Raw genomic sequence first — 108638 nt, forward strand, 5'->3', positions numbered from 1 at the left:
GAGACCATCTCCGCGACGGTCAGCAAGGCCAAGGCGTGGAGCCCCAAGGTGCCGCTGTTCGGGATGAACGGCAACTACTCCCTGATCGGCAAAGGTGCAGCGCGATGCGAGTGACCTTCGGCACGAGACGCAAGGACCGCGACGAACGAGGCGCCACGCTCCTCGTCGTCGCCTCGTTCACGGTGTGCCTCCTGGCGGCAGCCGGCATCGGCATCGACACCTCGACGATGGCCTACCAGCGCGCCCGCGTGCAGCACGGCGCCGACGCCGGCGCCCTGGCCGTGGCGCAGAGCTGCAAGGCGGGCTCGTGCAACGCCGGACTGGCCGCGAGCTATCTGAGCTCGAACGCCAGTGGTGGCGGCGGCAACAACACGCCGTCGGTGTCGATCGGCTCGACCTCGGTGACCGTGACCAACACCAAGCACGTCAACACGATCTTCTTCGGCCTGCTCGGCATCGGCAGCAAGAACGAGGTGGCGACCTCGACGGCGTCGTGGAACACCAGCCCGACCAGCGGCAACGTCATGCCGTTCCTGGTCTCGCTGTGCGAGTACACCAAGGCCGCCGTGAACGTCGCGACCTTCATCGACACCAACTCCAACGACGAGATCAAGCAGTACAAGGCGAAGGATGAGCAGAAGGTGCTCGCGACCGACAACAACCTGACGGCCGGCTGCGGGACGATCCCGACCGGCGTCAACGTGACCGGGCTGAGCAGCTCGACGCGCATGGTGATCGGCGGCATGTGGAAGACCTCCAACGGCGGGTGCAACGGCTCGGTCAACAACGGCAAGTCGCAGCTCGCGATCGGCGACAGCCAGGCCGACTTCGAGCTCTGCGGCCTCAACAGCCAGCAGACCGACAAGTACGCCGCTTCGTCGGGCGCCGACAAGTTCGTCGTCGGGCAGGTCACGCTGTTCGCGATCTACGCGCCCACGCGCAACTTCGACTTCGGTGGGGCACAGACCAAGGCCAACGGGACAGCACCGACGTCAGAGTTTGCATCCAACGCGCCCGCGTTCGACTTCCGGATCGTTGGTTTTGCGCCGTTCAAGATCACCGGCACCCGCCTGGGCACGACCAGCAACGGCTGTCTGGGCAGCTGCGTCGCCGGCAAGGTCGGCATCTGGGGCTCGTTCGTCAACGACATCAGCCCCGACGGCGACTACGAGGTCGGCGGCCCCAACATCGGCTCTGTCGTGAAGCTGACCAACTGACATGCACGCCTTCATCCGTCCCTCGGGGGACGCCAAACCACAACAGGAAGAGACGGCATGAACAAGCGGATTATCGCGGTGGTGGGGGCGGCGCTGTTGGCGCTGATCGGGATCGTCATGCTGATCAGCTACACACAGAACGCGAATGACCGCGCCTTCGACGGCGCCGAGCTGAAGTCGGTCCTGCAGGTCACGGAGACGATCCCTGCCGACACCAAGGCGTCGGAGGTCTCCGGGAGCGTCGAGCTCGTCGAGCTGCCGAAGAAGGCGATCGCCAAGGACGCGGTGACCGACCTCAGCGAGGTGTCGGGCCTCTCGACCACCGTGGCGCTCGAGCCGGGCGAGCAGCTGCTCCTGACCCGTTTCTCCCAGGAGGGTTCACCCAAGGCGGACAGCGGTCCGTCGGCGGTCTCTGCCGTCCCCAAGGGCTATCAAGAGGTCACGGTTCCGCTCGACGTGGCTCGCGCTGCCGGTGGTGTGCTCAGGCCCGGAGACCTCGTCGGCGTGGTCGCGAGCTATCAGACCAACGACACCGGCGGCTTCACCCAGCTGGCCAAGAACTTCGTGAGGGTGACGCGGGTCAGCGGAGGGCTCACCGGGGGCAAGGACGACGGGGCCACGGGCCAGCTCGTCACGCTCGCGGTGACGACCCGCAATGCCGGGCGCATCATCAACGCTGCCGAGTTCGGCAAGCTCTGGCTCACCAAGCAGAACAAGGACACCGAGACCGGCAGTGGCGGGTCAGTCACGAAGAGCGAGATCACGAAATGACACAGATCCTGATCCTGGCCGGCACAGCGGCCATCACCCGGCGCATCGACGCGTTGCCCGGTCACCAGGTCGCCTCCGTCGACAAGGAGATCGTCGAGAAGCACGCCCGCGAGGGTGACATCGAGACCCTGCTCACCCGGGATCTCGGAGCGCTGCCGGAGATCGTGATCATCGGCGACGCGATGCCGCTCCAGGAGGCCCTGAGCATCGGCAGCCTGATCGACCGGGTGCTGCCCGGGGTCGAGCTCATGCTCATCAGCGAGCCTGACGCCGAGACGGCGCTCAACGCGATGCGGTCGGGCGTGCGCGAGATCATCTCGCCGCTCGTCACCGACGACGAGCTGCTGGCCATGATGCACCGAGCCGCCGACAACCTGAGCAGCCGGCTCAAGCCGCACCTGGCTCCGACAGTCGTGGCGGACATCGCGCAGTCGACCGTGATCGTGGTGATCTCGCCCAAGGGCGGTGTCGGCAAGAGCACGATCGCGACCAACCTGGCGGTCGGGCTGGGGCGCCGGGCACCCACCCACACCGTCCTCGTCGACCTCGACATCCAGTTCGGCGACGCCGCGACGCTGCTCGACCTCGACCCGGCGCACAGCATCGCCGACGCGTTCGGCACGTCCGCCGCGATGGACACGTTGATCCTCAAGACGTTCCTCACGGCCCACCCCGCGGGGTTCTACGTGCTGGCCGGCGACGACTCGCCGACCGTGGGCGACCACGTGCGGTCCGCCGACGTGAAGCACCTGATCGAGCAGCTGGCGAGCCAGTTCCGTTACGTCGTGGTGGACACCGGAGCCGGACTCGGCGAGCACACCCTCGCCGCGTTGGAGAAGGCCGATGAGGTCATCATCGTCTCCAGCATGGACGTCACCAGCATCCGCGCCGTGCGCAAGGAGCTGGACGTGCTCAGCGAGCTCAACCTGCTGCCCCCGCGCCGGCACGTCGCGCTCAACTTCTCCGACCGCAACGCCGGCCTCACCGTGAAGGACGTGGAGACCGTCATCGGCATGCCCGTCGCGGTCAGCGTGCCGCGGTCCAGCGACGTGACGGTGGCCGGCAACCGTGGCGAGTCGCTCATGATGGCCAAGAAGCCCGGTCCGGTGGCCAAGTCGATCACCAAGCTGGTCGACGCGGTCTTCGACGGCGTGCCGCTCGCGATGCCCGCACCCCCGGCGCCGGTCGCACCGGTCGCGGATGCGGTCGCCGAGGAGCCCAAACCCAGCAAGAAGAAGATGGGCCGTCGGAGGAAGCCATGACCAGCCTGAGTGAACGGCTCGAGGCCGCCCGGTCCAAGAGCGACGTGATCCCGGACAAGCTCACGACCGCACCACCGGTCACCAAGCCCGTGATCGCCGAGCAGACCCCCGATCCCGAGGACGTCTCGTCGGCCGACTCGCGGCTGGCCGAGGGCTTGTACGCGGTCAAGGCCCGCGCGGTCGAGACGCTGTTCGACCGCATCGGCGTCCGCATCAACGACTCCACCCTGACCGAGGACCAGCTGCGCCGCTTCGTGCGCGAGGAGCTCTCCCGCATCGTCGACGAGGAACCGCTCTCGCTGACGTCGGAGGAACGCCGCCGGCTGATCCAGGACATCGAGGACGACGCGCTCGGGCTCGGGCCGTTGCAACGACTGCTCGCCGACCACGACGTCACCGAGATCATGGTCAACGGTTTCGACCGCATCTACGTCGAGCGCTTCGGCAAGCTCAGCCTCAGCGGGATGCGGTTCAACTCCGAGGAGCACCTCCGCAGGGTCATCGACCGGATCGTCGGCCGGGTCGGCCGCCGCGTCGACGAGTCGTCGCCCCTGGTGGACGCCCGCCTGACGGACGGCTCGCGCGTCAACGCGATCATCCCGCCGCTGGCGGTCAACGGCTCGTCACTGACGATCCGCAAGTTCTCCGACACTCCGTACGAGGTCGCCGACCTGGTCAACTTCGGCACCATGACCAAGGGGATCGCCGAGCTGCTCTATGCCTGCGTGCAGGCGCGGCTCAACATCCTGGTCTCCGGCGGCACGGGCACCGGCAAGACGACGTTGCTCAACGTCCTGTCGTCGTTCATCCCTGCCGACGAGCGCATCGTGACGATCGAGGACGCGGTCGAGCTCCGGCTCCAGCAGGACCACGTCGTGAGCCTCGAGAGCCGGCCGCCCAACATCGAGGGCAAGGGCGAGATCAGCATCCGCGAGCTCGTCCGCAACGCGTTGCGCATGCGCCCCGATCGCATCGTCGTCGGTGAGGTCCGCGGTGGCGAGAGCCTCGACATGCTGCAGGCCATGAACACCGGTCACGACGGCTCGATCTCGACGCTGCACGCCAACTCGCCCCGCGACGCCATCGCGCGTCTCGAGACGCTCGTCCTGATGGCCGGCATGGACCTGCCGGCCCGCGCGATCCGCGAGCAGGCGTCGTCGGCGGTCGACCTGATCATCCAGCTCAGCCGCCTCCGGGACGGCTCGCGCCGCATCACGGCCGTCACCGAGGTCCTCGGCATGGAGAACGACACCGTCGTGCTGCAGGACGCGTTCGTCTTCGACCACGCGGCCGGCGTCGACGTGCACGGCCGGTTCCGTGGCACCCAGATCTCGACCGGGATCCGGCCAAGATTCACCGACAAGTTCGAGGAGATGGGCATCAACTTCAACTTCGACAGTCTCGCGATGCAGGGAGGATGACGTGCTGATCCTGACCGGAGGGGTGTGTGTCCTCCTCGCGATCGCGGCCCTGGCCTATGCCTTGCTCGCCCCGCCCGTCTCCCGCGTCCCGGCCTCGCGGCGTACGTTCGGCGGCACCGACCAGAAGACCGGCCTCAACTTCTCGTCGGACCAGCTGGTCGAGCGCGTCGACGACCTGCTCCGCCGCAGCTCCTGGACCCCGTTCGGTGCCAAGGAGCTCGAGCTGGCCGGCCTGCGGATCACGCCCGGCAACGTCGTGGTCCTCGTGGCCGCCGTCGCCGCGAGCGTGCTGTCGGTCGTCACCCTGCTGACCGGATCGTTCTGGCTGGGGCTGGCCCTGGCCCTGCTGGTGCCGGTGGGTGCCAAGGTCTACCTGTTCATCCTGACCGATCGTCGGCGGACGCTGTTCACCAAGCAGCTGGACGACACCGTCCAGATGATCGCCTCGGCCCTGCGGGCCGGCTTCAGCTTCCCCCAGGCGTTGGACGCCGTGGCGCGCGACGCCGACTCACCGACTGCTGAGGAGTTCGCCCGGATCATCAACGAGAACCGGATCGGCCGCGACCTCGTCGTGGCGATCGAGCAGACCGCCGACCGGATGGCGAGTGACGACTTCAGGTGGGTGGCCGAAGCCGTGGCGATCCACCGCGACACCGGTGGCAACCTCAACGAGGTGCTCGACCGGGTCGGGGCGACCATGCGCGAGCGCAACCAGCTGCGTGAGCAGGTCGGCGCCCTGGCCGCCGAGGGCAAGCTCTCGGCGATCGTGCTGATGATCCTGCCCATAGCCCTCGCTGCGTTCTACTACTGGATCAACGCGGGCTACATGGCGCCCTTGATCGGCACGAGCCTTGGCTGGGCGTTGCTCGGCGCTTCGGTGGTGCTCTACATCATCGGCGGCCTGTGGATGCGCGCGATCGTGAATGTGAAGTTCTGACATGCTGCCTCTCGGAATCCTGCTCGTGCTCGGCGCGTGCCTGCTCCTGGCGTCCGCGTTGGGCGTCGTCGGGGCCACCGACAAGACGGTGAAGGCCCGGCTCCTGGTCACCCCCTCGGGCCGTTCGAGCGGTCCTGCAGAGAGTGCCGGACCAGACCTGTTGGCCCACGACGGCAGTCGGTCCGGTGTCATGAAGGTGCTGGCCTCGGCGGCCGCGGTGTCCAAGATCGAGCGCAACATCATGCTCGCGGGCCGCCCTGAGGGACTCACGTTGAGCCGGGTCCTGGTCCTCAAGCCGGTGCTGGCGTTGCTGGGCCTCCTCATCCTGTTCACCCTCGTCTCCGACGGCGGCGGCAAGATGATGTGGGCGGTCGGGATCGCGCTGGTGGTCGCCTGCTTCTTCCTGCCCGACGTGTTCGTCAAGAACCGTGCCGAGGCGCGTCAGCTGGAGATCCTCCACGAGCTGCCCGACGTGCTCGACCAGGTCACGATCTCGATCGAGGCAGGGCTCGGCTTCGAGTCGGCGTTCGCCCGCATCGGGGAGCGGCGGCAGGGTCCGCTGGCCGACGAGATCGTGCGCACGGTCCAGGACATGCGGCTCGGCATGAGCCGGCGGGAGGCCTATCAGGCGCTCGCGGACCGTACCGACGTCGACGACCTGCGCAGCTTCGTCAAGGCGATCACCCAGGCCGAGCAGTACGGCGTCTCGATCGCGACGGTGGTGCGCAACCAGTCGGTGGAGATGCGGTTCCGCCGCAAGGCGCGTGCCGAGGCCACGGCTCTCAGGGTTCCGGTCAAGATCCTGTTCCCCTTGATGACGTGCATCTTCCCGGTGCTGTTCATCGTCGTGCTCGCACCGGCGTTCATCGAGCTCGCCAACAACCTCGGTGCGTTGAAGTAGTCAGGGCCGGGCGGCCGGGCGGCTGGCCGTCCAGAGAGCCTGGCACGCCACGACCAGCAGGGCCACCAGGGCGATGTTGCGCAGCACGAGCGTGATCACGGCCCAGGCGTCTCCGTCGATCAACGCGTCGTAGCCGATGGGATAGACGAGCTGGGTTCCGGCGGCGACCACCAGCGTCAGGCCGCGGATCGTCCGCCACGCCCGGTCCCGGTCGGCGCCGAGCGCGAACGAGGCGACGACGGGGGAGCTGAGCCACACGACGTACTGGGCCGAGCCCACCTTGTTGAAGACCAGCATCGCGAGCGTGGTCGCGAGCAGCGACAGGAGCAGCAGCTCGTGGTTGGGCGTGCGCTTGCGGCGTACGGCCGCCAGCGTGAGCGCACCGACCGCCAGCACGGTGAGCGGCATCAGCACGTCGAGGACGTGCGCGACCCGCGTGGCACCCGGGCCGATGAACTCCCAGGCGGCCAGGGGAATGTTCCCGTAGAGGCCCGACGGCCGGCCGAACGCGTTGAGCAGGTGGAACGGGGTCGCGGCGACCGACTCGATCTGCAGCCGGCGCCCGGACTGGCCGTCGACGAAGCTGAAGAGGTGCGACTCGGCACCGAGGGCGACCGCGACGACGCCGATCAGGAGGGTTGTGAGGAGCGTGGGGACCAGGACGTCCCGGAGCCTGCGTCGCGAGGTGGCGAGCAGGGAGATCATCCAGGCGGCGTGCGCCACCTTGACCCAGGCGGCGGCCAGCACCAGGACGGTCGCCAGCCGTGGCCGCCTCACGATCACGAGGAGCGCCACGGTCGCCAGCGCGGCGGCGATGCCGTCGAGTCGCGAGATCGCGACCGGGCCGAGCAGCAGGAAGAACAGCAGCCACCATGCCGCCGCTCGTACGCCGATGCGGTCGCGGACCGCCATCATGATCACGGCGACCGTCATCAGGGTCAGCCCGATGAACAGCGACTCATAGATCTGGTCGTGGGCCCACGGCGACAGCACGGCGATCGGTGCCAGCGCTCCGAGTGGATAGATCCAGTCGAAGTCGAGCACCGGCCAGCGCCCGTGCTCGACCCCGTCGAGCGCCCAGAGCCGGTAGAGGTGCACGTCGCCGAACCCGACGTGCACACCCCATGCCGCGTTGAGGACGAACGGCCAGACGAGGACCAATGCGAACAGCAGCCACAGTCCCAGTGTCTGGCGCAGCGTCACGCGTACCGGCGCCGACGACTCGGGCTCCGGTACGTCCGACGGTCGCGGCTCACGCCCTGCACGGTGCACCAACCCACGGTAGGTGAGCCCGTGGTCACGCGTGCGGCTTTGCGCATTCGGGCCTTCCGGCCGGCGCGTTGGTCATATCGTGACGAGATGCCAGCAGCGACCCCCGCCCCTCGGGCCCGACTCGGCTATCTGCCGGCGTTGGACGGGTTGCGCGCACTGGCGATCCTGCTCGTGGTGCTGCACCATGCGTCGGGGATCGAGCGGGGGCCGCTCGAGTTCGGCGTGCTGGGCGTCGACGTCTTCTTCGTGCTGTCGGGCTTCCTGATCACGGCCTTGGTCGCCGAGCAGATGCGCGCGGGCAGCTTCTCGCGGCGCCGGTTCTATGCCCGACGCGCCATCCGGCTGATGCCCGCCCTGGTCGTGACGGTGGTGGTGATGACGCCGGCTGCCGTGATCGTCACGGGCCGATGGGAGCTCGTCGGCGCGGTCGCCGCGCTGCTCTACCTCACCCCCTTGCTGCCCGGACAGTTCTTCTTCCACACCTGGACGCTCGCGTTCGAGGAGTGGTTCTACCTCCTGTGGCCGATCGTGCTGGCGAAGTTCTTCCGCGACCGGCTCACCCTGCTGCAGTGCGCAGCGCTCGTCGGCGTGCTGGGGGTCGTGACGCAGGGCCTCATCTACCTGGTCCCCGGCAGCTTCGTCGCCCGGCCCTCGGGCCTGCTGATCGGCTGCGCCCTGGGCCTGTGCTGGCTGGACGGCCGCCGGTTCCGCCGACCGCGAGCGGCGCTGGTCCTCGGCCTCACGATCATCCTGGTCGGAGCCGGCGTCGGCCCGGTGCTCTGGGACGCGCTCCCGTACACCCTCGCCGTCATCGGCGCCGTGCTGGCCATCGGCGCGATCGCCTCGGATGCCGGCGGCCCCGTGGCGCGGGCGCTCGCGTCGCGGCCCATGGTGGCGGTCGGCGTCGTGTCGTACGAGTGGTACCTGGTCCACTTCCCCCTGCTGCAGCTGACGGAGGAGCTGTGGGGGGCGATCCAGTCGCTCTGGATGGGTCCGCTGTCGCTCGGCATCGCGTTCGCCCTGCACCGCGTGCTGGCGCCGTTCCAGGCGAGGCTGCGCTCCCGGCTCGGGGAGGGCCGCCCCGTCACGGGGCTGGCCGGCGAGGCCGTCGCCTAGTCGGACCATTGCGCCCCGGCTTTACATTTGCTACCTTCTTGTAAAGCGCCTCTCCCAAGGCGTACGAGGAGGAATCCAGCATGACGATCCAGGCAACCGTCGACGGCCAGGTCATCCAGTGGCGCGACAAGAAGCGCTACCTGTGGATCATGGGCGCGATCATCCCGTTGATCCCGCTGATGATGTGGGGCCTCTACGCGTGGACCGGCGCGACGATCGTGTGGTTCTTCGGCCCGTTCTTCGTGTTCGTGCTGATCCCGCTGTTCGACCTGCTGGCCGGGCTCGACCCCAACAACCCGCCCGACGAGCTGATCGAGGCCCTGGAGGAGGACCGCTACTACCGCTGGGTGACCTACGCGTTCATCCCGGTGCAGATCGCCGGCCTGGTCTGGGGCGCCTTCCTGCTCGGCGGCGGCACGCTGCCCGGCATCGACGACCCGTTGACCGTCGTGCAGAAGATCGGCCTCGCCCTGGGCCTCGGCATGGTCGCCGGCATCGGCATCAACACCGCCCACGAGCTCGGCCACAAGAAGGAGGAGCACGAGCGCTGGTTCGCCCGCGTCGCGCTCGCCCAGACGTTCTACGGCCACTTCTTCATCGAGCACAACCGCGGCCACCACGTACGCGTCGCGACCCCGGAGGACCCCGCCAGCGGCCGCCTGGGCGAGACGGTGTGGGAGTTCATGCCGCGCACGATCCTCGGCAGCCTCACGAGCGCCTGGGGCCTGGAGAAGAAGCGCTTCGAGCGCCAGAAGAAGACCCACTGGTCGATCAAGAACGACCTGTTCAACGCCTGGATGTTCTCCGTCGTCCTCTGGGGCGCACTGACTATCGCGTTCGGCTGGGAGATCCTGCCCTACCTCGTGATCCAGGCCGCCGCAGGCATCTGGCTGCTGGAGTCGGTCAACTACCTCGAGCACTACGGCATGAAGCGGGCCAAGCTCGACTCCGGCCGCTACGAGCGGGTCAACCCGAGCCACAGCTGGAACTCCAACAACATCGGCACCAACGTGCTGCTCTACCACCTGCAGCGGCACAGCGACCACCACGCCAACCCCACCCGTCGCTACCAGGCGCTGCGCGACTTCAAGGAGGCGCCGGTCCTGCCCACGGGCTATGCAGGCATGATCGTCCTGACCTGGATCCCGCAGGTGTGGCGCAAGGTCATGGACCAGCGGGTGCTCGGTCACTACGACGGCGACATCGGCCGCGCCAACCTGCATCCGCGCACCGCCGAGGCGTACGTGCGGAGGTACGGCGTCGGGACGAGCAAGGACGAGGAGGTGGCGGCATGAGCGAGTTCATCTGCCCCAACTGCGAGTACGTCTACGACGAGGAGCAGGGCAACCCGCGGGAGGGCTGGCCGGCCGGCACGCCGTTCGCGGAGATCGACGCCGACTGGACGTGCCCGGACTGCGGCGTACGCGAGCAGGTCGACTTCCTGCCGATCGAGGAGTTCGAGCACAACGACCAGGACGGCAACATCATCGCCGCGGAGACCCGAGTCAAGGGAGACGAGTCATGAAGCGTTGGGAATGCCAGCAGTGCGGCTTCATCTACGACGAGGCGGAGGGCTGGCCCGAGGAGGACATCCCGCCGGGCACCAAGTGGGAGGACATCCCCGACGACTGGACGTGCCCCGACTGCGGTGCCGCCAAGGCCGACTTCACGATGCTCGAGCTGGTCTGAATGACCCACCGGACCGTCATCGTCGGTGCCGGCATCGCCGGGGTCAGCGCAGCCGCGGCGATGCGGCGCAGCGGCTACGAGGGTGACATCGACCTGCTGGGCGACGAGACCGAGCTGCCCTATCGCCGGCCGCCGGTGTCCAAGGAGATCGTCCGCGGCGAGAAGACGCCCGACGAGATCCGCATCAAGAAGCCCGAGTGGTACGAGCAGCAGTCGGTCACCCTGCGCACCGGCGTCACGGTCGACTCGATCGACGTCGACGCCCACGTTGTACGCCTCAGTGACGGCGACGAGGTCGGCTACGACCAGCTGCTCCTCGCGACCGGCGGGCGCGCCCGCAACCCCTGGTCCGCCTCCGGCATCCGTACGCTTCGCAGCCTCGCCGACGCGCCGAGCCTGCAGTCCGAGCTGGCACCGGGGCACCACCTGATCGTCGTCGGTGCCGGGCTCATCGGCTCCGAGATCGCCGCGAGCGCGCGGACGACCGGCTGCGAGGTGACCTTGCTGGAGACCGCGGCGCTGCCCCTGCCGCGCCTGCTGCCGCCCGAGCTCGGCGAGCTCTACGTCGACCTGCACAAGAGCGAGGGCACTGACCTGCACACCGGCGTCGAGGTGGCGTCGATCGACGACGAGGGCGACCAGACGGTCGTACGCGCGACCGACGGGCGTACCTGGTCGGCGCCCGTCGTCGTGGTCGCGGTCGGGATGGAGCCCAACGTGGAGCTCGCCGAGGCCGCCGGAATCGAGGTCGCCAACGGCATCGTCGTCGACGCGTTCGGCCGCACGTCGGCGGCTGATGTCTTCGCGGCCGGCGACGTCGCCAACCAGCCCAACGGCGTGCTCGGCGGCCGGCACCGCGTCGAGCACTGGCAGGGCGCGCAGAACCACGGGAGTGCGATCGGCAAGGTCATGGCGGGCGCTGAGGAGCCGTTCGTCGAGGTGCCGTGGTGCTGGTCCGACCAGTACGGCCACAACCTGCAGGTCACCGGCTGGCCCGAGACGTCCCACGAGCTCGTGGTGCACGGGTCGCTGGACGACCGGGACTTCATCGCGTACCTGCTGGACGAGGGTGTCGTACGCGGTGCGGTCGGGATCGGCCGGCCGCGTGACATCCGCGCCGCCGAGAAGTGGATCGCCGCAGGTCAGCGGCTCGAGGACGCGTTGGAGGGCGGCGCATGACGACCACGGCGGTCGCGCCGGTCCGCGAGCGACTGCTCGACGCGGCTCAGGCCATGATCGAGGACTCCGGCTGGTCGAGCGTCACGATGGCGCGGATCGGCGAGCGCGCCGGCGTCAGCAGGCAGACCGTCTACAACGAGTTCGGCAACAAGCACGGGCTCGCCGAGCAGCTGGCGATGCGTGAGCTGGCCCGGTTCCTCGACGTGGTCCGTGAGCGGATGTCGGCGGAGTCCACTCTGGTCGAGGGCATCCGAGCGGCCTGCGAGGGTGCCCTGCTGATGGGGGAGCAGAGCCTGCTGGTACGCACGATCGTCACCTCGCTGCCCGAGGAGCAGGACGCCGACTTCCTGCAGATCCTGACGACGGAGTCCGGCGAGATCGTCGAGTCTGCCGTCGCCGTCGTCAAGCAGTGCGTCGTCGAGCTCTATCCGCCGTCGCCGTTCAGCGACGCCGAGCTGGAGGTCGCGGTCGAGGTCGTCGTACGCCTCGTGCTGTCGGCGATCACCCGCCCCTCGAAGCCGGCCCGTGAGGCCGCCACCGAGATCGCCTGGATCACCGGCCTGGCCCTCAAAGGCGCCGAAGCCTGAGCGGTGGATTCTCCACCTTTAGGTCGCAGCGGTGACTTCTCCACCTTTTCGGCGCTCATACGGTGGAGGATCCACCGCCGCGGGGGTCCGCCGCGGGGGTGAGCCGCCGCGGGGCTACGGCGAAGGCGTCGGCGTCGTGGGGAAGCTCGGCGTCGGTACGGTCGGGGTGCTCGGCGTCGGCACGGTCGGCGTCGTGTCGGACGGCGACGGCGTCGGGGTCTCGCCACCTGCGGCGTCCTGCGTGACGTAGACGAGGCGCCCGTCGGCGAGACGGTAGACCGTGCCGACCGGCGTTCCGCGACCCACGGTCTTGGTGCCGTTGGCCGGGACCGGCTTGACCTCCTCGCCGGGCTTGGTCGTCACCTCGCCGAGCGCGGGCTTGACCAGTCCCTTGTCGCTGACCGCACCCTCGAGGCCCAGCGAGGACAGGGCCGCGAGCAGGAACGCCACCGCGAGGACGATGCCGATGTCGAACATGTTGACCAGGCCATCGAGCGGGTCGCCGGCGTTGTCGCGGGAGATGCGTGCCCGAGGCGTCACGTGGATCATGAGGACGTCTCCGTCAGCGGTGGCAGGTCGGCCTTGGGCGGGAGCGGCGCGGGATCGCGCAGCGTCGCGGTCGGCGCCGGTCTCGTCGGCACCGGGTTGACCGCCGACGCGCCCGTGCCGTCATCGGTGAGCACCGCCGCGATGTACTCGAGGTCGGAGAAGTCCTGGCCATAGAGGCGCTCGCGTACGAGCGACAGTCCGAGCGCCAACACACCGATCAGGATGCCGAGCACCGTGATCGAGAATGCGAGGCGCAGGTTCTCGGTCAGTGCGTCGACGTCACCTCGGGCGAGGCCGTCGAGAGCGGGCGCCAGCGGGATCAGCGTGCCCATCAGGCCGAGTGCCGGACCGACCCGCACCAGCAGGCGGGTGCGCGACAGGCGGCCCTGGCGGGAGAAGTCGAAGTCGGCGAGCTCCTTGGCGATGCGGGTGTCGGCGCCGGGCTTGCCGACCTCCTTCACGATGACGCTGAACGCCGCACCGACGGCGCTGCTCCACGCCACGGTCTGCAGCAGCGCTGACGCCTCGGTCGTACGCCCGGCGTCGACGGCATCGCGGGCCGAGGCGCCCGAGCGGGAGAGCGCGGTGAACGTGCGGCGGCGGCGCTTGACCAGCTCGACGATGAACATGCCCGTCTCGACCAGCACGGCGGCCAGCGCCAGCAGCGCGAGGATCACCACCGGGAGCTCCAACGCCTCCGCGACGTGGAAGATGATGCTGTAGATGCCGTCGGTCATGCCGGAGCCTCCGTAGGGACTGTGCGCTCGCTCATGTACGTCTCCTCAGGTGTGCCAGCCTCGTGCTGGCCCATCGTGTCTCGATCTCGGCGCCGAGTCCCAGCAGCAGGATGACGGCGAGTCCGCCGATCACCGCTCCGCTGATCTTGCGGCTGGTGGACAGCTCACTGGCCTTCGTCGGCTGCGGCTGGGCCTGCGTGCCGGGAATGCTGTCGCCCTGCTCGGCCCCGGCGCCGGCGAGCACGAAGCCCTCGACCTCCTGGAGCCCGTCGTCGACCGGCGTGGTCGGCAGGTCGCTCGTGGGTGGGTTGTCGACCGACGGTGGGTTGTCGATCTTCGAGGGAGCGGGGATGTAGGGCGGGATGTAGCCGCCGCCACCCGTGCCACCGCCACCTCCCGCGCCGCCACCACCGCTGGTCTTCGGCGGCTTGGGCGGCTTGGCGACCTTCATCTCGATAGGCGCCGATCGCCCGTACGAGCCATTGGCGCTGCGGACCTCGACGAACACGGGATAGGTACCCTTGGTGGTGTAGCGGTGGGTCGGCTTCTCCTGGGCGGAGTGCCGCGTCTCGCCGTCACCGAAGCTCCAACGCCACGTGAGGATCCGGGTGCCGGGCTTCACGGCGTACGTGGTGGAGAACGACACGCTCGTCTTGGTGTCGACCGACGTGCTGCTGGCGTGCGCGACGGGCTGGAGCAGCTTGCCGGTGGTGTGGATCGTGAGTGTCGCGCTGCTGCCCGGCTCGACCCTGAACTGGTCGGTGGAGTTGACGTCGTCCTCGCCGCGCAGGGGCCGGACGTAGCCGATCTGCCCGGCGCCCGTGACGTAAAGCGAAGGCTGCAGCCCGTCGTCGAACGGGTAGGGGTCCTTGGGATCGGTCGCTGCGGCCGGGTCGCGGAAGTCGGGCTTGTCGAGCACGGTCGGTGCCGGCGTGCCGTTGGACTCGGAGAACGTCACGTTGGTGTCGGGGTCCTGCGTGAACGCCGGCGAGGCGAGCAGCGTACGGAGCGGAAGCGCTGCCGCGGGCCGCGGGCGCTCGGACTCCTTCCCGCTCTGCCCACGAGTGACATACGGCGGGGCAGTGACGAGTCCGTCGCCCCAGTCCTGGATGTCGCTCGCGTTGAAGTAGCGGGTCTCCAGCGTCGTCGCCTTGCCGTCGGACGTGGAGACGACCTTGACGATGAGGCAGGCCTGCGCCGGGTCGCACGCGTCCGCCGCATCGGCGGTCGACGCCGCCGCGAGGGGCACCGCGACGATCGAGAGCAGCGCTGCCAGCGCAGCACGGCGTCGCCGCCGTGGTGCGGACAGCAGACTGCTCACGGGCTCCCCCTCCAGAGATCGTCGTCGACTATCAAGTATGAAGTGCGAAAGGGTCTCGCGCTCATCCTTGGAGGATTGATCGTACGAACTCCAGGTGGCGGCCCGGCCAACGCCCTAGATCCAGCGGTCGAACCACATGCGGGCGTGCCACGAGTCGTACGGGATGATCTTGCCGGTCAGCACCGGGTGGAAGAACCAGAACGACATCACCACGGCGGTGAGGAACACGCCGGTGAACAGGCCGACGACATAGCGGTGCCGCGGGGTCGTGGCGGCGCGCGCGAGCTCGTTGACGACCAGCACGATCGCGATGATCGTGAACGGGATCATGGCCACCGCGTAGTAGGAGAAGATCGGCCGGGCCGTGAAGAAGAACCAGGGCAGCCAGCTGTCCAGCACGGCGACGACCGGGACGCCCCAGCGCCAGCTCCGCGTGACGATCCAGGCCGCCACGGAGGCCAGCAGGGCCAGGGCGCCGGACCACCAGATGATCGGGTTGCCCATGATCGTCACCTCGCGGACGCACGACCCGCCCGGTGCGGGGTGGCAGTCGGAGAGCGGGAAGTTGCCCTTGTACTCCATGACGACCGGGCGCTCCATCACGAGCCAGCCGATCGGGTTCGACTCGTACGGGTGCGGCTTGGCACTGTCGAGCTCGTGCGCCGAGAAGTTCCAGTTCATGACGTGGAAGTGCCACAGCGACCTGAACGCATCGCGGGTCTCGCCGAGGAAGCCCGGGGTCGGCTTGTCGACATATGCCCCCCAGGGCGCCGACGACTCGCCGTAGCCGTGGCCGAACCTCGCCTCGTACGCGTGATGGTGGATCAGGAAGCCGGTCCAGGTCGCGAGGTAGACGATGCCGGCCAGCAGCACGATCGAGGCGAACGCCGGCACGCCCACCCGCAGGGTCGTGACGACCCAGCCGTTGGACCGCGCCGCCGGGTCGTGGCGGCTCTTGCGGGCGAGAACCTCCCAGATCACCGCCATGAGGCCGAACGCGGCCAGGACGAAGATCCCGTTCCACTTCGTGCCGCACGCCATGCCGAAGCACACGCCGGCGGCGAGCTGCCACGGCCGGAACGCCCGGTAGCGGCCGAGTCGATCGCGGATCCAGTCGCGGTCGGCGACGATGCACGCCACTCCGCAGACGACCCAGAACGCCAGGAAGACGTCGAGCAGGGCGACCCGGGACATCACGAACTGCAACCCGTCGAACGTCAGCAGCAGGCCGGCGATGCAGCCCATGATCGTCGAGCCGGTCATGCGGCGGACGAGGCGGGCGAGCACCAGCACGGTCAGTGACCCGATCACCACGGCGGCGATGCGCCAGCCGAACGCGTCGAGGCCGAAGAGCTTCTCGCCGATCGCGATGAGCCACTTGCCGCCGTCGGGATGCACGATCCACGTCGGGTCGCCGGTCATCAACCCGGTGGTCCGGCCGCTCTGGATCTCCTGGTTGGCGTTCTCGGTGAAGTCCTGGACGTAGCCGTGCTGGAGCAGCGACCACGCGTCCTTGGCGTAGTAGGTCTCGTCGAACATCAGGATGCGGGGCCTGCCGACGTTCCAGACCCGCAGCGTGAACGCGAGGAGCGCGACGGCGATCGGCCCGATCCATCCCCATGCGCGGTCCGAGACCCTCGCCAGCAACGTCACGCGCCAAGCGTAGGGGAGCGCCCCGAGCGGTGGATTCTCCACCTTCAGGTCTGATCGGTGCAGGATCCACCGTATGAGCCCCGAAACAGTGGAATATCCACCGATCCACATGCGGCGTGGCGGCGCCGAGTGTCCACAGCCGCTGCCTCGCATCTGGCTGCGGTGTCGCCGTCGGGCTGTGATCGACGGATGCGTACGCCTCGACCCCTGCCCGCCCATCTGCAAGGCCGCGCCTTCAGCCGTGACGAGGCCTTGAGCTCCGGCATCACGCCGCGGATGCTCGAGCACTCGCGGTTCGAGAACGTGTTCCCCGCGGTCTACGCCCTGGCCGGTACGTCGTTGTCCGCCCTGCAGCTCATCGATGCGGCGGAGGCGGCACTCCCGGACGACGCGCGCGCCAGTCATCTCACCCGTCTTCGCCGCCTCGGGCTCGACTACGGTCCCAGCAGTCCACTGCACTTCACGGTCGGTCGCGACCTGCACCTCGACGTGCCCGGCATCTTCCTGCACCGCACGGTGACGATGCCACCGGCGAGCGCTGCCGGGGTGTGCGTCGAGGCGGCATACATAGGAGCCGCCTCGACGTTTCGGACGGTCGACCTCGTGAAGATCGGCGACTGGCTCCTGCATCGTCAGCACATGACCATCGCGTCGCTGCTGGGGCGGATCCACGCCGACCCGTGGCGACCCGGCGCCGGAGCGGCCAAGGCGGTGCTGCCGCTGCTGGATGCCGGCTCGAGGTCGCTGCCTGAGTCGGAGACGAGGGTCTTCCTCGAGTTCGCCGGACTGCCACGCCCGGCCGTCAACCTCGACGTCGTGGATGACGACGGCGTCTTCCTGGGCTGCGGCGACCTCGTCTATCTGTTGTGGAAGCTGCTCATCGAGTACGAAGGGCGGCAGCACGCGTTCGACGTCGACCAGTTCGAGGGCGACATCGACCGGTACGCAGGATTCCGAAAGGGCGGCTGGGAGTACCTCCAGGTCACCCAGCGCAAGCTGCGCCATCCTCGGTCGCTCGTTCTCGAGGTGCACCGCCTGCTGGTGGCCCGAGGCTATGCGGGCCCGGCGCCCGAGTTCGGCCGACACTGGCAGTCGCTCTTCCGGCGCCCCGTCCCCGTGCCGCTGGCAGCCTGATCCCGATCGTTCGGCGGTGGATCTTCCACCGTACGAGGCTGCATTCGGTGGAATCGCCACCGCTGAGAGGGTGGCGCCGCCTATATGTGGAGAATCCACCGCCGAGGGGACCTGACATGCTGGCCGCATGCTCATCCTCGCCGCGACCCCGATCGGCCAGGTCGCCGATGCCAGCGGCCGCCTCGGCGAGGCCTTGGCGACCGCGGACGTCGTCGCCGCCGAGGACACCCGCAGGCTCAAGCGCCTCGCGTCGGAGCTCGGCGTGGAGATTGGCGGGCGCATCGTGTCCTACTTCGAGGGCAACGAGGAGCGCCGCACCCCTGAGCTCGCGGCGTTGCTGGCAGACGGCTCGACCGTGGTCCTGGTGACCGATGCGGGTATGCCGAGCGTGTCCGATCCCGGCTACCGACTGGTCGTCGCGGCGATCGCCGCCGATGTCGCGGTGACGGCGATCCCAGGACCGTCGGCGGTGCTGACCGCGCTCGCGGTGTCGGGCTTGCCGGTCGACCGGTTCTGCTTCGAGGGGTTCCTGCCCCGCAAGGCCGGCGAACGTACGCGCGCGCTGACCGAGCTGCTCACCGAGCGCCGCACGATGGTGTTCTTCGAGTCGCCGCACCGCACCGAGGCGTCGCTCCGGGCGATGGCCGACGTGCTCGGCGCCGATCGGTCGGCCGCGGTCTGCCGCGAGCTCACCAAGACGTACGAGGAGGTGGCCCGCGGCAGCCTCACCGAGCTCGTGGAGTGGGCCGCGGGCCAGGAGCAGGGCGTACGCGGCGAGGTCACCATCGTCGTCGGGGGCGCCGCCGCGGACACCCGCACGTACGGCCCGGACGACCTCCGGGAGCTCGTCGCCGCCCGGCAGGCCGAGGGGCTCAGCCGCAAGGACGCGATCGAGCAGGTCGCGGGGGAGACGGGCGTACGCAAGAAGGACGTCTACGACGCTGCGCACTCGTAGGCGCCCCGCACCCACGCCCTAGGATTGAGGGCGTGTCAGATTCCACGTTCTACGTCACCACGCCGATCTACTACGTCAACGACGCGCCCCACATCGGGCACGGCTACACGACGGTCATGGGTGACATCATCACGCGCTGGCACCGGCAGCGCGGCGAGAGCGTCTGGTACCTGACCGGCACCGACGAGCACGGCCAGAAGGTCCTCCGCAAGGCCGACCAGAACGGCGTGTCCCCACAGGAGTGGGTCGACAAGCTCGTCGAGGAGGAGTGGAAGCCGCTCCTCGAGACGATCGACATCGCCAACGACGACTACATCCGTACGACCGAGCAGCGCCACCTCGACGGCGCCAAGGCGTTCTGGCAGGCGCTGTACGAGCGCGACGCGGTCTACAAGGGGTCGTTCAGCGGCTACTACAGCGTCGGCGCCGAGGAGTTCGTCGGCGACGACGACGTGGCCGACGGCGAGGGCGACGACGAGGGCTTCAAGGTCTCCAAGCTCGACGGCAGCCGGGTCGAGCACATGACCGAGGAGAACTACTTCTTCCGCCTCAGCGACTACCAGCAGAAGCTGCTCGACTTCTACGACGCCAACCCCGACTTCATCCAGCCGGAGTCGGTGCGCAACGAGCTCATCTCGTTCGTCTCGCGCGGCCTGCGCGACCTGTCGATCTCGCGGTCGACGTTCGACTGGGGCATCCAGGTGCCGTGGGACGACAAGCACGTCATGTACGTCTGGATCGAGGCGCTGCTCAATTATGTGACGGCCGCGGGCTACGGCGTCGACGACGAACGCTTCAAGGAGCTGTGGCCGGCCAACATCCACATTGTCGGCAAGGACATCGCGCGGTTCCACGCCGTGATCTGGCCGGCGATGCTGATGGCCGCCGGGCAGCCCGTGCCGCACCAGGTGTTCGCGCACGGCTGGATCCTCGTCGGTGGGCAGAAGATGTCCAAGTCCAAGGCCAACGGGATCCGTCCCGACGAGATCGTCGACACGTTCGGCTCCGACGCCTACCGCTACTACTTCGCGCGCGCCCTGACGTTCGGCAGCGACGGGTCGATCTCGTGGGAGGACATGCACGCCCGCTACCACGCGGAGCTCGCCAACGGCTTCGGCAACCTCGCCTCGCGGGTCGCGGCGATGATCGGCAAGTACTTCGGCGGCGTGCTGCCGGCGGCCGGCGAGACGACCGCCGCTGAGCAGAAGGTCATCGACCTCGTCGCCGAGACCGTCGCGGAGGCGGACGCGGCGATCGAGGCCGTGGCGCCGCAGGATGCGCTGTCGGCCGTCTGGCGGATCGTCGACGAGCTCAACGGCTACCTCACCGAGCAGGCGCCGTGGCAGGTCGCCAAGGACGAGTCGGCCGGCGACCGGCTCGCGACGATCCTGGCGACGGCGGCAGAGGGGCTCCGGGTCCTCGCGGTCCTGCTCAACCCCGTGATGCCCAAGGCATCCGCGGTGCTGTGGGGCTCGCTCGGCGCGGAGCCGACGCTCGGCGCCCTCGCCGACCAGCGCATCGACGCGGTCGCCGCGTGGAGCCAGCTGCCCGCGGGAGCGACGATCACCAAGCCGGCATCGCTGTTCCCCCGCATCGAGGCCGCGGCCGAGTGACGCTCACCGAGGGCTGGCCGGAGGCGCCGGAGCCGCTGCCGTCCCCGGTCGTCGACAACCACTGTCACCTCGACCACCGGGCGTACGCCAAGGGCGTCGAGGGCGGGCTGCTGATCCCGGTCGACGAGGCGCTCGACCGGGCGGCGGCCGTCGGGGTGACCCGCATCGTCCAGGTCGGCTGCGACCTCGAGGGCTCCCGGTGGGCGGTCCAGACTGCCGCGGCGTACGACTCGGTGGTCGCAGCTGTCGCGCTGCACCCCAACGAGGCGCCCAAGCACGCCGAGCAGGGCGACCTCGACGACGCGCTCGCGGAGATCAACGCGCTGGCCCAGTCGCCGCACGTGCGGGCCGTCGGGGAGACCGGCCTCGACTACTTCCGGACCGGTGAGGGCGGCCGCGAGGCGCAGCACGTGTCGTTCCGCGAGCACATCCGCATGGCCAAGCGGCACGACAAGACCCTCGTGATCCACGACCGCGACGCGCACGACGACGTGCTCGCGGTGCTCGACGACGAGGGCGCCCCGGAACGTACCGTGATGCACTGCTTCTCCGGCGATGCGGCGTTCGCGCGGGAGTGCCTCGACCGCGGCGCCTACCTGTCGTTCGCCGGGACCGTGACCTTCAAGAACGCTGAGAACCTGCGCGAAGCGCTTCGTATCACGCCCGAGGACCGTATCCTTGTCGAGACCGATGCGCCCTTCCTCACACCGACACCGCATCGCGGAAGCCCGAACGCGTCGTTCCTGATTCCGCTCACGGTTCGGTTCATGGCTGGAATCGCAGGCAAAACGGTCGAGGAAATGTGTCGGAGCATCGATGCGAACACGGTTTCTGCATTCGGTGGTGACTGGCCTCACAGAATTTGACCCAGGAAGGGGCATCCGTATGGTTGAAAGTCGGCCCCGTCACCGACTGTCAAGGAATTCTGTGCAGCCAGACTCAACCGCCCGACGCACGTCCACTCCCGGAAAGCGTCGTCATCGCAAGTCTTTCCCCCTCATCGCCCTCAACCTCGCGATCGTCCTCGTCGTCGCGGGAGGCACCGCAGCCTATGGCGCTCTGAGCCACACGGTCACCCTGACCGTCGACGGCCGGAGCGACAAGATCCGCACGTTCAGCGACAACGTCGGTGACGTCCTCAAGTCCAAGAACATCACGCTTCGGCCCGCCGACCGGCTGAGCAAGCCGCCCTCGGACTCGCTCTCCGACGGCGACACGATCACCGTCTCGTACGCCAAGCCGGTCACCCTCGCGGTCGACGGCACGGTCACCGAGCACACGGTCTACGACCGCACGGTGGGCGACGCGTTCGACACCCTCGGCGTCGACCCGAAGTCCGGCTCCTACCTCTCGGCCAAGACCTCGAGCGTCATCCCCCGCAAGGGCGCGCAGATCGTCGTGAGCCGCACCAAGTCGCTCACGGTCATCGCCGACCACAAGAAGAAGACGATCACCTCGAACGCGCCGACGGTCGCCGCGGTGCTCAAGAAGGTCGACGTCAGCCTGGACTCCGACGACGAGGTCAAGCCCGGCAGGGACGCGTTCGTCAAGCCCGATGCGCGGCTTCGTGTCGTGCGCATCAAGAAGGTCACCAAGACCGAGACGGTGCCGGTCAACTTCAAGACCACCGTCCGCGAGGACCCCGAGTCCTCGGTCGGCGACACCAACGTCGTCCAGCCCGGCAAGAAGGGCAAGGCCCGCGAGCGGGTCACGCTGATCTATGCCGACGGCAAGCTGCGTGAGCGCATCGTCCTGGTCTCGCGGTCGCTGGCGGAGCCGCGGCCCCAGATCGTCGAGAAGGGCACCAGCACGACCCCGTCCGACAGCGTCTGGGACAAGATCGCCCAGTGCGAGTCGGGCGGCAACTGGTCGATCAACACCGGCAACGGCTACTACGGCGGACTGCAGTTCAGCGCCGCGACGTGGCACAGCGTCGGTGGCACGGGTCTGCCGAGCGACCACAGCCGCGAGGAGCAGATCAAGCGCGCCAAGATCCTCCAGGCCCGGTCCGGCTGGGGCCAGTGGGGCTGTGCCGGGGCGAGGTTCAACTGACGACACCTCGGCTGCTCGGGCCCGCTGACGTCCGACGCCTGGCCGAGCTCTGCGGCATCCGCCCGACCAAGCAACGCGGGCAGAACTTCGTCATCGACGCCAACACCGTGCGGCGCGTCGTGCGCACGTCCGGGGTCGGCGTCGATGACGTCGTCGTCGAGATCGGTCCTGGCCTCGGGTCGCTGACGCTCGGGCTGCTCGAGGTGGCCGCGCACGTCACGGCCGTCGAGCTCGACGAGGTGCTGGCGGCGCAGCTGCCCTCGACGATCGCCGAGTACGCCCCCGACCAGGCGGCGCACTTCGACCTCGTCACGGCCGACGCGATGCAGGTCACCGAGCTGCCCGGGCCGACGCCCACGGCGCTCGTGGCCAACCTGCCCTACAACGTGTCGGTGCCGGTGCTGCTGACGTTCTTCGAGCGGTTCCCGACGATCGCGACCGGCCTCGTCATGGTGCAGGCCGAGGTCGCGCACCGCCTCGCGGCCGGGCCGGGCTCCAAGACGTACGGCGTGCCGAGCGTCAAGGCTGCCTGGTATGCCGAGCTGCGGCTCGCCGGCTCGATCGGGCGCAATGTGTTCTGGCCGATGCCCAACGTCGAGTCGGCGCTGGTCGCCTGGACCCGGCGCGAGCCGCCCGGCGACGAGGCGCAGCGACTGCGTACGTTCGCGGTCGTCGATGCCGCGTTCGCCCAGCGTCGCAAGACCATGCGCGCGGCGCTGTCGGAGCTCGCCGGGTCCGGCCCGGCTGCCGAGGAGGCCCTCGTCGCCGCCGGCATCTCGCCGCAGGCGCGTGGTGAGCAGCTCGGGGTCGAGGAGTTCTTCCGCCTCGGCCAGTTCCTCACCCCTGCGTGAGCGGTGAGTTAACGCCGGTGAAATCACGGTGCCAGCCACCTTCACATCTGTGCACTACCGTTTCGTGATGTGAGGATTGACGAGCGCATCGCCGAGAAGTATGCCGACCTGTCGCCGCAGGAGCGGCGGGCCGCAGACGTGTTGCTCGTCCACCTCGACGACCTCGCAATCTATCGCGCCGCCGAGCTGGCCGAGCTGGCAGGCGTCTCCAAGGCCACGATGAGCCGGTTGTTCCGGCACCTGGGCTTCGACGACTTCACCGAGGTGCGCGATCACCTGCGTACGCTCCGCAGCCACGGCGTCCCGGTCAGCCTCGAAGGGGCCCCCAGCCTGGCGGCGCACCTCGAGCAGGAGACCGGCAACCTGCAGAAGGCGTTGGCGGGATTGGAGGACGGCGGGCTCGAGACGGCCGCGAAGCTGATCCATAACGCCCAACGCGTCGTGGTGCTCGGCCTCCGGTCGGGCTATCCCGTCGCGCTGCACCTGCGCCAGTCGCTGGGTCAGGCCCGGTTCGGTGTCACGCTCGCTCCGCAGCCGGGGCAAGCGCTGTCCGACGAGCTGATCGGCCTGGGCCCCAAGGACGCGGCGGTCGTGGTCTCGTTCCGGCGCCGCCCCGACAACGTCGACGGGCTGCTGGAGATCCTGCAGAAGGCCGGCGCGCCCACGATCCTGCTCGCCGATCCGTCAGCCCGTACGCTTGCCGCCCGCGCCGACGTGTGGCTGGAGTGTCCGTTGGCGACCGACCTCGCGTTCGACAGCTACGCCGTCGCCATGAGCGTCGCCGCGGTGCTGGCCGACCGGGTCCTGGATCTGGCCGGGAAGGCCGGCGTGCAGCGGACCACGATGATCGACGCGTCATACCGGTCGTTGCGCGAGATTGAAAACCGCTGATGACGACCGACGAAGCCTGGCTCGCCCGCGCCATCCAGCTCGCCGTGGACAAGGTCGCCGAGGGCGGTGGGCCGTTCGGAGCCCTCGTGGTGAAGGACGGCGAGATCGTCGCCACCGGCCAGAACCGGGTGACCCGCGACCTCGATCCGACTGCCCACGCCGAGGTGCAGGCGATCCGCAGTGCCTGCCGCGCCACGGGCGACTTCTCCCTGGCCGGCATGACGCTCTACACCTCGTGCGAGCCGTGCCCGCTGTGCGTGTCCGCGTCGCTGTGGGCGCGGCTGGACCGGGTGGTCTACGCCGCCGACCGTGACGATGCCGCTCGGGGCGGGTTCGACGACCGTGAGTTCTACGAGCTGTTCGGCAGGGATCGGGCGACCTGGCCGACCCTGATCGAGGAGAAGCGGCCGGACGACGCGCCGGCGCCGTTCGAGGCGTGGCTCGCCAACAGCAGCCGCACGGCGTACTGACTCAGCATGGCCTGATCGGGCCATGGCGGTGTGCCCGTTCCCGTCCTAGCGTGCCCTCTAAGGCACGTCTGCAAAGGAGCAGGTCATGGCATTCATCCAGATCATCGAAGGACGCACGAGCCACTACGACGAGATGAAGGCGCTCACCGAGGAGTTCGAGGCGCAGGACCTCGGCGGGCACACTCTTCGCCGCTCGATCAGGACCCGTGACCGTGACGACCCCAGCCGGTTCATGGTCATCGTCTTCTTCGACTCGTACGAGTCGGCGATGGCGAACTCGAACCTCCCGGAGACCAACGAGTTCTCGCAGAAGATGATGTCGCTCGTCGACGGGCCGCCGACGTTCCACAACCTCGACGTCGTCGAGGACAAGACGTTCTAGGCGAGTTCGCCCCGCCGCCGGGTGCCGACCCGATGGGCCACTAGGTTGGGCGGGTGAGCACCGCCACCGTCCGCGTCCCCGCCAAGATCAACCTGTGTCTCGGGGTCGGCCCGGTCCGTGAGGACGGCTATCACCCGTTGGCCACGGTCTACCAGGCCGTCGACCTGCACGACGAGGTCCGGGCGACGTCGCGCGACGACGACGCGATCACCGTCGCGGTGCACAGCGAGCTCGATGTGCGGTCCGAGTCGGTGCTGGTGCCGGAGGACGACGACAACCTCGCGGTCAAGGCCGCCCGACTGCTGCGCGAGACGACGGGCATCACGGCCGGCGTCGACCTGGCGATCCGCAAGGTCATCCCGGTCGCCGGCGGCATGGCCGGCGGCTCGGCCGATGCGGCCGCTGCCCTCGTCGCCTGCAACGACGTGTGGGCGACGGGACTGTCGCGCGCCGAGCTCGAGGAGATCGCCGCACAGCTCGGCAGCGACGTCCCGTTCCTGCTGCACGGCGGCAACGCGGTCGGCGGAGGGCGCGGCGAGACCATCAGCCCCGTGCTGGCGCGGGGGTCGTACCACTGGGTGTTCGCCATGGCGCACGAAGGACTGTCGACCAAGGCGGTCTACGCCGAGTTCGACCGGCTCAACGACGGGTCACGCGTACCGGATCCCGTGGTGCCGGACGCGCTGCTCGCCGCGCTGCGTGCCGGCGATGCCGAGGCGCTCGGCGATGCGCTCTCGAACGACCTGACCGAGGCGGCGCTGTCGTTGCGGCCGGAGCTGCAGGACACCCTCGAGATCGGCATCGAGGCCGGCGCGCTCGGCGCGATCCTGTCGGGCTCGGGCCCCACCGCGCTGTTCCTCGCCTCCGACGAGCAGCACAGCCTCGACATCGCGTTCGCCCTCAGCAGCGCCGCCGGGTGCGCCGACGTCGTCCAGTCCCGTGGCCCCGTCCCCGGAGCCCGCAGCACGAGCTGACCTCCCCAAGTTTTGGGACGGAACTCGGCACATCTTCTCGTCCCGTGACGAGTTGAGTCACAAAGCTGGGCGGTCAGCCTTCGACGAGCTCGGTCAGCTCGAGCCAGCGGTGCTCGTGCTCGGCGACCTGCTGCTCGAGCTCGGCGACGGCCTTGACCAGCCCGGCGAGGCCTGCGGCGTCGGTGGGATCGTGCTGCGCCATCTCGACGTGCAACGCGTCGATGCGGGCCGACAGCTTCTCCATCTTGCGGTCGATCGAGCCGATCTCCTTCTTGGTGTTGCGGAGCTCGGCGCTCGACAGCTTGGGCGTGCTCGCCGTGTGCCCGGCCGTCGACGGGTTCGACGCGGCGGGGGAGTCCTGCTCCTTGCGGAGGCGGAGGTACTGGTCGACGCCTCCGGGCAGGTGCCGGAAATGGCCGTCGAGGATCGCGTACTGCTGATCGGTGATGCGCTCCAGCAGGTAGCGGTCGTGCGAGACGACCAGCAGCGTGCCCGGCCAGGAGTCGAGCAGGTCCTCCATCGCCGCGAGCATGTCGGTGTCGAGGTCGTTGGTCGGCTCGTCGAGCACGAGGACGTTGGGCTCGTCGAGCAGGATCAGCAGCAGCTGGAGGCGTCGCTTCTGCCCGCCCGACAGGTCACGCACGGGCGTGGCCATCTGCTCGTTGGAGAAGCCGAGTCGTTCGAGCAGCTGCGACGGCGTCATCTCCTTGCCGCCCGACACGTACGCGGTGCGCTGCCGTCCCACGACGTCGCTGACCCGGTCGGCGCCGACGTCCTTGAGCTCGTCGAGCTCCTGCGTCAGCGTGACGACCTTGACGGTCTTGCCGCGCTTGACCCGCCCCGACGTCGGCTGCACGGCACCCGTGACGAGGCCCAGCAGCGTCGACTTGCCGGCCCCGTTGGCGCCGAGGATGCCCGTACGCTCTCCGGGTCCCACCCGCCACTCGACGTGCTTGAGCACCTCGTGGTCGTACGACACCGACACGTCGAGGATGTCGACGACGTCCTTGCCGAGCCGCGAGGTCGCCATCTGCTTGAGCACGATGGGATCCCGCGGCGGCGGCTCGTTGGCGATCAGCTCGTTGGCGGCGTCGATGCGGAACTTCGGCTTCGACGTACGCGCAGGGGCCCCGCGACGCAGCCACGCCAGCTCCTTGCGCATCAGGTTTTGTCGCTTGGACTCGGTCGCCGAGGCGTGCCGGTCGCGCTCGACCCGCTGCAGGATGTAGGCCGCGTAGCCGCCCTCGAACGGCTCGACGATGCCGTCGTGCACCTCCCAGGTCGCGTTGCACACCTCGTCGAGGAACCACCGGTCGTGCGTCACGACGAGCAGTCCGCCGGCGTTCGACGACCAGCGCGTCTTGAGGTGGCTCGCCAACCAGGTGATGCCCTCGACGTCGAGGTGGTTGGTCGGCTCGTCGAGGAACAGCACGTCGTCGTCCCCGACCAGCAGCGCGGCGAGCGCCACGCGTCGTCGCTGACCACCGCTGAGGTTGCCGACCGTCGCGTCCCACGGGATGTCCGAGACCAGTCCGGCGATGACATCGCGGATCTTGGCGTCGCCGGCCCATTCGTAGTCGGGCTTGTCCCCGACGATCGCGTGGCCGACGGTCTGGGTCTGGTCGAGCGTGTCGGTCTGGTCGAGCATGCCGATGTGCACGCCGCCGCGCGTCGTCACGCGGCCCGAGTCGGGCTCCATGCGGCCGGCGAGGATGCGCAGGAGCGTCGACTTGCCGTCGCCGTTGCGACCGACGATGCCGATCCGGTCGCCCTCGTCGATGCCGATCGTCACGGACTCGAAGACGGTCTTGGTCGGGAAGTCGAGCGCGATGGACTCGACGCCGAGGAGATGTGCCACCGAAGAAGTCTAGGCGTCGCAGCGCGGTCGCCCGACCACGCTCGCCCCGTTGGACACGCGTACGAGCTGGTTCTTCCGGGCCATGTCCCTCGGCCCGGTCGCGGGAGCACGATGGTGGGTGACTCATTCACCGAAGGAGATTTTCGATGGCACTGTTCATGGATGTCCACAACAAGGTCGAAGGACTCACCGCTGACGCCGTCGCCGGAGCGCACGCCAAGGACCTCGAGGTCCAAGGCCAGTACGGCGTCGACTACAAGCAGTACTGGTTCGACGAGGACTCCGGCAAGGTGTTCTGCCTCGTCGACGCGCCTGACGCCGAGTCAGCAGCGCGCGTGCATCGCGAGGCGCACGGCTTGCTCGCCGATCAGCTGATCCCGGTCCAGGAAGGCGTCATCCCGGGCCACTGACTCTCAGGGCGCGCTCAGCGGTCGAAGGGTAGCGAGAGCGTACGCAGGGCACCGGCCAGCGCGGTGGCCTCGTCGGCCGACAGGCCCGCGAGGAGCTGCTGCTCGTGCCCGAGCAGCGCGTCGAGCGCTCCGTCGACGGCGTTCTTGCCGGCCGGAGTGAGCCTGACCTGGACGCCCCGGCGGTCGGCCGGGTCCGGGAGCCGCTCGACGAGGCCCTTGCCCACGAGCCGGTCGACGCGGTTCGTCATGGTGCCGCTCGTCACGAGCGTCTCGTGGACGAGCTGTCCCGGCGAGAGCTGATAGGGGCGGCCGGCGCGGCGCAGGGCCGAGAGCACGTCGAACTCCGACGGCTCGAGGCCGTGATCGGCGAACGCCTGCTTGCGGGCGCGGTCGAGGTGGAGCGCGAGCCGGGTGACCCGGCTGAGCACGTGCATGGGGGAGACGTCCATGTCGGGACGCTCCCGCTGCCACGCTGCGATCAACCGATCGACGTCGTCTTCCACACGACCATCCTAGTTCGTCAAGATTCTTGATGTAGAGATTGTTGATCGTGACTACGCTCATCGACATGACCCCCGCCGAGGCTGTGGCTGCCGGACCGACACGACAGGGCGAGCTCCTCGCTGGGGGCGAGATGACCTCGCGGCAGCTCACCCAGGCGACCCTCGACGCGATCGACCGCGAGAACCCGGCGATCAACGCCGCCGTCGCGGTGTACGCCGACGAGGCCCTCGCCGCGGCCGACGAGGCCGACCGCCGCCGGGCTGCCGGGGAGAGCGGGCCCCTGCTGGGCGTCCCGATCGCGGTCAAGGACGATCTCGACATCGGAGGCGCGGTCACCGGCAAGGGCAGCAAGGCGATGCGGATGCCGGCTGGCCGGGACGCGGAGCTCGTCGCAGCGATGAAGGCGGCCGGCATGGTCGTCGTCGCCAAGTCGGCGCTGCCCGAGCTCGCGATCTTCGGGTTCACCGAGTCCGCCGCCCAGGGCATCACGCGCAACCCGCTCAACCTCGCTCACACGTCGGGCGGCTCGTCGGGCGGCTCGGCCGCGCTGGTCGCCGCTGGTGCCGTCGGCATCGCGACCGCCTCGGACGGTGCCGGGTCGATCCGCATCCCGGCCGCGTGCTGCGGGCTCGTCGGGTTCAAGCCGACCCAGGGCACGATGCCCAGCTCGGGCGGCTGGCACGACCTGTCGACGCAGGGCTGCCTGGCTGCCAGGGTCGCGGACAGCGCACTGTTCCTCGACGCGTTCGGCACGTTCGACACCTCGCTCGTCGCCGCCGCGGCCGCCGATCCGGCGCCCCTGCGCATCGGCGTGTCGTTCAGCGCGGCCGCGGCGACCAAGGCGCAGCCCTTGGCCCCCCGCGTACGCGCGGCGGTCGAGCGTACGGCTGAGCAGCTCCGCGCGGCCGGTCACGCCGTGACCGAGGTCAAGATTCCCTACCCGCTCGGCGCCAAGGCGCTCACGGTCCGCTACCTCGCCGGCATCCGCGACGGAGCCGACGGCAGCGACGACCCGGGCCGCCTCGAGAGGCGTACGAAAGGCATCGCGCGCCTGGGCCGGCCGTTCGGCCGCCGGTCGGTCGAGTGGGCCAAGCGGCAGGGACGCGCATGGGGCGACTCGGTGCACCGCGAGCTCGACGTGGACGTCCTGCTGACCCCGGTCATGTCCGGCCCCGCGGTCGAGGTCGAGCACTGGCGCGGCAAGGGCCCGCTCGCGACGGTGCTGTCGATGAATGCGTTCTATCCCTACACCGCGCAGTGGAATCACGCCGGTGTCCCGGCGGTCTCGATGCCCGCAGGCGTGACGGACGAGCGGCTGCCGCTCGCGGTCCAGCTCATCGGCACGCGGGGTGCCGACGCACAGCTGATGTCGCTGGCCGGCCAGCTGGAGCGACTGAACGCTTGACGTCAAGTATCTTGACATCAAGATATATGCGTCGTACGGTCGATCGCATGACGACCTGGGACCCCGACCGCTACCTGCAGTTCGCCGACGACCGCTCCCGGCCTTTCGTCGACCTGGTCGCCCGCGTGCAGGGCGAGCCCTCGAGCATCGTGGACCTCGGCTGCGGGCCGGGTCATCTCACCGCGGTGCTCCGAGCGCGCTGGCCCGAGGCGACGATCCACGGCGTCGACTCCTCGCCGGACATGATCGCCAAGGCCGACGCGGACAGCGACGACGAGCGGACGACGTACGAGCTGGCCGACGTCGTTGCGTGGACCAGCGCCGAGCCGGCCGACCTGATCGTGTCGAATGCGCTCTTCCAATGGGTGCCCGACCAGCTCCAGGTCATCCGGCGCCTCGCCGGCCTCGTCGCACCGGGCGGCACGTTCGCGCTCCAGGTGCCGTGCAACTACGACGCCCCCAGCCACCGGCTGCTGCACGAGATCTCGTCGCGGCCCCCGTACGGCGAGCACACCGAGGGCCTCCACGCCGACCGCGGGACGCACGCTGAGGCGTACCTTGACCTGTTCACCGGCCTGGGCTGGACCACCGACGCGTGGGAGACGACCTACCTGCATGTCCTGCAAGGCGCAGATCCGGTGTACGACTGGATCTCCGGCACCGGGGCGCGGCCGATCCTGCAGGCGTTGCCGGACGGCCTGCGCGAGGAATTCGTCGCCGACTACAAAGCCGCACTCCGTGAGGCCTACCCCGCCCAGCCGTGGGGCACGGTGCTGCCGTTCAGTCGTACGTTTGCCGTCGCCCGTCGCGCAGCCTGACTCCGGTAGCCTTGGGGCTGCTGCTGACACATTTCCGGGGCAACCCGGGACGATCCCCGGTTGGTCTGCCGGCAGGGCCCGCCGCACTTTGAATGCGGACAAGCGACGTAGGTTCGACTCCTACCCGGGGAGCCAGCAAGGTCCGTCGACGAAGGAGTCTGGTGAGCACGAGCCCCAATCAGGATCGGGTCACAGCGATCGTGCTGGCAGCAGGAGCGGGCACGCGGATGAAGTCCTCGCGCGCCAAGGTGCTGCACGAGATCGCCGGACGGACGATGCTCGAGCACGCACTGGTCGCCGTGGCCGGCGCCGGTGTGCACACGACAGTCGCCGTCGTCGGTCACGACCGTGAGCAGGTGTCCGAGGCCATCACGGCGTACGACCCGTCGATCGTCCAGGCGGTGCAGGAGCAGCAGAACGGCACGGGTCACGCGGTCCACGTCGCGCTCCAGTCGCTCGACAGCGCGCCCGAGGGCACGGTCATCGTGACCTATGCCGACGTGCCGCTGCTGTCGGCGCAGACGCTCGCCGAGCTGCTCGTCAGCCACCGCGCCGCCGGCCACACCGTCACGATCCTGACGGCAGAGGTCGACGACCCGACCGGCTACGGCCGCATCCTGCGCAGCCCCGACGGCGCGGTCACGGCGATCCGCGAGCACAAGGACGCCTCCGACGACGAGCGAGCCGTGCGCGAGATCAACAGCGGCATCCTCGTCGTCGACGGCGAGTTCCTCACCGCCGCCGTCGCGAGCCTCGAGACCGACAACGCGCAGGGCGAGCTCTACCTCACCGACATCGTCGGCAAGGCCGTCGCCGAGGGACGCCCGGTCGGCGCGCACGTCCTCGAGGACGTCTGGCAGACCGAAGGCGTCAACGACCGAGCGCAGCTCGCCCGGCTCGGCGCCGAGCTCAACCGCCGGATCACGGCGCACTGGATGGCCGAGGGCGTCACGATCGTCGACCCGGCCACGACGTGGATCGACTCGGCCGTCACGCTCGAGCCGGACGTCACGATCCTGCCCGGCACCCAGCTGCTGGGCGCCACCGCCGTGGCCCGGGGCGCCACGATCGGGCCCGACACGACGCTGCGCAACGTCGAGGTCGGCACCGGCGCGACGGTCGTACGTACGCACGGCTCTGACGCCGTGATCGGCGACGAGGCGACGGTCGGCCCGTACGCCTACCTGCGGCCCGGCGCCGAGCTCGGTGCGCGCGGCAAGATCGGCACGTTCGTCGAGGTCAAGAACTCGACGATCGGCGAGGGCGCCAAGGTGCCGCACCTGACCTACGTCGGTGACGCCGAGATCGGCGAGGGCGCCAACATCGGCGCGGGCACGATCTTCGCCAACTACGACGGCGTCGACAAGCACCGCTCCACGATCGGCAAGCACGCCAAGACGAGCTCCAACAACACGTTCGTCGCTCCCGTCACCGTCGGCGACGGTGCCTTCACCGGTGCCGGCTCGACGATCCGTGAGGACGTACCACCGGGGGCGCTGGCCGTCAGCGCTGGAGCACAGAGGAACATTGAAGGGTGGGTGGCCGACAAACGTCCGGACACCGCATCCGCCCGTGCCGCCCGCGCGGCGCAGGACCACGCGGCAGAGGAGACCTCCGGTGAGTAGCCTGTCCAAACGCACGCCCACCCGGAACATGCTGCTGTTCTCCGGACGCTCGCACCCGACGCTCGCGCAGGAGGTGGCCGACCTCCTCGAGATCGACCTCGTGCCGACGACGGCCTACGACTTCGCCAACGGCGAGATCTACGTACGCTTCGACGAGTCCGTGCGCGGCTGCGACGCCTTCGTGATCCAGAGCCACGCGGCGCCGATCAACGACGCGATCATGGAGCAGCTCATCATGATCGACGCGCTCAAGCGCGCGTCGGCCAAGCGCATCACGGTGATCCTCCCGTTCTACGGCTACGCCCGTCAGGACAAGAAGCACCTGGGCCGCGAGCCGATCTCGGCCCGCCTCATGGCCGACCTGTTCCTCTCCGCCGGCGCCGACCGGCTCATGACGGTCGACCTGCACACCGCGCAGATCCAGGGATTCTTCGACGGCCCGGTCGACCATCTCCTGGCGATGCCGATCCTGACCCGTCACGTCAAGAAGAAGTACGGCAAGAAGCCGCTCGCCGTCGTGTCACCCGACGCCGGCCGCATCAAGGTCGCCGAGTCGTGGGCCGCAGCGCTCGCCGGCGCCCCGCTGGCGTTCATCCACAAGACCCGCGACCCCCGCAAGCCCAACGAGTCCAAGGCCAACCGCGTCGTCGGTGACGTCGAGGGCCGGGTCTGCATCCTGGTCGACGACCTCATCGACACAGGCGGCACGATCGTCCAGGCCGCCGAGGCACTCATGGCCGACGGCGCCGAGGACGTCGTGATCGTCGCGACGCACGCGGTGTTCTCCGGGCCCGCGGTCGACCGGCTCAAGAACTCGACGGCGTGCGAGGTCATCGTGACCAACACGCTGCCGATCGCCGAGGACCAGCGCTTCGACAAGCTCACGGTGCTGTCGATCGCCCCGCTGCTGGCCCAGGCCACCGCAGCCGTCTTCGAAGAAGGATCCGTCACCTCGCTGTTCAAGAGCTGATCGAGGCCCGAGCGCGCTCAGCGCGCGACCGGTCGAGCTGCACCTCGACCACCGGGATGCTCGGTCTCAACGGATTTCTCGCTCACGCAGCGCTGCGATAAGATCGTGAAGTTGCCTCGGCGAGGGTCCTTTCGGGCCGTGATCGACAGGGCGCTCCACGGAGTGCTGTGTCGAGCGCCTGGTGACAGCCGACTTTCACGCAACACTCTTCAGGAGACATTTCCCCATGGCTGAGATCAAGATCGCCGCCGAGGCGCGCACCGAGTTCGGCAAGGGCGCCGCCCGCCGCATCCGTCGCGCCGACAACGTGCCCGCCGTCCTCTACGGCCACGGCTCGGACCCCGTCCACGTGACCCTGCCGGGCCACCAGCTCATGCTGGCGCTCAAGAACTCCAACGCGCTGCTGACGATCGACCTCGGCACCGAGCAGCACCTCGCGATCCCCAAGCAGGTCCAGCGCGACCCGCTCAAGGGCTTCATCGAGCACGCCGACCTCCTGATCGTCAAGAAGGGCGAGAAGGTCACGGTCGACGTCCGCATCAACGTCGTCGGCGACGCCGTCAGCGGCAACCTCGTCATCCTCGAGAACTCGACGATCTCCGTCGAGGCCGAGGCGACCCACATCCCCGAGTCCTTCGAGGTGTCGGTCGAGGGCCTCGACGCCGGCGCGCAGATCCACGCCAGCGACCTCGAGCTGCCCACAGGCTCGACGCTCGCCGTCGACCCCGAGATCCTCATCGTCAACATCACCGCGGCTCCCACCGAGGCCCAGCTCGACGCCGAGCTCGCCGAGGCTGAGGCCGAGGCCGGCATCGAGCACGACGCGACCGACGCCGAAGAGGCCGAGGCTGCTGCCGAGGCACCGGCCGAGGGCGAGGCTGCGGAGAGCTCCGAGTCAGAGTGACCTGGTTGGTCGTCGGGCTCGGCAATCCGGGCCCGACGTACGCCAGCACTCGTCACAACGTCGGTTACCTCGTGACCGACGTGCTCGCGGCCCGCACGGGCGGATCCTGGAAGAAGCACAAGTCCGGCCGCGCCGACGTCATCGAAGGACGTCTGGCCGGCGAACGCGCGATCCTCGGGCGCTGCCGGTCCTACATGAACGAGAGCGGCGGCCCCGTGTCGACGCTCGCGAAGTTCTATGACGTCGAGCCCGACCACCTCGTCGTGATCCACGACGAGCTCGACATCGACTACGGCATGCTGCGGGTCAAGCTCGGCGGTGGCGACAACGGTCACAACGGGCTCAAGTCGATCCGCCAGTCGCTCGGCACCGGCGACTTCCACCGCGTACGTGTCGGAATCGGCCGCCCGCCCGGCCAGCAGAGCGTGCACGACTTCGTGCTCAAGCCCTACAGCGCGGCCGAGCGCAAGGACCTGCCGACGTACGTCGAGGAGGCCGCCGACGCGGTCGAGAGCCTCATGACCCAGGGACTAGAAGCGACGCAGAGCGCGTTCAATCGTTAGCGATGACACTCTCCAGACTCGCGGCCCTCGTCGCCGCCGAACCCACGGTCCAGCAGGCGCTCCAGGATCGGGCCGACGGGCTCAACACGCTCAACATCCAGGCGCCCGAGCCGCTGCGACCGTTCCTGACGCAAGCCCTCGCCCAGCAGTCGACCGTGCTCGCGGTCACCGCGACCGCCCGCGAGGGCGAGGACCTCGTCGCTCAGCTGGGTGAGCTCATCGGCCCTGACGCCGTCGCCTACTTCCCGGCGTGGGAGACGCTGCCGCACGAGCGGCTCTCGCCACGCTCGGACACCGTCGGCCGGCGCCTCGCGGTCCTGCGCCGGCTGGTGCACCCGACCGAGACCAACGACGAGGACACGTCCACCGGCCCGCTCCGGGTCGTCGTCGCGCCCGTACGTTCGTTGCTCCAGCCGCAGGTCAAGGGGCTCGCCGACCTGACACCGGTCGAGCTGCACAAGGGCAACGAGATCGCCCTCGACGAGGTCGTCAGGCAGCTCGCCGCCGCGGCCTACTCCCGTGTCGACCTGGTCGAGCGCCGCGGTGAGTTCGCGGTGCGCGGCGGCATCATCGACGTGTTCCCGCCGACCGAGGAGCACCCGCTCCGCATCGAGTTCTGGGGCGACGAGGTCGACGAGATCCGCCGCTTCGCCGTCGCCGACCAGCGCACGCTCGAGGAGGTCGCGCACGTGTGGGCGCCGCCGTGCCGTGAGCTCCTGCTCGACGACGAGGTCAAGGAGCGAGCCGCGGAGCTCGCCGAGGCACACCCGTCGTTGGCGGAGATCTTCACCAAGATCTCCGAGGGCCACGCCGTCGAGGGCATGGAGTCGCTGACGCCGGTCCTGGTCGACGAGATGGAGCTGTTCGTCGACCTGTTGCCGGAGCGCTCGGCGATCGTGCTGTGCGACCCGGAGCGCATCAGGGCTCGCGCCGCCGACCTGGTGGCGACGAGCGAGGAGTTCCTCCAGGCCTCGTGGGCTGCCGCAGCCACGGGCGCCGAGGCACCGATCGACCTCGGCTCGGCCGCGTTCCGCACGCTCGAGGACGTCCAGCTGGAGACCCTCGGCCTCGGGCACACCTGGTTCACGGTGTCACCGTTCGGGCTCGACACGGACGACCAGACCCGTGCCGTCGACATGGAGGCCGCTGCGGCCTATCGCGGCGACACCACGGCTGCGCTCGGCGACATCAAGAAGTGGGTCGCCGCCGGCATGCGGGTCGTGTTCGTCGCCCCTGGTCACGGCCAGGCCCAGCGTACGAGCGAGTGGCTCGCGGAGAACGACGTCGCGGCCGCGCTCGACGACGAGGTGACGGCGCCGTCTCCCGGTGTCGTGCAGGTCGCGTGCGGGGAGCTCGACCACGGATTCGTCTCGCCCCCGCTCGGCCTCGCCGTCCTGACGTACGACGACCTGGTCGGCCAGCGCGCTGCTGATCGTACGGAGCGCAAGATGCCGGCCCGCCGGCGCAAGCAGGTCGATCCGCTCGAGCTCAAGACGGGCGACTTCGTCGTGCACGAGCAGCACGGCGTCGGCCGCTACGTCGAGCTCATGCAACGAGTCGTGCAGGGCGCGGCGCGCGAGTACCTCGTCATCGAGTACGCCCCGTCCAAGCGCGGGCAACCGGCCGACCGGCTGTTCGTGCCGATGGACCAGCTCGACCAGATCAGCCGCTATGTCGGCGGTGAGTCGCCGTCGCTCGACCGGCTCGGTGGTTCGGACTGGACGACCCGCAAGAACAAGGCCCGCAAGGCCGTACGCCAGATCGCCGGCGAGCTGATCAAGCTCTATGCCGCCCGGCAGGCCACCAAGGGGCATGCGTTCGGACCCGACACGCCGTGGCAGGCCGAGCTCGAGGACGCGTTCGCGTTCGTCGAGACGCCCGACCAGATGGTCACGATCGACGAGGTCAAGCGCGACATGGAGCGCACCGTGCCGATGGACCGGCTCGTCTGCGGCGACGTCGGGTACGGCAAGACCGAGATCGCGGTGCGGGCGGCGTTCAAGGCGATCCAGGACGGCAAGCAGGTCATCCTGCTCGTCCCCACGACGTTGCTGGTGCAGCAGCACTACGCCACGTTCGCCGAGCGGTTCGGCCAGTTCCCGGTCAAGATCCGTCCGTTGTCGCGGTTCCAGACCGACAAGGAGTCCAAGGAGACCCTCGCCGGTCTCGCCGACGGCACGATCGACCTGGTCATCGGCACGCACCGCCTGCTGCAGCCGGGCGTACGCATCAAGGACCTCGGCCTCGTGATCGTCGACGAGGAGCAGCGCTTCGGCGTCGAGCACAAGGAGGCGCTCAAGATGCTGCGCGCCGCCGTCGACGTGCTGTCGATGTCCGCGACGCCGATCCCGCGCACGCTCGAGATGGCGATCACCGGCATCCGCGAGATGTCGACGATCGCGACGCCGCCCGAGGAGCGTCACCCCGTGCTGTCGTTCGTCGGGCCCTACGAGGACCGGCAGGTCATCGCCGCGATCCGCCGCGAGCTGTTGCGGGAGGGTCAGGTGTTCTTCATCCACAACCGGGTGCAGAGCATCGACAAGGCCGTCGCCAAGATCAAGGAGCTCGTGCCCGAGGCGCGGGTCGCCGCCGCGCACGGCCAGATGGGGGAGCACCAGCTCGAGGAGGTCATGGTCGACTTCTGGGAGAAGCGCTACGACGTCCTGGTCTGCACCACGATCGTCGAGTCCGGGCTCGACGTGTCCAACGCCAACACCATGATCATCGAGCGCGCCGACACCCTCGGCCTGTCGCAGCTGCACCAGCTGCGCGGCCGGGTCGGCCGCTCGCGTGAGCGCGCCTACGCGTACTTCCTCTACCCGCCCGAGAAGCCGCTCACCGAGACCGCGCACGACCGGCTCGCCACGATCGCGCAGCACTCCGAGCTCGGCGGCGGCATGGCCGTCGCGATGAAGGACCTCGAGATCCGCGGCGCGGGCAACCTGCTCGGCGGCGAGCAGTCCGGGCACATCGCCGATGTCGGCTTCGACCTCTACGTACGCCTCGTCGGCGAAGCCGTCGCGGAGTTCCGCGGCGATGCCGAGCCCGAGCGCGAGGTCAAGATCGAGCTGCCGATCGAGGCGCACCTGCCGCACGAGTACGTCCAGAGCGAGCGCCTCCGCCTCGAGATGTACAAGCGCCTCGCCGACGTTCGCGCGCTGGCCGACGTCGACGAGCTGCGCGCGGAGCTGGTCGACCGTTACGGTGAGCCGCCCGAGGCCGTCGAGGTCCTGCTCGACGTCGCGCGGTTGCGCGTACGCGTGCGGGAGGCCGGCCTGACCGAGGTCACCGCGGCGGGCCCGAACGTGCGCTTCGCGCCGCTCAAGCTGCCGGACTCGGCGCAGATGCGGCTGCAGCGGATCTATCCGCGCAGCACCTACAAGGTCGCCGCCGAGGTGGCCCTGGTGCCGCGGCCCAAGACCGCCCCGGTCGGCGGCAACCCGCTCGTCGGCCGCGAGCTGCTCGAGTGGACCCGCACCGTGATCGACACGCTGGTCCCGCCCCCCGCGCCCGTCAGCTGAGGTCCGAGCCGGCCCCGGGAGCGGTGAGTTGGTCGCCCATCAGGGCGCCTGACAGGCGACTGGCCCACCGTGGCACCGTCCGATGGGCGAGCAGGTCACCGCTCACGTCCCCACCGGTTGCGGTTCGCAACGGTGTCCCTACGGTTGGGGGATGACACTTCGGGGGACGTGGGCCCAGCTCGTACGCACCAAGGACGTCGACGACGTCATCCACCAGAACGACGAGGACCCGACCGCCGAGGACCATCATTCGCGGTTGAGCAAGCGGCTGTCGTCGTGGGACCTCATGGGGTTCGGGATCGGCATCGTGATCGGCACGGGCATCTTCACCCTGACCGGCGGCCAGGCCAAGGACAACGCCGGCCCCGCGATCATGGTCTCGTTCCTGATCGCCGGGTTCGTCGCCGTGCTCGCGGCCGTCTGCTACGCCGAGCTGGCCTCGGCCGTGCCGACCGCCGGCAGCTCCTACACGTACGCCTACACGACGATCGGTGAGATCTTCGCCTGGATCATCGCGTGGGACCTGATTCTCGAGTTCGCCCTCGGCGCGGCGGTCGTGGCGCGCGGCTGGTCCGGCTACCTGCAGCACGCCCTCGGGCTGCCACACGCCTACTTCGGCGAGGAGGACTCGGTCGTCAACCTCGGTGCCGTCGCGATCGTCGCGGTCATCGGCACGATCGCGGCGATCGGCATCCGTGAGTCCAAGCTCGTCACGAACGCGCTGGTCGTCATCAAGGTCTCGGTGTGCGTGTTCGTCATCGGCGTTGGCGTGTTCTTCGTCAAGGTAGCCAACATGAAGCCGTACGTCCCGCACTCCGAGAAGGGGCCCGACGTGAGCGGCCTCAAGCAGCCCCTGTGGCAGTGGATCTCGGGCGCCGACCCCACGGCGTACGGCGTGACCGGCGTGTTCATCGCCGCCGCGGTCGTGTTCTTCGCCTACAGCGGCTTCGAGGCCGTGGCCAATCTCGGCGAGGAGACCAAGGACCCGGCCAAGGACATGGCGCGCGGGCTGCTCGGGACCCTCGTGATCTGCACGACGCTGTACGTCCTGGTGTGCTTCGTGCTGACCGGCATGGTGAAGTACACCGACCTCAGCACCGGAGCCCCGATCTCTGACGCGTTCTCCCAGGTGGGCCTGGACTGGGCCGGCGTGCTGATCGACATCGCCGCGATCGCGGGACTGACCTCGGTGATCCTGGTCGACATCGTGGCGATGGGCCGCATCGGGTTCGCGCTGTGCCGCGACGGCCTGCTGCCTGCCCAGGTCGGCGCGATCCACCCGAAGTTCCGCACGCCGGCGCGCATCACGGTCGTCACCTCGGTCGGGGTGGGCCTGCTGGCTGCGTTCGTCCCGCTCAACACGCTTGCTGAGATGGTCAGCATCGGGACGCTCTTCGCGTTCCTGGTCGTGGCGATCGCGGTCATCGTCCTGCGTCGCACCAGGCCGAGGATGAAGCGACCGTTCCGGGCGCCGCAGGTGCCGCTGCTGCCGATCGTCTCGGCGCTGTCGTGCATCGCGCTCATGACGAACCTCGCGATCGAGACCTGGCTGCGGTTCCTGGTGTGGCTCGCGCTCGGCCTCGTGGTCTATGCGGCGTACGGCCGGCAGCACTCCAAGCTGGCCCGCTCCGGCGCGAACGCGAGGGACTCCGCCAACGTCTGAGCGGCCTCGGATAACGTGTGAGCATGCCCACACGTGCGCGCGCTGCTGTCCTCGTCCTCGCGGGTCTGACCCTCGCTGCCTGCGGCAACGTCCATCCCGGGGCCGCCGCCGTGGTCGACGACCAGACCATCTCGATGAAGACCCTCGACACGACGGCCAAGGCCTACTGCGCGCTGGCCCTGGCGAGCGCCCAGAGCCAGGGAGCCACGCTGCCGAGCAACGCCGAGGTCCGTCGCCAGACCGTGACGACCCTGGTGTCGCTCGTGGTGGCCCGCAAGCTCGCCAAGGATGAGGGCGTCACCCCGAGGCCCGCCGAGTACGAGCTGACGACCGACCAGCAGGACCAGGTCGCCAAGTCGTTCGCCAAGGCGAAGAACCTCGACGAGATCAAGAAGCTGATCGAACAGGGGCAGCAGCTGTCAGCGATCGCGGTCGCGCTCGCTGAGAAGAGCACGGGCCAGGCGCGTACGCAGGAGAACATCTCACAGCTCGCGGCGGCCGGACAGGCCGAGATCACCAAGGCGTTCAAGGACAACGACGTGAAGTTCGCGCCGCGCTTCGGGCTGAGCAACAAGACCGCCAAGACCGTCGCCGCCACCGGGTCACTGTCCGTCGCACCGACCGACCTCGGCGAGGACAAGCCCGACCAGCTGCCGCCGGCACAACGCTGCGACTGATGCGCATCGTCGTCCTCAGCCCCCGGGTCGCCCCGGGGATCCTCACGTTGGCTGCGTGGGACGCGCTGCGGGACGCCTCGGTCGTACGCGCTGCGGTCGACGACCCGCACGTGCGCGCGATTGTCTCGTCCGGCGTCGAGGTCGAGGTGACGAGCGAGCCGCCGTCGTACGCGCCCGACACCGTGTGGATCGCGCCGACCGGCGACACGGCGTGGGCGCGCACGATTGCGGACGACCTGATGGACGGTGGGGGAGAGGCGTCCGACGTCGAGGTGATCTTCGGCTCGTACGACCTGCCGGGCTCCGGCCTGCTCGACGTCGTGGAGATCATGGATCGCCTCCGCCGCGAGTGCCCGTGGACCGCGCAGCAGTCACACGCGACGCTCAGCCACTACCTCCTCGAGGAGGCGCACGAGACGCTCGAAGCGCTCGACAGCGGTGACAGCGACCACCTGCGTGAAGAGCTCGGCGACCTGCTGATGCAGATCGTGTTCCACGCCCGCATCGCCGCCGAGGGCGAGGGCTGGGACATCGACGACGTCGCCGCCGGGATCGCCGAGAAGCTGGTCTACCGCAACCCTCACGTCTTCGGCGACGCCACGGTCACCAGCGCCGGGGAGGTCGACGCCAACTGGCAACGCCTCAAGGCCACCGAGAAGCGTCGCGCGTCCGTGCTCGAGGGCATCCCCGCGACGCTGCCCGCCCTGGCGTACGCCGACAAGGTCCTCAGCCGGCTCGACGGCGTCGACGTCAGCGGCGACGACCTCGGCGCCCGGCTGCTGGCGCTCGTCGCCGAGGCGCGAGCGCAGGGCCAGAACGCCGAGGAAGTCCTGCGCCAAGCCGTACGCCTGCTGGGCTAGGCCGGGTCGTGGGCGGTGACCTGGGTCGAACGTGGGGGCTTGAGGTTCGACCAGAGTCACCGGCGATTGGTGCGTCCGGCCTCGTCGGGTGTGGGGCGGTGACTTGGGTCGAACGTGGGGACTTGAGGTTCGACCGGAGTCACCGCCGACGCACCAGGGCGACGCCACCGCCATCGTCACGCCGACGCTGTCCACGCTGGCGAGGCGGTGCGGGACGTCAGGCCGACAGGACTAGGCTTGAGGCCGCACGTTCATCCGCTAACGAGGAGCAGTCTTGGCACGCATCGACGCCGTCGGCGCACGGGAAATTCTGGATTCACGGGGCAACCCGACCGTCGAGGTCGAGGTCGCCCTCGACGACGGCACGATCGGCCGCGCGGCGGTGCCCTCGGGCGCCTCCACGGGCGCGTTCGAGGCCGTCGAGCTCCGCGACGGAGGCGACCGATACGTCGGCAAGGGCGTGCTCAACGCCGTCGCCGGTGTCAACTCCAAGATCGGTCCCGCCCTCGTCGGCTTCGACGCTGACGACCAGCGCGCGCTCGACCAGGCGATGATCGACCTGGACGGCACCGACAACAAGGCCAAGCTCGGCGCCAACGCGATCCTCGGCGTCTCGCTCGCTGCCGCCAAGGCCGCCGCCGACTCCGCGCGCCTGCCGCTGTTCCGCTACGTCGGTGGTCCCAACGCCCACGTCCTGCCGGTCCCGATGCTCAACATCGTCAACGGTGGCTCGCACGCCGACAGCAACGTCGACATCCAGGAGTTCATGATCGCGCCGATCGGTGCGCCGACGTTCTCCGAGGCCCTGCGCATGGGCGCCGAGGTCTACCACTCGCTCAAGTCGGTCCTCAACAAGCAGGGACTGTCGACCGGCCTGGGTGACGAGGGTGGCTTCGCGCCCAACCTCGACTCCAACCGTGCCGCGCTCGAGCTCATCTCGACCGCCGTCGAGGGCGCCGGACTCAAGGTCGGCACCGACATCGCGTTCGCGCTCGACGTCGCCGCCTCGGAGTTCTTCGCCGACGGCACCTACGCGTTCGAAGGCCAGCAGAAGACGGCCGAGGAGATGTCGGCCTACTACGCCGAGCTCGTCGCGGCCTTCCCGATCGTCTCGATCGAGGACCCGCTCGACGAGGACGACTGGGCCGGCTGGACGACGCTGACCGAGAACCTCGGCGACGACGTCCAGATCGTCGGCGACGACCTGTTCGTCACCAACGTCGAGCGCCTGACCCGCGGCATCGCCGAGGGTGCGGCCAACGCGCTGCTCGTCAAGGTCAACCAGATCGGCTCGCTCACCGAGACGCTCGACTCCGTCGACCTCGCGCACCGCCACGGTTTCGCCTGCATGATGAGCCACCGCTCGGGCGAGACCGAGGACACCACGATCGCCGACCTCGCGGTCGCGACCAACTGCGGCCAGATCAAGACCGGCGCGCCGGCTCGTTCGGACCGCGTCGCCAAGTACAACCAGCTGCTGCGCATCGAGGAGGCCCTCGGGTCCTCCGCGACCTACGCCGGCGCCTCCGCCTTCCCGCGGCTGGCGCTCTAGGACCGATGGCCTCGCGTCCCCCACGTGGCCCCGGCCGGAGGCCGCCCGATCGCGGGCGGCGTCCGGCTGAGCGTGGGGCTCGCGGGGCGGCGCGCAACCGTACGCCCAAGGTGGCGACGGCCAGCGCCGGCACGGGCCCGCAGCTCACGACGCGGGCCATCGTGCTCCTGTCGGTCGTCCTGCTGCTGATCGCGTCCTACACCTCCACGCTGCACGCGTGGTGGGAGCAGCGCGCCGACATCCAGAGCACCAGGGCCGAGATCGTCATGCGCAAGCAGCAGATCGCCGGCCTCAAGGACCAGAAGGCCCGCTGGAACGACCCGGCCTACGTCAAGCAGCAGGCCAAGGAGCGCTTCGGCTGGGTCATCCCCGGTGAGGTCGGCTACCGCGTCATCGGCAGCGACGGCACGGTCAAGGGCAACGTCCCGACCCTCGAGGCGCCGCCGATCGCCACGACCCGGACCGAGTGGTACGACAAGCTGTGGGGCAGCGTCAAGGAGTCCGGCAAGACCCCCAAGGCGCCCGAGCCCGAACCCGATCCCGACAAGGTGCTGAAGAAGAAGTGAGCGTCGACCAAGCCGACCTGGACGCGGTCGCCGAGCAGCTCGGCCGTACGCCCAGGGGCATCCTCGAGGTCATGTCGCGGTGTCCCTCGGGCCACCCCAACGTCGTCAAGACCGAGCCGCGGCTCGACGACGGCACACCGTTCCCCACCATGTTCTACCTGACCTGCGACCGGCTCGCCGGCGAGATCGGGACGCTCGAGGCCTCAGGCCTGATGAAGGAGATGAGCGACCGGCTCGTCGAGGACGAGGAGCTGGCGGCTGCCTACGCGCGTGCCCATGAGGCCTACCTCGCGGAGCGGGAGGCGATCGCGCACGTGCCGGAGATCGACGGCATCACGGCAGGTGGCATGCCGACCCGCGTGAAGTGCCTGCACGTGCTCGTCGGCCACTCCTTGGCCAAGGGGCCTGGCGTCAACCCGTTGGGGGACGAGGCGCTGCAGCTGCTCGGCGACTGGTGGACCGGCAACGCCTGCGGCCCTGCGTCCGTCACGACCTGACGGCGCGGTACTCCACGTGCGGCCGGCCCGTGCCGCCGTACCGCGTGGCGCGCGCCGACTGACCGAGGTCGGCCAGGTGCTCGAGGTAACGCCGCGCGGTCACCCGTGAGGACCCGATCAGGTCGGCGACCTCGCCGGCCGTGAGCCCGTCGTCCGCCTCGTCGAGCGTCGTCCGCACGGCCTCCAGCGTCTCGGCGCTCAGCCCCTTGGGCAGCCGCTCGTCATCGGGCGCCGGCCGCATCGCGCCGAACACCGCGTCGACACCGCGTTGGTCGATCGACTCACCGGCCTCGAGCGTGCGCCGGAACGCGGCGTACTGGCGCAGCTTGGCCTCGAACATCGCGAACGTGAACGGTTTGAGCAGGTAGGCCACGACGCCCTGCGACACCGACTGGCGCACGACGTCGACGTCGCGGGCCGAGGTCACCGCGATGACGTCGTAGGGGCGCCCCGTGGCCCGCAGCTGGCGCAGCAGGTCGAGGCCGTGCCCGTCGGGCAGGTGCATGTCGAGCAGCACGAGGTCGACCGGCTGGCTACCGAGCACGCGGGCCGCCTCCTGGAACGACTCGGCGACCCCGACGACCTCGAACTCCGGCATCCGTCCCACGTATGTCCGATGCGCCTGGGCCGCGATCGACTCGTCCTCGACGATCAGCACGCGGATCGTCACGAGCCGATCCTGACGTCGAACGCGGCGCCGCCGAGGGGACTCTCGCCGATCGTGGCCCTGCCACCGTGCCGGCGTACGAGCTGGCCGACGAGCGCCAGGCCGATGCCGCGGCCGGTGCCCTCGTCGGGCTTGGTCGACCAGCCGCGGACGAACACGGTCTCGCGGTCCTGCGGCTCGACGCCCGGACCGCTGTCCTCCACGCGTACGTGCAGCTGCTCCGTCGTCGAGGTGACCGTGACGGCGACCTGCCGGTCGACCGATGACTGCGCCGCGTCGATCGCGTTGTCGACCAGGTTGCCGAGGATCGTCACGGCCTCGTGTGCCGTCGTGGTCAGTCCCGTGACCCTGGTCGCCGGCTCGATCGTCAGGGTCACCCCGCGTTCGGCGGCCTGCGCGCTCTTGCCCAGGAGGAGGGCGGCGATGACCGGCTCGTCGATCGACTCGACCATGCGGTCGGTGAGCCGTCGGGCGACGTCGAGCTCGCGGGTGGCGAAGTCGATCGCCTCCTCGCTCTGGCCGATCTCGATCAGCGACACCATCGTGTGCATGCGGTTGGACGACTCGTGGTTCTGGGCCCGCAGTGCCTCGGCGAGGCCGCGCACCGTGTCGAGCTCGGCCGTGACGCTCTGCAGCTCGGTGCGATCACGGAGCGTGACGACCGACCCGACGTCGCGGCCGTCCCAGTGCGCCGGCGCCTGGTTGACGACCAGCACGCGGTCGCCGACCACGTGCACGGCGTCCTGCAACGAACCGCCGGAGGTGAGCTCGGCGACGAGCGCCGGCTCGAGGCCGAGACGGTCGATGGTCGAGCCGACGAACGATGGGTCGAGGTCGAGCAATCGGGCCGCTTCGTCGTTCATGAGCGTCAACCGGCCGGCCGGATCGAGCAGCAGGAGTCCCTCGCGGACGGCCCGGAGCACCGCGTCGTAGTACTCGTACATGCGGGTGATCTCCTGCTCGCCGAGACCATGGGTCTGCCGGCGCAGGCGACGGTTGGCCAGCGCCGCGCCGATCGCCCCGAGCACCCCGATCGCGAGTGCCGCGGCGATGATCCGCGGGAGGACCGAGAGCACCTCCTCGTCGACCTTCTTGGTCGTGATGCCGACCGAGACCATCCCGCGTACCTTGCCGTCCTCCTTGATCGGGACGACGGCGCGTACGGAGGGACCCAGCGTGCCGGTGAAGTCCTCGGTGAAGTTGCGGCCCTTCAGTGCCTCGGCAGTGTGACCGATGAACTTCTTGCCGATGTTGTCGGGGTTGGGGTGCGAGTAGCGGATGCCCTTGGGGCTCATGATGACCACGAAGTCGGTGCCGGTCGCCTTGCGGACGCGTTCGGCGTACGGCTGCAGGACATCCCTGGGCTCGGGGTCGTCCAGTGCGTCGAGGACGGTGGGGGAGGCAGCGACTGCGAGCGACACGTCGAGGGTCTGTGCGCGGGCGTCGGCGCGGCTGTCCTGCCGGGCGTCGAACCAGGCCAGGGCGGTGCCGCCCACGACGACGACCAGCACCACGAGCAGCTGCCACACGAGCATCTGCCGTGCGACGGTACGTCCGCGAGCCCGGGCCACCCTCGCATTCTCCACGATCCCGGCGCGCGTACCGAGGTGGCGTTGTGACGGCGGTCACGAACTTTACGAACACAACGGTGAGCGGGGTCACATGCGGACCCATTCTGGGGACGCAACCCCTCACCGTCCAGGAGGACTCATGTCAACGAATGCGCTGCGCCCGGCCCGCAAGGACCGCACGCACTACCTCTACCTCGCCGTCATCGGCGCCGTGATCGCCGGCATCACCGTTGGCCTGGTGGCGCCGGACTTCGCCGTCGAGCTCAAGCCTCTCGGCACCGGGTTCGTCAACCTCATCAAGATGATGATCGCCCCGGTCATCTTCTGCACCCTCGTCCTCGGTGTCGGCTCAGTGGCCAAGGCGTCGCAGGTCGGCCGCGTCGGCGGGCTCGCACTCGGCTACTTCGTCACGATGTCGTTCGTCGCGCTCAGCATCGGCCTGGTGGTCGGCAACATCCTGCACCCCGGCGACGGCCTCAAGATCACGCCGGACGTCGCCTCCGCCGGCAGCGCGCAGGTGTCGAGCGACGCCGAGTCGACGACCGACTTCCTCCTGCACATCGTCCCTGACACGCTGGCCTCGTCACTGACGTCCGGCAAGATCCTGCAGACGCTGCTCGTGGCGCTGCTGTTCGGGTTCGCGCTGCAGGCCATGGGCTCGGCCGGCAAGCCGGTCCTGACCGGCATCGGCCACCTCCAGAAGGTCGTCTTCCGCATCCTCGCGATGATCATGTGGGCCGCACCGATCGGCGCGTTCGGCGCCATGGCCGGCGTCGTCGGCGAGACCGGCGTCGACGCCCTCAAGGCGCTCGCGGTCATCATGATCGGCTTCTACGTCACCTGTGCCGTGTTCGTGTTCGTCATCCTCGGCACGATCCTGCGCGTCGTCGCGGGCATCAACATCTTCCTGTTGCTCAAGTACCTCGGCCGCGAGTTCCTGCTGATCTTCTCGACGTCGTCGTCCGAGTCGGCCCTGCCGCGGCTCATCGCCAAGATGGAGCACGCCGGGGTGTCGCAGCAGACCGTCGGTGTCGTCGTGCCGACCGGCTACTCGTTCAACCTCGACGGCACCATGATCTACCTGACCATGGCGTCGCTGTTCATCGCCGAGGCGATGGGCAACCCCCTGTCGATCGGCGAGCAGATCTCGCTGCTGCTGTTCATGATGGTCGCGTCCAAGGGCGCTGCGGGCGTCACCGGCGCCGGCATGGCGACACTCGCCGGCGGGCTCAGCTCACACCGTCCGGAGCTGCTCGACGGTGTCGGCTTGATCGTCGGTATCGACCGGTTCATGTCGGAGGCCCGTGCGGTCACCAACTTCTCCGGCAACGCCGTCGCGACGGTCCTGGTCGCCACGTGGACGCACACGCTCGACCGCGACCAGCTCAACCGGACGCTGTCCGGCGAGAGCCCGTTCGACGAGTCGACGATGATCGACACCGACGACGAGGTCGAGTCGGCGGACGAGCCCGTGGCGATCGAAGCCGGCGGTGCCGATGCAGCGCCGCGCATACCGGCCAAGGTCTGACCGAACAGCCACGAAGGCGGGGCTCGCGGGTGATCCCCGGGAGCCCCGCCTTCGCCGTGCCCGGTGCCGATACGCTCACTGCATGCCTGATCAGCGCACACGCGTGGCCGCGATCGACTGCGGGACCAACTCGATCCGCCTGCTGGTCAGCGATGTCGGCGCCGACAGCAAGGCCGACCTGGTGCGCGAGATGCGCATCGTCCGCCTGGGCCAGGACGTCGATCGCACGGGTCACCTGGCCGAGGAGGCCATCGACCGTACGCTGCAGGCCACCCGTGAGTATGCCGAGCTGATCGCGATGTTCGGCGCCAACGAGATCAGGTTCTGCGCCACCTCCGCGGTCCGCGACGCGGACAACGCGACGGCGTTCGAGGACGCGATCGAGGGCATCCTCGGCGTGCGCCCCGTCGTCCTTGCGGGACTCGACGAGGCCCGCGCCTCGTTCCTGGGCGCGACGCGCGACCTCGAGCAGGCGCGCACGCTCGTCGTCGACATCGGGGGAGGGTCGACCGAGCTCGTCGTCGGCACCGGCCAGGACATCGAGTGGTCGGTGTCGCTCGACATCGGGTCCGTGCGCCTGACCGAGCGGTTCCTGTCCAGCGATCCGGCGTCGGTCGCGGAGGTCACGGCCTGCATGAGTCACCTCGACGCGGTGCTGGCTCCTGCGGTGGCCGGGCTCGACCCGGTCGGCTCGTTCGTCGGCGTCGCCGGCACGATCACGACCGTGGCGGCGCACTCGCTCGCGCTGCCGTCGTACGACTCCGCCACGATCCACGGTGCGAGGCTCGCGCTCGACGACGTGCGCGAGGCGTGCCTGTCGCTCGTACGCATGTCCGTCGCTGACCGCCGCGCGCTGCCGTTCATGCACCCCGGCCGCGCCGACGTGATCGGGGCCGGCGCGCTGATCCTCGACCGGCTCGTCGACCTCGTCCCGCTGTCCACCGACACCATGGTCGTCAGCGAGCACGACATCCTGGACGGCATCGCTTGGGACATCGTCGGCTGATGACCCGCTGAGCCTGACGTTTCTGTCGCGACACGCCGTGTCAGCACGACAGAAACGTCAGGCTCAGCGCGTTCCTTGGCGCCGCTCGTCCGTCAGGCGCCGGCGGTGGAGCGGCGGATGACGAGCTCGGGCTTGAGCGTCGTGTGCTTGACCGTGGAGCCGGCCGGATCGGCGATCACGTCGAGCAGCAGGGTCGCTGCAGCAGAGCCGAGCTGTTGCGCCGGCTGGCGGACGGACGACAGGGGGATCGCAGCCGAGGCGGCGAACTCGATGTCGTCGTAGCCAATGATCGCGATGTCGTCCGGCACGCGTACGCCCGCCAGCGTGAGCGCCTGGAGCACGCCGAGGGCGACGAGGTCGTTGGCGGCGAACACCGCGTCAGGGCGCTGTGTGCGGGGCAGCTCGAGGAGCTGCTCGGCGCCCCAGCGGCCGGCCTGAGCGTTCATGGTCTCGGTCTCGACGAACACGATCTCTCCGGAGCCGTGCTTCTCGGCGGCCGCACGCGCTGCGGCGAGACGGGTCTTGACCTGCGCCAGCCCCGCGGGACCGCCGATGAACCCGATGCGGCGCCGACCGATCTCGAGCAGGTGCTCGGTGGCGATCCGGCCGCCCATCTTGTCGTCGATCGACACCGACGAGAACTCCTTGGCCCGGCTCATGCGGTCGACCAGCACGACGCTCGTGCCGCGGTCCCGGAGCCTGCGGAGGCGGTCCATGACGTCGCCGACCGGCGTGATGAGCACGCCGCTCATGCGCTGCTGCTCGAACAGGTCGAGGTACGACGTCTCCCGGCTGGGCTCCTGGGCGCTGTTGCCGAGGATCAAGGGTCGGGACTCGGCGATCAGGACGTCCTCCACGCCTCGGGCGACGTCGGTGAAGAACGGGTTGGCGATGTCGAGCACGATCATGCCGATCGCGTCGTTGGTGCCGGCGCGCAGCTGGCGGGCCGCGTCGTTGCGGATGTAGCCCAGCTCGTCGATCGCGGCCTGGATGCGCGCGAGCGTCGCGGGGGAGACCTTGGCCGGATGGTTCAGGGCGTTCGACACGGTCGCGGGGGAGACCCCGGCGAGAGCGGCAACATCGCGTACTTGAGCCACGGCCATGACGAGGAGGTTAACACGATTCAACATTGTGGGTTGACGGAACTGTGATGGGCGTCATACAGTGCCGGAAGGCGAATTAGAACGATTCAATCGCCGCCGAATCCGCCCCCCGAAGTCACGGAGTCCACATGAACGCGAGCGGTCCTGTCGCCCTGCAGCTCGAGCAGGTGCGCAAGTCGTTCGGTCCCGTCGTCGCCCTACGGTCGGGGAGCCTCACGGTCCACTCCGGCTCGATCCACGCCCTGGTGGGTGAGAACGGTGCCGGCAAGTCGACCCTCGTCAAGATCGTGGCCGGCGTCTACCAGCGCGACGGCGGCGAGTTCCTGCTGCACGGTGAGAGCGTCGACTTCTCGTCGACCGCGGCGTCCAAGGACGCCGGCATCGCCGTGATCTACCAGGAGCCCACGCTGTTCCCGGATCTCTCGGTCACCGAGAACATCTTCATGGGTCGCCAGCCGCTCGGCGCCGGTCGCCGTATCGACCGCAAGGCGATGCACGAGGAGGCGCTGGGCCTCTTCTCCCGCCTCGGCGTCAACCTCGACCCACGGCGTCTCGCCGAGGGCCTGTCGATCGCCGACCAGCAGATCATCGAGATCGCCAAGGCCATCTCCCTCGACGCCAGCGTCCTGATCATGGACGAGCCGACCGCCGCACTCAGCGGGGTCGAGGTCGAGCGGCTGTTCGCCGTGGCCCGCAGCCTGCGCGACGAGGGTCGTGCGCTCGTGTTCATCTCGCACCGCTTCGAAGAGGTGTTCGCCCTCTGCGACACCGTCACCGTGATGCGCGACGGCGACTACATCTCGACCGACCCGATCGCCGAGACGACCAGCAGCCAGATCGTCGCCAAGATGGTCGGCCGCGAGGTCGGCGACCTGTTCCCCAAGACGCCTGCCGAGATCGGTGAGCCGGTCCTCACGGTCAAGGAGCTCGAGTCTGCCGGTGTCTTCCACGACGTCACCTTCGACGTACGCGCCGGCGAGATCGTCGCCCTCGCGGGCCTGGTCGGAGCCGGGCGCAGCGAGATCGCCCGCGCGATCTTCGGCGTCGACGGCTACGACTCCGGCACCGTCCAGCTCAACGGCAGGGTCGTACGCCCGCGCAGCCCGCGTGCCGCGATCCGCGCCGGCATGGGGTTCGTCCCCGAGGACCGCCGTCAGCAGGGTCTCGTCACCGAGGCGTCGGTCGCCCACAACGTCGCCGCGGTGATCCGCTCGCGCATCGCGCGGTGGGGACTCCTCACCAACGGCAGCGAGACACGGACCGCTGCCCCTTGGGCGGGACGGCTCGAGGTCAAGACCAACGCGCTCGACATGCACGCGACCACGATGAGCGGCGGCAACCAGCAGAAGGTCGTCATCGCCAAGTGGCTCGCGACCCAGCCGTCGTTGCTGATCATCGACGAGCCCACGCGCGGCATCGACATCGGGACCAAGGCCGAGGTGCACCGCTTGATCTCCGAGCTCGCCGGCCAGGGCATGGCGATCCTCATGATCTCGTCGGAGCTGCCCGAGGTGCTGGGCATGGCCGACCGGGTGCTCGTCGTCCACGAGGGCCACATCACCGCCAACCTCGACCGCGCGGACGCGACGCCCGAGAGCGTCATGACCGCCGCCACCAACACGATGGAAGTCAGCGCATGACAGAGACCCTGGTGGCGCCCAGCCGCCGCAGCACCGCGCAGCGCGTGGTGTCGACGATCCTCACGTCACGCGAGTCCGCCATCGCGTTCGTGCTGATCCTCGTCGTCGCCGCGGCCACGCTCAACACCAAGAGCTTCCTGTTCAGCGAGGACGGCTGGCGCGACCTGCTGCTGACCCCCGCGATCCTCCTGCTGCTGGCCACGGGCCAGGCCGTCGTGATCATCACGCGCAACGTCGACCTGTCGGTCGGCTCGACGCTGGCCCTCACGGCATACCTGACCGGCAGGCTCTTCGTGGACAACCCGGGCATCCCGATCGTCGCGGTCGTGGCGATCGGGATGCTGGCCGGCGCCGGCCTCGGGCTCATCAACGGCCTGCTGGTCGCGCTCGGCCGGGTGCCCGCGCTGGTCATCACGCTCGGCACGCTCTACATCTATCGCGGTGTCGTGCTCTCGTGGGCCGGTTCCAACCGCATCAACGCCTCCGACATGCCGGACGGGTTCCTGTCGCTCGGCACCAAGTCGATCCTGACGATCCCGGTCCTGACGATCCTCGCGCTCGTCGTGCTCGGCATCGTGGGCTACTACCTGCGCACCGCCCGCGGCGGCCGTGAGCTGTACGCCATCGGATCCGACCCGGATGCCGCCAACCTCTACGGCCTCAAGGTCCGCCGCCGCGTCATCGGCGCGTTCGTCCTGTGCGGCGCGCTCGCCGGCCTTGCGGGCGTCGTGTACGCCGCGCGCTACGGCACGATCAGCTCGGGCGCCGGCCAGGACATCGAGCTCCAGGCCGTGGGTGCGGCAGTCATCGGCGGGGTCGCGATCTTCGGCGGCAGCGGCTCGGTCTGGGGTGCCGCGATCGGCGCCTGGCTGCTCATCACGATCAATCGCGCACTGCCGATCCTCGGCGTGCAGGACTTCTGGCAGCAGGCCGTCGTCGGTGCCCTGATCCTCGGCGCCATCGTGCTCGACCGGGTCCTGGCCGCACGCAGATCACGCAAGCTCGTCGAAGCGAGGGACATCGCATGACCGCCCGCACGTACGCCGCACACGCCAAGCCCCTGTGGCAACGCGCGCTCCTGACTCGGGAGTTCGCGATCATCACGCTGCTCGTCGTGGTCTACCTCTACTCGCGCAGCGAGGTGCCGGCGTTCGACGGCCCGCTGACGATCTACTACCTGCTGCTCGACGCCGCGGCGATCCTGCTGATCGCGCTGCCGATGACGATGATCATCATCACCGGCGAGATCGACCTGTCGGTCGCCAGCACCGTGGCGCTCAGCAGCGTGCTCGTCGGTGACCTGCACCAGCACGGCATGTCGATCCCGATGGCGGGGCTCGTGGCGATCCTCGCGGGTGTCGTGTGCGGTGCGTTCAACGGCTTCCTCGTGGCGTACGTCGGACTGCCCTCGCTGGCCGTCACGATCGGCACGCTCGCGCTCTATCGCGGCATCGCCGTCGGCACGCTCGGCACCAAGGCCGTCACGGACTTCCCGGAGAAGTGGACCGACCTCGCCAAGCAGCACATCGGCGACAGCAGCTATCCGGTCATCGTCATCCCGTTCGTCGTGCTGGCGATCCTGTTCGCGCTGCTGCTCCACTTCACGTCGTTCGGCCGGGGCGTGTACGACATCGGGCTCAACTCCGAGGCGGCGCACTTCACCGGCGTCAACGTCGCGCGTACGAAGTTCATCCTGTTCGTGCTCTCCGGCGCCGTCTCGGCGTTCGCCGGCATCTACATCACGCTCCGCTACGGCAGCGCCCGCGGTGACAACGCGACGGGCCTCGAGCTCCAGGTGATCGCCGCGGTGCTCCTCGGCGGCGTGTCGATCTTCGGCGGTCGTGGCGCCCTGCACGGCGTCATCGCCGGGGTCCTGTTGATCGGCGTCATCTCGAGCGCCCTGCGCCTCGAGGACGTCACGGTCAACGTCATCAACATCATCATCGGGCTGCTGCTCGTGCTCTCGGTGATGTCCACCAGCTTCCTGTCCTTGGCAACTCGGGCGTCGGCAGGAATGAAGAAACGCAGCTCCAAGAGCTCCGATGCACGCCAGCAGCTGGCGTCAGCTCACCATGAAGGGAAGAACTGATGAAGTTCAACAGAAGGAAGGCCAGCGCACTCGGTGCCCTCGCCATCAGCGCCGCGCTCGTACTCTCCGCCTGTGGCGGGAGCTCCGACGGCGGCGACAAGGGCGGCAGCGGAGGATCCGGCAAGAGCGTCTCGGTGACGTTCCTGCCCAAGAACCTCGGCAACCCGTACTTCGACACCAGCGACAAGGGTGGCAAGACCGCGGTCAGCGAGTTCGGCGGCAAGTTCTCCGAGGTCGGACCCGAGAAGGCCAGCCCCGACGCGCAGGTTCCGTTCATCAACACCGCCGCGCAGCAGGGCATCAACGCCCTCGTCGTCTCGGCCAACGACCCCAAGGCCATCGGCGACGCCCTCAACGAGGCGCGCGACGCGGGCACCAAGGTCGTGACGTTCGACTCCGACACCGACCCGAAGTACCGCGACCTGTTCATCAACCAGGCCACGGCCGAGGGCATCGCCAAGGTGCAGGTCGACATGATCGCCAAGCAGATCGGTGACAAGGGCGACATTGCCATCTTGTCGGCGGCCGCCAACGCGACCAACCAGAACGCCTGGATCGACCTGATGAAGAAGGACCTGTCGGCCAACCACCCGAACATCAAGCTCGTCGACACGGTCTACGGCAACGACGACGACCAGACGTCGTTCGACAAGACGTCGGCCCTGCTCCAGAAGTACCCGAACCTCAAGGGCATCGTGTCGCCCACGACCGTCGGCATCGCCGCGGCCGCGCGCTACGTGTCCGACTCGGAGTTCAAGGGCAAGGTCCAGGTCACCGGCCTCGGCACTCCGAACCAGATGCGCAAGTACGTCGAGGACGGCACCGTCCAGGCGTTCGCGCTCTGGAACCCCGAAGACCTGGGCTACCTGGCTGCGTTCGCGGCCAAGGCGCTGGTCGACGGCACGATCACCGGCAAGGAAGGCGACACCTTCAAGGCCGGCAAGCTGGGCGAGTTCACGGTGGGCAAGGACGCCACGGTGCTTCTCGGTGACCCGTTCCAGTTCAACAAGGGCAACATCGCGAAGTTCAACTTCTGATGTTCACGGTGCCCGGCCAGCGGCTTCCTCCCCGCCGGCCGGGCACCACCCCCACCCCGAGAGGCCGATGAGATGCAGCGCGTGTGCTTCCAGCTCCAGGTCAAGCCCGATCGGATTGCCGCGTATCGCGAGCGGCACGCGGCGGTCTGGCCGGACATGCTCCAGGCGCTGGCGTCGACGGGGTGGCACAACTACTCGCTGTTCCTGCGCGACGACGGCCTGTTGATCGGGTACGTCGAGACGCCCTCGATCGAGGACGCCCGGGCGGGGATGGCGCGCACGGAGGTCAACGGCCGCTGGCAGGCCGAGATGGCCGAGTTCTTCGTGGACCTCGGCGATCAGCAGCCAGATCAAGGATTTCTCGTGCTGGACGAGGTCTTCCACCTAGAGGACCAGCTCGCCAGCATCGACCAGAGCACGACCGACCGAAGAGAAGACGTGAGATGACGACTTTCAGCGCGATCAGCGCGCAGCTCGAGGGACAGGCGATCGAGGTCCCGTCCTGGGCGTACGGCAACTCCGGCACCAGGTTCAAGGTGTTCGGCAGCCCCGGCACCCCCCGTACGGTCGAGGAGAAGATCGCCGACGCCGCCAAGGTCAACGAGTTCACCGGTCTGGCGCCGCTCGTGTCGCTGCACATCCCGTGGGACCAGGTCGACGACTTCGCCGCGCTGCGCCGCTACGCCGAGGACCACGGCATCGGCCTCGGCACGATCAACTCCAACACGTTCCAGGACGACGACTACAAGCTCGGCGCCCTGACACACACCGACCCGCGGATCCGCCAGAAGGCGATCGACCACCACTTCGCCTGCATCGACGTCATGGACCAGACGGGGTCGCGCGACCTCAAGATCTGGCTCGCCGAGGGCACCAACTACCCCGGTCAGGGCGACATGCGCGGCCGGCAGGACCGCCTCGCCGAGTCGCTCGCCACGATCTACGACCGCATCGGCGACGACCAGCGCCTCGTGCTGGAGTACAAGTTCTTCGAGCCGGCGTTCTATCACACGGACGTCCCGGACTGGGGCACGTCGTACGTGCAGGTGGCCGCGCTGGGCGACAAGGCGTACGTGTGCCTCGACACCGGTCACCACGCGCCGGGCACCAACATCGAGTTCATCGTGGCGCAGCTGCTGCGCCTCGGGAAGCTCGGCTCGTTCGACTTCAACAGCCGCTTCTACGCCGATGACGACCTCATCGTCGGTGCGGCCGACCCGTACCAGCTGTTCCGCATCCTCTACGAGGTCATCCGCGGTGGCGGCTACGGCCCGGACAGCGGCGTCGCATTCATGCTCGACCAGTGCCACAACATCGAGAAGAAGATCCCCGGACAGATCCGCTCGGTGCTCAACGTGCAGGAGATGACCGCCCGCGCGCTGCTCGTCGACGCGGGCGCGCTGGAGAAGGCGCAGGCCGAGGGCGACGTGCTGCTGGCCAACGAGATCTTCATGGACGCGTTCTACACCGACGTCCGCGCAGACCTCGCCGCCTGGCGCGAGGAGAAGGGCCTGCCGGCGAACCCGCTCAAGGCGTTCCTCGCCAGCGGCTACCAGGAACAGATCGAGGCCGACCGCGTCGGCGGCACCCAAGCAGGATGGAACTGATGACGACCGCACAAGAGCTGATCGACCGCTCGAACCGCCTGGGCTCAGACCCCAGGAACACCAACTACGCCGGCGGCAACACGTCCGCCAAGGGCACCGAGACCGATCCGGTCACCGGGGAGGACGTCGAGCTGCTCTGGGTCAAGGGCTCCGGCGGCGACCTCGGCACGCTGACCGAGAGCGGCCTCGCGGTCCTGCGCCTCGACCGCATGCGCGCCCTCGTCGACGTCTATCCCGGCCTCGACCGCGAGGACGAGATGGTCGCCGCGTTCGACTACTGCCTGCACGGCAAGGGCGGTGCTGCGCCGTCGATCGACACCGCGATGCACGGCCTCGTCGATGCCGCGCACGTCGACCACCTGCACCCCGACTCCGGCATCGCCATCGCGACGTCCGCCGACGGTGAGTCGCTGACCGAGACGGTCTTCGGCGGCAAGGTCGTGTGGGTCCCGTGGCGCCGGCCCGGCTTCCAGCTCGGCCTCGACATCGCCGAGATCAAGGCCAAGAACCCCGAGGCGATCGGCTGCATCCTCGGCGGCCACGGCATCACGGCGTGGGGCGACACCAGCGAGGAGGCTGAGCAGAACTCGCTGTGGATCATCGAGACGGCTGCGGCATACATCGACGAGCACTCGCGGTCCGAGCCGTTCGGGCCCGCGCTGGACGGCTACGCCGCACTGCCCGAGGCCGAGCGGCGTGCGAAGGCGGCCGCCCTCGTCCCGACGATCCGTTCGATCGCCTCGGCCGACAAGCCCATGGTGGGTCACTTCACCGACAGCGACGTCGTGCTGGACTTCCTCGCCTCGAGCGAGCACCCGCGCCTCGCCGCGCTGGGCACGAGCTGCCCCGACCACTTCCTGCGTACGAAGGTCAAGCCGCTCGTGCTCGACCTGCCCGCTTCGGCGACCGTCGAGGAGTCGATCGCGCGCCTGCGTGAGCTCCACGCGGCGTACCGCGAGGACTACCAGGGCTACTACGACCGCAACGCCACGCCGGAGTCGCCGGCGATCCGCGGCGCCGACCCGTTGATCGTGCTGGTGCCGGGCGTCGGCATGTTCAGCTTCGGCAAGGACAAGCAGACCGCCCGCGTCGCCGGCGAGTTCTACGTCAACGCGATCAACGTGATGCGTGGCGCCGAGGGACTGTCGACGTACGCCCCGATCGACGAGGCGGAGAAGTTCCGCATCGAGTACTGGGCGCTCGAGGAGGCCAAGCTGCAGCGCATGCCCGCTCCCAAGCCGCTGGCGACCCGCATCGCGCTCGTCACCGGCGCCGCGTCGGGCATCGGCAAGGCCATCGCGCACAAGCTCGCGGCACAGGGCGCCGTCGTCGCGATCGCCGACCTCGACCTCGCCAAGGCGCAGGCCGCTGCCGCCGAGATCGGCGGCACCGATGTCGCCGTCGGCGTGCAGGCCGACGTCAGCGACGAGGACGCGGTCAAGGCGGCCGTCGATGCGACGCTCCTGGCGTTCGGCGGGCTCGACCTCGTCGTCAACAACGCCGGGCTGTCGCTCTCGAAGTCGTTGCTCGACACCACGGTCGCCGACTGGGACCTGCAGCACAACGTCATGGCCAAGGGCTCGTTCCTGGTCTCCCGGACCGCGGCGAAGGCGCTCATCGAGCAGGGCCTCGGCGGCGACATCGTCTACATCTCGTCCAAGAACTCGGTGTTCGCCGGGCCCAACAACATCGCCTACTCCGCGACCAAGGCCGACCAGGCCCATCAGGTACGCCTGCTGGCGGCCGAGCTCGGCGAGCACGGCGTACGCGTCAACGGCATCAACCCCGACGGCGTCGTGCAGGGCTCCGGCATCTTCTCCAGCGGCTGGGGTGCCAACCGTGCCGCGGTCTACGGGGTGGAGGAGAAGGACCTCGGCGCGTTCTACGCCCAGCGCACGCTGCTCAAGCGCGAGGTCCTGCCGGACCACGTCGCCAACGCGGTGTACGCGCTGGTCGGACCGGACCTGACCCAGACCACCGGTCTCCACATCCCCGTGGACGCCGGTGTCGCGGCAGCGTTCCTGCGCTGACGCCATGACAGTCTCCGTCGCCGCGATCGACCTCGGGGCCTCCAGCGGCCGCGTCATGGTCGGCGAGGTCGGAGCCGATCAGCTCGAGCTGCGCGCCGTCGCGCGTTTCGCCAATGAGCCCGTACGCACGTCGGACGGGCTGCACTGGGACCCCCTCGAGCTCTACCGCCACGCTCTCAGCGGTCTGTGGACAGCCGCGAGCTCATCCCCTGATGGGCTCGAGAGCGTGGCGGTGGACTCGTGGGCGGTCGACTACGCCCTCATGCGGGCGGACCGCATGCTGGGCGTGCCGTTCCACTACCGGGACGAGCGCACGGCCGCGGGCGTGGAGCGCATCCACGCCTGCGTGCCGTTCGCAGAGCTGTATGCGCGCAACGGTCTTCAGTTCCTGCCGTTCAACACGATCTACCAGCTCGCCGCCGACGGCCTCGCCGACGAGGCCGAGCGGATGCTGCTGATCCCCGACCTGCTCGGCTACTGGCTGACCGGTCAGATGGTCACCGAGCGCACCAACGCCTCGACGACCGGACTGCTGGACATACGGACGGGGGAGTGGGACACCGAGCTCGTGACGCGGGTCGGCCTGCGCCCCTCGCTGTTCACCGACCTCGTCGATCCCGGTACTGCGATCGGTGCGGTCACCGACGAGGTCGGCGAGCAGATCGGCGCGCCGGGGCTGAACGTCACCGCCGTCGGTTCTCACGACACTGCGTCGGCCGTCGTCGGGGTGCCGATGCAGGGCGACGACGCGGCCTACATCTCGTGTGGCACGTGGGGCCTGGTCGGGCTCGAGCTCGCCGCGCCGGTGCTGACCGACGAGGCGCGCACCGCCAACTTCACCAACGAGGGCGGCGTCGACGGCCGTACGCGCTTCCTCACCAACGTCATGGGCACCTGGCTGATCAGCGAGACGCTGCGCGAGTGGGAGCGCGCCGGCTTCAACGTGTCGCTGCCGGACATCCTTGCCGCCGCTGCGGGCGTCACCACTGACGTGCCGGTGTTCGACGTGCAGGACCCGCGCTTCCTCCCGCCGGGTGACATGGCCGGCCGCATCGCCGAGCTGTGCGACGAGCGGGGACTGCCGACGCCCGCGACCAAGGCCGAGCTGATGCGCAGCATCGTCGAGAGCCTCGCGCACGCCTTCGGGTCCGCGCTCGACACGGCTGAACGCCTCGCCGGCCGCACCATCCGGATCGTCCACGTCGTCGGCGGTGGCTCGCTCAACCGGCTGCTGTGCCAGGCGATCGCCGACCGCAGCGGCCGCCCCGTGCTCGCCGGTCCGGTCGAGGCGACGGCTCTGGGCAACGTGCTGGTCCAAGGTCGTACGCTCGGCGCCGTCTCCGGCTCGCTCGAGGACCTGCGGGCGCTCATCGCGCGCACCCACGACCTCGCGCGCTATGAGCCAAGAGCATGATCTGACGCATGCCTCTTCGTGTCACCCTGCCCCACGCCAGCTGGATCGAGCGGTTCGCCGACCTGACCGACCGCGTCGACCTCGGCGTCTGGGACCTGTCGACCGATCCGCAGCCCGACGGCCGCACCGACCTGGCGGTCAGCTGCTATCCGAACGCCACCGATGGACTGAGTCGCATCGACCCGGAGCGGCTCGGCGTGCTGCAGCTCCAGACGCTCGGGTTCGACGGAGTCCGCGAGGCGCTGCCGGCCGGGATCACGGTGTGCAACGCGGTGGGCGTCCACGAGGGCTCGACCGCCGAGCTCGCGGTGACGCTCCTGCTGGCCTCGCAGCGGCAGGTCGACGGGTTCGCGCGCGAGCGGCACGAGTGGAACCGGCGTTGGTCGCCCAGCCTGCAGGACAGCCGCGTCATGCTGCTCGGCTACGGCGGCATCGGGGTCGAGGTCGAGCGACGGCTCGAGGGATTCGACGCCGATCTCGTACGCGTCGCCGGGCGTCGTCGCGAGGACGAGCGCGGGATCGTGCACGGCGCCGATGAGCTCGCTGAGCTGCTGCCCACCGTCGACGCAGTCGTCGTCGCGGTGCCACTCTCCGATGCGACGGTCGGGCTGGTCGGCGACGACTTCCTCGCGGCGCTGCCCGACGGCGCGATCGTCGTCAACGTCTCCCGCGGCAAGGTCACCGACACCGACGCGGTCGTGCGCCAAGCCGGCCGCGTCCGCTATGCCGCCGACGTGACCGATCCCGAGCCGTTGCCGGCCGGACATCCGTTGTGGGACGTGCCGGGCGTGCTGATCTCACCACACGTAGGCGGCATGTCTGCTGCGATGCAGCCCCGCATCGATGCCGTGGTGCGTCGCCAGATCAGCAACCTGCTCGAGGGCCGCGATCCTCACTCCGTCGTCATCCCGGCCTAGCCGGGCTGGGCGATGAGCCCGGCGTCGCGCGCGAACGCCAGGATGTGGCCCTCAGCGAGCGAGGCGGTCCGGTCGCCGTCGCCCTCACCGATCGCGGCGACGATCGCCCTGTGCTCGGCGCGCAGTCGGGCCGCGATCGCCTGCCAGTCCTCGAGGTGCGGTGCCGCGTCGAGCACGTAGCTCTCGATCGAGGCACGCAGCGAGGACATGATGGCGTTGACCAGGGGGTTGCCGGCCAGGCGTACGAGCTCGAGGTGGAACTGGGTGTCGATGTGGTGGAACTCGACAGGGTCGTCCGTCGCGTCCATCGCGTCGAGGAGCTCGCGTGCGGGCGCCAGCACGTCGTCGGGGAGCTGTTCGAGCTGCCGGTAGGCCCACGACTCGAGCATCACGCGCGCGTCGATGACGTCGCCGACCGACAGCGAGTCGACGGCGACGTGCAGCCGCAGGGAGGCGCTGAGCGCGATCTCCGGGTCGGCGATGACCTGCGCCCCGGCCGAGGGTCCCGATCCAGGGGCGCTGCGGATGATGCCCAGAGTCGACAGGACCCGGATCGCCTCACGCACGGAGGTGCGGCTGACGCCGAGCCGGTCAGCCAGCACGCGTTCGCCCTCGAGCCGGTCGCCGAGCTTGAGCCGCTTCGAGCGGATCATCGACTCGATCTCCTCGATGACGGTCTCGTACGCCTGTGCAGTCACCTCGGGCTCCTTGGTTGCCGTGTGGTTGGACCACAGGTATTGTGTGGTCCAACCACAGCCTAGTGGAACGCAGTCCCGAAAGGACCACCATGGCAACGTCCCAGGTCAAGCAGCACCGCCGCTTCCCGCGCCCGCGTGACTTCCTGCCCCTGCTGAAGTTCAAGAAGCCCGTGCTCAACCCGACCCGCCGACGGCTGGAGCGCGCGCTGACGGTGTGGGACCTGCGCTCGATCGCCAAGCGGCGTACGCCCAAGGCGGCGTTCGACTACACCGACGGCGCCGCCGACGCCGAGCTGTCGCTGGCGCGGGCGCGCCAGGCGTTCGAGGACATCACGTTCCACCCGGCGATCCTGCGTGACGTGTCAGTGGTCGACACCTCGGTGGACGTCCTGGGCGTACGTTCGGCGCTGCCGTTCGGCATCGCGCCGACCGGGTTCACGCGGATGATGCAGTCCGAGGGCGAGATCGCCGGTGCCACCGCCGCGGAGGCGGCGGGCATCCCGTACTCGCTCTCGACGATGGGCACGACCGCGATCGAGGACGTCGCAGCAGCCGCGCCGAACGGGCGCAACTGGTTCCAGCTCTACATGTGGAAGGACCGCGAGCGGTCGATGGCGCTGGTCGATCGCGCAGCCAAGGCGGGGTTCGACACCCTGCTGGTCACCGTCGACGTGCCGGTCGCCGGTGCGCGGCTGCGCGACACCCGCAACGGCATGACGATCCCTCCGACCCTGTCGCCCCGCACGGTGCTAAACGCGATCCCGCGACCGGCGTGGTGGCTCAACTTCCTGACCACCGAGCCGCTGGCGTTCGCCTCGCTCGACAAGTGGTCGGGCACCGTCGCGGAGCTGCTGGACACGATGTTCGACCCGACCGTGACGTTCGACGACCTGGCCTGGATCAAGGACCAGTGGCACGGCAAGGTCGTGGTCAAGGGTGTGCAGAACGTCGACGACGCGGTCAAGCTCGCCGAGCTGGGTGTCGACGCGGTGCTGCTGTCCAACCACGGCGGCCGCCAGCTCGACCGGGCGCCGGTGCCCTTCCACCTGCTGCCGGACGTGCGCAAGGCCGTCGGCGACTCGGTCGAGATCCACCTCGACACCGGCATCATGTCGGGCCAGGACGTCGTCGCCGCGCTCGCTCTGGGCGCCGACTTCACGCTGATCGGCCGGGCGTACCTTTACGGGCTGATGGCAGGCGGACGCCGAGGTGTCGATCGTACGATCGAGATCCTGACGAAGGACATCGAACGTACGATGCGACTCCTCGGCGTCACCTCCGTGGCAGAGCTGGAGCCGGGTCATGTGACCCAGCTCCAGCGTCTGGCTCCTCGCAGCTGATCACGCCAGCGGGCTCGCGACCGGCTGACGGTCGCGGGCTGGCTGCGCGTCGCTCGGCTCGATGCCGAGCTGGTCGCGGGTGTTGAGCATCCACGTGAGGAATGCCGTGACGACCACGCCGGGCACGGCTGACCACAGCCACCACGGTGAGTCGATCGACTGGGTGACGACCGCGATCATCCCCCAGACGATCAGCTGGACGCCGGTGGTCAGCGCGGTGAAGGCGGCGGCGGCCCAGCGGGCGAAGCGCAGCCAGTCGGTCGGGGCGCCGGCGGGTCGCGGCGTCATCTGGTTGGGCCAGAACAGGTGGCCGAGGGCCTTGGTTGCGGGGTTGATGTCGTTCATGAGGTGCTCCTGGGTTCGGTGGCCGAAAGGCCGGGGATCGATGTCTTCGACGCTAGTGATCCCGGAACGGCCGAACGATGGGCTCAACCTGCCTCTTGGCGGTGGGCCTGGACCCACCCCGGTGACGAAGTGCGCCGATAGGCTGGCCGAGGCTCCCGTAGCCCAACCGGCAGAGGCAGATGGCTTAAACCCGTCACAGTGTGGGTTCGACCCCCACCGGGAGCACGTGGAGTGGCGGTTTTCTCCTGCCGTCCCGGGGGTCCTCGCTGCTCACGTGTCGCGGCCCACGAAGCCCGTCTCGTAGGCGAGAACGACAGCCTGCACGCGGTCGCGTATGGCCAGCTTGGTGAGGATGCGCGCGACGTGGGTCTTCACGGTCGTCTCGGCGATCATCATCTCCTCGGCAATCTCCGCGTTGGACAGGGCTCGCGCGACGAGGCGGAGCACGTCGAGCTCGCGGTCCGTGAGCTGCGCGAGCTGGTCCGGGGTGCCGGGCACTGCCGCCGGCTCCGCGAAGCGCTCCACGAGTCGTTGGGTGATGGACGGCTCGATGAGCGAGTCACCGGTGGCCGCGGCGCGGACTGCGGCGACCAGCCGGGACGACGGCGCGTCCTTGAGCAGGAAGCCTGCAGCGCCGGCGCGCAGTGCGCGGTAGATGTACTCGTTCTGGTCGAACGTGGTGAGGACGACGATCGTCGGCGGGTCCGGTTGCTGCAGGATCTGCTCGGTCGCGGCGAGGCCATCGAGCTCGGGCATGCGGATGTCCATCAGGATGACCCGCGGCTTCACCAGCGCCGCCTGCCGGATCGCCTCGTGCCCGTTTCGGGCCTCGGAGACGACCTCGATGTCGCCTTCGGACTCCAGGATCACCCGGAAGCCGGTGCGCACGAGTTCTTGGTCGTCGGCGATGAGGACCGTGATCACGGCTTCATTGTGCCGACCTGGACGCCGCAGCGGGGTCGTTCTTGAGGATGAGGCCGGGCAGGAAGTTCATCCTCAGTGCCGACGCGGGCCACGGCCCCGAGTTGGGAGCGTGGGGCCAGCGGGGTCACCCAGACGCCCGATCGGAAGGAACGAAGATGGACATCGTCAAGAACATCCGCCCCCTCGACTACGTGTTGGCGGCCCTGATGGTCGCGCTTGCTGCTTTCATCGGGATCGAGAACGTCAACGCCGGGGCTGACGCCGACCTGGAACACGCCCTCGACTCGCACTCGGCTCTCATGATCCCCGTGTTCGTCTGCGCGGCACTGCCGATCCTGTGGCGGCGGCGGGGCATCCTCGCCGCGATCGGGGTCTCGTTCGCGATCCTCGCTGCCAGCGTGCCGGCCTTCGGATGGGTCACCCGGTGTGGATTCGCGCTGCCTCTGTCGTTCGCGATGGCCTACGCAGTGGCGCGGTTCGCGGGCGCGAGGCAGAACCAGCTGATCGGGCTCGTCGGGCTTGTTGCGCTCCAGTTCGTCACGCTGATCAAGGATTCCTCGACCGGTGGCCTGTCGGCGCTGACGTTCTCGCTGCCGGTGGCCGCTGTCTTCTACGGCATCGGGCTGTTGGTGCAGAATCACGCCGAGAAGCAGGTCGCGGAGCCTACTCTGGACACCAAGCGCGTCAGCGCCTGAGAGGTCGAGCCATGAGTGAGGGCTTCAGCGGGGTCTTCCGGGGGATCCGTCCGGTGGACTGGGTCCTGGCGGGAGCCCTCACCGCGTTGGGCGTCTGGCTGATGCTCGAGAACATCCAGTTCACCGACGAGCATGCGAGATCGGCGATCGCCGAGGGCACGATGGTCCACGCCCTGACGTCCCACTCGTGGCTGATGCTGCCGGCCTTCATGCTCGCGACGGTTCCGGTGCTGTGGTGGCGGCGCAACGTGGTGGTCGTCGTCGCGATCTCACTGGCTGCCATGGTGCTCCACGACCTGCTCTTCGGCTGGGTCACCAGGTGCGGTGCCGGGCTGCCGCTGGTGTTCGTGCTGGCCTACCTGGGTGCCGTGGGCCTGGAGCGCAAGCGAGCGACGATCGTGCTGGGGCTCACCGGCCTGCTGACGGTCGCGGTCGCCGTCGTCGACGCGACGACTGGGTTCGACGTGCTGGTGCTGGCGGTCCCGATCGTGGCGATCGTCTTCGGCATCGGCCGCGCCGTCCGCCACCGGACCGCGATGAGTGCCGAGCTCAAGGCGCGTACGAGTGACCTCCGACAGCTGCGGGACGACCGGATCGCGCTCGAGGTCGCAGGCGACCGTGCCCGGCTCTCGCGCGAGCTCGACGGGCTCCTGCTCGAACGCCTCGCTCAGCTGACGGCGGCCGCGGAGACGGGCCAGGGCCTCGACCCCGGCAGCGCGAGGGCGCTCTTCGAGTCGATCGAGAGTGACAGCCGCGCGACCCTCGACGGGATGCGCGAGATCGTCGGCCTCCTGCGGGGCGGCGACGTCGCGCTGACCCCGGCGCCCACGGTCGCCCATCTGGACGCCCTGCTGGCCCGGCACACCCAGGCGGACTCCCGGCTCGTCGTGACGGGTGACCCGCGCTCCCTGCCGGCAACCGTGGAGCTGTCGGCGTACCGGATCGTCGAGCACCTGGTGAACGTCCTTGCCGACGAGCCGGACTCCCGCATCGAGGTCGGCATGCGGTTCGACGACGACGCCCTGGAGATCCACGTGAAGGGGCCGGTGCTCAAGTCGTCCGACATCAAGGCCGCGGTCGCCCGGGCCCGGGAGCGGGCCAGCTTCCTCGGCGGGTCCCTGGAGGCGAAGGTGGCCCGGGGGCGTGCCGACGTGGTCGCCATGCTGCCGGTGCTCGGATAGGAGCGACCGGATGCGCCGACTCGAGCAGGGTGCGATCGCGTTGGCGGTCGCCCTGCTCATCGCGCTTCCGGTCGCCCTGCACGGCTGGCCGGGCACGTTTCGCGGCAACGTGTTCGTCGCCTTCCTCCTGATCGGCGGACTGGCACTCGCGTGGTGGCGCGCCCATCCGCGCGTGTCGTCGGTGCTGGCCCTCGGCATGTTCATGGCGGCTCTGGGGATCGACGGTTGGTTCCCCGATGCCGGCATCGCGGTGTTCTCCGCCACCTTCGCGGTGCTGGCGCTGGGCTGGTCCGGACGCGCCGCGTGGATGGCGGCGCTGGGCGGCGCCGCGTACCTCGTGCCGTTCTACCATCTCGCCGAGCTGGGCACGTGGGTGCCTGCGGTGATGCTCACTGTGCCACCGTTCGCAGCGGGAACCATCCTGCGGCTACGCCGGGAGACCGGGGCCGAGCTCGCCATCCGCGCCCAAGAGCTCGAGGACGAACGTGAGCTGTTCGCCGAGCTGGCACTGCAGCACGAACGGACGCGGATCGCCAGCGAGCTGCACGACATCGTCGGTCACGCGATCAGCGTCATGGTGATCCAGGCCATTGCCGGGCAGCGACTGGTCGACTCCGACCCCGAGCGTGCCAAGGAGGCGTTCGCCGCCATCTCGGAATCAGCGCGGCAGGGCCGGAAGGACCTCGAACGGCTCGTCGAGCTCCTCGGCGGTCGGCCGGACGCCGGCACGGATCTGTCCCTGGTCGACGAGGTCGTGACCCGCGCGGGTCGCAGCGGCCTGAACGTCACGTGTCGCTTCGAGGGCGATCGCGACGGTGTGCCTGAACCGGTGGCCCACCTCGCGTTTCGCGTGGTGCAGGAGAGTCTCACCAACGCGCTCCGGTACGCCCCGGGCGCGGAGGTCCGCATCGTCATCAGCGTCGACGACGGAGGTCGTGGTCTTGCTGTGAGGGTCGAGAACGATCGCCCCGGACCGCACGACCCGCCCATCGACGGCACGGGGAGCGGCCTGATCGGTCTGCGCGAACGGATCCAGACGCTGGGCGGCCAGCTCACCGCGGGGACCACCGAGGTCGGCGGGTGGACGGTCGACGCCAAGCTCCCGGGCGTCTGACCCTCGGCACGGTGGCTCGGGCCACCGCACCGAGGGGACGCGAAATGGGTCGCGGGTCAGGCCGTCCGGCGGTCTGACCGGCGACCGTCGAGCTGCTGCTTGACGTAGAACCCGAGCCCGGCGAGCGCGACCGTCAGCACGAGGTGCAGCCAGTTGTCGGCGGAGTCCAGCGGGACGAAGTTGGCGTCGCTCTCCTTGTCGATCACGATGCCGTAGATCGTCAGCACGGCATAGATCGCAGCGCTACCGAACAGGAACGGCGGCACCAGCCGGGCCTCTCGGGCAGCGGCGAGCCCCGCGACGCCGAACAGGACGTGCACGAGGTTGTGCAGGATCGAGACCTGGAAGATGCCGAGCAGCTGGGCGCCGCTGTCGTGGTCGGCGAACGTCATGGCGTCGTAGTCGGTGGTGATGCCAGGGATGAATCCGAGGACACCGACGAGGAGGAACACGGCCCCGACTGTCGCAGCGGCTGCCTTGGCGAACCGCGCCGCATCGGTGCCGACACTGCGTGACGTACTCATCGAACAGTCCTTTCGTCGAACGGTTACCGAGCACATACCCACGGGATGTCAGTGCCAATCGGTCCCCCGCGGACCGCGCCGGGCGGGGTCGTAGGCTGGCCTTCCGCCACGCGCAAGGAGCACCACGATGGACGTACGCACACTGGGTCGCACGGGACGCCAGGTCTCGGTCGTGGGACTCGGGACGTGGCAGCTCGGCGCGGACTGGGGCGATGTGACGCACGACGAGGCGATCGCCGTGCTCGACAGCGCGACGGACGCCGGCGTGACGTTCTTCGACACGGCTGACGTCTACGGCGACGGCCGCAGTGAGCAGCTGATCGGCGAGTACCTGAAGGCCCGTCCCGAGCTCGACGTCTTCGTCGCCACCAAGATGGGTCGCCGGGCCGAGCAGGACCCCGCGAACTTCACGCTCGACAACTTCCGCGCCTGGACCGACCGCTCGCGCACCAACCTCGGCGTCGAGACCCTCGACCTGGTGCAGCTGCACTGCCCGCCGACGCCGGTGTTCTCCAGCGACGAGGTCTATGACGGACTCGACCTGCTGGTGCAGGAGGGCGTGCTGGCGGCCTACGGTGTCAGCGTCGAGACCGTCGACGAGGCGCTCACCGCGATCGCCCGTCCCCACGTCGCGAGCGTCCAGATCATCTTCAACGCGTTCCGGCTCAAGCCGCTCGACGAGGTGCTGCCGGCGGCCAAGGAGGCCGGCGTCGGCATCATCGCCCGCGTGCCGCTCGCGAGTGGCCTGCTCTCTGGCCGCTACACGACCAGCACGACGTTCGCGCCCGACGACCACCGGACCTACAACCGCGGCGGCGAGGCGTTCGACGTCGGCGAGACGTTCTCCGGTGTCGACTTCGAGACCGGCGTCCGCGCCGCTCAGGAGTTCGCCGCGGCGGTGCCCGAGGGCGTGCACCCGGCGCAGGCCGCCATCGCATGGATCCTCGCGCAGGACGGCGTCACCGCCGCGATCCCCGGCGCTCGCAACGTCAACCAGTCGCGCTCCAACGCCGCGGCAGCCGACGTCGTGCTGCCGGACGGCTTCGACCAGACCGTGCACGACATCTACGACCGGCACCTGCGCGACGCGATCCACCCGCGCTGGTAGTCACCCACCCGCACGACGACACAGGAGCTCCTATGTTCAGCCGGTACGTCGCGATCGGCGACAGCCTCACCGAAGGCCTGGGCGACGATCCATGGCCGGGGGACGTTCCCCGGGGCTGGGCCGACCGCCTGGCTCAGCACCTGACGGACCAGGCCGGTCACCCGGTCCACTACGCGAACCTCGCTGTCCGTGGCCAGAAGGCTGCGCAGGTGCGGGCCACCCAGCTGCCGGCCGCGCTCGCTGCGGCTCCTGACCTGGTGACCGTCACGGCAGGCATGAACGACCTGATGCGGCCCAAGGTCGACATCGACGCCGTGGGGGACGACCTCGATCACATGGCTCAAAGCCTGACCGACCGGGACATCGTCACCGTCCTCGTCCCGCTCCCCGACATGACCGGGCTGCTGCCGATCGGTGCCAGGCTCAAGGGTCGCGTGGACGCGCTCAATGCCGTCCTCGCCGATGTCGCCGGCCGGCGCGGAGCCGTGCTCGCCCCGCTGCCACCTCGCGCCGTGTTCGGGCAGCCGGAGGCGTGGAGCAGTGACCGGCTCCATCTCTCGCCCCTGGGTCACACCCGGTTCGCGCTGGCCATGCTGCACACCCTCGGGCTGCCGACGACGTCGGCATGGGACGAGCCGTTGGTCCCGGGCGCGAAGCCGCCGGCCGTCCAGCGGGTGGCCGGCGAGGTGCGCTGGTGGGCCGGGTTCGCCGGGCCGTGGATCGGCCGGCGCCTCAGAGGCCGGTCATCAGGCGACGGTCGTACGGGCAAGCGGCTGGCCCTCGAGCCGTGGGCGATGGACGAATAGTCGCTCAACACCCTCGCCCCGGGACTAGGCTGGCGCGCAGCGAGGTGAGGATGGACGCGGAGGCTCGGTTCGACGAGATCGTCGAAGATCTGGCGCCTCGCGGCGTCCTGCCCGGAGCGTTGTTCGGTGCCCGTTCGCTGACCGTCGAGGGCACGGCGTTCGCGTGCCTCAAGGGCGGACAGCTCGCGGTCAAGCTGGGTCACGGCACGGTCGCGCACACCGACGCGCTCGCGCTCGACGGTGCATCCCTGTTCGACCCGTCCGGCAAGGGCCGGCCGTTCAAGGACTGGGTTGCCGTGCCCATGGACGAGTCGGGTACGTGGGGACGGCTGGCCGAGGCCGGCCTCGACGCCCTCGGCGGCGCGGCATGATCTTCTCGTCCCCGGACCCGGCCAGCGATCCCTACTTCGCGGGTGCGCTGCTGCGTCTGCAGAAGACCTCGTACGCCTTGGAGGCCGAGCTGATCGGCGACGACCGCATCCCGCCGCTGCAGGAGGACGAGGTCGGGCTCACCGCCTGGCGTGGACGGTGGCTCACCGCGTGGGACGGCGTCGACCTCGTCGGCGCGATCGCGTGGTGGGAGGCCGCGGACCGGATCGACATCGAGAAGGTCATGGTCAGCCCGGTTGCCATGCGCCGCGGCGTTGCGAGCGCGCTGCTCGGCGAGGTGCTCGACCGCGCGTCAGGCCGGCAGATCCTCGTGGCCACGGGCCGGGCCAACACCCCGGCTGTGTCGCTCTATGCCAAGCACGGCTTCCGCGTCGACGGTGACGAGCAGGTCCCGCCGGGCATCTGGATCACGCGGATGCGCCGCGCCGGCTGAGGCTCAGCTCTGGAGGATGCGCATCGCGGCCCACGTCTCGTCGAGCGCGATGCTCTCGACGGCCGTCCAGCCGTAGTCGCCGATCAGGTCCTGCAAGGTCGCCTCGTCGAGGTCGGAGTGACCATTGAGGGGATAGGTGATCCACACGATCGGGATCGACCCCAGCTGCGGGAGCACCTCGTCGAAGTCGTCGGCCAGCGCCGTGCGGTTGTCGGTGACCAGGATCGCCGCGTCGACGTTCTCCGGCTCGTCCTCGTCGCGCACCTCGATCGTCTCGGCACCTTCGGGCAACGGGTCGAGCAGCGAGGTCTCCTCGACGCTCGCGCCGATGATCCACACGACGAACCCGTCGCCGATCCTGAGCTTCTCGGCGTTCGAGGTCTCGGTCATGCACTCATCCTATGCGGGCCGCCGGACGCCGGTGACGTCCCGGATCGTCCGTCCGACGCCGAGGCCCTTGCCCTCGAACCGGGTCTGCGGCCGGCCCTCGAACCGCGGTCCCCACTCGCCGCCGTCGAAGTCTGGCGACTGCGTGACGACGTCGCGGATCTGCTCGGCGTAGTCCTCCCAGTCGGTCGCCAGCCGCCACAGCCCGCCGGGCTCGAGCACTCGAGCCGCAAGTCGGGCGAACTCGGGCGTCACGAGCCGGCGTTTGTGGTGGCGCTTCTTGTGCCACGGGTCGGGGAAGAAGATGCGCAGCTCGTGCACCGACCCCGGCGCGAGCATCGTCGTGAGCGCCTCGGCGGCGTTGACGACCATCAGGCGTACGTTCGTGACCCCGACGTGGCGCATCGTCACGAGCGTCTGGGCGACGCCCGGCACGTAGACCTCGAGGCCCAGGAAGTCGAGCTCGGGATGATCGACCGCCGCCTGCACCAGGGCCTCGCCACGACCGCTGCCGATCTCGACGACGAGCGGGGCCTCGCGGCCGAACACCTCGCGGGTGTCCAGCACGTACGACGGGTCGACCGAGGTGCTCGGGCCGTGTCGCGGGACCTCCAGCACGTACGTCTGGGCGAGCGCGTCCCACGCTGCCTGCTGGCGCTCGGTCAACCGGCCGCCGCGTCGGGTGAACGAGACCGGCTCGGTCCGGTACGGCGTGGGCTCCACTCGCGCTAGCGTAGACGCGTGGACATCGAACCCGACACCAAGGACTGGACCTGGGTCCTCCGCGACGCCTGCCCCGAGTGCGGTCTGGCCGCCGGCGACGTCCCCCCGACCGAGATCGCGCACCGGGTGCAGGCCGACCTGCCGCGCTGGTCCGCCGTCCTCGAGCGCCCGGATGCGCGCGAGCGGCCCGCGCCCGCCACCTGGTCGCCGACCGAGTACGCGTGCCACGTCCGCGACGTCCACGTCCTGTTCGCCGAGCGCATGCGGCTCATGCTCGACCAGGACGCACCGCGCTTCGCCAACTGGGACCAGGACGAGACCGCGATCGCCGACGACTACGCCTCGCAGGACCCCGCGACCGTCGCCACGCAGCTCGTCGAGGCCGGCGAGGGCATGGTCGAGCTCCTCGGCTCCATCCCCGACGACGCCTGGGACCGCACCGGGTTCCGCAGCGACGGCTCGGAGTTCACGGTCGCGACGCTGTCGCAGTACTACCTCCACGACATCGCCCACCACCTCCACGACGTACGAGGCTGACGATGCCGCCGACCGCCGACTGGGACGCGATCGTGCTGGCGGGCGGGCGCGGGTCGCGGCTGGGCGGGGTCGACAAGGCCGCGCTCGAGGTCGGCGGTGAGACGCTGCTCGCCCGGACGCTCCTTGCCGTCGAAGGCGCCGGTCGTGTCATCGTCGCGGGCGACCCGCGACCGCTGCCCGAAGGCACGATCGTCGTGCAGGAGGAGCCCCGCTTCGCCGGTCCGGCTGCCGCGATCGGCGCGGCGATGGCCGAGGTCCGCGCGCCGTACGTCTTCCTGTCCGGCTGCGACCACCCGTTCCTGTCCGACGCCGTCGACCTGCTCCTCGACTCGGCATCCGGCGACGGCGTCATCGCGATCGACGGCGACGGCCGTCGGCAGTACCTCATGAGCGTCCTCGACGCCGCCGCCCTGCGTGCCTCGATCGCCGCCCAGCCGACCCTGGTCGACCTGTCCGTCCGTACGCTCCTGGTGCCGTTGGAGCTCATGGAGATCCCGATCCCCGTACGTGCGGCACTCGACATCGACACGTGGCACGATCAGAAGCAGGCGCTGGCAGAAGGGAACCGCGATGGCTGACATGACTCTCGACGACTGGGTCGTGATGGTGGCCACCGAGCTCGGCATCAAGGAGCTCGACCTCGACACCGAGTCCGTGCTCGACCTGGCTGCCGATGCCGCACACGCCGTCGTACGCCCGGCTGCACCACTCACGACCTTCCTCGCCGGCCTCGCCGCAGGCATGGCCGGAGGGTCGGAGTCCGACCTCAAGGACGCGATCGAGACCGCCACCGCACTGTGTGAGCGGATCGAGGAGGAATCCGCATAGATGGCCGGCCGGCTGACACGTCGTACCAAGGTCACCCGGTTCGCGCCGGACGGCTCGTCGACCGTCCGTGAGGACGCGCTCGCGGTCGAGGAGCCGCTCGAGATCCGCGTGGGCGGCGCGTCCCTGTCGGTCACGATGCGCTCGCCCGGCGACGACTTCGACCTGGTGGCCGGGTTCCTGGTCTCCGAGGGCGTCATCTGGTCGGCCGACCAGCTCGTCTCGATGCGGTTCTGCGCCGGCACCGACGACAACGGGCTGCAGACGTTCAACGTCGTCGACGCCGAGCTGAGCGCCGACACCCCGCCGCTGGACGTCTCGCTCGAGCGCCACGTCTACACCTCGAGCTCGTGCGGCATCTGCGGCACCGCGTCGATCGACGCCGTGCACAAGGCGGCGCACTTCGGCCATCTCGACGACGCGTCGTCGTGGTCCGCCGAGCTGCTCGGGTCGCTGCCCGACCGGCTGCGCGCGGGCCAGAAGGTCTTCGACCGCACCGGGGGAGTGCACGCCGCTGGGCTGTTCGACGCGTCCGGGGCGCTGTTGTGCCTCCGCGAGGACGTCGGCCGGCACAACGCGGTCGACAAGGTCGTCGGCTGGGCGCTGCGCGAGGGCCGGCTGCCGTTGTCCGGCACCGTGCTGCAGGTGTCGGGCCGGGCGTCGTTCGAGCTCGTGCAGAAGGCCCACATGGCCGGCATCCCGATGCTCGCCGCGGTGTCGGCGCCGTCCTCCCTCGCGGTGGAGCACGCCGAGTCGGCCGGCATGACGCTGCTCGGCTTCAGCCGCGACGGCGCCTTCAACGCGTACGCCGGACCACACCGCATCTCCTGATCCCGACACGCCAGAGCTGTCGTGCGTCACGCACGCTAGTGCGTATTGCGTGGTACTGTCCCATCCATGGATGCAACCCAGCTGCTCAAGGGCGTGCTCGACGTCGCGGTGCTCGCCGTCGTCGAGGACGAGGACGGATACGGCTACGACGTCGTGCGCAGGCTGCGCGCCGCGGGCCTCGAAGAAGTCGGAGACGCCTCCGTCTACGGGACGCTGCGCAGGCTCTACACCGCGGGCGCCCTCACGTCGTACGTCGTGCCGTCCGAGGAGGGGCCGCACCGCAAGTACTACGGCATCAACGCCCAGGGGAGGGCGATGCTCGAGCTCCAGCGCAAGGTCTGGACCGAGTTCTCCACCACGATGAACCACCTGCTCACAGGGGAGGCAGCATGACCACGTCCACCGTCACGCCCGAGATCGTCGCGTTCGCCCAAGGGGTCCGTGCCGCGCTGGCCGACCTGCCCGCCGAGGAGGTCGACGACCTGACCGACGGGCTCGAGGCCGACCTCGCCGAGGCGTACGCCGAGGACCTCCAGCGTGAGCTGCCCGATCCCGGGGCGTACGCGACCGAGCTGCGCGCGGCTGCCGGACTGCCGATGCGTACCAAGGTCAAGACCGGCGTGCTCGCGGGGCTGGCGCAGAGCTGGGCCGACACCCGAGCCGATGTCGGCGTGGCGATCCGGCGCAACCCGGCGCTGGCGAGTGTCGTGGAGTTCCTCGGCGAGCTGCGACCCGCGTGGTGGATCGTCCGTGCCTGGCTGGCCGCGTGGTTGGTCGCCTGGTTCTTCGGCAACGAGCGAGGCTTCGGCCTGGCCGGCAGCTGGTGGCTGGTCTTCGTGGCGTTCGCCGTCGTGAGCGTCCAGTGGGGTCGCGGCCGCTGGCAGGGCGCGGGGGTGCCCGCGCTGATCGCGATCGGCAACGTCGTGGCGGTCGTCGCCTTCCTCCCGGTCATGGCAGCCGCCGACGACCCACGAAGCAGTGCCGGTGACTTCGACCGGGGCTTCCAGTCCGGCGTCGACGCCACGGTCAACGACCCTCCAGCGGACGGCTTGACGTTCCGTGGCCACCCGGTGGCGAACATCTTCGCGTACGACGCCTCGGGCAAGCCCCTGCGGGACGTCCAGCTGTTCACTCCTGACGGCAAGCCGCTCGAGCCCTACGCCTCGCAGTCCGACGACGTCCCGTGCGCCGCCAACGAATGCTCGACGGTGTGGCAGTCGAGGCAGCTCGAGACCGGGCAGCCGGTCTTCAACGTGTTCCCTCTGGGGACGGTGGCCGCGGAGTGGGACGACCAGGCGCAGCAGACCGTCCCGAAGCCGGGTGCGACCGCGGTGGTCCCCAAGGCGCCCTACCTCAAGGTTCCGGGGGTGCTCGCCCCCAAGAAGGTTGCCAACTCCAACGAGTGACTCGGGATCAAACGGGGTGTCTGCAACGTTGGATAGAGTGAACGACAACGACTCCATCTTCGGAGCCATCCCACGGAGGGAATCATGAAGAGCAGCAACCCCGTCTTCGCCCGCAGCGCCGAGTTCAACGGCCGCGGCGGTGCAGTCGCCACGGACCCGTCCCAGTGGCAGATCGACCTCAACGGGTCGCCCACGCACACCGAGCGCGGCGCGGGCCGCATGACGATCGACACGGTCGTGGAGAAGACCGGCATCACGCTGGGCATCCTCGCCGTCGCCGCCGGCATCACCTGGGTCATGATCGGCGACCTGACGACCATCGACCCGACTGCCAGTGACGCGTACGGTCGCGCCTTCACGTTCGCGATCGCCGGAGCGCTCATCGGTCTGGTCCTGTCGCTGGTCAACTCGTTCAAGAAGGTCATCAGCCCGGCGCTCGTCATCGCCTACGCGGTGTTCGAGGGTGTCTTCGTCGGCGCCTTCTCCAAGGTCATCGCGGCCTACGTCAACGACACCAGCATCGTGTTCCAGGCGATCGCCGCCACGATGGTGGCCTTCGGTGGCACGCTGGCGGCCTACAAGTTCTTCAACATCCAGGTCACCGACAAGTTCCGCAAGGTCGTGACGATCTCGGTCTTCGCGTTCGTCGGTGCGACGCTGCTCAACCTGCTGCTGAGCTGGACCGGAGTCGTCGACAATGGCGGCATCCGTGGCTTCAACACGCTCGGCCTGGTCGTCTCAGCCGTCGCGGTCGTGCTCGCGGTCTTCATGCTGATCATGGACTTCGACTACGTCGAGCGCGGCGTCGAGGCCGGACTGCCGGAGCGCGAGTCCTGGCGTGCGGCGTTCGGTCTCACGGTCACCCTCGTGTGGCTCTACATCGAGATCCTGCGCATCCTCGCGATCCTGCGTGGCGACTGACCTCCAGCGCTGACACACGAACGGCCGATCCCTTCGGGGGTCGGCCGTTCGTCTGTTCAGAGCCCCGGGCGGTGGATGTTCCACCGAATGCCCTCAGCGGTGGATGTTCCACCGAATGGGGCTCCAAAAGGTGGAGGATCCACCGCCCGCAACCAAAAGGTGGAGGATCCACCGCTCGCGGCCAAAGGTGGAGGATCCACCGCTCGGGGCGTCAGGAGGCGCGGCGGCGGCGCAGGACCGAGGCGAAGCGACCGCCGGGGCCGGCATCCTTCGTCACCTGCGTGCCGGGATGCTCGACCGAGACGGCAGCGGCGTCGGCGACCGAGACGAGGTCGTGCGGGCGACCCGTGTAGGCGAGCTCGCGTTGCTTCTGCCGCAGGGACGCCGTGATCGCGGGGATCAGGACCGACACCATGTTGGCGTAGCCGGTCTCCGAGGGGTGGAAGTGGTCGGCGCCGAACATGACGTCGCGCCGCTCGGTGAACAGCAGGCCGAGCAGGTCCCCGAGCGACACCGAACGGCCGCCCGCCTCGACGACCGCGATCGTCTGCCTGCGGGCCAGTGCGCGACTCAGGCGGCGAGCCACGGCGCGGAGCGGCTGGTGGATCGGCTGCACCGTGCCGAGGTCAGGGCAGGTGCCGACCACGACGTCGCAGTCCTCGGCGACGAGGCGGCGGACGACCTGGCCGAGCATCCGCGCGGACGCCTGCGGGGTGACCCGGTGCGTGACGTCATTGGTGCCAACCACGATCACGGCGACATCGGGGTGCCAGTCGGGATCGAGGTCGATCTGGCCCATGAGGTCGGACGTCTGTGCGCCGACGACGGCGCGGCACTGCACCTCGACGGGAGCATCCATGACGTGGGCGAGGCCGACGCCGATCATCGCGGACGGAGTGGCGTCGGCGCGGGTCACGCCGTAGCCCACGGCGGCGGAGTCGCCCAGCACGAGCACGCGGATCGTACGCCCGGGCAGGTCGTCGCCGTAGATGCCGTCAGGCGAGGGTGGTCGGTCGTCCGTGGTGCCGATCGCCCGGCGGGCGAGGATCGCCTCGCCGATCAGGAATCCGTAGAAGCCCGAGAGTGTGGCACTGCCGCCGATCAGCGTGGCGGCAGCGATACGACGGGGGCGAGGCACGTTGTCATTTTACGTCGGCCCGACGACGCAAACACGCGAAAAGGGCTGGTCAGCGGTGTGGTCTTCATTGCGCTTAGGGTGGCTGCGTGCGCGAATTCGTCCCCAACCTCCGAGATGTCGGCGGAGTGGAGGCGGCGGACGGCCGGCTGGTCCGACGGGGCCGGGTCCTGCGCAGCGCGATGCCGTCGCACAAGGACCACGCACCCGACGACATCGTCTGGCCGCCCTCGCTCGTGATCGACCTGCGATCGGCCAACGAGTCCGAGGACATCCACCCGCTCGCGCGATCGGGAGCGCGCATCGTCAACCTCCCGCTGCTCAGCGCCCTGCGTCCCGGACTGGCGCCGCCTGAGAGCCTCGCGAGCCTGTACCTGCTGATGCTCGATCACGCCTCGATGTACCTCGTCGAGCTGGTCCGGGAGGTCGGCGCGGCGCGCGGCGCGACGTTGATCCACTGTGCCGCCGGCAAGGATCGCACGGGTGTCTCGGTGGCGATGCTGCTGCGGCTCGTCGGGGTCGAGCGGCAGCACGTCATCGCGGACTTCCTCGAGACCGAGCACGCCGAGCAGGCCATCTCGTCCCGGCTGCGCAAGCTGCCCGGTCGTCATCACCGGGCGGCGCTGCCGCCGGAGTTCCTGGCGGTCCCGGTCGAGGCGATCGAGGGCGTGCTCGACCTCTGGGACTCGCACGACGATGGTGTCGTGGGCTGGTTCCTGGACGTCGGCGGCAGCGAGGACCTGGTCGAGCAGCTGAGACGTACGCTTCTCACATGACCTCGCTCGACCTCTCACTGGATGCGCGGGAGGTTCCGCTCGGCGGGGTCCGCGGCATCTCGGTGCACCGCACCCTTCCCCATCGCGGATTGCCGACAGTCGGTCCGTGGTGCTTCGTCGACCACTTCGGGCCCACCGCCGACCACATGAACGTCCTGCCGCACCCGCACACCGGGCTGCAGACCGTGACCTGGCCGCTCGCCGGAGACATCCGGCACCGCGACAACCTCGGCAGCGACGTCGTGCTCAAGCCCGGCGAGCTCAACCTCATGACGTCGGGTGACGGCGTGGCGCACTCGGAGTTCTCCGTCGGCGACACGAGTGGGCCGATGCACGGGCTGCAGCTGTGGGTCGCGCTGCCCAACCTCCGGCGTACGGGCGCGGCCGGCTTCGAGCACCACCCCGACCTGCCGGTCGCCGACGGCAAGAACTGGACGGCCACGGTCCTGATGGGTGAGCTCGACGAAGCGGCGTCGCCGGCCACGACGTACTCACCGATGGTCGGCGCCGAGCTGACCGTACGTCCCGGCGGCGCGGTCGTACCGCTGCGGCCCGAATTCGAGCACGCGGTGCTTGCGGTGACCGGCGAGGCGCTCGTCGGCGGCACCGAGATCGTGCACCGGCAGATGCGCTACCTCGCGCCGGGTCGCGAGGACGTCGAGCTGTTCGTCCCCGCGGAGACGACCCTCCTGCTGATCGGCGGCACGCCGTTCGACGAGGAGCTCGTGATGTGGTGGAACTTCATCGGCCGGTCGCACGAGGACATCGTGCAGGCGAGGGACGACTGGGAGAGCGCGTCGGAGCGTTTCGGCGAGGTGGCCGGGCACAAGGGACAGCGCATTCCCGCACCGCCGATGCCCGAGCTGCGGCTCAAGCCACGTCGCCGCACCATCGCGTAGCCCTCGAATTGACCTCAACTCTGATTGAGGTCCTAGGTTTGTCGTGCCCGAGGTGGACACTGGGCATGGCCACCCGATCCTGGAGGACGACATGAGCATGGACGCCGCAGCGTGGAACTCGTTGCATCGGGTGATGAACACGCAGGACGGTCCTCAACGACTGACCAAGGTCACGCTCAAGCGGATCGCAGGCTTCGCCGCGCCCCACAAGCGCCGGCTGGTGCAGTTCCTCGTGCTGAGCGTGGTGTCGGCCTGCCTGGCGGTGGCGACGCCGGTCCTGGCCGGGCACGTCGTCAACGCGATCGTCAACGGTGACTCGCGCAGCACGGTGTTCGGCCTCGCCGGGCTCATCGCGCTGATCGCCGTGGCCGATGCCGCGCTCGCGATCTGGACCCGGTGGCTCTCAGCGACGATCGGGGAGGGCCTGATCCTGGACCTGCGCACCACGGTGTTCGACCACGTCCAGCGCATGCCGATCGCGTTCTTCACCCGCACCCGCACCGGAGCCTTGGTCAGCCGGCTCAACAGCGACGTCCTCGGAGCCCAGCGGGCGTTCAGTGGCACCTTGTCGGGCGTCGTCAGCAACCTCGTCACGCTCACGCTGACACTCGTCGTGATGCTCAGCATCTCGTGGCAGATCACCGCGGTGGCCCTCGTCCTTCTCCCGGTGTTCGTCGTCCCCGCTCGCCGCATGGGCAGCCGGCTCGCGGCACTCTCACGCGAGGCGGCCAACCACAACGCGGTCATGAGCACGCGGATGACCGAACGCTTCTCGGCTCCTGGTGCCACGCTCGTCAAGCTCTACGGCCGGCCCGACGAGGAGTCCGTCGAGTTCGCGGCGCGAGCCAGTCGGGTGCGCGACATCGGCGTGAAGTCGGCGATGCTGCAGTCGGTGTTCGTCACGGCGCTGACCACCGTGTCGGCTCTGGCGCTGGCGGTCGTCTATGGCCTCGGTGGCTTCTATGCCCTCAAGGGCTCGCTCGACCCGGGCGACGTCGTGGCGCTCGCGCTCCTGCTGACTCGCTTGTACGCGCCTCTCACCGCGCTCGCGAGCGCTCGCGTCGAGATCATGAGCGCGGTCGTCAGCTTCGAGCGCGTCTTCGAGGTGCTCGACCTACAGCCTCTGATCCGCGAGAAGCCAGACGCCACCGCTGTGCCCGACGGGCCGGTGTCGGTCGAGTTCTCGCACGTGACGTTCGCCTATCCCTCGGCCGACAAGGTCTCGCTGGCCTCGCTCGAGGAGGTCGCGATGCTCGACAACCGCGGCGGAGTCGACGTCCTGCACGACGTGTCGTTCCGGGTCGAGCCCGGGCAGCTGGTCGCCCTCGTGGGCACGTCCGGCGCCGGCAAGTCCACCATCGCCAGCCTGATCCCACGCCTCTACGACGTCGACGGCGGCTCGGTCTCCCTCGGTGGCGTCGACGTCCGCGACCTGTCGATGGCGTCGCTGCGCGAGACGCTGGGCATGGCGACGCAGGACGGCCACCTGTTCCACGAGTCCGTGCGCGACAACCTCAGGCTCGCCCGTCCCGAGGCGACCGACGACGAGCTGTGGTCCGCGTTGCGCGACGCGCGGCTCGACGAGCTCGTGGCGTCCCTGTCCGACGGGCTCGACACGATCGTGGGGGAGCGGGGCTACCGGCTCTCCGGCGGCGAACGTCAGCGGCTGACGATCGCCCGGCTGCTGCTCGCGCACCCACGTGTCGTGATCCTCGACGAGGCCACGGCTCACCTCGACTCGACGTCGGAGTCGGCGGTGCAGGAGGCTCTGGCGGTCGCGCTGGCCGGGCGTACGTCCGTCGTCATCGCCCACCGGCTGTCGACCGTACGAGCTGCGGATTGCATCCTCGTCGTCGAGGACGGCCGCATCGTCGAGCAGGGCACGCATCACGAGCTGTTGGCGCTGGGTGGACGCTACGAGGAGCTGCACCGCACCCAGTTCGACGCCGGGACCGTCGAGCAACCCCTTCCTGGCTAACCGCATTATCTGATAGCCTCGATCCAGATACCCTCAGTATCTGAACGCGAGAGGACCTCATGACCCACTTCACCGACAAGGTCGCCGTTGTCACCGGCGCCGGGTCCGGCATCGGCCGGGCGCTGGCCGTCGAGCTCGCCCGGCGCGGAGCCAAGCTCGCGATCTGCGACGTCGACACGCACGGCCTCGCCGAGACCGAGGCGTTGGTCAAGCGAGCCGGGGCCGAGGTCAAGGCCGATCACCTCGACGTCTCGCAGCGCGAGCTCGTGCTGGCGTACGCCGATGAGGTGGCCGCGCACTTCGGCCGGGTCAACCTGGTGTTCAACAACGCCGGCATCGCCTTCACCGGCGAGGTCGAGGCGATGTCGTTCAAGGACTTCGACCGCGTCATGGACGTCGACTTCTGGGGTGTCGTCAACGGCACCAAGGCGTTCCTGCCCCACCTCGTGGAGTCCGGTGACGGTCACGTCGTCAACATTTCCAGCATCTTCGGGCTGTTCTCCGTGCCGACCCAGAGCGCCTACAACGCCGCCAAGTTCGCCGTTCGTGGATTCACCGAGTCGCTGCGCCAGGAGATGGTGATCAACGAGCGCCCGGTCAAGGTCACGTGCGTCCATCCGGGCGGCATCAAGACCAACATCGCCCGCAACGCCGAGCAGGTCGAGGGCCTCGACCACGACAAGCTCGCAGGCTCGTTCGACAAGCTCGCACGCACCTCGCCGGCCAAGGCCGCCAACGTCATCCTCAAGGGCGTGGAGAACAACAAGGCGCGGGTCCTGATCGGCGCCGATGCCTGGGTGCTCGACAAGTTCGTACGCCTGACCGGCGCCGGCTACCAGCGTGGCGTCTCGGCGTTCAGCAAGCGCGCGGGGCTCTGAGCCTCACGACGGCTGGACGCCCAGGCGGTCGAGCAGCTCCTTGGCCTTCTTGACGTAGAGCTTGGGCAGGCCGAACTCCCACGACGTGCCGTCGGTGAGCTGAAGCGAGAACGGTGACTGCAGTCCACCCTCGTCGAGGGTGAAACCGGTGACGGCGGATCGTGGGATGCGGGCGATCTCACCGTCGACCTTGGGCCGGACGAGCCCCTGCTTGACGCGGACGAGGACCAGGGCCTCCGGCGTGAGGGCGAGGTAGGCAGCGAGCCACGAGCCGGAGGCCTGTGGCAACGCATCGGCGGACTTGCGCGCGACGTCGCCGTCGGCTGCGACGCTGATCATGCCGGAGCCGAGGTTGCGGGCCGCGGCGCCTCGGCCGATCGCGCCGGCGCTGTTGGGCGGGTTGACCACGCACCCGGCCTCCACCGTCGCTCCGACGAGCTCCTCGACGCCCTTCATCGCATGGTCCGGGACATCGTGTCTGCTGGGGTCATCCGCCGAGGCTATCGGCGCTGATCGGCCTCCGTCGCCGAAACGGCACAAGTGCTAGCCGGTCAGGTCGGCCAGCGCCGACGGGCGCGATCCTTCGGGCAGGGCGAGCAGGGTGCCGATCAACGCCTGGGCACAGAGGTCGCGCACCTCGTCGCGACTCGTCTCGGTCGAGTCGAGCCACTGGTGGCAGGCGTTGCGCATGAAGTGCAGCCAGCTGCGGACCGCGATCTGCATGAGCTCGGACGGCTGACCGTGCGGCTCGACCCCCGCGGTGATGCGCTCCTGCTGGCGCTGGATGTCTTCCTCCACGATCGCCTGGATCTCCGGGTCGGCTGACGCGGCGCCGTGGAAGATCGCCTTGACCCCCATCTTGTGGTCCTGGCAGTAGTCGAGGTAGGCCTCGATGCCCTGGCGCAGCCGGTCGAGGATCGGCAGCGACTCGTCCGGAGCCGTGAGCTCCATCATCCGCGTGGACTCCCGGCGCACCATCGCGGCGAAGAACGCCCGCTTGGTCGGGAAGTAGTGATAGAGCAGGCCGCGTGAGACGCCGGCGACCTCGGACAGCTCCTCGATGTGGACGTCCTCGTAGGAGCGGTCCGCGAACAGCTCGGCGCCGAGCTCGAGCAGCTGGTCCTGTCGGGCCTCGCGGCTCAGACGGGTACGGGTGGCCATGTCGCTCACACTACTTGACATCGATTCAGCAAGGACTAGGCTCGCATTATTGAATCACAGTCCAATAAGGAGTCGCGGTGCGCAACGACTGGTCAGGTCAGACGTTTCCCCACCCGCCGGGGCGCAGGCCCATCGTCGGCGACGCGCTCGGCGCCGAGATGCGGGCACCGTTGCAGAGCACGATGCGGCGCGCCAAGGGGCTGGGACCCATCTTCGAGCTCCAGGTCTTCGACCAGAAGTTCGTGTTCGTCACGGGGGCGGAGCTGGCGGCCGAGCTGGCCGACGAGTCCCGCTTCGCCAAGGGCCTGTCGCCGGCGCTGGTCGCGCTGCGGGAGTTCGCCGGTCAGGGCTTGTTCACGGCATACAACGACGAGACCAACTGGGCCCTCGCTCACGACCTGCTGCGGCCGGCGTTCACCAAGGCGGCGATGCAGCGCTATCACCCGGTCATGCTCGCGGCGGCGCAGGAGCTGTTCGACACGTGGGACGGCCGAGAGGGGCCGGTCGACGTCTCGGCCGACATGACGAAGCTGACGATGGAGACCATCAGTCGTACGGCGTTCAGCACCGACTTCGGGTCGTTCAGCCGCGCGGAGCCGCATCCGTTCATCCCGGCGATGATCGCGGCGCTCAAGGCTGGGCAGCGCAAGGGCTCGCTCAACGCGATGCCGGGCGCGGGGCTGATGGCCAAGCGGATCGACAAGAAGAACGCGCACCATCAGGCGTACGTCGACTCCCTGCTCGACGGGATCATCGCGGAACGTCGCAACGCGAGCGAGCCCGACGACAGCGACCTGCTCGGCATCATGCTGCACACGCCGCACCCGGAGACCGGTGAGCGGCTCGACGACCTCAACATCCGGCACCAGATCCTGACGTTCCTGGTGGCTGGGCACGAGACGACGTCGGGGGCGTTGTCGTTCGCGCTCTACTACCTCTCCCGCGATCCGGCCGTGCTGGCCAGGGCCCAGGCCGAGGTCGATCAGGTCCTCGGACCGGACCGAGACGCCGAGCCGACGTTCGAGCAGGTCGCGAAGTTCCGCTACCTGCGTCGGGTGCTCGACGAGGGCCTGCGGCTGTGGCCCACGGCGCCGGCGTTCACCCGCAGCCCTCGCGAGACCACCGTGCTCAGCACGGGCCACACGATGCGGCCGGAGGACTGGGCGATCGTGATCCTGCCGCTGATGCACCGCGACCCTGCCGTGTGGGGAGCGGATGCCGACGAGTTCGACCCGGACCGCTTCCTGCCGGAGAACTCGCGCGGCCGGCAACCACACTCCTACAAGCCGTTCGGCACCGGGGAGCGGTCGTGCATCGGTCGGCAGTTCGCGCTGCACGAGGCGATCCTGGTGCTGGCCCGCCTGCTGCACCGGTACGACATCGCCGGCGATCCGGCGTACGAGCTGGAGATCGCCGAGCGGCTCACACTGATGCCCACGGGATTCGAGCTGAGCATGACGCCGCGGACGCCGTCGGTGGTGCCGGCCGTCGACGTGCCTCAGGCCGAGCCGAGCGAGGTGTGCCCGGTCTCGTCAATCGACCAGCCGGGATTCCAGGCGACCTCCCACGGATGTCCGTCGGGGTCGGCGAAGTAGCCGGAGTAGCCGCCCCACGGCTGCTCCTCACCGGACTTGAGGATCGTGCCGCCAGCAGCCGCGGCCTGGCCGAGGATCTCGTCGACCTCGTCATGGGACCGGGTGTTGAAGGCGATGCTGATGCCGCTGAACGTGGCTCCGGTGTCGGCGACGCGGGCGTCGGCGGCCAGCTCGGTCCGGGTCCACAGCGCGAGGATCAGGCCGTTGAGCTGGTAGAACGCGACCTCGTCCTCGGGATTGCCCTTGGTCCAGCCGAGGCCGTCCTCGTAGAACCGGCGGGCGCGCGCGAGGTCGGACACGCCGAGGGTGATCAGGCTGAGTCGTTGCTCCATGTCCCCGACGCTAGCGCCGGGACCTGACACGGACCACGCCCGCGACGGCGGCAATCGTCACCAGGAGCGCCAATGCTGCGACGACCACGGGCCTGCTCGACGCCGGATCGCCGACGTCGTCGGTGCCGGCGATCGGTGCGCGTACGTGGTCCGGTCGCAGGGACGTCGCGTCGTCAGCCGGCGCGATCGAGCAGGCATTCGTACGCAGCTTGGCGTCCGCGCCGATCACGTAGCGGGCGCCGCGTTCGAGGTCGGCGTCGTTCGAGCTCGACACGTTGGCCTGCGTCTGTCCGGAGAGCACCCGCACCGACGACGGCAGGTCGCGGCCGGCCCAGACCTCTTCGACCTGCATCGTCGTGTAGCCACCGGACGTCGTGCCGGCGACACCGAGGAAGATCGTGGCCGAGCCGGCCGGTCCGGCGCCGGCCGCGCACGAGGCAACGGCCGGCGAGGTGGCTGACAGCAGGACGCCGAGCAGCACCAGGACGAGGAACCGGGACGCGGGCCGCATGCTTCATGATGTCGGCACGGCGGCGATTCGTCTCGGTATCGGTCAGGCCAGGGCGCGGAGCGTCTCGACGAGCGGCGTGGTCGGCCGGCCGAGGAGTGCGCGCAGGTCGCCGTTCGTGAGGGCGAGGTCGCCCTGGGCCGTGGCGGCGTCGATCGCGGTGACGAAGCCGGCGGTGCCCTCGTCGAGACCGGCCTCGACGAGGATCGCGGTCTGCTGCTCCGGGGTGACCTGGCTGACCGTGATCGTGGTGCCGAGCACCTCGCTGAGCGCGGCGGCGAGCTCGGCCTGGGTCCAGGCGACGTCGCCCGCCAGCTCGTGGACGGGCTTGACCGGGCTGTCAGTGGTGAGCACGACGGCAGCGGCCTCGGCGTAGTCGGCGCGGGCGGCGCTGGCGACGAGACCCTCGCCGGCACTGGTCAGGACCGACCCGGTCTGACGGGCGGTCTCGAGCGTCTGGCCGTAGTTCTCGTGGTACCAGTTGTTGCGCAGCAGGACGTGGTCGATGCCAGCGGTCGCGAGGTACTGCTCGGTGGCGAGGTGCTCCGGGGTGACCGGCAGCGCGGACGTCTCGGCCTGGGGCGCGCTCGTGTAGACGAGGCGGGACACGTGGTTGGCGATCGCGGCATCGATCACGTTGCGGTGCTGGACCGTCCGCTGGCCGAACTCGTTGCCGGAGATCAGGAGAACTCGGTCGACGCCGGCGAGTGCGTCCTTGAGGGCGGTCGGGTCGTCGTAGCTCGCGACGCGGACGGTGATGCCCTTGGCGGCCAGCGGCTCGGCCTTGGCAGCGTCGCGGACGACGGCGACGATCTGATCGGGGGTCGTGCGCTCGAGCAGGGCGTCGACGACGAGGCTGCCCAGCTGTCCGGTGGCGGCGGTGACGGCAATGGTCATGGTGGTTCCTTCTCGGTTGGCGGTGCTGTCGAACGTACACTAACGAAATGAAAGCACCAACTCTGGGTTAGCACTAACGAACTGCTAGCATGGCCCCACAGGAGGACCACCCATGGCTGAAGATCCGCGACGACCGTTCGACGTGTTCAGTGGCGCATGCCCGTCGCGCGAGGTGCTGGAGCACGTCACGAGCCGATGGGGATCCCTGACGCTGGCGGCACTGAGTCCTGAGCCGGCGCGCTTCGGCGAGCTGCGGCGGTGTGTCGACGGGGTCAGCGACAAGATGCTCTCGCAGACCCTCAAGGCGCTGGAGGCGGACGGCCTGGTCGAGCGGCACGTCAAGTCGACGCTGCCGCCCCATGTCGACTACCGGCTGACGCCTAACGGCGAGACGGTCGCTGCCGCGGTCAAGGAGCTGATCCTCGCCCTCTACGCCGTGATGCCTGAGGTCATGGAGACCAAGGCGCAGTCGGCCTGACGCACTACTCTCGGTGCACGACGTCGAGAGGACCCCTCATGGCCAGGTTCGAGATCCAGGGAGCGCGAGCTCTCGTCACGGGCGCGACCGGAGGCCTTGGCCAAGCGATCGCCAGGGCGCTGGCGGCAGAAGGCGCAGAGCTCGTGCTCACGGGCCGTCGTCGCGATGTGCTCGATCCTCTCGCGGCCGAGCTCGGTGCCTCGGCGATCGCGGCCGACCTCTCGGATCTCGATCAGGTCGCCAGGCTCCTCACCGAAGCAGGCGACATCGACGTCCTGGTCGCCAACGCGGCGCTGCCGGGATCAGGCGACGTCCTCGACTACTCCCACGAGCAGATCCTCCGCAGCCTCACGGTCAACCTCGAGGCGCCGATCCTCATGGCGCGTGACTCGGCCGAGGCGATGGTCGCCCGGGGGCACGGACACATCGTGATGATCGGGTCGGTGTCCGGCAAGATCGCCTCTGCCGAGGCGGCGATGTACAACGCGACCAAGTTCGGGCTGCGCGGGTTCTCGCTCGGGTTCCGCCAGGACCTCGCCCGGCACGGCGTCGGGCTCTCGCTCGTCGAGCCCGGATTCGTACGCGACGCCGGGATGTTCGTCGAGTCCGGCGGCACCCTGCCGAAGGGGCTGCGGACCGTCACCCCGGAGGCCGTGGCGCGCAAGGTCGTCAAGGCGATCCGGCACAACAGCGCCGAGGTCGTCGTGGCGCCGGTCGAGCTGCGGGCGGGCGCGTCGTTCGGCGCGTCGTTCCCCACGATCTCCGCGACGTTGCAGCGGCTCGGCGGCGGCGAGAAGGTCTCCAGGTCGATGGTCGAGGGCCAACGCGACAAGCGGTGACCCACTGCGGCCGAGGTGCCGGGTCAGATCACGCCGGCTGCCGACGCCGCTTCCCGATAGGCCGCGGCGAGCGAGTCCACCGACTCGTGCGCGTTGAGCCCGCTCGGGTTCGGCACGACCCACAGCTGCGCATCGCCGATCGTCTCGTCCTGCCGACCGGCGCGGGCGGCCTTGCGGCCGAATGCGACGCGGTACGACGTGATGCCGGCGATCGCGACGACACTCGGGCGGTGCTCGGCCACGAACGCCTCGAGGCGCGAGCGCCCCGCCACCAACTCGGCGGCATCGAGCTCGTCGGCGCGTGCCGAAGCGCGTGCCACGATGTTGGTGATCCCGACGCCACGATCCAGGAGCACGGGTCTGGCCTCCTGCGGCGTCATGATGTCGGCGGGCAGGATTCCGGCGAGTCGAAGTGCTGGATAGAACCGGTTGCCCGCGCGGGCGAAGTGCAGCCCGGTCGCGGCGCTCACGAGGCCGGGGTTGATGCCGACGAACAGGAGCCGGAGGTCATCGCCGACCAGGTCCGGAATCGTCCGTCCGGCGTACGAGAGCAGCTCCTCGCGGGTGTAGCCCATCGGGCGAAGCTAGCAGGCGTTCATACGTCGTCGTCGAGGTCCGGGACGACGCGCTCGCCGTCAGGGACGATGCCCTGTGCGTCATCGTCGGGCCACGCGCTCTCGGTCTGGGCGGCTCGATCGCCATCGGGGACGAGGTCGGCCGGATCGCCCGGCTCCTCGGGGATGTCGAGGTCCGGGTCTTCTGGTGGGACGGTCATGAGTCCTCCTGGAGTCGGTCTTGAGCTCGGGCGTACCCGCGGAGCCGGCGGGATAACCCGTCGGCCGGTGCATGTCTCGGGCTCCGGGGGGAACCATCTGGGGCATGGCAGCCTCGACAGCACTGGCCTCCAGGGCCCTGGCCTTCGGCCCCGACAAGTCGCTTGCGCTGTTGCGCGACGGCTATCAGTTCTGGCAGAACCTGCGTGACCAGCGAGGCAGTGACGTCGTACGCGCGAGGCTGCTCCACGAGCGGGCCACGTGCATCAGGGGCGGCGACGCGGCGAGATTCTTCTACGAGGAGCCGCGACTGGAGCGGTCGTCGGCGCTGCCGGCTCCCATCGTGGGGACGTTGTTCGGTCATGGTGCCGTCCACACGCTCGATGCGGACCAGCACGTGCACCGCAAGAGCCTGTTCACCGATCTGTTGACGGCCGAGGCCGTGGGCGCGATCGCCGCCGAAGTCGGCCGGCGGTGGGACGAACGCGCGCCGACGTGGCGAGGCGAGACAGAGCTGTTCGAGGAGGCCAGCGCGATCCTGCTGGGCGCCGTCGGCGCGTGGCTCGGTCTGCCGATCCATGCCGAGGACGCAGCGGGCCGAGCGGCGGACATGCTCGCGATGGTGGATGGATTCGGGTCACCCGGCGCGCGACACTGGCGGGGACACCGGGCCCGCGGTCGGACCGAGCACTGGATGGAGGGGGTGCTCCAGGACATCCGTGACGGGGGATCCCACGAGGCGCCGATCGGGACCGTGGCGCTGTTCCGCGACGGCGGCGGCGAGCTGCTCCCCGTGCACACGGCTGCCGTCGAGGCCATCAATCTCGTACGCCCGACCGTCGCGATCAGCTGGCTGCTCAGCGGGGTCGCGCTGGCGTTCGACAGCTGGCCGCACCTGCGCGAGGACCTGGCGTCCGGCACGATCTCGGCGCTCGACCTCGCACAGGAGGTGCGGCGCTGCTATCCGGTCGCTCCGTTCCTGGCGGCCCGGGCGACCGAGGACCTCGAGTGGTCCGGCGAGCCGATCCCGGCCGGGTCGCTGGTGGTGCTCGACCTGTGGGGCACCGACCACGATCCGCGCATCTGGCCGGACCCGTTCAGGTTCGATCCCACGCGGTTCCAGCAGACTCCGGTCACGCCGTTCAACCTCGTGCCGCAGGGTGGTGGTGACCGCAACCGTGGACATCGTTGCCCGGGCGAGGACGTCACGCTCGCCGTCCTGATAACGCTGATCCCGCGCGTCGCCGGGCTCTCGTACGCCGTGGTGGGCGAGCGACCGGGGCTGCGTCGCATGCCCCCGAGGCCCACGTGCCGCATCGATGTCCGGTCGGCGTAGGGCGACCTCGTTGCGGGTACGCGAAGAGCGAGGAGAGGAGAGCTCCATGACCACGATTCCCGACGACCCGGTCTCGACGCCTCCGGACGGCGAGCCGAGCCTCGATCCCGGCGCCCCGGCGCCGGCGGAGCCGGACGGCGAGCCCGATCCCGGCTCCGAGCCGTTCACGCATCCCGCGACCGGCCCCGAGACCAGTCCCCAGCGCTAGGCTTGGCGGACCAGCCCGAGAGGACCCCGCGATGCCCTACGTCATCGGTGCGCTCGCCGTCGGCTTCCTCGCGCTACTGATCGTCGGCGCGCTGACCGGCCGGGTGCGGATGTCGGCCTGCTGCACCGTCGCCGACCCGAGGCGCGACCTGCGCATGCGTGGCGCGTACGAGACCTCAGACGAGTGATGTCAGTACGTCGAGGAGGGCGGCCGTCGGTGGCGGGTCAGGCGGCTCGCCATACGTCGCTGCGTAGACGTGCCGCGGCGCGCCCGGCACCTCGTACGCGTTGACGTCGGGGTTGCGGTGCCCGCGGAGGGCCAGTCCGGGGATCGTCGCGACCCCCATGCCGGAGGCGACGAGCGCTTGGATGCCGACCATGTCGTCGGTCGTGAAGGCGACCTCGGGCTCGAACCCCTCGCGGTTGCACAGCTCGACCAGGTGGGCCCGGCACCGGACACAACCGGCGACCCAGCGGCCGTCCCGGTGCTGGGCGACGGTGTCGCGATGGTCGGTCGTCAGGAGGTACGTCGGATCGTCCAGCAGGTGCATCAGCCGGATGCCAGGAGGATCGGGCTCGGTCTCGTCGTAGCGGAACACCACGGCGACATCGACCTCTCCGGCACGCAGCATCGCCATCGCCTCGGGCGGGTGGGTGTCGACGAGGTCGAGCCGCAGGCCCGGATGGCGTGTCGCCAGCTCGGCGGACGCCTCGGGCATCAGCGCGACGAGTGCCGACCCGAACACCGCGACCCGGACCCGGCCGGCGCTGAGGCCGACGTGGGCCTCGAGCTCGGCCGACGCCGACTCCACCCGGCCGAGGATCTCGGTGGCCCGCTCGGCCAGGACGAGTCCGGCCTCCGTCAGCTTGATGCCGCGGCCCGCCCGCTGGAACAGCTGCGCTCCGGTCTCGGCCTCCAGGCGCGCGAGGTGATGGCTGACCGAAGGCTGCGAGTAGTGCAGCTCGGCGGCGGCCGCCGTCACGGAGCCGTGCCGAGCCACCGCAGCGAGGACGCGGAGGCGGTTGAGGTCGAGCATTCATCAACTCTATCGATGTTTTCGCAGCGGAATTGGCATTGGACGTGATGAATCAGCGGCCGCATCCTGAAGTCATGAACGCCACGACATACCCGACACAGCCGGCCCGGGTGGGCCTGCCCGAGCTCCTGGACGGCATCCGGGACCAGACCAGCCGGGGCCTCGACCCCCGGCGTACGGCGCTGGCGGTGGCCGACGTCCTGCGGGAGCACACGCCCGGCGTCGAGCTGCTCACCGCCCGGGAGCGCCTCGGCGACCCGGACGAGCTGGTCAGCCACGTGCTGCACACCGAGTCGGCATTCTCCGTCAAGGCTGTCGTGTGGCAGCCGGGTCAGCTCACCGCGATCCACGACCACCTCGCCTGGTGTGCGTTCGTCGTGCTGCAGGGTGTCGAGTACGAGACGCTCTACCGCGACCACGGTGACCACCTCACGGAGATCGGGCGGGCGGCGAACGGTCCCGGTGAGGCCAGCGGTTTCGCGCCTCCCGGCGACATCCACCGCGTGCACAACACCGGCGACGTCACGGCGATCTCGCTGCACGTCTACGGTGCCGACCTGGGCGCCGACGGCGCGAGCGTGCGGCGGGAGTACGACCTGCCGGTGCGCTGACCAGCCCGTACGTCCCTGACAACCTGCACAGGATCTTCACGAGTCGACCCCGATTCCCGGCCAGCAGCGCTCCTACGCTGAAGGCATGACCGCACCCCGCCGCATCCTCGTCGTCGAGGACGAGCCCATCATCAACGGAGCGGTCACCGACCGACTGGTCGCGGAGGGCTACGACGTCGTCCGTGCGTGGGACGGGCCCGGTGCGGTCGAGGCGTTCGGCACCCACGAGCCGGACCTCGTGGTGCTCGACGTCATGCTGCCGGGGTTCGACGGGCACGAGGTCTGCCGGCGCATCCAAGCCGTGCGGCCCGTGCCGGTGCTGATGCTGACCGCCCGCGACGACGAGGCCGACATCCTCGTCGGGCTGGCGGTCGGCGCCGACGACTACGTCACCAAGCCGTTCCGGATGCGGGAGCTCGTGGCACGGGTCGCTGCGCTGCTGCGCCGCGTCGATCGCGCCGTCGAGCTCGCGGGCGAGGGTCTCGCTGATCTCGGCGACCTGCGCGTCGACCCGGGCGCCCGACGCGTCTGGGTCGGCGACGACGAGGTCCACCTGACGCCCACGGAGTTCGACCTGCTGCTGTGCCTCGCCGCCAGTCCCGGCGTCGTGCTGACCCGCGAGCACCTGCTCGCCGAGGTGTGGGGCTGGTCCGACGCCTCTGGCACGCGTACGGTCGACAGCCATGTCAAGGCGTTGCGCGCCAAGATCGGTGCCGAACGCGTCCGCACGGTGCACGGCGTCGGCTACGCGCTCGAGCCCGGGACCGATCGATGAGCACACGTCCGCTCGACCAGGTCCGGTCGGTCAAGGTCAAGCTCGGTCTCCTGGTCGCCGCGAGCGTGACCGTCGCCTCGATCGTGGGGACGATCGGCTCGGCCGGAGGGGTGCCGATCTGGCTCAGCATCCCCGTCACGATCGCCCTCGCGCTCGCCGTCACCCAGCTCCTCGCCGTCGGGATGACCTCGCCGCTGCGCGAGATGACCGTCGCAGCGAGGCGCATGGCGACGGGGGACCACTCGGTGCGCGTCGCTGCGACGTCACGGGACGAGGTCGGCGAGCTGGCGCGGGCCTTCAACCGGATGACGGAGGAGCTCGCGGGTGTCGACCGGCAACGCCGTGAGCTGGTCGCCAACGTCAGCCACGAGCTCCGCACGCCGCTGACCGCGCTCTGCGCACTGCTCGAGAACCTCGCCGATGGCGTCGCCGACCCGGATCCCGAGACGCTGCGCGCCGCTCTCGACCAGGGCGAGCGGATGACCGCGCTCGTCACCGACCTGCTCGACCTGTCACGCGTCGACGCGGGCAAGGCGCCCCTGGACCTGCAAGACGTCGCCGTGGCGCCGCTGCTGCAGGGCGCCGTCGCGGAGCTGCGCATCAGCGGCCGCGACGTGACGTACGTCGTGGAGGTCAGCCCGCCCGACCTCGTGGCGCAGGGTGACCCGGCGCGGCTGCGGCAGCTCGTCGCCAACCTGCTCGACAACGCCTCGCGGCACAGCCCGCCCGGCGGGACCGTGACCGTCCGCGCTGATGTCTTCGGCGACCACTGGCACCTCGTCGTCGCCGACCAGGGCCCCGGTGTCGCCCCGGCGCACCGCGATCGCGCCTTCGAGAGGTTCGGCACGCTGTCGGACGTCGACGGGGGCGGCGGGACCGGTCTGGGCCTGGCGATCGCCCGCTGGGTCACCGACCTGCACGGCGGGTCGATCGGTTTTGCCAACCCGGAGCCCGGTGAGTCGGGGGCACGCGTCCTGGCCGACCTCCCGCTCAACCCCACCCCCACCCGTACGAAGGAGAGCCCGATGACCGAGTCGACCGCTGCACCGACGACGGCCCCGCTGCCGTCGTACGAGCCGCTTCCCTCACTGACGGACAGCACGTTCGGCGCCTTCTGGCCCGACGACGGCGTGCCCGGCGACGTACGGGTGCTGCTCGGCGCGCTCGGGGTCGGCGTGCTCGCGGGAGCCGTCATCCCGTTCCGCGATCACGGGCTCGGCGTCTTCCTGGTCCTGCTCGCCGCTGGTGCGCTGCTGCTGGGCACGAGCCGCCACCGGCGCGACCCGTTCACCCTGACCTGCGCCGGGCTCTGCGGATTGCTGTCGATCGTCGTGCTGCTCCGGGACGCGGAGTGGATCGTCATGCTGTGCCTGCTCGCCGGGGCGGGCCTCTGCCTCATCGGCCTGGTGCGTGGCCGCAACGTCCTGTCGTTCGTGCTCGCCGGGATCGCGTGGCCGCTCGCCGGCCTGCGTGGCATGCCGTGGCTGGGGCGTACGCTCCGGCGGATCACCGGCATGGGTGGCGGCGCGGCCCTGGTACGCACGGCGGTGCTCTCGATCGTCGGCGTCACGGTATTCGCCCTGCTCTTCGCCTCGGCCGACGCCTTGTTCGCCGAGTGGGTCGGCGCCGTGGTGCCCAACGTCGGTTCGGCCGAGTTCGCGCTGCGCGCCTTCGTCGCGTTCTTCGTCGGCGGGGTCGTGCTCGCCGGGGCGTACCTCGGGCTCAACCCGCCCGAGGTCAACCGCGCCGAGCGGGCACCCCGCCCGGTGGCGCATCGCTTCGAGTGGCTCGCACCGGTGCTGGTCGTCGATGCGGTGTTCGCGGTGTTCCTCGTCGCCCAGGCCGCGGTGATCTTCGGCGGTCACGACTACCTCAGGCGTACGACCGGGCTGACCTATGCGGAGTACGTCCACCAGGGCTTCGGGCAGCTCACCGTCGCCACCGCGCTCACGCTCCTCGTCGTCTGGGCGGCGTCGCGCAAGGCGCCGCGGGAGACGCCGTCGGACCGGGCGTGGATCCGTGGTTCGCTCGGCGTGCTCTGCGTGTTGACGCTGGTCGTGGTGGCGTCGGCGCTCTATCGGATGCACGTCTATCAGGAGGCGTACGGGTTCACCGGGTTGCGGCTCCTCGTCGATGTCTTCGAGGGCTGGCTCGGCGTCCTCGTGCTTGGCACGCTCGCCGGCGGCGTGGCCCTGCGGGCGGTGTGGCTGCCGCGGTTCGCACTGTTCAGCGGTGTCGCGCTGCTGCTCGGCCTCGCCGCGATCAACCCCGACGCGTGGGTCGCGCGGCACAACATCGATCGCTACGAGACCAGCGGCAAGGTCGACTGGACGTACCTCCGATCGCTGTCCGACGACGCGCTCCCCGTGCTGGCGACGCTGCCGCCGGACCTCGTCGAGTGTGCGGTGTCGCTCGACGGTCGTACGCACGACGACTGGCTCGAGTGGAACCTCGGCCGCTCCCGGGCCCGCTCCGCGATCGCCGATCACGCGGGGGAGTGGCGCCAGGACCCGGTCTGCCCCGGCCAGACCAACAACTGATGCGACTGCTGGAGTGGTCACCGCGTCAGTCTCGGCCACGTTGTTGGGCGGCGGCGTTCGGAATCGCGGCGGTGGTTCTCGGCGGATGCGCGGTGGTGCTCTCGGGGCTTGCTCCCGACAACACGATCCTGATGCTGGGCCCGTTCCAGTCGGGCAAGGTGATGGTGCTCCTCGTCGCCTCGGCATTCCTTGCTCTTGGTCTGGCCGTTGTCATGCCGGTGACGATCCTGTGCCTGCGACGCGGGAAGTGGTGGGGTGACCTCCTCGCCGTGGCGTTGTGGATTCCTGCCCTACCGTGCGCGGGCATCGCCTTGCTGGTCACGAGCCTTGCGTATGGCGCCGAGCCTGACACGCACAGATTCACCGTCGAAGGCCGTGAGTACCTGCTGACGTCGAACCTCGGGTTCCTCATGGCGACCGACCAGACCTATCTGGACCTGTACGAGAAGCAGGGTCGTCTCTATCGCCGCACCGGTCGGAATCTGGAAACTGCGGACACCGGCGCCTTCGACCGCGAAGGATTCACCATCGATGGACGAGGGGAGGCGTCGCTGGTCTATCGGGGAAGCTCCGGCGAGATGGAGCGGGTCACTCTCCCGTAGGCGACTTCTGACCAGCAACGGAGACGGGGTGTTCGCCGAGCAAAGTTGTCCGTGGGGCATGACGTATCGCCGATTCGCTGCTTTCATGGAGGTGGGAAGGAGCGCGGGCGACACCCTGGCCAGCGAATGGCGGCCAAGGAAGCCCGTGACCTTTTCGGGGCAACCGAGCAGGGGACGGCATGACCCGGACACGCGATCCCGCCCACGCGTTGCTCCTCGGAGGCCTGCGTTTCGAGAGCCGCGACACCGAGCGCGCCTATCGGCGTTGGCGCATCGACACCGTCACGCCGTTCGTGCGGATCGGCTACATCGGTTCGGCGCCGAGCTGGATCCTGCTGCTCATCGCCATGATCGTCCTGGATCCGCACGCCGCACACCGCGCAGCGGGGTGGGTGGTCGGCTGGATCGTCCTGCTCGTCGTGCTCACCGGGCTGACCGTGCCGCCCACGCTGCGCCGCACCGTGATGCCGCTGGCCGCCGCAGCCAACTGCCTGGCGGGCTTCCTGGTCGTCTGGCTGACGTCGGAGGTCGCGCTCACCGGCGAGGTGGTGCAGACGCGCGCGGGAGTCATGATCGCTGGCCTGCTCGTCGTGATGTTCTTCGGCTACGGCATCTTCCGCATCCCGCCCGGCGTGGCCATGGCTGCCGTGACCCCCTACGCGGCATTCGGGTCGTACCAGCTGCTCCAGAACTACAACGGCGGGGAGCTCAACGGCGTCGAGGCCGCCTCCCTGGCCGCGGCGGAGTGGATCGCGTACCTCGGATGCCTCATGGTCTGCGTCGTCATCGAGATCGTCGAGCGGCGGGCGTTCTGCAAGGACCAGATCATCGACGCGCAGCAGCAGGAGCTGCGCCACAGCCGGGAGACCATCCGCCGCTACGTGCCCCGCGCCGTGTTCGAGCACATCGTCAGCGGCGACACGGTCGGCATCGACGTGCCCACGCGTCGACGGGTCACCGTCCTGTTCGCCGACCTGGTCGGGTTCACCGATCTCGCGGACCGGGTCGAGGCCGAGATCCTGACGCAGGTGGTCAACGACTACATGACGACCATGAGTCAGCTCGTCGACGAGCACGGCGGTCTGGTGAACGAGTTCGCTGGTGACGGCCTGATGGCCCTGTTCGGGGCACCCGACGCGATGGATGTCGAGGAGCAGGCGGCCAGCGCGGTGCGGGCGGCGCAGGCGATGCAGAACGGGCTCCCATCCCTCAACGGACAGTGGCAGCGGCTCGGTGTCACCGACCCGATGCGGATGCGGATCGGCATCGACACCGGCGTCCTGAGCGTCGGCAGCTTCGGCTCCGAAGGGCGGATGACGTACACCGCGATCGGCCTGCACACCAACATCGCGGCCCGTCTCCAGGCACAGTGCGAGCCCGGCCGGATCCTGCTGAGCGACCACAGCTGGCACCTCGTCAAGGACCGGATCGCCTGCGAGCCGGTCGGTCAGGTCCAGTGCAAGGGCGTGCACTACCCGGTGCTGGTCTACTCCCCGTCAGGCGCGCCCGGCCTGGACCCAGTAGGAGGCTGAGGGCGCGGGAGCGGTTCGCTAACGATGAAGGGCGCCAGTCCACTGCTCGGCAGAGACACCCAGCGTCGACCGGACACCCCTGTGACGACCCAGGCTAGTGGTGGTCGGCATCGGCGGCTCTGAGCCGCTGGCCGAGTTTGCCACGCCCGGGTCCGTTCGTCGGTGAGTCAGGTCGAACCGCAACGGTGCGGGTACGACCTAAGTCACCGCTCCGGGGCGCACCCGGCCACCTCGTTCAAGGCGGTGAGTCAGGTCGAACCGCAACAGTGCGGGTACGACCTAAGTCACCGCTCCGGGGCGCATTCGGCGACCTCGTTCGAAGCGGTGAGTCAGGTCGAACCGCAACGGTGCGGGTACGACCTGAGTCACCGCTCCAACCTCAGGCGTACGAGACGCCCGTGGCGTGCAGCGGGCAGTAGCCGAACGGGTTCTTGACCAGGTACTGCTGGTGGTAGTCCTCGGCGTAGTAGTACGTCTCGAGCGGCAGGATCGACGTGGTGATCTCGCCGTAGCCGGCCTCGGTCATCCGCACCTGGTAGGCCTCGCGGGACGCCTCGGCCTCGGCCTGCTGCTCGGGCGTCGTGGTCAAGATGACGGAGCGGTACTGCGTGCCCCGGTCGTTGCCCTGCCGCATGCCCTGTGTCGGGTCGTGGTTCTCCCAGAACACCTTGAGCAGGTCCGCGTACGTCACCTTGGCCGGGTCGAAGATGACCCGCACGACCTCGGCGTGCCCCGTGCGACCGGTGCAGACCTCTTCGTACGTGGGGTTGGGCGTGACGCCGCCGGCGTAGCCGACGGAGGTCGACCAGACGCCGGGAACCTCCCAGAACGTCTTCTCCTCGCCCCAGAAGCAGCCCAGGCCGAAGACCGCGACGCCGAATCCTTCGGGCGCCTGCGTCTCGACGGGGTTGCCGAGCGTGAGGTGCGTCCCGCCGACCTGGTAGGGACGGCCCTCGCGGCCGGGGAGGGCGCTCTCGGCGCCCGGGAGCTCTGACTTGCTGCGACTGAAGATCATGGTTCCACCTCTCGAATCGAGTCTACGGATTCACGCCCGCTCGAGGATTCGAGCGATCGTGACGAAGCCGTGACGCCGTGCATGCTCCAAGGGAGTCACGCCGGCGCGATCGGCGATCGACACGTCCGAACCGTGGTCGACCAATGACTCAACAATGCGCTGCCACGGTCTTGTTCCCTTGCCGAGGATCACGGCCTCGAGCAGGGCGGTCCAGCCGAGGTCGTTGACGTGGTCGACCTCGATGTCGGTGTGGTCCAGCACGTACGCCACGTAGTCCGCATGCCCGCGCTCGCTCGCCGGGATGTGCGACAGACCGCCGAACCGGTTGCGGATCGTGAGGTCCGGCTCCGCCGTCAGGATGACCTTCGCCATCGCGACGCTGCCGGTCACGCCGGCGACGAGCCACGGGGTGTCGTGCCGGTCGTCGAGGGCGTCCGGGTCGGCACCTGCGGTGACAAGGGCGCGCGCGACCCGGACGCGGTCGTGCGTCACGGCGAGCAGGAGCGGCGTACGTCGGCGCGCATCGCGGACCTCCGGGTCGGCGCCGGCCGCGAGCAGCTGGCTGACCTCGGCGACCCGGCCCTTCGCCGATGCCGCCAGGAGCCGCGTACCCAGCTCGGCGCCGGACAGCGATGCGTACGGGTTCGGGGTCGCGGTCACCGTCGGCGTCGCGGTCGAGGGGGTGGAGGACGGCTCGGGCACGCGGTCAGGCGACGAGCACGCCGTCACCGTCAACGCGACGACGACCGGCACGACGGACAGGACCTTCTTCACGTCGAGTTGAACTCCCCGGAGCGCCGGGAGGTTCCGACGGCAACACACCACTAGGCTCCTGCGCATGAGGTGTGGGTCGTGAGGGAGCGCTACCAGGTGCCGATCGGGGTCGAGATCGCCACGCAGTGGGCCTGGCGGATCCTGGTGATCACGCTGACCGTGCTGGTGGGCGTGTTCTTCCTCCGCTACTTCTCCGAGATCACGGTGCCGCTCGCGGTCGCGGTGCTCGTCACCGCGCTGACGATCAACCTGGTCGACTGGCTGGAGGCGCACCGGGTCCCGCGGATCGCCGCCACGTTCATCGTCGTCATCACGTTGCTCATCGCGTTCTTCGGCATGCTCGCGATCGTGGGTCAGCAGCTCGCGACCCAGGCCACGGATCTGCGTACGAGCGTCGTCGACGGCATCTCCAAGATCCAGGACTGGGCCAAGACCGGGCCGCTCAAGCTCAGCGACGACCAGATCCAGACCTGGATCGACAACGCCAAGGAGTCGATCCAGTCCAGCGACACGTCCCTGATCACCCGCGTCGGCGAGGTCGGCACGACGTTGACCCACCTGTTCGCGGGGTTCTTCATCGCGTTGTTCTCGACGTTCTTCTTCCTCTACGAGGGCAACCGCATCTGGAGCTGGGTCGTCGCGCTGTTCCCCCGCGGTGCACGTGAGCGGGTCAACTCCTCGGGCCACACGGCGTGGGCGTCGCTCACGGCGTTCGTACGCGCGACGGTCATCGTCGCCTTGACCGACGCGATGGGCATCGCGTTCGGCGCCTGGGCGCTCGGCGTGCCGTTGACCTTTGCGATCGGCGTGCTGGTCTTCCTCGGGGCGTTCATCCCGATCATCGGTGCGCTGCTGTCGGGCATGGTCGCCGTGCTGGTCGCGCTGGTGGCGCAGGGACCGTGGACCGCGCTGTTCATGCTGCTGGTGGTCATCGCGATCCAGCAGATCGAGTCGCACGTGCTGCAGCCGTTCCTCATGGGCCGCCTCGTCGCGGTGCACCCGCTCGCGATCATCTTCGCAATCACGGCCGGAGTCGTCGTCGCCGGAGTCGTCGGCGCACTCATCGCGGTGCCGCTGGCGGCCTGCCTCAACGGTGTCGTGCGCCACCTCGCGATGGTCGCCGAGCAGTTCGACGACGAGCCACCTGACGACGAGAACGAGCCGTTGCCAGGTCTCGCATGACCGACGTCCATGCGGTGTGCCTGGCCCTGCCCGGCGCGTCGTTGACGTTCCCGTTCGGCGAGGAGACCGCGGTGTTCAAGGTCGGCGGCAAGGTCTTCGCGATCACCGCCGCAGAGTCACCGACGCACGTCACGCTCAAGGCCGAGCCCGAGGAGGTCACGGGCCTCGTCGACACGTACGAGTCGGTGGCCCGTGGCTATCACATGAACAAGAAGCACTGGATCACCGTGCAGGTCGACGGCGCGCTCCCGGCCGGCCTCGTCGAGGAGCTCGTCGAGGACTCGTACGACCTGGTGGTCGACAACCTCCCCGCCCGCGACCGCCCCTAGATCTCCGTCGCCTCGGCCGGTACCGGGGTGTCGCGCGTGCGCAGCGGGATCTCCTTGATGAACAGCGAGATCACGAACGCGATGGCGACGATCGGCAGCGCGGCGATGAAGACGTCGTGCAGAGAATTGGCGAAGGCCTCGATGACCTTGGACTGCAGCGGCTCGGGCAGCGCGTGGATCGCCTGCGAGTCGTTGGTGTTGATCTTCGGGGCGTCGCCGCCGCGGCCGACCGTCGCCGCGAGGTGGTGCGTCAACCTGGTGTTGAGCACGGCGCCGAAGATCGCTGCGCCGAACGCGCCGCCGAGGGTCCGGAAGAACGTGATGGTCGAGGTCGCGATGCCCATGTGGCGGGGGTCGACCGAGTTCTGGACGATCACGGTCAGCAGCTGCATCGTCAGGCCGAGTCCGGCGCCGAGGATGAACATGCCGAGGCCGATGCGCCAGTATCCGCTGTCGGCGTTCGCCGTCGACAGCACCAGCAGGGCGCCGAAGACGACGACGGTGCTCGAGATCGGCAGCGGGCGGTAGCGGCCGGTCTTGGTGACCCAGTTGCCCGACGGGATCGAGGTGCAGAACAGTCCGGTCACCATCGGCAGCATGCCGAGGCCCGACCTGGTCGGCGACATGCCCAGGACGATCTGGAGGTACAGCGGCACGAAGATGATCGCGCCGAACATCGACATGCCCATCACGATCGACATCGCATTGGTCGTGCGGAAGATCGAGCCGCGGAACAGCTCCATCGGGATGATCGGCTCCTTCGCGCGCAGCTCGATCACGATGAACAGGGCGGTCAGCACGACCGCGGCGCCCACGAGGGCGAGCCCGAGGTTCGAGCTCCAGCCGTGGTCCGGGCCGGCCCACGAGACGTACAGCAGCATCGAGGAGACCCCGGCGACCAGGACTCCGGCGCCGAACCAGTCGATGACGTGCTCGCGACGGGTGTGGGGAAGCTTGAGGGCGTACGACGTGACGACCAGCGCGACGATGCCGATCGGGACGTTGAGCCAGAAGATCCACTCCCAGCCCGGCCCGTCGGCGAGCCAGCCGCCGAGCAGCGGGCCGGCGACACTCGACGTGCCGAACACGGCACCCATGTAGCCCATGTAGCGACCGCGCTCACGCGGCGGGATGACGTCGCCGATCGTGGCGAACGCGAGCGCCATCAGGCCGCCGCCGCCGATGCCCTGCAGCGCACGGAAGCCGATGAGCTCCTCGATGTTGCGGGAGAACCCGCACAGCAGGGAGCCGACGAGGAACGTCACGATCGCGATCTGGAAGATCAGCCGGCGGCCGTACAGGTCGGAGATCTTGCCCCACAACGGGGTCGAGGCGGTCGAGGCGAGCAGGTACGCCGTGACGACCCAGCTGAGCTTGTCGAGACCGTTGAGGTCGGAGGTGATGCGGGGGAGGGCTGTGCCGACGATGCTCTGGTCGAGCGACGCGAGGAACATGCCGGTCATCAGCCCACCGAGGATGACCAGGATCTGGCGGTGGGAGAAGTACGTCGGTGCGGCGACGTCAGGGGTGGTGTCTGTCATGAAGTGGCTCCGAGTGAGGCAGTGAGGCGGGTCAGGTCGTGGCGGAGGCGTTCGCGGTCGGCGTCGTCCCAGTCGGCGAGCGCTGCGGTGAGGAAGGCGCGGCGCTGGTCGAAGGACTTCTTGAGGCTCGCGGCGCCGGCGTGGGACAGGGCGATGATGCGGGCGCGGCCGTCGACCGGATCGGGCTCGCGCTCGATGAATCCGCGGTCGCCGAGCTGCTGGACGTGCCGGCTGACGGTCGAGGCGTCGAGCTGCATGGCCTCGGCGATGTCGCCGAGACGCATCGAGCCTCGGCACTTCAGCGTGTAGAGCAGGGCGGCCTGTGACGGGTCGACCGTGTCGCCGTCGATGCGCGAGCGGAATCGGCGGCCCATCGCCAGCATGAGCTGCATGAAGGCGTCCTCGGCCGTCGTGGCGGCGTCAGCGGGCTGTGTTTGCATGACGCAACCATATAACAGGTTGTGACATGCAACCAAATAGCGTGGTCAGGGATCGAGACGAAAGCGGCGGTGCAGGGCGTGGACCTCCTCGTCGAGGCCCGGCACCGGGCCCTCGACGACGACGCCGGGTGCCACGTCCTGGATCGGGATGGCGCGTACGGGGGACGGGCCGACGCCGAGGTCGCTGAGCCAGGCGCTGGTCTGGGCGGACGAGCTGGCGAAGACGATCCGGCCGAGCCCGACCCACCCGTGCGCCGCCGAGCACATCGGGCAGTGCTCGCCGGACGTGTAGACCGTCGCAGCTGCCCGCTGCTCGGGGTCGAGATGCGTCGCCGCCCAACGCGCGAGCGCGAACTCCGGGTGCTGCGTCTGGTCGCGCTCGGACGTCTCCCGGTTGCGGTCCTCGGCGAGCACCGCGCCGTCACCACCCACCAGGACCGAGCCGAACGGCTCGTCGCCCGCCTCGATGGCCTCGGCGGCCAGCTCGACGCAGCGTCGCAGGTGCTTCAGGTCGTCATCGCTCACCATGCCTCCGAACGTACCGCCGTACAGCTGCAGCCACTACGTTGGTGAGGTGGATCTGAATGACGTGAGGGCCGCCCGCAAGCTTCTCGACGGGGTCACCGAGGTGACTCCCATGGCGCACTCGCGCTGGCTCAGCTCACGGACGTCGACGCAGGTGTTCCTCAAGGCCGAGAACCTCCAGCGCACCGGCTCGTTCAAGATCCGCGGCGCGTACGTCCGCATCTCGCGGCTCAGCGAGGACGAACGTGCCCGCGGTGTCGTCGCGGCGAGCGCCGGCAACCACGCCCAGGGCGTCGCACTGGCGGCGTCGCTGCTCGGCATCAAGGCGACGATCTTCATGCCTGTCGGTGCGGCGTTGCCCAAGGTCGCGGCGACGGAGGGCTACGGCGCCGACATCCACTTCCACGGCACCGGCGTGACCGAGGCGCTGGTGGCTGCGCGCGAGTTCGCGGAGCGTACGGGGGCCGTGCTGATCCATCCGTTCGACCACGAGGACATCATCGCGGGGCAGGGCACGCTCGGTCTGGAGATCCTCGAGCAGTGCCCCGACGTCAAGACGATCCTGGTGCCGCTCGGCGGGGGAGGGCTCGCCGCCGGCGTCGCGCTGCTGCGCACGGAGCGGCCCGACCTGCGCGTCATCGGGGTGCAGGCCAAGGACGCCGCCGCCTATCCCGCCTCGCTCGCGGCCGGCAAGCCGGTCACGTCACCGATGGGCATCACGATGGCCGACGGCATCTCGGTGGCGATGCCGGGCGACATCCCGTACGCGATCCTCGAGTCGCTGTGCGACGAGGTGTTGACCGTCAGCGAGGAGTCCATGAGCAGCGCGCTGATCTCGCTGCTCGAGCGCGCCAAGCTGCTGGTCGAGCCGGCCGGTGCCGCTGCGGTCGCGGCGATCCTCGAGCAGCCGGACGCGTTCGACGGGCCCGTCGTCGCGGTGCTGTCCGGTGGCAACATCGACGCGCTGGTGCTGCTCGACGTGATCCGGCACGGCTTGGCCGCCGCGGGGCGTTTCCTGCTGTTCCGGGCGCGCATCTCCGACCGGCCCGGCGAGCTCATGCGGCTGCTGACGGACCTCGCGGAGATGCAGGTCAACGTGCTCAACGTCAACCACGACCGGGCCTCGGAGACGTTGGGCGTCGGCCAGGTGGACGTGGACGTCCAGGTCGCGACGCGCGGGCCGCAGCACCGCTCGGAGATCCGCGACCGCCTCGTCGAGCTCGGCTACGAGCTCGTCTGAGCCTCGCCTCCTGCTGGAGCGGTGAGCCAGGTCAAACCGGGAACACCCGGGTTCGACCCAGGTCACCGCTGCTACAGCGGGGTTCGACCCAGGTCACCGCTCGACGCTCAGGGTCAGAACGGCTTGGCGTCGACGACCTCGACGGTGATGTTCTTGCCGTTGGGCGCCTCGTAGGTCGCCTCGTCGCCCTGCTTCTTGCCGAGGATCGCCACGCCGAGCGGCGAGGTCGGCGAGTAGACGTCGATGTCGACGCTGGAGTCCATGCTGAGCAGCTCGCGCGAGCCGAGCAGGAACTGCTCGGTGTCGGTGTCGCCCTTGAAGCGGATCGTGACGATCATGCCGGCCTCGACCAGGCCGTCGTCGGCAGGCTTGTCGCCGACCTCGGCACGGCGCAGCATGTCCTCGAGCTGGCGGATGCGGGCCTCGGTCTTGCCCTGCTCCTCGCGGGCGGCGTGATAGCCGCCGTTCTCCTTGAGGTCGCCCTCGTCGCGCGCAGCGGCGATCTTGGCCGTGATGTCGGCGCGCACGTCGCCCTTCAGGTGCTCAAGCTCCTGCTGCAGACGCGCGTATGCCTCCTGGGTCACCCAGATGGTGTCGGTCTCGGTGGGCTGAGTCATGTGAGCGCTCCTTTACGTGCTGCACCCCAGGCGTACGCCCGGGGTGAACCTCCAACGTTAGCACTCAAGTCTTGGGTTCACACGTCTTCAGCACACCGGTGACAGCTCGTCGCTCGGTCTGAACATCGATCGTGATGCGGGTCTTCTCGGCGGTGCCCCGGGACACGTCGACGGTCTTCTCGCCGACGATCGAGTGGTCGGCGGCCTGCGCGTAGACGGTGCAGCGTACGGCCAGGGGATCGGGCCGGATGACGTCGACCTTGAGCGTCACGAGGTGGTCGCTCTTGACGTCGTAGCCCCACAGACGGCCCTTGACCGGCTCGTCCTGGAAGCCGACCCACGCGGCGAACGAGATGCCGATCGCGATGCCGATCGCCGCGATGGCGGGCCAGAACCAACGGGGTCGGGTCCGGGTGCCATAGCGGGAGCTGAGGTCGGTCACGCCTGCCATTGTCTCAGGAGCCGAGGATCTGCTTCCGTACGGCCTTGTCGAACGTCCGGAACGGCAGCAGGCTCGACGCCGCAGCGATCATCTTGGCTTCGGTGCCGACGAGGTACTCGGCCTTGGCGCGGCGCGCGAACACCGCATGATGAGCCGCCTCGGCGACCTTCGACGCGGGGATGCCGCCGTGACGCGCGTCCTTGGAGATCGACCGCATTGCGGTGAGTGCATCGCCGTAGAGCTCGAGCGCCTGCGGAGAGAGCTTTGCCTCGGCCTCGTCGATGTCGGCGCCGGCCTTGTCCCAGATCGGGGTCGACACCGTCGCCGGGGAGAGCACCGAGACGCCGATGCCCCACGGCTTGAGCTCACGGCGCATCGACTCGGCCATGCCGTTGAGGGCGTGCTTCGAGGCGGCGTAGGGGCCGATGAACGGGGCCGCCATGCGCCCGGCCACGGAGCTGGTGAACACGATGCGACCCTTGCCGTGCTGGCGCAGCAGCGGGAGGAACGCCTGGGTCACGGCGAGCTGGCCGATGACGTTGACCTCGAGCTGGCGGCGCAGGTCGTCGAGGTCGAGGAACTCCAAGGGGCCGCCGACGGCGATGCCCGCGTTGTTGACGATGCCGCGCAGCCGGGTGTCGGTGCCCAGGGCATCGCGGACGACGTCGGCGGCGTCGAGCGCTTCCTGCGCCGACGTGACGTCGAGGCGTACAGGCGTGACGAGCGGGTGTGCCTCGACCGTGGACAGGTCGCGTACGGCGGCGAACACGCGGATGCCGTTGGTGGCGAAGTTGGCGACCATGGCCTCGCCGATCCCGGTCGAGGCGCCGGTCACGATCACGGCATCAGGGGTTGTCATTCCGCGAGTATGGCGGATGGAACAACCCGGGCTGCGCATGATGTTGCAGACAGTGCGAGGATTTTGCTCGAGCCTTCGAAGGAGAACCGTGGTCGACCAGCTGCGCCTCATGCACGTACACGCCCACCCAGACGACGAGTCGAGCAAGGGAGCGGCGTCGACGGCGAAGTATGTCGCCGAGGGCGTCGACGTCCATGTCGCCACGTGCACGGGCGGCGAACGGGGCTCGATCCTCAACCCCGGCTTCGAGCATCCGGGCATCGTCGACAACCCCGAGCTGATCACCGAGATCCGCCGCGAGGAGATGGATCGGGCCCGCGAGATCCTCGGGGTCAAGCAGGACTGGCTCGGCTTCGTCGACTCCGGCTGGCCCGAGGGCGACCCCAAGCCGCCGCTGCCCGAGGGCTGCTTCGCTCTGGTGCCGATCGAGGAGGCCGCAGCGCCGCTCGTACGCCTGATCCGCTCGTTCAAGCCGCACGTCCTGACGACGTACGACGAGAACGGCGGCTACCCGCACCCCGACCACATCAAGTGCCACGAGATCAGCGTCTACGCCTACGAGGCGGCGGCGGATCCGGAGCGCTACCCCGAGACGGGCGAGCCGTGGCAGGTGTCCAAGCTCTACTACCACCTGGGCTGGAGCTGGAAGCGCATGGACGCGATCGCCAAGGCGATGGTGGCGCACGGGCTCGAGAACCCCTACGAGGAGCGCTTCAAGGACTGGGAGCGCAAGCCCGAGGACGAGGCTCGGCTGACGACGCGCGTCGAGTGCGCGGACTACTTCGGCGTACGTGACCAGGCGCTGCTGGCGCACGCGACGCAGATCGACCCCGACGGCTTCTGGTTCGCGATCCCGCACGAGATCCAGGCCGAGGCCTGGCCGACCGAGGACTACCAGCTCGTCGACTCCAAGGTCGAGACCAGCGTCCCCGAGGACGACCTGTTCGCCGGTCTGCGCGAGACGGGCGCCTCCCTGCCGTAGTCGCATGAACTTCACGGTCGTCATCGCCCTGCTCGCCAACGCACTCGTCGCGCTGGCGAAGTCGGCGGCGGCGATGTTCACCGGCTCGGCGTCGATGGTGGCCGAGGCGGCGCACTCGTGGGCCGATGCCGGCAACGAGGTGTTCCTGCTCGTCGCCGACCGACGATCGAGGCGTCATCCGGACCACTCCCACCCGCTGGGCTACGGCCGCGAGGCATACGTGTGGTCGATGTTCGCGGCGCTCGGTCTGTTCGTCGCCGGCGCCGCGGTCTCGATCACGCACGGCGTCCAGGAGCTGATCGACCCGGGCGAGGCGTCGGACTTCCTCGTCGCGTACGTCGTGCTGGGCGTCGCGTTCGTGCTCGAGGGGGTGTCGTTCGTCCAGGCGTTCCGGCAGGTCGGGCGCGAGGCGTCGGCGATCGACCGTGAGCTGCTGGAGCACGCGCTGCACACGTCCGACCCGACGCTCCGGGCGGTGTTCGCCGAGGATGCGGCAGCGTTGCTCGGCATCGTGATCGCCGGCGGTGGCATCGTGCTGCACCAGGTCACGGGTTCGCCGACGCCCGACGCGATCGGCTCGATCCTCGTCGGCGTGCTCCTCGCCGTCGTCGCGATCGTGCTGATCGACCGCAACCGCCGGTTCCTCGTCGGCATGGAGGCGTCGCCGATGCTGCTCGACGCCGCCCGCACGCGGCTCGCGGCGATGGCCGGTGTCTCGAGCGTCGGCTACCTCCACATGGAGTTCGTCGGGCCGCGGCGCGTCTACCTGGTCGCGAGCGTCGACCTGGTCGGCGACGACGTCGAGTCCAGTGTCGCCGACCACTTACGCATGCTGGAGAGCGAGCTCGAGACCGACGAGGCGATCGTCGAGGCCGTGCTGACGGTGTCACGCCCCGGCCAGCCGCCCAACCCCGACCTCGACGCGATCTAGCTCGTCAGCGTGAACTCGTAGCCGCCCTCGGGTGGTGGCCCGGCCATCGACACGTCGGCCGAGCCGGCGAGGTCGGTGAGCTCGTCGGTGCCGAGGCCGGGCAGCACCTCGACGTGGTCGCTGACGGCGCCGTCCTCGTACGAGCCGGTGTGCCGGAACACGCACGATCCCGCCCGGCCGCCGATCGTTCCGGTGAAGCGTTCGTAGCCGACGATGTCGGCGTGCCCGGCCTTGCTGTCGCGGTATGCGAAGAGATAGGTCGTGGCGCCGGTGCCCTCGATGTCGCCGGTGTACTGGAACGTGACCTTGGCCGTCGTGACCCCGCGGCTGGGGTAGTAGGTGCCGTTCTTGGTCTCGCCCTCGCCGTCGATGTCCTCGATGACCGACTCGTCCCAGCCGGTCGGCATGAATCGTCCTGTCGTCTCGGTGCTCATGTGCTCACTGTCCTCCCGTTCGCGGTCGGCGGCATGTTCACAGGTCGTAGCTCAGGGTGATCGGGTAGCCGTCGTCGCTGTGCCCAGCGAGTTCGATCGTCGCCTCGCCCCTCATGCCCTCGAGGCCTCCGGTGCCCATCCCCTCGACGATCGTCAGCGTGGCGCGGACGGCCTCGGCGTCGTGGTCGCCGACGTGCTGGAGCACGAGCGAGCCGTCGTGCCCGTCGATCGAGCCCTCGAACCGCTCGAAGCCGGTGACCGGCGCGAAGCCGTCGTTGTAGGAGATGAGATAGGCCACGGTGCTCGTGCCCTCG

118 protein-coding genes and 2 tRNA genes (2 of these 120 running past the window's edge) are annotated in these 108638 nt (G+C 69.4%); 85 read left to right on the plus strand and 35 right to left on the minus strand.

Annotation, left to right across the window (positions count from 1 at the left end):
• The 7 genes in view from ASC61_RS11730 to ASC61_RS11760 are tightly spaced (at most 57 nt apart) and all read left to right on the plus strand, a layout consistent with a single transcriptional unit that may run on beyond the window.
• Positions 1 to 114 carry the 3' end of a TadE/TadG family type IV pilus assembly protein gene (locus ASC61_RS11730; protein ID WP_056212091.1) on the plus strand. It extends 276 nt beyond the left edge of the window, so 114 of the gene's 390 nt are visible here — the last part of the coding sequence; its start codon lies beyond the left edge, outside the window; it ends in the stop codon at positions 112 to 114.
• Positions 105 to 1217 carry a TadE/TadG family type IV pilus assembly protein gene (locus tag ASC61_RS11735; RefSeq protein WP_082530621.1) on the plus strand — a complete coding sequence of 371 codons (1113 nt, stop codon included), beginning with the start codon at positions 105 to 107 and terminating at the stop codon, positions 1215 to 1217. Before ASC61_RS11730 ends, ASC61_RS11735 begins: the two co-directional genes overlap by 10 nt.
• 57 nt (positions 1218 to 1274) lie before the next feature.
• Complete coding sequence (gene cpaB / locus ASC61_RS11740) at positions 1275 to 1988, plus strand: Flp pilus assembly protein CpaB (RefSeq protein WP_082530622.1); 714 nt, start codon at positions 1275 to 1277, stop codon at positions 1986 to 1988.
• On the plus strand, positions 1985 to 3250 hold the full coding sequence (locus tag ASC61_RS11745) for an AAA family ATPase (RefSeq protein ID WP_056212096.1): 1266 nt from the start codon (positions 1985 to 1987) through the stop codon (positions 3248 to 3250). The genes cpaB and ASC61_RS11745 overlap by 4 nt, the downstream gene beginning before the upstream one ends.
• Complete coding sequence (locus ASC61_RS11750; RefSeq protein WP_056212099.1) at positions 3247 to 4671, plus strand: CpaF family protein; 1425 nt, start codon at positions 3247 to 3249, stop codon at positions 4669 to 4671. The genes ASC61_RS11745 and ASC61_RS11750 overlap by 4 nt, the downstream gene beginning before the upstream one ends.
• 1 nt (position 4672) lies before the next feature.
• Positions 4673 to 5608 carry a type II secretion system F family protein gene (locus ASC61_RS11755; protein ID WP_200935446.1) on the plus strand — a complete coding sequence of 312 codons (936 nt, stop codon included), beginning with the start codon at positions 4673 to 4675 and terminating at the stop codon, positions 5606 to 5608.
• A 1-nt stretch (position 5609) separates the two neighbouring features.
• Entirely contained in the window at positions 5610 to 6509 is a 900-nt protein-coding gene (locus ASC61_RS11760) for a type II secretion system F family protein (RefSeq protein WP_056212101.1), read from the plus strand.
• Here the strand turns inward: ASC61_RS11760 and ASC61_RS11765 are convergent, their stop codons facing one another.
• On the minus strand, positions 6510 to 7781 hold the full coding sequence (locus tag ASC61_RS11765) for a glycosyltransferase 87 family protein (protein ID WP_056212103.1): 1272 nt from the start codon (positions 7779 to 7781) through the stop codon (positions 6510 to 6512).
• An 87-nt stretch (positions 7782 to 7868) separates the two neighbouring features.
• Here ASC61_RS11765 and ASC61_RS11770 point away from each other — a divergent pair, with 87 nt between their 5' ends.
• From ASC61_RS11770 to ASC61_RS11795, 6 genes are all read left to right on the plus strand, one after another.
• Positions 7869 to 8897 (plus strand): acyltransferase family protein, encoded by a 1029-nt coding sequence (locus ASC61_RS11770; RefSeq protein ID WP_082530624.1) that lies wholly within the window; start codon positions 7869 to 7871, stop codon positions 8895 to 8897.
• An 80-nt stretch (positions 8898 to 8977) separates the two neighbouring features.
• On the plus strand, positions 8978 to 10192 hold the full coding sequence (locus ASC61_RS11775; protein ID WP_056212107.1) for an alkane 1-monooxygenase: 1215 nt from the start codon (positions 8978 to 8980) through the stop codon (positions 10190 to 10192).
• The gene (locus ASC61_RS20275) at positions 10189 to 10422 is read left to right on the plus strand and encodes a rubredoxin (protein ID WP_082530625.1); all 234 of its coding nucleotides are present in this window, start codon (positions 10189 to 10191) and stop codon (positions 10420 to 10422) included. Before ASC61_RS11775 ends, ASC61_RS20275 begins: the two co-directional genes overlap by 4 nt.
• Positions 10419 to 10586: a rubredoxin gene (locus tag ASC61_RS11785; RefSeq protein ID WP_056212108.1), complete on the plus strand. Its 168-nt coding sequence runs from the start codon at positions 10419 to 10421 to the stop codon at positions 10584 to 10586. The genes ASC61_RS20275 and ASC61_RS11785 overlap by 4 nt, the downstream gene beginning before the upstream one ends.
• Positions 10587 to 11765: an NAD(P)/FAD-dependent oxidoreductase gene (locus ASC61_RS11790; RefSeq protein ID WP_056212110.1), complete on the plus strand. Its 1179-nt coding sequence runs from the start codon at positions 10587 to 10589 to the stop codon at positions 11763 to 11765.
• Complete coding sequence (locus ASC61_RS11795) at positions 11762 to 12352, plus strand: TetR family transcriptional regulator (protein ID WP_056212112.1); 591 nt, start codon at positions 11762 to 11764, stop codon at positions 12350 to 12352. Before ASC61_RS11790 ends, ASC61_RS11795 begins: the two co-directional genes overlap by 4 nt.
• A gap of 114 nt (positions 12353 to 12466) precedes the next feature.
• Here ASC61_RS11795 and ASC61_RS11800 read toward each other — a convergent pair whose 3' ends face one another.
• From ASC61_RS11800 to ASC61_RS19960, 4 genes are all read right to left on the minus strand, one after another.
• Positions 12467 to 12901 (minus strand): DUF2149 domain-containing protein, encoded by a 435-nt coding sequence (locus tag ASC61_RS11800; protein ID WP_082530626.1) that lies wholly within the window; start codon positions 12899 to 12901, stop codon positions 12467 to 12469.
• Positions 12898 to 13638 (minus strand): MotA/TolQ/ExbB proton channel family protein, encoded by a 741-nt coding sequence (locus ASC61_RS11805; protein WP_056212114.1) that lies wholly within the window; start codon positions 13636 to 13638, stop codon positions 12898 to 12900. The genes ASC61_RS11800 and ASC61_RS11805 overlap by 4 nt, the downstream gene beginning before the upstream one ends.
• Before the next feature lie 31 nt (positions 13639 to 13669).
• A complete protein-coding gene (locus ASC61_RS11810; RefSeq protein WP_056212116.1) occupies positions 13670 to 14959 on the minus strand; it encodes a PKD domain-containing protein in 1290 nt (429 codons plus the stop codon).
• 114 nt (positions 14960 to 15073) lie between these two features.
• Complete coding sequence (locus ASC61_RS19960; RefSeq protein ID WP_162243671.1) at positions 15074 to 16612, minus strand: dolichyl-phosphate-mannose--protein mannosyltransferase; 1539 nt, start codon at positions 16610 to 16612, stop codon at positions 15074 to 15076.
• Between the two features lie 189 nt (positions 16613 to 16801).
• Between ASC61_RS19960 and ASC61_RS19965 the strand changes: the two genes are divergently transcribed.
• From ASC61_RS19965 to ASC61_RS11865, 10 genes are all read left to right on the plus strand, one after another.
• On the plus strand, positions 16802 to 17746 hold the full coding sequence (locus tag ASC61_RS19965) for a hypothetical protein (protein WP_056212120.1): 945 nt from the start codon (positions 16802 to 16804) through the stop codon (positions 17744 to 17746).
• Between the two features lie 127 nt (positions 17747 to 17873).
• Positions 17874 to 18701, plus strand: coding sequence for a 16S rRNA (cytidine(1402)-2'-O)-methyltransferase (gene rsmI / locus ASC61_RS11825; RefSeq protein WP_056212122.1), 828 nt, complete (start codon positions 17874 to 17876; stop codon positions 18699 to 18701).
• A gap of 32 nt (positions 18702 to 18733) precedes the next feature.
• Positions 18734 to 20314, plus strand: a complete 1581-nt coding sequence (gene metG / locus ASC61_RS11830; RefSeq protein WP_082530629.1) for a methionine--tRNA ligase — start codon at positions 18734 to 18736, stop codon at positions 20312 to 20314.
• Complete coding sequence (locus tag ASC61_RS11835; RefSeq protein ID WP_056212125.1) at positions 20311 to 21180, plus strand: TatD family hydrolase; 870 nt, start codon at positions 20311 to 20313, stop codon at positions 21178 to 21180. Before metG ends, ASC61_RS11835 begins: the two co-directional genes overlap by 4 nt.
• Before the next feature lie 61 nt (positions 21181 to 21241).
• Positions 21242 to 22366, plus strand: a complete 1125-nt coding sequence (locus tag ASC61_RS11840; protein WP_056212127.1) for a resuscitation-promoting factor — start codon at positions 21242 to 21244, stop codon at positions 22364 to 22366.
• Positions 22336 to 23217, plus strand: a complete 882-nt coding sequence (gene rsmA / locus ASC61_RS11845) for a 16S rRNA (adenine(1518)-N(6)/adenine(1519)-N(6))-dimethyltransferase RsmA (protein ID WP_235503545.1) — start codon at positions 22336 to 22338, stop codon at positions 23215 to 23217. Before ASC61_RS11840 ends, rsmA begins: the two co-directional genes overlap by 31 nt.
• 69 nt (positions 23218 to 23286) lie before the next feature.
• Entirely contained in the window at positions 23287 to 24108 is an 822-nt protein-coding gene (locus tag ASC61_RS11850) for a MurR/RpiR family transcriptional regulator (RefSeq protein ID WP_056212129.1), read from the plus strand.
• Positions 24108 to 24578 (plus strand): nucleoside deaminase, encoded by a 471-nt coding sequence (locus ASC61_RS11855; RefSeq protein WP_056212131.1) that lies wholly within the window; start codon positions 24108 to 24110, stop codon positions 24576 to 24578. Before ASC61_RS11850 ends, ASC61_RS11855 begins: the two co-directional genes overlap by 1 nt.
• 85 nt (positions 24579 to 24663) lie before the next feature.
• Complete coding sequence (locus ASC61_RS11860; RefSeq protein WP_056212133.1) at positions 24664 to 24960, plus strand: antibiotic biosynthesis monooxygenase family protein; 297 nt, start codon at positions 24664 to 24666, stop codon at positions 24958 to 24960.
• 53 nt (positions 24961 to 25013) lie between these two features.
• Positions 25014 to 25934, plus strand: coding sequence for a 4-(cytidine 5'-diphospho)-2-C-methyl-D-erythritol kinase (locus ASC61_RS11865; RefSeq protein WP_056212135.1), 921 nt, complete (start codon positions 25014 to 25016; stop codon positions 25932 to 25934).
• A 73-nt stretch (positions 25935 to 26007) separates the two neighbouring features.
• Here ASC61_RS11865 and ASC61_RS11870 read toward each other — a convergent pair whose 3' ends face one another.
• Positions 26008 to 27792, minus strand: a complete 1785-nt coding sequence (locus tag ASC61_RS11870) for an ABC-F family ATP-binding cassette domain-containing protein (protein ID WP_056212137.1) — start codon at positions 27790 to 27792, stop codon at positions 26008 to 26010.
• A 146-nt stretch (positions 27793 to 27938) separates the two neighbouring features.
• Between ASC61_RS11870 and ASC61_RS11875 the strand changes: the two genes are divergently transcribed.
• A complete protein-coding gene (locus ASC61_RS11875; RefSeq protein WP_157439472.1) occupies positions 27939 to 28202 on the plus strand; it encodes a DUF4242 domain-containing protein in 264 nt (87 codons plus the stop codon).
• Positions 28203 to 28216: 14 nt separating this feature from the next.
• Here ASC61_RS11875 and ASC61_RS11880 read toward each other — a convergent pair whose 3' ends face one another.
• A complete protein-coding gene (locus tag ASC61_RS11880; RefSeq protein WP_327019500.1) occupies positions 28217 to 28651 on the minus strand; it encodes a MarR family winged helix-turn-helix transcriptional regulator in 435 nt (144 codons plus the stop codon).
• A 119-nt stretch (positions 28652 to 28770) separates the two neighbouring features.
• Here ASC61_RS11880 and ASC61_RS11885 point away from each other — a divergent pair, with 119 nt between their 5' ends.
• The 14 genes from ASC61_RS11885 to ASC61_RS11950 all read left to right on the plus strand — a co-directional run bounded on the left by ASC61_RS11885 (position 28771) and on the right by ASC61_RS11950 (position 44327).
• Positions 28771 to 30111, plus strand: a complete 1341-nt coding sequence (locus tag ASC61_RS11885; protein WP_157439473.1) for an amidase family protein — start codon at positions 28771 to 28773, stop codon at positions 30109 to 30111.
• Positions 30112 to 30158: 47 nt separating this feature from the next.
• The gene (locus ASC61_RS11890; protein WP_056215620.1) at positions 30159 to 30929 is read left to right on the plus strand and encodes a methyltransferase domain-containing protein; all 771 of its coding nucleotides are present in this window, start codon (positions 30159 to 30161) and stop codon (positions 30927 to 30929) included.
• Positions 30930 to 30982: 53 nt separating this feature from the next.
• Positions 30983 to 31064 (plus strand) — tRNA-Gln (locus ASC61_RS11895).
• Positions 31065 to 31090: 26 nt separating this feature from the next.
• Positions 31091 to 32554 carry a bifunctional UDP-N-acetylglucosamine diphosphorylase/glucosamine-1-phosphate N-acetyltransferase GlmU gene (gene glmU, locus ASC61_RS11900; RefSeq protein WP_268750613.1) on the plus strand — a complete coding sequence of 488 codons (1464 nt, stop codon included), beginning with the start codon at positions 31091 to 31093 and terminating at the stop codon, positions 32552 to 32554.
• A gap of 1 nt (position 32555) precedes the next feature.
• Positions 32556 to 33524, plus strand: coding sequence for a ribose-phosphate diphosphokinase (locus ASC61_RS11905; protein WP_268750630.1), 969 nt, complete (start codon positions 32556 to 32558; stop codon positions 33522 to 33524).
• Between the two features lie 226 nt (positions 33525 to 33750).
• Positions 33751 to 34428: a 50S ribosomal protein L25/general stress protein Ctc gene (locus tag ASC61_RS11910; RefSeq protein WP_056212147.1), complete on the plus strand. Its 678-nt coding sequence runs from the start codon at positions 33751 to 33753 to the stop codon at positions 34426 to 34428.
• Positions 34425 to 34991, plus strand: a complete 567-nt coding sequence (pth, locus tag ASC61_RS11915; RefSeq protein WP_056212149.1) for an aminoacyl-tRNA hydrolase — start codon at positions 34425 to 34427, stop codon at positions 34989 to 34991. Before ASC61_RS11910 ends, pth begins: the two co-directional genes overlap by 4 nt.
• Positions 34992 to 34993: 2 nt before the next feature.
• Entirely contained in the window at positions 34994 to 38512 is a 3519-nt protein-coding gene (mfd, locus tag ASC61_RS11920; protein ID WP_056212151.1) for a transcription-repair coupling factor, read from the plus strand.
• A gap of 151 nt (positions 38513 to 38663) precedes the next feature.
• Positions 38664 to 40175 (plus strand): APC family permease, encoded by a 1512-nt coding sequence (locus tag ASC61_RS11925; RefSeq protein WP_056212153.1) that lies wholly within the window; start codon positions 38664 to 38666, stop codon positions 40173 to 40175.
• Positions 40176 to 40198: 23 nt separating this feature from the next.
• Positions 40199 to 40852, plus strand: coding sequence for a hypothetical protein (locus ASC61_RS11930; protein ID WP_056212155.1), 654 nt, complete (start codon positions 40199 to 40201; stop codon positions 40850 to 40852).
• A complete protein-coding gene (locus ASC61_RS11935; RefSeq protein ID WP_056212157.1) occupies positions 40852 to 41712 on the plus strand; it encodes a MazG family protein in 861 nt (286 codons plus the stop codon). The genes ASC61_RS11930 and ASC61_RS11935 overlap by 1 nt, the downstream gene beginning before the upstream one ends.
• A 274-nt stretch (positions 41713 to 41986) precedes the next feature.
• Entirely contained in the window at positions 41987 to 43264 is a 1278-nt protein-coding gene (eno, locus tag ASC61_RS11940) for a phosphopyruvate hydratase (RefSeq protein ID WP_056212159.1), read from the plus strand.
• 5 nt (positions 43265 to 43269) lie between these two features.
• Positions 43270 to 43830, plus strand: coding sequence for an FtsB family cell division protein (locus ASC61_RS19425; RefSeq protein WP_157439474.1), 561 nt, complete (start codon positions 43270 to 43272; stop codon positions 43828 to 43830).
• Entirely contained in the window at positions 43827 to 44327 is a 501-nt protein-coding gene (locus ASC61_RS11950; protein WP_056212163.1) for a DUF501 domain-containing protein, read from the plus strand. Before ASC61_RS19425 ends, ASC61_RS11950 begins: the two co-directional genes overlap by 4 nt.
• Here the strand turns inward: ASC61_RS11950 and ASC61_RS11955 are convergent.
• Positions 44317 to 44997, minus strand: coding sequence for a response regulator (locus ASC61_RS11955; protein ID WP_056212165.1), 681 nt, complete (start codon positions 44995 to 44997; stop codon positions 44317 to 44319). The genes ASC61_RS11950 and ASC61_RS11955 overlap by 11 nt on opposite strands.
• A complete protein-coding gene (locus tag ASC61_RS11960) occupies positions 44994 to 46565 on the minus strand; it encodes a sensor histidine kinase (protein WP_235503546.1) in 1572 nt (523 codons plus the stop codon). Before ASC61_RS11960 ends, ASC61_RS11955 begins: the two co-directional genes overlap by 4 nt.
• A 139-nt stretch (positions 46566 to 46704) precedes the next feature.
• Here ASC61_RS11960 and ASC61_RS11965 point away from each other — a divergent pair, with 139 nt between their 5' ends.
• Entirely contained in the window at positions 46705 to 48093 is a 1389-nt protein-coding gene (locus tag ASC61_RS11965; RefSeq protein ID WP_056212169.1) for a cation:dicarboxylate symporter family transporter, read from the plus strand.
• A gap of 82 nt (positions 48094 to 48175) precedes the next feature.
• Complete coding sequence (locus ASC61_RS11970; RefSeq protein ID WP_056212171.1) at positions 48176 to 49099, plus strand: Ppx/GppA phosphatase family protein; 924 nt, start codon at positions 48176 to 48178, stop codon at positions 49097 to 49099.
• Between the two features lie 92 nt (positions 49100 to 49191).
• On the opposite strand, the gene ASC61_RS11975 is transcribed toward ASC61_RS11970, so the two are convergent.
• Positions 49192 to 50202, minus strand: coding sequence for a LacI family DNA-binding transcriptional regulator (locus tag ASC61_RS11975; RefSeq protein ID WP_056212173.1), 1011 nt, complete (start codon positions 50200 to 50202; stop codon positions 49192 to 49194).
• A gap of 128 nt (positions 50203 to 50330) precedes the next feature.
• Between ASC61_RS11975 and ASC61_RS11980 the strand changes: the two genes are divergently transcribed.
• The 9 genes from ASC61_RS11980 to ASC61_RS12020 all read left to right on the plus strand — a co-directional run bounded on the left by ASC61_RS11980 (position 50331) and on the right by ASC61_RS12020 (position 60936).
• Entirely contained in the window at positions 50331 to 51842 is a 1512-nt protein-coding gene (locus ASC61_RS11980; RefSeq protein WP_056212175.1) for a sugar ABC transporter ATP-binding protein, read from the plus strand.
• On the plus strand, positions 51839 to 52870 hold the full coding sequence (locus ASC61_RS11985) for an ABC transporter permease (protein WP_056212177.1): 1032 nt from the start codon (positions 51839 to 51841) through the stop codon (positions 52868 to 52870). Before ASC61_RS11980 ends, ASC61_RS11985 begins: the two co-directional genes overlap by 4 nt.
• Complete coding sequence (locus ASC61_RS11990; RefSeq protein ID WP_056212178.1) at positions 52867 to 53931, plus strand: ABC transporter permease; 1065 nt, start codon at positions 52867 to 52869, stop codon at positions 53929 to 53931. Before ASC61_RS11985 ends, ASC61_RS11990 begins: the two co-directional genes overlap by 4 nt.
• Positions 53931 to 54968: a rhamnose ABC transporter substrate-binding protein gene (gene rhaS / locus ASC61_RS11995; protein ID WP_056212180.1), complete on the plus strand. Its 1038-nt coding sequence runs from the start codon at positions 53931 to 53933 to the stop codon at positions 54966 to 54968. The genes ASC61_RS11990 and rhaS overlap by 1 nt, the downstream gene beginning before the upstream one ends.
• Positions 54969 to 55040: 72 nt before the next feature.
• Positions 55041 to 55415 (plus strand): L-rhamnose mutarotase, encoded by a 375-nt coding sequence (locus ASC61_RS12000; RefSeq protein WP_056212183.1) that lies wholly within the window; start codon positions 55041 to 55043, stop codon positions 55413 to 55415.
• Positions 55412 to 56575 (plus strand): L-rhamnose isomerase, encoded by a 1164-nt coding sequence (rhaI, locus tag ASC61_RS12005; RefSeq protein ID WP_056212185.1) that lies wholly within the window; start codon positions 55412 to 55414, stop codon positions 56573 to 56575. Before ASC61_RS12000 ends, rhaI begins: the two co-directional genes overlap by 4 nt.
• On the plus strand, positions 56575 to 58605 hold the full coding sequence (locus ASC61_RS12010; RefSeq protein WP_056212187.1) for a bifunctional rhamnulose-1-phosphate aldolase/short-chain dehydrogenase: 2031 nt from the start codon (positions 56575 to 56577) through the stop codon (positions 58603 to 58605). The genes rhaI and ASC61_RS12010 overlap by 1 nt, the downstream gene beginning before the upstream one ends.
• A gap of 4 nt (positions 58606 to 58609) precedes the next feature.
• Entirely contained in the window at positions 58610 to 60019 is a 1410-nt protein-coding gene (locus ASC61_RS12015) for a rhamnulokinase (RefSeq protein WP_056212189.1), read from the plus strand.
• A gap of 8 nt (positions 60020 to 60027) precedes the next feature.
• Positions 60028 to 60936, plus strand: coding sequence for an NAD(P)-dependent oxidoreductase (locus ASC61_RS12020; protein WP_056212191.1), 909 nt, complete (start codon positions 60028 to 60030; stop codon positions 60934 to 60936).
• Here ASC61_RS12020 and ASC61_RS12025 read toward each other — a convergent pair.
• Complete coding sequence (locus ASC61_RS12025) at positions 60933 to 61634, minus strand: FadR/GntR family transcriptional regulator (RefSeq protein ID WP_235503547.1); 702 nt, start codon at positions 61632 to 61634, stop codon at positions 60933 to 60935. The genes ASC61_RS12020 and ASC61_RS12025 overlap by 4 nt on opposite strands.
• A gap of 89 nt (positions 61635 to 61723) precedes the next feature.
• Between ASC61_RS12025 and ASC61_RS12030 the strand changes: the two genes are divergently transcribed.
• Positions 61724 to 62974: an alpha-hydroxy acid oxidase gene (locus tag ASC61_RS12030; protein WP_056212192.1), complete on the plus strand. Its 1251-nt coding sequence runs from the start codon at positions 61724 to 61726 to the stop codon at positions 62972 to 62974.
• On the opposite strand, the gene ASC61_RS12035 is transcribed toward ASC61_RS12030, so the two are convergent.
• Entirely contained in the window at positions 62975 to 63319 is a 345-nt protein-coding gene (locus tag ASC61_RS12035; RefSeq protein ID WP_056212194.1) for a hypothetical protein, read from the minus strand.
• Between the two features lie 151 nt (positions 63320 to 63470).
• Here ASC61_RS12035 and ASC61_RS12040 point away from each other — a divergent pair.
• Positions 63471 to 63544: transfer RNA gene (locus ASC61_RS12040), tRNA-Leu, on the plus strand.
• Positions 63545 to 63589: 45 nt separating this feature from the next.
• Here the strand turns inward: ASC61_RS12040 and ASC61_RS12045 are convergent.
• Complete coding sequence (locus tag ASC61_RS12045) at positions 63590 to 64243, minus strand: response regulator (RefSeq protein ID WP_056212196.1); 654 nt, start codon at positions 64241 to 64243, stop codon at positions 63590 to 63592.
• A 155-nt stretch (positions 64244 to 64398) separates the two neighbouring features.
• Between ASC61_RS12045 and ASC61_RS12050 the strand changes: the two genes are divergently transcribed.
• The 3 genes from ASC61_RS12050 to ASC61_RS12060 are packed head-to-tail and all read left to right on the plus strand — an operon-like array spanning position 64399 to position 67233.
• Positions 64399 to 64938, plus strand: coding sequence for a hypothetical protein (locus tag ASC61_RS12050; RefSeq protein WP_056212198.1), 540 nt, complete (start codon positions 64399 to 64401; stop codon positions 64936 to 64938).
• A gap of 11 nt (positions 64939 to 64949) precedes the next feature.
• Positions 64950 to 66119 (plus strand): sensor histidine kinase, encoded by a 1170-nt coding sequence (locus tag ASC61_RS12055; RefSeq protein ID WP_056212200.1) that lies wholly within the window; start codon positions 64950 to 64952, stop codon positions 66117 to 66119.
• A gap of 10 nt (positions 66120 to 66129) precedes the next feature.
• Positions 66130 to 67233: a sensor histidine kinase gene (locus ASC61_RS12060; RefSeq protein ID WP_056212202.1), complete on the plus strand. Its 1104-nt coding sequence runs from the start codon at positions 66130 to 66132 to the stop codon at positions 67231 to 67233.
• A gap of 56 nt (positions 67234 to 67289) precedes the next feature.
• On the opposite strand, the gene ASC61_RS12065 is transcribed toward ASC61_RS12060, so the two are convergent.
• Entirely contained in the window at positions 67290 to 67757 is a 468-nt protein-coding gene (locus tag ASC61_RS12065; protein WP_056212204.1) for a DUF4383 domain-containing protein, read from the minus strand.
• Positions 67758 to 67884: 127 nt separating this feature from the next.
• Here ASC61_RS12065 and ASC61_RS12070 point away from each other — a divergent pair, with 127 nt between their 5' ends.
• Genes ASC61_RS12070 through ASC61_RS12085 form a run of 4 tightly spaced genes read left to right on the plus strand, consistent with a single transcriptional unit; the run spans position 67885 to position 70494 of the window.
• Complete coding sequence (locus ASC61_RS12070) at positions 67885 to 68865, plus strand: aldo/keto reductase (protein WP_056212207.1); 981 nt, start codon at positions 67885 to 67887, stop codon at positions 68863 to 68865.
• A 32-nt stretch (positions 68866 to 68897) separates the two neighbouring features.
• Positions 68898 to 69671, plus strand: a complete 774-nt coding sequence (locus tag ASC61_RS12075; RefSeq protein WP_056212208.1) for an SGNH/GDSL hydrolase family protein — start codon at positions 68898 to 68900, stop codon at positions 69669 to 69671.
• A 50-nt stretch (positions 69672 to 69721) separates the two neighbouring features.
• Positions 69722 to 70042: a hypothetical protein gene (locus tag ASC61_RS12080; protein ID WP_056212211.1), complete on the plus strand. Its 321-nt coding sequence runs from the start codon at positions 69722 to 69724 to the stop codon at positions 70040 to 70042.
• On the plus strand, positions 70039 to 70494 hold the full coding sequence (locus ASC61_RS12085) for a GNAT family N-acetyltransferase (protein ID WP_056212213.1): 456 nt from the start codon (positions 70039 to 70041) through the stop codon (positions 70492 to 70494). The genes ASC61_RS12080 and ASC61_RS12085 overlap by 4 nt, the downstream gene beginning before the upstream one ends.
• 3 nt (positions 70495 to 70497) lie before the next feature.
• Here the strand turns inward: ASC61_RS12085 and ASC61_RS12090 are convergent, their stop codons facing one another.
• Complete coding sequence (locus ASC61_RS12090) at positions 70498 to 70884, minus strand: DUF3052 family protein (protein WP_056212215.1); 387 nt, start codon at positions 70882 to 70884, stop codon at positions 70498 to 70500.
• A gap of 9 nt (positions 70885 to 70893) precedes the next feature.
• Entirely contained in the window at positions 70894 to 71604 is a 711-nt protein-coding gene (gene trmB / locus ASC61_RS12095) for a tRNA (guanosine(46)-N7)-methyltransferase TrmB (RefSeq protein WP_056212217.1), read from the minus strand.
• Between the two features lie 18 nt (positions 71605 to 71622).
• Between trmB and ASC61_RS12100 the strand changes: the two genes are divergently transcribed.
• From ASC61_RS12100 to ASC61_RS12130, 7 genes are all read left to right on the plus strand, one after another.
• On the plus strand, positions 71623 to 72141 hold the full coding sequence (locus ASC61_RS12100) for a DinB family protein (protein ID WP_056212219.1): 519 nt from the start codon (positions 71623 to 71625) through the stop codon (positions 72139 to 72141).
• A gap of 2 nt (positions 72142 to 72143) precedes the next feature.
• Positions 72144 to 72719, plus strand: a complete 576-nt coding sequence (gene mobA / locus ASC61_RS12105; protein WP_056212221.1) for a molybdenum cofactor guanylyltransferase — start codon at positions 72144 to 72146, stop codon at positions 72717 to 72719.
• Positions 72712 to 72969, plus strand: coding sequence for a DUF6457 domain-containing protein (locus ASC61_RS12110; RefSeq protein ID WP_056212223.1), 258 nt, complete (start codon positions 72712 to 72714; stop codon positions 72967 to 72969). Before mobA ends, ASC61_RS12110 begins: the two co-directional genes overlap by 8 nt.
• Positions 72970 to 73797 carry a formate dehydrogenase accessory sulfurtransferase FdhD gene (gene fdhD / locus ASC61_RS12115; RefSeq protein WP_056212225.1) on the plus strand — a complete coding sequence of 276 codons (828 nt, stop codon included), beginning with the start codon at positions 72970 to 72972 and terminating at the stop codon, positions 73795 to 73797.
• A 66-nt stretch (positions 73798 to 73863) separates the two neighbouring features.
• Positions 73864 to 74190 (plus strand): PadR family transcriptional regulator, encoded by a 327-nt coding sequence (locus tag ASC61_RS12120; RefSeq protein ID WP_056212226.1) that lies wholly within the window; start codon positions 73864 to 73866, stop codon positions 74188 to 74190.
• On the plus strand, positions 74187 to 75203 hold the full coding sequence (locus ASC61_RS12125) for a hypothetical protein (protein WP_056212228.1): 1017 nt from the start codon (positions 74187 to 74189) through the stop codon (positions 75201 to 75203). The genes ASC61_RS12120 and ASC61_RS12125 overlap by 4 nt, the downstream gene beginning before the upstream one ends.
• 84 nt (positions 75204 to 75287) lie before the next feature.
• Positions 75288 to 76124 (plus strand): Bax inhibitor-1/YccA family protein, encoded by an 837-nt coding sequence (locus tag ASC61_RS12130; RefSeq protein WP_056212230.1) that lies wholly within the window; start codon positions 75288 to 75290, stop codon positions 76122 to 76124.
• Between the two features lie 211 nt (positions 76125 to 76335).
• Here ASC61_RS12130 and ASC61_RS12135 read toward each other — a convergent pair whose 3' ends face one another.
• On the minus strand, positions 76336 to 77262 hold the full coding sequence (locus ASC61_RS12135; RefSeq protein ID WP_056212232.1) for an SGNH/GDSL hydrolase family protein: 927 nt from the start codon (positions 77260 to 77262) through the stop codon (positions 76336 to 76338).
• An 86-nt stretch (positions 77263 to 77348) separates the two neighbouring features.
• Here ASC61_RS12135 and ASC61_RS12140 point away from each other — a divergent pair, with 86 nt between their 5' ends.
• From ASC61_RS12140 to ASC61_RS12155, 4 genes are all read left to right on the plus strand, one after another.
• Positions 77349 to 78035 carry a tyrosine-protein phosphatase gene (locus ASC61_RS12140; RefSeq protein WP_082530633.1) on the plus strand — a complete coding sequence of 229 codons (687 nt, stop codon included), beginning with the start codon at positions 77349 to 77351 and terminating at the stop codon, positions 78033 to 78035.
• Complete coding sequence (locus tag ASC61_RS12145; RefSeq protein ID WP_056212235.1) at positions 78032 to 78934, plus strand: pirin family protein; 903 nt, start codon at positions 78032 to 78034, stop codon at positions 78932 to 78934. The genes ASC61_RS12140 and ASC61_RS12145 overlap by 4 nt, the downstream gene beginning before the upstream one ends.
• A 91-nt stretch (positions 78935 to 79025) precedes the next feature.
• Positions 79026 to 80912 carry an ABC transporter ATP-binding protein gene (locus tag ASC61_RS12150; RefSeq protein WP_056215625.1) on the plus strand — a complete coding sequence of 629 codons (1887 nt, stop codon included), beginning with the start codon at positions 79026 to 79028 and terminating at the stop codon, positions 80910 to 80912.
• A 59-nt stretch (positions 80913 to 80971) separates the two neighbouring features.
• Positions 80972 to 81790 (plus strand): SDR family NAD(P)-dependent oxidoreductase, encoded by an 819-nt coding sequence (locus ASC61_RS12155; RefSeq protein WP_056212237.1) that lies wholly within the window; start codon positions 80972 to 80974, stop codon positions 81788 to 81790.
• Positions 81791 to 81793: 3 nt separating this feature from the next.
• On the opposite strand, the gene ASC61_RS12160 is transcribed toward ASC61_RS12155, so the two are convergent.
• Complete coding sequence (locus ASC61_RS12160) at positions 81794 to 82246, minus strand: hypothetical protein (protein ID WP_056212239.1); 453 nt, start codon at positions 82244 to 82246, stop codon at positions 81794 to 81796.
• An 87-nt stretch (positions 82247 to 82333) separates the two neighbouring features.
• Positions 82334 to 82951: a TetR/AcrR family transcriptional regulator gene (locus ASC61_RS12165; protein WP_056212241.1), complete on the minus strand. Its 618-nt coding sequence runs from the start codon at positions 82949 to 82951 to the stop codon at positions 82334 to 82336.
• Positions 82952 to 83028: 77 nt separating this feature from the next.
• Here ASC61_RS12165 and ASC61_RS12170 point away from each other — a divergent pair, with 77 nt between their 5' ends.
• The gene (locus ASC61_RS12170) at positions 83029 to 84546 is read left to right on the plus strand and encodes a cytochrome P450 (RefSeq protein WP_056212243.1); all 1518 of its coding nucleotides are present in this window, start codon (positions 83029 to 83031) and stop codon (positions 84544 to 84546) included.
• Here ASC61_RS12170 and ASC61_RS12175 read toward each other — a convergent pair.
• Genes ASC61_RS12175 through ASC61_RS12185 form a run of 3 tightly spaced genes read right to left on the minus strand, consistent with a single transcriptional unit; the run spans position 84450 to position 86283 of the window.
• On the minus strand, positions 84450 to 84878 hold the full coding sequence (locus tag ASC61_RS12175) for a VOC family protein (protein ID WP_056212245.1): 429 nt from the start codon (positions 84876 to 84878) through the stop codon (positions 84450 to 84452). The two genes, ASC61_RS12170 and ASC61_RS12175, sit on opposite strands and share 97 nt — an antisense overlap.
• Positions 84879 to 84888: 10 nt before the next feature.
• Positions 84889 to 85389, minus strand: coding sequence for a hypothetical protein (locus ASC61_RS12180; protein WP_056212247.1), 501 nt, complete (start codon positions 85387 to 85389; stop codon positions 84889 to 84891).
• Between the two features lie 42 nt (positions 85390 to 85431).
• Positions 85432 to 86283 carry an SDR family oxidoreductase gene (locus ASC61_RS12185; RefSeq protein ID WP_056212248.1) on the minus strand — a complete coding sequence of 284 codons (852 nt, stop codon included), beginning with the start codon at positions 86281 to 86283 and terminating at the stop codon, positions 85432 to 85434.
• 112 nt (positions 86284 to 86395) lie between these two features.
• Between ASC61_RS12185 and ASC61_RS12190 the strand changes: the two genes are divergently transcribed.
• Both ASC61_RS12190 and ASC61_RS12195 read left to right on the plus strand, forming a co-directional pair.
• Positions 86396 to 86761 carry a winged helix-turn-helix transcriptional regulator gene (locus tag ASC61_RS12190; protein WP_056212250.1) on the plus strand — a complete coding sequence of 122 codons (366 nt, stop codon included), beginning with the start codon at positions 86396 to 86398 and terminating at the stop codon, positions 86759 to 86761.
• Positions 86762 to 86799: 38 nt separating this feature from the next.
• Complete coding sequence (locus ASC61_RS12195) at positions 86800 to 87600, plus strand: SDR family NAD(P)-dependent oxidoreductase (RefSeq protein WP_056212252.1); 801 nt, start codon at positions 86800 to 86802, stop codon at positions 87598 to 87600.
• A gap of 23 nt (positions 87601 to 87623) precedes the next feature.
• Here the strand turns inward: ASC61_RS12195 and ASC61_RS12200 are convergent, their stop codons facing one another.
• Both ASC61_RS12200 and ASC61_RS12205 read right to left on the minus strand, forming a co-directional pair.
• Complete coding sequence (locus ASC61_RS12200; protein WP_056212253.1) at positions 87624 to 88175, minus strand: mismatch-specific DNA-glycosylase; 552 nt, start codon at positions 88173 to 88175, stop codon at positions 87624 to 87626.
• Between the two features lie 20 nt (positions 88176 to 88195).
• Positions 88196 to 88375 carry a hypothetical protein gene (locus ASC61_RS12205; protein WP_056212255.1) on the minus strand — a complete coding sequence of 60 codons (180 nt, stop codon included), beginning with the start codon at positions 88373 to 88375 and terminating at the stop codon, positions 88196 to 88198.
• A 104-nt stretch (positions 88376 to 88479) separates the two neighbouring features.
• Between ASC61_RS12205 and ASC61_RS12210 the strand changes: the two genes are divergently transcribed.
• From ASC61_RS12210 to ASC61_RS19750, 3 genes are read left to right on the plus strand one after another with little or no spacing between them, the layout of a single operon-like run.
• Positions 88480 to 89709, plus strand: coding sequence for a cytochrome P450 (locus ASC61_RS12210; RefSeq protein WP_056212258.1), 1230 nt, complete (start codon positions 88480 to 88482; stop codon positions 89707 to 89709).
• Positions 89710 to 89755: 46 nt separating this feature from the next.
• Positions 89756 to 89917, plus strand: a complete 162-nt coding sequence (locus ASC61_RS19745) for a hypothetical protein (protein WP_157439477.1) — start codon at positions 89756 to 89758, stop codon at positions 89915 to 89917.
• 31 nt (positions 89918 to 89948) lie between these two features.
• Entirely contained in the window at positions 89949 to 90104 is a 156-nt protein-coding gene (locus tag ASC61_RS19750; RefSeq protein ID WP_157439478.1) for a hypothetical protein, read from the plus strand.
• On the opposite strand, the gene ASC61_RS12215 is transcribed toward ASC61_RS19750, so the two are convergent.
• Positions 90093 to 90953 carry a LysR family transcriptional regulator gene (locus ASC61_RS12215; RefSeq protein WP_056212259.1) on the minus strand — a complete coding sequence of 287 codons (861 nt, stop codon included), beginning with the start codon at positions 90951 to 90953 and terminating at the stop codon, positions 90093 to 90095. The genes ASC61_RS19750 and ASC61_RS12215 overlap by 12 nt on opposite strands.
• A 74-nt stretch (positions 90954 to 91027) precedes the next feature.
• On the opposite strand from ASC61_RS12215, the gene ASC61_RS12220 reads away from it, so the two are divergent.
• The 5 genes from ASC61_RS12220 (at position 91028) to ASC61_RS12240 (ending at position 97013) form a co-directional block, all read left to right on the plus strand.
• Positions 91028 to 91564, plus strand: coding sequence for a cysteine dioxygenase family protein (locus ASC61_RS12220; protein WP_056212261.1), 537 nt, complete (start codon positions 91028 to 91030; stop codon positions 91562 to 91564).
• Positions 91565 to 91649: 85 nt separating this feature from the next.
• Entirely contained in the window at positions 91650 to 92339 is a 690-nt protein-coding gene (locus ASC61_RS12225) for a response regulator transcription factor (protein WP_056212263.1), read from the plus strand.
• A complete protein-coding gene (locus ASC61_RS12230) occupies positions 92336 to 94879 on the plus strand; it encodes a DUF4153 domain-containing protein (RefSeq protein ID WP_056212266.1) in 2544 nt (847 codons plus the stop codon). The genes ASC61_RS12225 and ASC61_RS12230 overlap by 4 nt, the downstream gene beginning before the upstream one ends.
• Complete coding sequence (locus ASC61_RS12235) at positions 94879 to 95481, plus strand: hypothetical protein (protein ID WP_157439479.1); 603 nt, start codon at positions 94879 to 94881, stop codon at positions 95479 to 95481. The genes ASC61_RS12230 and ASC61_RS12235 overlap by 1 nt, the downstream gene beginning before the upstream one ends.
• A gap of 179 nt (positions 95482 to 95660) precedes the next feature.
• Entirely contained in the window at positions 95661 to 97013 is a 1353-nt protein-coding gene (locus tag ASC61_RS12240) for an adenylate/guanylate cyclase domain-containing protein (protein ID WP_056212269.1), read from the plus strand.
• Positions 97014 to 97392: 379 nt separating this feature from the next.
• Here ASC61_RS12240 and msrA read toward each other — a convergent pair whose 3' ends face one another.
• Positions 97393 to 98028 carry a peptide-methionine (S)-S-oxide reductase MsrA gene (gene msrA, locus ASC61_RS12245; protein WP_056212271.1) on the minus strand — a complete coding sequence of 212 codons (636 nt, stop codon included), beginning with the start codon at positions 98026 to 98028 and terminating at the stop codon, positions 97393 to 97395.
• 30 nt (positions 98029 to 98058) lie between these two features.
• Complete coding sequence (locus ASC61_RS12250) at positions 98059 to 98802, minus strand: ankyrin repeat domain-containing protein (RefSeq protein ID WP_235503548.1); 744 nt, start codon at positions 98800 to 98802, stop codon at positions 98059 to 98061.
• Positions 98803 to 98880: 78 nt separating this feature from the next.
• Here ASC61_RS12250 and ASC61_RS12255 point away from each other — a divergent pair, with 78 nt between their 5' ends.
• Positions 98881 to 99984 carry an AI-2E family transporter gene (locus ASC61_RS12255; protein ID WP_082530845.1) on the plus strand — a complete coding sequence of 368 codons (1104 nt, stop codon included), beginning with the start codon at positions 98881 to 98883 and terminating at the stop codon, positions 99982 to 99984.
• Positions 99981 to 100313 carry an MmcQ/YjbR family DNA-binding protein gene (locus ASC61_RS12260; RefSeq protein WP_056212275.1) on the plus strand — a complete coding sequence of 111 codons (333 nt, stop codon included), beginning with the start codon at positions 99981 to 99983 and terminating at the stop codon, positions 100311 to 100313. The genes ASC61_RS12255 and ASC61_RS12260 overlap by 4 nt, the downstream gene beginning before the upstream one ends.
• On the opposite strand, the gene ASC61_RS12265 is transcribed toward ASC61_RS12260, so the two are convergent.
• From ASC61_RS12265 to ASC61_RS12275, 3 genes are read right to left on the minus strand one after another with little or no spacing between them, the layout of a single operon-like run.
• The gene (locus ASC61_RS12265) at positions 100310 to 101854 is read right to left on the minus strand and encodes an MDR family MFS transporter (RefSeq protein WP_056212276.1); all 1545 of its coding nucleotides are present in this window, start codon (positions 101852 to 101854) and stop codon (positions 100310 to 100312) included. The genes ASC61_RS12260 and ASC61_RS12265 overlap by 4 nt on opposite strands.
• A complete protein-coding gene (locus tag ASC61_RS12270; protein ID WP_056212279.1) occupies positions 101851 to 102294 on the minus strand; it encodes a MarR family winged helix-turn-helix transcriptional regulator in 444 nt (147 codons plus the stop codon). The genes ASC61_RS12265 and ASC61_RS12270 overlap by 4 nt, the downstream gene beginning before the upstream one ends.
• A gap of 45 nt (positions 102295 to 102339) precedes the next feature.
• Positions 102340 to 102822 carry a nucleoside deaminase gene (locus ASC61_RS12275; RefSeq protein ID WP_056212281.1) on the minus strand — a complete coding sequence of 161 codons (483 nt, stop codon included), beginning with the start codon at positions 102820 to 102822 and terminating at the stop codon, positions 102340 to 102342.
• Between the two features lie 46 nt (positions 102823 to 102868).
• On the opposite strand from ASC61_RS12275, the gene ilvA reads away from it, so the two are divergent.
• Positions 102869 to 104059, plus strand: coding sequence for a threonine ammonia-lyase (gene ilvA, locus ASC61_RS12280; RefSeq protein ID WP_235503549.1), 1191 nt, complete (start codon positions 102869 to 102871; stop codon positions 104057 to 104059).
• A gap of 113 nt (positions 104060 to 104172) precedes the next feature.
• Here ilvA and greA read toward each other — a convergent pair whose 3' ends face one another.
• The 3 genes from greA to ASC61_RS12295 all read right to left on the minus strand — a co-directional run bounded on the left by greA (position 104173) and on the right by ASC61_RS12295 (position 105977).
• The gene (greA, locus tag ASC61_RS12285; RefSeq protein ID WP_056212285.1) at positions 104173 to 104676 is read right to left on the minus strand and encodes a transcription elongation factor GreA; all 504 of its coding nucleotides are present in this window, start codon (positions 104674 to 104676) and stop codon (positions 104173 to 104175) included.
• Between the two features lie 64 nt (positions 104677 to 104740).
• The gene (locus tag ASC61_RS12290; protein ID WP_162243672.1) at positions 104741 to 105118 is read right to left on the minus strand and encodes a DUF4307 domain-containing protein; all 378 of its coding nucleotides are present in this window, start codon (positions 105116 to 105118) and stop codon (positions 104741 to 104743) included.
• Positions 105119 to 105131: 13 nt separating this feature from the next.
• Positions 105132 to 105977 carry an SDR family oxidoreductase gene (locus ASC61_RS12295; RefSeq protein ID WP_162243673.1) on the minus strand — a complete coding sequence of 282 codons (846 nt, stop codon included), beginning with the start codon at positions 105975 to 105977 and terminating at the stop codon, positions 105132 to 105134.
• 88 nt (positions 105978 to 106065) lie between these two features.
• Here ASC61_RS12295 and mca point away from each other — a divergent pair, with 88 nt between their 5' ends.
• Positions 106066 to 106959 carry a mycothiol conjugate amidase Mca gene (gene mca, locus ASC61_RS12300; protein ID WP_056212290.1) on the plus strand — a complete coding sequence of 298 codons (894 nt, stop codon included), beginning with the start codon at positions 106066 to 106068 and terminating at the stop codon, positions 106957 to 106959.
• A gap of 4 nt (positions 106960 to 106963) precedes the next feature.
• The gene (locus ASC61_RS12305; protein ID WP_056212292.1) at positions 106964 to 107890 is read left to right on the plus strand and encodes a cation diffusion facilitator family transporter; all 927 of its coding nucleotides are present in this window, start codon (positions 106964 to 106966) and stop codon (positions 107888 to 107890) included.
• Here the strand turns inward: ASC61_RS12305 and ASC61_RS12310 are convergent.
• Both ASC61_RS12310 and ASC61_RS12315 read right to left on the minus strand, forming a co-directional pair.
• Entirely contained in the window at positions 107887 to 108324 is a 438-nt protein-coding gene (locus ASC61_RS12310) for a DUF3224 domain-containing protein (RefSeq protein ID WP_056212294.1), read from the minus strand. The two genes, ASC61_RS12305 and ASC61_RS12310, sit on opposite strands and share 4 nt — an antisense overlap.
• A 37-nt stretch (positions 108325 to 108361) precedes the next feature.
• Positions 108362 to 108638, minus strand: the 3' portion of a protein-coding gene (locus ASC61_RS12315; RefSeq protein ID WP_056212296.1) for a DUF3224 domain-containing protein. 161 nt of this gene lie beyond the right edge of the window; 277 of the gene's 438 nt are visible here — the last part of the coding sequence; the start codon falls outside the window, past its right edge; it ends in the stop codon at positions 108362 to 108364.

The organism is Aeromicrobium sp. Root344 (assembly GCF_001425755.1).
Classification (GTDB): Bacteria; Actinomycetota; Actinomycetes; order Propionibacteriales; family Nocardioidaceae; genus Aeromicrobium.

Excerpts from the sequence above, each read along its gene's own strand:
- ASC61_RS11985 (WP_056212177.1), top strand. The coding sequence starts at position 51,839 with ATGACAGAGACCCTGGTGGCGCCCAGCCGCCGCAGCACCGCGCAGCGC.
- ASC61_RS12070 (WP_056212207.1), top strand. The coding sequence starts at position 67,885 with ATGGACGTACGCACACTGGGTCGCACGGGACGCCAGGTCTCGGTCGTG.
- ASC61_RS11990 (WP_056212178.1), top strand. The coding sequence starts at position 52,867 with ATGACCGCCCGCACGTACGCCGCACACGCCAAGCCCCTGTGGCAACGC.
- fdhD (WP_056212225.1), top strand. The coding sequence starts at position 72,970 with ATGGCCGGCCGGCTGACACGTCGTACCAAGGTCACCCGGTTCGCGCCG.
- ASC61_RS12175 (WP_056212245.1), bottom strand. The coding sequence starts at position 84,878 with ATGGAGCAACGACTCAGCCTGATCACCCTCGGCGTGTCCGACCTCGCG.
- ASC61_RS12210 (WP_056212258.1), top strand. The coding sequence starts at position 88,480 with ATGGCAGCCTCGACAGCACTGGCCTCCAGGGCCCTGGCCTTCGGCCCC.
- ASC61_RS12160 (WP_056212239.1), bottom strand. The coding sequence starts at position 82,246 with ATGAAGGGCGTCGAGGAGCTCGTCGGAGCGACGGTGGAGGCCGGGTGC.
- ASC61_RS12215 (WP_056212259.1), bottom strand. The coding sequence starts at position 90,953 with ATGCTCGACCTCAACCGCCTCCGCGTCCTCGCTGCGGTGGCTCGGCAC.
- ASC61_RS20275 (WP_082530625.1), top strand. The coding sequence starts at position 10,189 with ATGAGCGAGTTCATCTGCCCCAACTGCGAGTACGTCTACGACGAGGAG.
- ASC61_RS19745 (WP_157439477.1), top strand. The coding sequence starts at position 89,756 with ATGACCACGATTCCCGACGACCCGGTCTCGACGCCTCCGGACGGCGAG.
- ASC61_RS12260 (WP_056212275.1), top strand. The coding sequence starts at position 99,981 with ATGACCGACGTCCATGCGGTGTGCCTGGCCCTGCCCGGCGCGTCGTTG.
- ASC61_RS19750 (WP_157439478.1), top strand. The coding sequence starts at position 89,949 with ATGCCCTACGTCATCGGTGCGCTCGCCGTCGGCTTCCTCGCGCTACTG.
- ASC61_RS12090 (WP_056212215.1), bottom strand. The coding sequence starts at position 70,884 with ATGACCGAGACCTCGAACGCCGAGAAGCTCAGGATCGGCGACGGGTTC.
- ASC61_RS11760 (WP_056212101.1), top strand. The coding sequence starts at position 5,610 with ATGCTGCCTCTCGGAATCCTGCTCGTGCTCGGCGCGTGCCTGCTCCTG.
- ASC61_RS12225 (WP_056212263.1), top strand. The coding sequence starts at position 91,650 with ATGACCGCACCCCGCCGCATCCTCGTCGTCGAGGACGAGCCCATCATC.
- ASC61_RS19425 (WP_157439474.1), top strand. The coding sequence starts at position 43,270 with ATGGCCTCGCGTCCCCCACGTGGCCCCGGCCGGAGGCCGCCCGATCGC.
- ASC61_RS12015 (WP_056212189.1), top strand. The coding sequence starts at position 58,610 with ATGACAGTCTCCGTCGCCGCGATCGACCTCGGGGCCTCCAGCGGCCGC.
- ASC61_RS12010 (WP_056212187.1), top strand. The coding sequence starts at position 56,575 with ATGACGACCGCACAAGAGCTGATCGACCGCTCGAACCGCCTGGGCTCA.
- ASC61_RS12120 (WP_056212226.1), top strand. The coding sequence starts at position 73,864 with ATGGATGCAACCCAGCTGCTCAAGGGCGTGCTCGACGTCGCGGTGCTC.
- ASC61_RS12240 (WP_056212269.1), top strand. The coding sequence starts at position 95,661 with ATGACCCGGACACGCGATCCCGCCCACGCGTTGCTCCTCGGAGGCCTG.
- ASC61_RS11800 (WP_082530626.1), bottom strand. The coding sequence starts at position 12,901 with ATGATCCACGTGACGCCTCGGGCACGCATCTCCCGCGACAACGCCGGC.
- ASC61_RS11785 (WP_056212108.1), top strand. The coding sequence starts at position 10,419 with ATGAAGCGTTGGGAATGCCAGCAGTGCGGCTTCATCTACGACGAGGCG.
- ASC61_RS12150 (WP_056215625.1), top strand. The coding sequence starts at position 79,026 with ATGAGCATGGACGCCGCAGCGTGGAACTCGTTGCATCGGGTGATGAAC.
- msrA (WP_056212271.1), bottom strand. The coding sequence starts at position 98,028 with ATGATCTTCAGTCGCAGCAAGTCAGAGCTCCCGGGCGCCGAGAGCGCC.
- ASC61_RS11880 (WP_327019500.1), bottom strand. The coding sequence starts at position 28,651 with ATGGACGTCTCCCCCATGCACGTGCTCAGCCGGGTCACCCGGCTCGCG.
- ASC61_RS11890 (WP_056215620.1), top strand. The coding sequence starts at position 30,159 with ATGACGACCTGGGACCCCGACCGCTACCTGCAGTTCGCCGACGACCGC.
- ASC61_RS12180 (WP_056212247.1), bottom strand. The coding sequence starts at position 85,389 with ATGCGGCCCGCGTCCCGGTTCCTCGTCCTGGTGCTGCTCGGCGTCCTG.
- ASC61_RS11790 (WP_056212110.1), top strand. The coding sequence starts at position 10,587 with ATGACCCACCGGACCGTCATCGTCGGTGCCGGCATCGCCGGGGTCAGC.
- ASC61_RS12265 (WP_056212276.1), bottom strand. The coding sequence starts at position 101,854 with ATGACAGACACCACCCCTGACGTCGCCGCACCGACGTACTTCTCCCAC.
- ASC61_RS12200 (WP_056212253.1), bottom strand. The coding sequence starts at position 88,175 with ATGGGCTACACCCGCGAGGAGCTGCTCTCGTACGCCGGACGGACGATT.
- ASC61_RS12130 (WP_056212230.1), top strand. The coding sequence starts at position 75,288 with ATGAAGAGCAGCAACCCCGTCTTCGCCCGCAGCGCCGAGTTCAACGGC.
- ASC61_RS11980 (WP_056212175.1), top strand. The coding sequence starts at position 50,331 with ATGAACGCGAGCGGTCCTGTCGCCCTGCAGCTCGAGCAGGTGCGCAAG.
- rhaS (WP_056212180.1), top strand. The coding sequence starts at position 53,931 with ATGAAGTTCAACAGAAGGAAGGCCAGCGCACTCGGTGCCCTCGCCATC.
- ASC61_RS12275 (WP_056212281.1), bottom strand. The coding sequence starts at position 102,822 with ATGGTGAGCGATGACGACCTGAAGCACCTGCGACGCTGCGTCGAGCTG.
- ASC61_RS12075 (WP_056212208.1), top strand. The coding sequence starts at position 68,898 with ATGTTCAGCCGGTACGTCGCGATCGGCGACAGCCTCACCGAAGGCCTG.
- ASC61_RS11770 (WP_082530624.1), top strand. The coding sequence starts at position 7,869 with ATGCCAGCAGCGACCCCCGCCCCTCGGGCCCGACTCGGCTATCTGCCG.
- ASC61_RS12305 (WP_056212292.1), top strand. The coding sequence starts at position 106,964 with ATGAACTTCACGGTCGTCATCGCCCTGCTCGCCAACGCACTCGTCGCG.
- ASC61_RS11910 (WP_056212147.1), top strand. The coding sequence starts at position 33,751 with ATGGCTGAGATCAAGATCGCCGCCGAGGCGCGCACCGAGTTCGGCAAG.
- ASC61_RS11885 (WP_157439473.1), top strand. The coding sequence starts at position 28,771 with ATGACCCCCGCCGAGGCTGTGGCTGCCGGACCGACACGACAGGGCGAG.
- ASC61_RS11875 (WP_157439472.1), top strand. The coding sequence starts at position 27,939 with ATGGCACTGTTCATGGATGTCCACAACAAGGTCGAAGGACTCACCGCT.
- ASC61_RS11735 (WP_082530621.1), top strand. The coding sequence starts at position 105 with ATGCGAGTGACCTTCGGCACGAGACGCAAGGACCGCGACGAACGAGGC.
- ASC61_RS11805 (WP_056212114.1), bottom strand. The coding sequence starts at position 13,638 with ATGACCGACGGCATCTACAGCATCATCTTCCACGTCGCGGAGGCGTTG.
- ASC61_RS12165 (WP_056212241.1), bottom strand. The coding sequence starts at position 82,951 with ATGGCCACCCGTACCCGTCTGAGCCGCGAGGCCCGACAGGACCAGCTG.
- ASC61_RS11775 (WP_056212107.1), top strand. The coding sequence starts at position 8,978 with ATGACGATCCAGGCAACCGTCGACGGCCAGGTCATCCAGTGGCGCGAC.
- ASC61_RS12085 (WP_056212213.1), top strand. The coding sequence starts at position 70,039 with ATGATCTTCTCGTCCCCGGACCCGGCCAGCGATCCCTACTTCGCGGGT.
- ASC61_RS12155 (WP_056212237.1), top strand. The coding sequence starts at position 80,972 with ATGACCCACTTCACCGACAAGGTCGCCGTTGTCACCGGCGCCGGGTCC.
- ASC61_RS12295 (WP_162243673.1), bottom strand. The coding sequence starts at position 105,977 with ATGACAACCCCTGATGCCGTGATCGTGACCGGCGCCTCGACCGGGATC.
- ASC61_RS12145 (WP_056212235.1), top strand. The coding sequence starts at position 78,032 with ATGACCTCGCTCGACCTCTCACTGGATGCGCGGGAGGTTCCGCTCGGC.
- mfd (WP_056212151.1), top strand. The coding sequence starts at position 34,994 with ATGACACTCTCCAGACTCGCGGCCCTCGTCGCCGCCGAACCCACGGTC.
- ASC61_RS12050 (WP_056212198.1), top strand. The coding sequence starts at position 64,399 with ATGGACATCGTCAAGAACATCCGCCCCCTCGACTACGTGTTGGCGGCC.
- ASC61_RS12125 (WP_056212228.1), top strand. The coding sequence starts at position 74,187 with ATGACCACGTCCACCGTCACGCCCGAGATCGTCGCGTTCGCCCAAGGG.
- ASC61_RS19965 (WP_056212120.1), top strand. The coding sequence starts at position 16,802 with ATGCGTACGCCTCGACCCCTGCCCGCCCATCTGCAAGGCCGCGCCTTC.
- ASC61_RS12110 (WP_056212223.1), top strand. The coding sequence starts at position 72,712 with ATGGCTGACATGACTCTCGACGACTGGGTCGTGATGGTGGCCACCGAG.
- ASC61_RS12055 (WP_056212200.1), top strand. The coding sequence starts at position 64,950 with ATGAGTGAGGGCTTCAGCGGGGTCTTCCGGGGGATCCGTCCGGTGGAC.
- ASC61_RS12030 (WP_056212192.1), top strand. The coding sequence starts at position 61,724 with ATGGCAACGTCCCAGGTCAAGCAGCACCGCCGCTTCCCGCGCCCGCGT.
- ASC61_RS12205 (WP_056212255.1), bottom strand. The coding sequence starts at position 88,375 with ATGACCGTCCCACCAGAAGACCCGGACCTCGACATCCCCGAGGAGCCG.
- ASC61_RS11975 (WP_056212173.1), bottom strand. The coding sequence starts at position 50,202 with ATGGCCGTGGCTCAAGTACGCGATGTTGCCGCTCTCGCCGGGGTCTCC.
- ASC61_RS11965 (WP_056212169.1), top strand. The coding sequence starts at position 46,705 with ATGTCAACGAATGCGCTGCGCCCGGCCCGCAAGGACCGCACGCACTAC.
- ASC61_RS12000 (WP_056212183.1), top strand. The coding sequence starts at position 55,041 with ATGCAGCGCGTGTGCTTCCAGCTCCAGGTCAAGCCCGATCGGATTGCC.
- cpaB (WP_082530622.1), top strand. The coding sequence starts at position 1,275 with ATGAACAAGCGGATTATCGCGGTGGTGGGGGCGGCGCTGTTGGCGCTG.
- greA (WP_056212285.1), bottom strand. The coding sequence starts at position 104,676 with ATGACTCAGCCCACCGAGACCGACACCATCTGGGTGACCCAGGAGGCA.
- ASC61_RS12190 (WP_056212250.1), top strand. The coding sequence starts at position 86,396 with ATGGCTGAAGATCCGCGACGACCGTTCGACGTGTTCAGTGGCGCATGC.
- ASC61_RS12020 (WP_056212191.1), top strand. The coding sequence starts at position 60,028 with ATGCCTCTTCGTGTCACCCTGCCCCACGCCAGCTGGATCGAGCGGTTC.
- ASC61_RS12035 (WP_056212194.1), bottom strand. The coding sequence starts at position 63,319 with ATGAACGACATCAACCCCGCAACCAAGGCCCTCGGCCACCTGTTCTGG.
- ASC61_RS11935 (WP_056212157.1), top strand. The coding sequence starts at position 40,852 with ATGCGCATCGTCGTCCTCAGCCCCCGGGTCGCCCCGGGGATCCTCACG.
- ASC61_RS12060 (WP_056212202.1), top strand. The coding sequence starts at position 66,130 with ATGCGCCGACTCGAGCAGGGTGCGATCGCGTTGGCGGTCGCCCTGCTC.
- ASC61_RS12195 (WP_056212252.1), top strand. The coding sequence starts at position 86,800 with ATGGCCAGGTTCGAGATCCAGGGAGCGCGAGCTCTCGTCACGGGCGCG.
- ASC61_RS11970 (WP_056212171.1), top strand. The coding sequence starts at position 48,176 with ATGCCTGATCAGCGCACACGCGTGGCCGCGATCGACTGCGGGACCAAC.
- ASC61_RS11855 (WP_056212131.1), top strand. The coding sequence starts at position 24,108 with ATGACGACCGACGAAGCCTGGCTCGCCCGCGCCATCCAGCTCGCCGTG.
- ASC61_RS12270 (WP_056212279.1), bottom strand. The coding sequence starts at position 102,294 with ATGCAAACACAGCCCGCTGACGCCGCCACGACGGCCGAGGACGCCTTC.
- rsmI (WP_056212122.1), top strand. The coding sequence starts at position 17,874 with ATGCTCATCCTCGCCGCGACCCCGATCGGCCAGGTCGCCGATGCCAGC.
- ASC61_RS12080 (WP_056212211.1), top strand. The coding sequence starts at position 69,722 with ATGGACGCGGAGGCTCGGTTCGACGAGATCGTCGAAGATCTGGCGCCT.
- ASC61_RS12235 (WP_157439479.1), top strand. The coding sequence starts at position 94,879 with ATGCGACTGCTGGAGTGGTCACCGCGTCAGTCTCGGCCACGTTGTTGG.
- rhaI (WP_056212185.1), top strand. The coding sequence starts at position 55,412 with ATGACGACTTTCAGCGCGATCAGCGCGCAGCTCGAGGGACAGGCGATC.
- ASC61_RS11795 (WP_056212112.1), top strand. The coding sequence starts at position 11,762 with ATGACGACCACGGCGGTCGCGCCGGTCCGCGAGCGACTGCTCGACGCG.
- ASC61_RS11925 (WP_056212153.1), top strand. The coding sequence starts at position 38,664 with ATGACACTTCGGGGGACGTGGGCCCAGCTCGTACGCACCAAGGACGTC.
- mobA (WP_056212221.1), top strand. The coding sequence starts at position 72,144 with ATGCCGCCGACCGCCGACTGGGACGCGATCGTGCTGGCGGGCGGGCGC.
- ASC61_RS12310 (WP_056212294.1), bottom strand. The coding sequence starts at position 108,324 with ATGAGCACCGAGACGACAGGACGATTCATGCCGACCGGCTGGGACGAG.
- ASC61_RS11930 (WP_056212155.1), top strand. The coding sequence starts at position 40,199 with ATGCCCACACGTGCGCGCGCTGCTGTCCTCGTCCTCGCGGGTCTGACC.
- ASC61_RS12230 (WP_056212266.1), top strand. The coding sequence starts at position 92,336 with ATGAGCACACGTCCGCTCGACCAGGTCCGGTCGGTCAAGGTCAAGCTC.
- ASC61_RS12185 (WP_056212248.1), bottom strand. The coding sequence starts at position 86,283 with ATGACCATTGCCGTCACCGCCGCCACCGGACAGCTGGGCAGCCTCGTC.
- ASC61_RS12220 (WP_056212261.1), top strand. The coding sequence starts at position 91,028 with ATGAACGCCACGACATACCCGACACAGCCGGCCCGGGTGGGCCTGCCC.
- ASC61_RS11750 (WP_056212099.1), top strand. The coding sequence starts at position 3,247 with ATGACCAGCCTGAGTGAACGGCTCGAGGCCGCCCGGTCCAAGAGCGAC.
- ASC61_RS11860 (WP_056212133.1), top strand. The coding sequence starts at position 24,664 with ATGGCATTCATCCAGATCATCGAAGGACGCACGAGCCACTACGACGAG.
- ASC61_RS12065 (WP_056212204.1), bottom strand. The coding sequence starts at position 67,757 with ATGAGTACGTCACGCAGTGTCGGCACCGATGCGGCGCGGTTCGCCAAG.
- ASC61_RS11745 (WP_056212096.1), top strand. The coding sequence starts at position 1,985 with ATGACACAGATCCTGATCCTGGCCGGCACAGCGGCCATCACCCGGCGC.